Consider the following 99971-nt stretch of genomic DNA (forward strand, 5'->3'; position numbering starts at 1 on the left):
GGTAAGATGGTCAGTCCGACAACGATGGCAGCCGTGCGCAAAAGCGGCGCCGTGCCTAACAGCGAATTTCTTCTGTCCGCGGAGGGAGTGCGAAAGGAATTTCCCGGCGTTGTCGCGCTGGATGACGTGACCTTCAAGCTGAAGCGCGGCTCGGTCCACGCGCTGATGGGCGAAAATGGCGCGGGCAAGTCAACACTGATGAAAATTCTTGCCGGTATATACCAGCCGGACAAGGGCCAGGTTCGCCTCAAAGGCGTTGACATCGAGCTGAAATCGCCGCTCGACGCGCTGGAGAACGGCATCGCCATGATCCATCAGGAACTCAACCTGATGTCCTACATGACCATTGCCGAAAACATCTGGATTCGCCGCGAACCGCTCAATCGTTTCGGCTTCGTCGATCACGCAGAAATGCGTCGTCGCACCGAGGCGCTCTTTACCCGGTTGAATATTTCCCTCGATCCGGAAATGCCGGTCGGCGAATTGTCTGTCGCGAACCGTCAGATGGTGGAAATCGCCAAGGCCGTCTCCTACGAATCCGACGTTCTGATCATGGACGAGCCGACTTCGGCTTTGACCGACCGTGAAGTCGAGCATCTTTTCCGGATTATCCGCGACCTGCGCTCGCAAGGCATCGGCATCGTCTACATTACCCACAAGATGAACGAGCTTTTCGAGATCGCCGACGAATTCTCGGTGTTTCGCGACGGCAAATATATCGGCACCCACGCATCGAGCGACGTGACGCGAGACGACATCATTCGCATGATGGTTGGGCGCGAAATCACGCAGATGTTCCCCAAGGAGGAAGTTCCGATCGGTGATGTGGTTCTTTCTGTCAAGAACCTGACCCTTGACGGGGTGTTCCGGGATGTGTCCTTCGACATTCGCGCCGGCGAAATCCTCGGCCTTGCCGGGCTGGTCGGCTCTGGCCGATCCAATGTTGCCGAAACCTTGTTCGGGGTCACGCCTGCAACCTCTGGAACCATCGAAATCGACGGCAAGCCTGTGGTGATGGACAATCCAGCGACAGCTATCCGCAACCGCATGGCTTTTTTGACGGAAGACCGCAAGGACACGGGCTGCCTGCTGATCCTTGATATTCTCGAGAACATGCAAATCGCGGTTCTGCATGACAAGTATGTCAAGGCGGGCTTTGTCGAGGAAGGACGTCTGGCCGCTGATTGCGAGGAAATGTCTCGCAAGCTTCGCGTCAAGACACCCAACCTCTCCGAGCGCATCGAAAACCTGTCCGGCGGCAATCAGCAGAAGGTGCTGATCGGACGCTGGATGCTGACCAATCCGCGCATACTGATCCTCGATGAACCTACCCGCGGCATCGATGTCGGCGCAAAAGCGGAAATTCACCGCCTCGTCTGCGAAATGGCTCGAAATGGCGTGGCCGTGCTGATGATTTCCTCGGAAATGCCCGAGGTTCTCGGCATGAGCGACCGCGTCATGGTCATGCATGAGGGCCGCGTCACCGGCTTCCTCGACAGGGCAGAGGCAACACAGATCAAGGTCATGGACCTCGCTTCGCGTTGAGCGGCGAAAAAATGACAGGGAGGACAAAATGAGCAACGAAACCGCCACTTCCGCAGCGGCTACAGCCGCCGACAAGCCCCAGAAGCGCCGTATGCCGCAAGAGGCCAGCATCCTGCTGGTTCTCGTTGGCATCGCTCTTCTCTACGAACTGCTGGGCTGGGTCCTTATCGGACAGAGCTTCCTGATGAACCAGCAGCGCCTGACCATCATGATCCTGCAAGTTTCCGTCATCGGCATCATCTCGGTCGGCGTGACGCAGGTCATCATCACCGGCGGCATCGATCTGTCGTCTGGCTCGGTCGTGGGCCTCACCGCCATGATTGCCGCCAGCTTTGCGCAAAGCTCCACCTGGGGCCGGGCGCTGTATCCGTCGCTGACCGATCTTCCTTTCATCGTGCCGATCATCATCGGTCTGGCTGTGGGCCTCGCTGTCGGCTACGTTAACGGTCAGTTGATTGCCCGCACGAAGATCCCTCCCTTTATCGCCACGCTCGGCACCTATGTTTCTGCTCGCGGTCTTGCGAAATGGTATACCAAGGGTCAGCCGATCTCCGGCCTCTCGGATAGCTTCAACTTCATCGGCACGGGCGCCTGGCCGGTCGTCGTCTTCCTCGTGGTTGCGATTATCTTCCACGTTGCGCTGCGTTACACCCGTTATGGCAAGTTCACCTACGCCATTGGCGCCAACATGCAGGCGGCGCGGGTTTCGGGCATCAATATCGAGTCGCATCTCGTGAAGGTTTATGCCATTGCCGGTCTTCTCGCTGGTCTTGCCGGTATCGTAACGGCAGCCCGCGCGCAGACGGCTCAGGCCGGCATGGGTGTCGGTTACGAACTCGATGCCATCGCCGCAGCCGTCATTGGTGGAACCTCGCTCACCGGTGGTGCGGGGCGTATCACCGGCACCGTCATTGGCACCGTCATTCTTGGCGTTATGACCTCAGGCTTTACCTTCCTTCGCGTGGACGCCTACTATCAGGAAATCGTCAAGGGCATGATTATCGTCGCTGCCGTTGTGGTGGACGTCCATCGTCAGAAGAAGCGCAAGACCCGCTGACACTGCCCGTCTTGAAATTTTGATTGGCCCGCCGCCTACCAGCGGCGGGCTTTTTTTTCTGCATAACTCCTTAAATCGGAATCGATTTAAGGTGAAAATTATGCTGCAGATTTAAAGTGTTACAGCGTCCTTCGTGCGTTTGATAAAACGCACGGCGCTGTAATTGCGTCCCTCGAACCGAACCTTACAAAACTCTTCTTTTTAAACTCTGAACCGCCCGGTCCGAAGGGCTTCGCCCGTGTGCCAGCGCGCTACATGACCCAAAGTTAATTCAGCAGAGGTCTTTGCTTGGATAGGCTTCGTCTGTAATAAATTCGCAGAAGAACCTACGGCCTCCCCTCATATCATTTTAACTTTATTAGTATTGCTCCTTTCATGAAACTCTCCCTTTCTTTGGCGAGGCCCTCGTGTTGACGGGACGTCGTCGCGTCCGGAATAGACCAGCCGAAACGCCAGCAGCTGGGATCATCGCTGCCCCGAGGTTGGTCACACGCCACCGTTGGGGCAAGTCCTGATGACAAAATCCCCCCAAGGCCAGGGTGTCGCATCCACGCCCGCATCGAGCGGCCGTTTACGAAAATCAGCCAAAGAACGGCGTGATAGCATCATGGATGCGGCCAAAAAGCGCTTCCTGTCAGAGGGCTTTCAGTCCACCTCGCTGACCGATATAGCGCGGGATGTGCATCTTTCCCTTGCCGGGCTTCTCCATTATTTTCCCACCAAGGTCGATCTTTTGCTTGCTGTCCTCGACGAGCGCGACAAAGAATACGAGCCCTTTTTGAAGGAAGGGACGTTGAATTGGGTTGAATTCATCGCGCTGCTCAAGACCGTCAATCGACGCAACATGGAGACGCCCGAAATCATCAGGGCTTTCTCGCTATTGAATGCCGAGAGCCTGCTTGATCACCATCCCGCGCGCCGCTGGTTCTACAATCGTACCCTGCAATTGCGCGATCATATGGCCTATGCGCTGAACCGGGGCGTGGAAGCCGGGGAGTTGCGTCCCGACATCGATCCACAGGCATTGGCCACAGAGATCATTTCCATTATGGACGGTTTGCAAATGGTGTGGCTGCGCCTTCCCCAAAGTACTGATATGGGGGTCATTTTCGAGGCCTATCTCGACCGGTTGATGAAGTCATCGCAGGCTTAAAGCAGTTTTGGAAAACGTGACGACACTTTTGCTGGAAATGCTCTATATGGCAATTGCCCCAAATACTGACCTGAGAGATTGACAAATATGAGTGCACGTGAAGACGGACCGCAAGGCGAACTGACGCTGCGAACCCTTGCGATGCCGGCAGATACCAATCCGGCCGGCGACATTTTTGGTGGATGGGTTCTCGCGCAAATGGATGCGGCCGCCGGTATTCGCTCGGCGGAATGCGCCCGCGGACGCACTGTGACTGCCGCCCTGCGTGAGGTCAGCTTCAAAAGCCCCGTCAAAGTCGGCGATACGGTTTGCATTTACACGAGTGTTACGAATATAGGCCGCTCGTCGATGAACCTCTATGTGGAGTGCTGGGTGCGTCGCCAATATTCCGAAGAGCGCCAAAAAGTAACGGACGCCCATTTCATCATGGTCGCGCTTGACGGACAGGGGAAGCCACGCGCCGTCAAATCCGCCTGACGCGAGGCCAAACGCTGGAGCGCTCAAACCACCGGCAAGCACAAAACGCCGTGCGAGCTTAATCGGCACGCCAGAGGCATTCGGCCTGAAGTTCGTCCAGGATCAGGCCACCATGCCCCATTCGGCAGCATCGTCATCACCGAACATGCGTTCCAGATTCAGGAAGCAAATCATGCTTTGCCCCTGAGCGATAATACCATCTGAGAAGGCTGCACTGGGACCGGTCGCCTGCGGAAGCGGCTGCAATCGATCAGCAGGCACGGTCAGAATATCGGAAACGCCATCCACCAGAAGACCGATGGTCATGCCGTTGACATCCGTGACGACGATTGCGCTGCGCTCGCTTGCCTCGGTATTGGCCATGCCGAGCTTCACCGCGAGATCGACGATGGGAATCACGGTTCCACGCAGGTTCATGACGCCGATGACTTCATAGGGCGCGTGGGGAATTGGCGTAACGGGTGCCCAGCCGCGAATTTCACGGATTGAGGTCGTCTTCACACAGAATTCCTGATTGTGAAGCCGGAAGGCAATGATTTCCAATGCATCTGCCTGACCAACAAAAGACGTCATCTGCTACCTCCGGCATACGGACCGAAAAAGGGTTGGCTCTAAGTTCAAAGGCAATAATAGCTGCGCAACCCTGCGGCACGCTGGATTCCCTTCGCACTACTCAGTTTAAGCAGCAGACACTTAAAAATCAGTAATGGAAATTGCTCAATGCGGACCATAGTCGCAATCTCTATTATCTTGCAGCAAGTCCAGCGATACGGGCAGACTTCAGGGATCATGCCCGGCTCGATGGCGGCCGCCAAAGCGCAAGTGCTGCGGCTTCTCGAGATAAATGAGTGCCGCTATTCCGCATAACCCGGCAAAGGCTGCGAGCAATGCTGTCCCTGAATAGGTGCTTAGAGATGTACCGGCCGCAAACAATAAGGAACCGAAACCGGCGCTGGCGAAAATATTGATTGCAATAAGCGAACTCCCCAGCCCGGGCCGATCGGCCAGCAAATTCTGAAGATAGCTGATGGGAATGGAAATAATCGCCCCGGCCCCCAAGCCAGCAACCGGTGTCAGGGCATAGACATGCCATGGCGCACGCGCATAGCCAAGCAGGCAGAGATAGACACAATAGACAAGGCCGCCAAGCACCAGCACATGCACGCTGGAACTGTGCCGCTCCAAGGTACCCCATAGCAGGATGAATGGAATTTCCAAGAAGGCGATCAACCCTACGATAATACCGACATCGCTTGGCCCGGCACCGGCAGGCCCTGTAATTACCAGTGGCAGAACGATACCGCTGATATGCATCATTGCGGAAATCAATGCGATAGCAACCACCCGCTTCAGTAACCACGGTCTGGAAACCTGCCTGAGTGAAGCAATGAAGGAAAGGCGCGACGGCCTGTTGCGCACGGTATCGGCCTTCGGCAAGGCGAATAAGAACAGCACGCAGCAGATAGCTGCACCAAGGCAGGCAATGAGGAAAGCAGGCAGCATAGAGGTCCGCCCTGCAAGAGCAAATCCCACCAGACCCGGCACCAACACCCATGATGCCGAAATCACGGCGCGCACAGTGGAATTGACGCCGATCAGCTCGCGAACCGTGAGCTCATCACAGGCTGCCCGGATATTTGCGAAGATGAGAGAATTGAGCGCACCGTAAACCGGAACCATGAAAATTACGGCACTGACGAAAATTTCTGCCTGCGGAAACAAAAATACCATCCCGTAACCCGCAACACCAAACAAGCTAATAACAATCATCGCGCCGCGAAATTGACCGCACCGGTCTGCAAGAATACCCATAACAATACTGGTGGCCACATTTACACAGGAGGCCATAAAAATCAAAAATGAGTAGCGCGTATTGCTTAAGCCAAGCTCGTGAATACCGATGATCGACAAATAAGGAACTGTTGTTGCACTACACAGGCCGAAGAAGAAAATGGCAATTGCGCTTACTCTCAGCGCTGGCAATCGAAGAATGAGAGAGAGGCTGGGCGACATGACGGGAATCGGGGCTTCGAAGCGATGGAGGATCAGGGCATACGTTACGAATACGACATTTCCGCGCCTGCCCGTTTCGGTCAGCCCGTAAAAGTTCAATACTTCGAACTCCTTCTTCTACGCCTTTCAGGAGAGAAAGCTACGCTATCCTTTTCTTTCGACATGGAGCGCTTGCCTCTCCTCGGTTTACTCTGGATTATGCCCTCAAGACTCCATGTCCTTGACTGTATAACAGCTCGCGTCTGCATTATCCGCCTTGCCGATTGCGCACGCGCGCTACTCCCGTCACAATGGCGGCACCCACCCGGCAAACCGATAGTGGATCATAATGAATATAGATGATTTCCCCCCTGAAGCCGGAAGCGGCCTGCTGCGGCGTTTTGCCATAAGAGCGGCGCTGATTTTCGACGGTGATAACTTCCTACAAGGCCACGCCCTAGTCCTTCGCGAGGGCTTGGTGGAGGGGCTTGCCCCCTGGAGCAACATACCCGAGGACCTACCGGTTTTCGATGCTCCAGATGCACTTCTGACGCCAGGTTTCGTCGATCTACAGGTCAATGGCGGCGGCGGCGCGCTGTTCAACAACCAGCCGACACTGAAAGGCATCCGTCGCATTTGCGAAACGCACGCGCGCTACGGCACCACCGCGCTTTTGCCGACGGTGATTACCGATCGGCCGGACATCATGAAAGCCTGCATGGCAGCAGGCTCGGCGGCCCTGGCGGCAGGCATTCCCGGCTTTCTGGGCCTGCATCTGGAAGGTCCACATCTTTCCCTTGTCCGCAAGGGTACACATCATCCCGCCCTCATTCGGGAGATGTGCCCGGAAGATCTCGATTTCTATATTGGCAGCTCCGGTAATTTCGGAAAGGCGCTCATTACCATCGCGCCTGAAAATGTGTCGGAAAGCCAGGTTACGGCGCTCGTCAATGCGAGATTTGTCGTCAGCCTTGGTCACACTGACACATCGTTCGAAATCGCCCGCCGATATGTCGGCGCCGGCGCCAGTATGGTCACGCATCTCTTCAACGCCATGAGCCAGATGGGCAATCGCGAGCCAGGCCTTGTGGGTGCCGCACTGGCCCTAGGGGAAGTTTCCTGCGGATTGATTGCCGATGGTTTTCATGTGGACCCCACCAGCATGTCCATCGCCCTGCGCGCGAAACAAGGCCCCGGACGGGTTTTTCTGGTAACGGATGCAATGAGTACGATTGGCACGCAGAATAGGCGCTTCGAGCTGAATGGCCGGACGGTTTATCGCCGCGAAGGACGACTAACGCTTGCGGACGGAACGCTTGCAGGCGCGGATATCGACATGCTCTCCTGCTTGCGCTTTGTTCATCGAAAGCTTGACGTGCCGCTTGGCGAAGCGCTCAACATGGCAAGCCTTTATCCGGCTGAGGCCCTAGGCGTCACTGACAGGGGCAAGCTCGCGCCCGGCAGGCAGGGCGACTTTCTGGTTTTGTCGCCCGACCTTGAGCTGCACTCCACATGGATTGGTGGACGCTGCATCTACAAGCAAAAGATGCAGAGAGGATATGCGTCGTGATCGTCTGTTTCGATATTGGCGGCACGGCCATCAAGGGTGGCCATGCCTACGCTTCCCAGGATATCCGCGCCCTGCCCCGTCTACCGACACCCGCCAATGATTTCGAGGCCTTCACGGCCTGCCTGCGGCAGGTGATTGGTGCGGCGGAGGCAAAGCCCCGGCAGATCGCATTATCGATCTGCGGCATCATTGATGCGCAGACAGGCAAGGCTGTTATTGCCAATATTCCCTGCCTCCACGGCAGAGCCCTTCAGGAAGATTTGGAAGCGGCCCTCGGCCTTCCGGTATTGATTGCCAATGATGCTGACTGTTTCGTTCTTGCCGAGGCAGAGCTTGGTGCAGGTCGTGGCCATTCCGTCGTGTTCGGCATCATTCTCGGAACGGGCGTAGGCGGCGGGCTGGTTGTCAACGGTGCGCTGATCAATGAGCATGGCGGATTTGCGGGGGAATGGGGCCATGCACCCGTTGCAGCGACATCTGCGGGCACTCCACCGGCAAGCCTGCCGCGTTTTCAATGCGGTTGCGGCCAGCACGGCTGCATTGATGCCACATGCAGCGCCCGCGGCATGGAACGCCTGCACCAGCATCTGCATGGCGAAATGCTTTCCAGCGAAAATATCGTTCAGGGCTGGATAGCCGGTGACGAGGCCTGCAAGCGTAGCATAGACGTATACGTTGATGTGCTTTCCGCCCCGCTGGCGCTTTGCGTCAACCTCACTGGAGCCACCATCATTCCGGTTGGCGGAGGGCTTTCTAATGCAGTGCCACTGCTGGAAGAAATCGACAAAGCGGTACAGGCTCGTATCCTGAGGCCTTTCGGGCGTCCGCTCATCGTGCAGGCACAATGCCGCATGGAACCCGGTCTGATAGGCGCCGCCCTTGCAGGCCTGCGGGCAAGTCGGGCCTAAACCCAAGGGTCATTGAAAATGACACTTCGTATTCCCTTTTCGAATATCTCAAGTCTCAGACGCAGTTGAGATATTGGAAATACCTTCAAGGCGAGGATGCGTTAGCATCTTCGAGCCTTGGTATTAGAGCATAATCCGACCGGAGTGAAACGAGGATCGACAAGATTATGCTTCAAAAATAAAACGTTAGAGCACCGAGCTGATTCAATCAAATCGAAAAGCGCTCTACTGCCTAATCCCTTAAATCGGAGTCGATTTAAGGGATTACAGCGTCATTTTTGCGTTTAATAAAACGCACGGCGCTGTAATGCCTCAATGAGAGCGGCGTGAACTCTCGCTCAAAAGCCTTCATCTTCCCGGCGAGGCCACTCCGCAAGTTTGCTCGTTTGCCGCTGTCCACCGCCGTCTTCTTCACCCATTCATGCAAGATAGCTGGAGAGCCATCCATCTTGGCCAAACCCCATGAAACGGCCCCATTGCGCCGGTTGTTCTGCCTTGTAGTCCGGCAAACCCGGTGCACCCCATCGAATTTGCCTTCCCACATTCCATAGCTGTCCTGTGGCCGACCAGGCGAATGAGACATTTGCTAAAAGAGTTGGCAAGGACCATCTCGTCCGCGTTGACAGCACGGCTGACCAAGGCGTCCGATGGTGGTGTCATCGTTCAGTCCTCATCGTCAAAGGGCGTCTTTTTAATGGCAGCTGCTTCCGTCAGCACCTTGCGCAGCCAAGGCGGAGGAGCCGACTTGAGCATGTTCTGTATTCGCGACAGTACACCTTCTATAGATTGAACGTTCGGCACTTTGATTGGATGGATTTTTGCCGAGACAACCTTGGCCGCGGAGGGGCCGCCGATCGCCAGACAAAACAGCAGATGGCACCCCTTCAACGCCTCCACCTTCAGGGTGATGCGGTCATCGCTCTCGGTTCGGTGCTTCCCGCTCTCGTCGGAAATATTCTCAAAGGCAACCGCTTCCACGAAATTCCAGCCATCGGATGTCACGTCATAGACCGCAAAGTGCTTGGCAGATCCAAAATGGGCGTTGAGACTCTTCATATCTTGCGTGGCGATCGCTACGCGCAATGAACCGGTTTTCTCCTTCGGCCTCTGTGTATGAATCCCGTCAGTGACGAGAGAAAGTCGGCGGGCAGCTGTCATCTGGCATTTCCCTGTTACGGAACGGATCGAGTGACTCTGGCGTTGGCGCGTGCTGGCTGGCCTGGAAGATGTTCGCGACATCGAAAATCAGGTCGCGCGTGCCCCGATAAAGAATCGTAAGCTTGTGCTGACTTCCGAGACGATCGAAAATGGGAAAGCCGACGCGCATGAGCGGAATCCCAAGGCGTCTGGCCGCCTCGCGTCCGTGCGAGTGGGTGACGAGAAGATCGGCACCCCCGGCAAGATCTTCCAGATCCCCAAGATCGCCGACCTGAACCTGTTCGGCCGGCACTTTCTTCAGAATGTGCGAGGTTGCGGTCGTGGTGACGGCCGCAGTGATTTCGGCACCCATGCTGGTAAAGTAGGTGGCGAGCTGATACAGAAGGTCCGGCTCGGCGGCGATGGCGATCTTCTTGCCGCCGAAATGAAAATGCCCGTCGAGTAAGGCGTCGTGTAACTGAGCGCGACGACGGCGGATTTTCGCAGGCGCTGGCGTTCCGGAAATGGAGGAAAGCAGCGTGATGAAACGATCTGTTTCCGTCAATCCTGTAAGCGACTGAAACAACACATACGAGACTCCGGTCAGCGTCTCCAGCACCTCCGCAGAACGACGCATATGTTCACCGATTGCGATGCACTGTACCGCGGTGCCCAGCTCTTCGATGTCCTTGAGGGTGGTACCGCCATAGGTGGTCGGCACCCAACGATCGTCAGGCACCGTACCGTCAAGCGAGTTGGAGAGATCAGGCAGAATAACCGGCTTGAGATCAAAACTTTCCACCACCTCCCGTAAATGCTCAATGTCAGCAACCGTGAGGTTCCAACCTGGCAGAATGGCGATTCTATTCGGCTGCCGCGCCTGCTCACCGCGCCGTGTAATTCTTTTGATCATGGCTGTGACAGCCTTGGCCCAGCCCTCCTCAATGGAGCCGTTGAAATCTGGAGTGTTGGCCAGCACAATCTCAGTGCCCGCGAGTTCTTTGGCGTGCATCATCTTGATATTCGAAAGATCCCTTGGGAAACCCTCGCCCCGGGTTTCAACCAGCGCCGTGGTACAGATCCCAATCAGCTCGGGGTTCATGCGGTTTTTAAGATTAAGAATTGCCTCTTCCAGATGATCCATCCCGCCGAGGATCGTAGCCACTTCATCCATCGCTGTTGTCTGAAGGGGAACGGCTTCCTTGAAGTGCCGCACGAGAAGCACCAAAGCGAAGCTCGTACAGCCCTGGCTGCCATGAAACAGAGGTATCGCATTCTTGACTCCCAAAAAGGCGAGAGCTGCACCTAGCGGCTGCGAGGATTTTAGCGGATTGACCGCCGCCGATTTCGTTTGAGGCAGGATGCGGGTCATTGGCTTACCTCGAAAGCGGCCTGAACCGCCGGCTGTTGTTGGCTGTCCCATGGTGCCGGTTCCCGCACCTGGCGCCAGATCGGGTTGTGAATGGCAAGGTCAATCTGGCGTACGAGCTCCACCATGCCGTCATAGCCAGCATAAGGGTGCTGACGTTCCTGATTGATATCGAGCCAAGGCGTCCTGGCCTTCAATGCGATGAATTGCGTGCGCCCCCCCGACAGCATGATGTCGGCCTTGTGTTCTGAAAGCATGTCGTAAAGGTCGCGCGCTGCCATCGTCTCGAACATATGGTTCTCGTCCTTGAGGATCTGCTTGAGGCGCTCCTTATCCTCGACCGTCGATTTCTTGACCGAGGTGCCGACGACGTCGACGCCGATCTCCAACAGGGCATGGACGACCGACCAGGACTTCACGCCGCCGGTGTTGAGCAACACGCGCTTGCCTTCAAGCCTCGACCGGTATGCTTCAAGCCTCTTCCACGCAATCGCCTCCTCCCCCGCGATCATGGTCTCCGTGCGCTCGATGAGCCTCGGATCGGCGCCCTTCTGCACAAGCAGCTTGGCAATATGTCTGAGTGCTTCCGAAGTGTCGGTGATACCGTAAAATGAGCCTTCGAAAAACGGGATGTTCCAGCGCTCCTCCATTTTGCGAGCAAGATTGATGAGTGCCGTCGAACACACCATCATAGCCGCCTGTGCACGGTGCGCGGAAGCGATGTCGAGATAACGTGCATCGCCCGGAATACAGGCGCGCACTCGAATGCCGAGCCGGTCGAGCAGCGGCTTCACCCGCCAGAACTCACCTGAAAGATTGAATTCGCCAAGTATATTGATGTCGTAGGGGCCGGCATCGCCTGGCTCAACCGTACCGATGACATGATCGAGCAAGACCTCACCGGCGAGCTTGTTGCCGAGATTTTTGGAGCCGACGAAGCCCGGCGTGTTGACCGGCACCACCGGCAAGCCAAATTTCTCCGCCGCACGCTTGCAGACCGCCTCGATATCGTCGCCGATGAGCGCCGTCACGCAGGTCGAATAGACGAAGATCGCTGGCGGAGCATACTTTTCCTTGATCTCACGGATTGCCTTGAAAAGCTTCCGCTCGCCCTGCCCCATTACAATGTCGAGTTCAGTGAGGTCTGTCGTGAAGCTGGTGCGCCATCGCATTGGCCCCGACGAAGCCGCGCCACGGTTGTCCCAGGAATTGCCTTCGCAGGCGAGCGGTGCATGTATTAAGTGCGCGACGTCGGTGATTGGCTGCAACACGATCTTGGCGCCGTCGAATGCGCAGCCACCGGCCGCCGCCCCTGGGGTCAGCGGCTTCGAGCAGCCTTTCTGGCGTGCCTTTGCATCTTTGGCACGGTTCTTCTCGCAAGCGGGCTCGTTGAAAACATCGCTGATTTTAACATTGAGCGGTAACATTGCGCCGGTTTTTCCAACTCTATCGGGGAAGGCGGCAGCCCTCAGCGAAGGCCAGCCGCTGGTCTTATAGCAAGGCTCGAAGATGCTAACGCATCCAAGCCTTGAAGGGATTTCGAATATCTCAACTGCATCAGAGGCATGAGATATTCGAAAAGGGAATAACAACGGTCATTTTCAATGACCCGTGGTATTAGAGCATAATCCGACCGGAGTGAAAGGAGGATCGATAAGATTATGCTTCAAAAATAAGCCGTTAGAGCGCCGATCTGATTCAATCAGATCGAAAAGCGCTCTAACGGGTGAGGTCAAAGGAATAATCCGTCACACCCGGCTCGCTCGTCTCGCCGTCGAGCTTGTCGAAGATTTTATCGAGGATGGCCGTCAAGACGCGCAGCCCCCCTTGGTAGCCCATGAGAGGGAAGCGATGGTGATGGTGGCGGTCGAAGATCGGGAACATCAGCCGGATCAGCGGCGTGCCAGTATCGCGCTCCAGGTACTTGCCGTAGGAATTGCCGATCAGCAGATCTACTGGCTCGGTGAAGAGCAGCGAGCGCATCGCCCAAAGGTCCTTGCCTGCCCAGACTTGGGCATCCTTGCCGAAAGGCGAGGACTGAAGCAGCTCCTTTATTTCAGCTTCCCAAGCCGGTGTGCCATTGGTGGCAAGGCAGTGGGTAGGCTCACCCCCGGTCTCCATCACGAAACGGGCGACAGCGTAGACGAAATCAGGATCACCGTAGATCGCATACTTCTTGCCGTGCAGCCAGGCTTGGCTGTCAGCCATGGCGTCGACCAGCCGGCCGCGCTCCATGCTGATTGCCGTGGGGATATCTCTGCCGGAAATCCCGGAGACCTTCATCAGGAATTCGTCAGTCGCCTTCACCCCGAGAGGATAATGGAACGAGGCCGTCGCCTGCCCGACGTCTTTGCAATATTCCAACGTCTTGCGGGTGTTATAGTGCTGCAGCGACAGTGTCGCTTCAGCATTGAGTGCCTTCTTCACGTCCGTGATCATCGTGCCGCCGTCATACATGCGATACTTGCCGTCCGAAGGCGTATCGAATTGGTCAGAGGCATCCTGGAGGAAGGTGTAAGACACGCCCATCAGGTCGAGCAGGCGCTTGAGTTCACGGTTGTTGCCGACGCAGAAGCCATCGAAACCCGGAATGATGTTGATCGTCCCAATCGCTATCTTCCGCTTCTGGCCTTTCCAGAAGTGCTCTAGAATGCCTTTGACCATAACGTCATAACCATCGACATGGCTACCGACGAAGGCGGGCGTGTGTGCGAAAGGCACATCAAATTCAGGCGGGACGGAGCCTTCGTTCTTGGCATTCTCGATGAAGCCGTGCAGATCGTCGCCAATGACCTCGGCCATACAGGTGGTCGATACCGCAATCATCTTCGGATCATAGAGCGAATAGGCGTTGGCAAGCCCGTCGATCATGTTCTTCAGGCCGCCGAACACCGCCGCGTCCTCTGTCATAGAAGAGGAAACCGCCGATGAAGGCTCCTTGAAATGCCGCGACAGGTGCGAACGATAGTAGGCAACACAGCCCTGGCTGCCATGAACGAAGGACATGGTACGCTCGAAGCCTGCGGCAGCAAACACCGCGCCGAGCGGTTGGCAGGCTTTGGCGGGGTTAACGACAAGCGCTTCTCGGGCGAGGTTCTTTTCACGATACTCCCAGGTCTTGGTGTACTCCCCTACATCGGCAACGACCTTGTCCGGATGCGGGCATTCAAAATTCGATCTCTTCCCGGCAAGCATCTGCCTGTATTCCGGCTCGCGGAAAAGCGGAGCGTGGTCGAGAACTTTGTCGGCAGACTGCGGCATGGTGGTGACCTCTTTTCAACTGGCGCGCCTACGGCGGCACAGGGGATGTCGAAATGTTTCAGATTCCCCCTGCCTAGGGGGCGAGGATGTTCAGGGCCTCCTTTTTCCAGAGACCTCACTTCATTCGGCTGCGATAGCCATTGGCGGCCCTGCTTTCTTCCAGGGGGCGTCATAGAGGTCCCAGACCGGGCTGTTGACGGCAAGATCCATGTCACGGGCGAAAATGGCGAAGCCGTCATAGCCGTGATAGGGCCCGGAATAATCCCAGGAATGCATTTGACGGAACGGGATGCCCATCTTCTGTACCGGATACTTTTCCTTGATGCCGGAGCCAACGAGATCAGGACGGATCCCCTCAATGAATTTTTCCAGTTCGTAACCGGACACGTCGTCATAGATCAACGTGCCTTCCTTTACATAATGGCCGGTGCGCTGATAATCATCGTTGTGGGCGAACTCGTAGCCTGTGCCAACGATCTCCATCCCGAGGTCCTCGTATGCCGTGACAACGTGGCGAGGACGCAGCCCCCCCACATAGAGCATCACGGTTTTGCCTTGGAGGCGTGGCCTGTATTTATCGATAACGGCATCGACCAAGCGGCGATACCTGGCAATCACCGCCTCGGTCTTGTCTTCGATCGCCGGGCCGAAATGCTTGGCGATGTTCCGCAATGACGCTTCGATCTGTGAGGGGCCGAAGAAATTGTATTCCATCCACGGTATGCCGTATTTTTCCTCCATATGCCGGCAGATATAGTTCATCGACCGATAGCAGTGGATGAGATTGAGTTTAGCCTTGGGTGCCCGCTCCATCTCCGCGAGGGTTGCATCCCCCGACCAGTTGCCGACGACGCGCAGTCCCACCTCTTCCAGGAGAATGCGGGTTGCCCAGGCATCGCCGCCGATATTATAGTCTCCAACAATGTTGACGTCATAAGGGCCAGCCTCGAACTCGGTTTCCGCATTGTCGAGAACCCAATCGCGAATCGAATCGTTGGCGATGTGGTGTCCGAGCGATTGCGAGACACCGCGGAAGCCCTCGCAGCGCACCGGCACGATCGTCTTTTCATGCTCTTTGGCTTTTTTGCGCGACACCGCCTCAATGTCGTCCCCGATTAGCCCGATCGGGCATTCCGATTGGATGGTGATGCCATTGTTCAACGGGAACAGTTCTTCGATCTCGTCGATGATCTTTTCCAGCTTCTTGTCACCTCCGAAGACAATGTCCTTCTCCTGGAAATCGGATGTGAACTGCAGCGTCACAAACGTGTCGATGCCTGTCGTGCCGACATAGTAATTGCGGCGCTGGGACCAGGAATATTGACCGCAACCAACCGGTCCGTGTGAGATATGGACCATATCCTTGACCGGACCCCACACCACACCCTTGGACCCGGCATAGGCACAGCCGCGAATCGTCATCACGCCGGGAATGGATTTGATGTTCGACTTGACGTCGCATTCCGAAAGCACCTCTCCCTCTTTGCCAGCGTTGTCTCCACTCCTCGCTACAGTGAGGTGTTTCTTGCGTCGCTTCGCCGCCTTGTCCGGGTATTGCGAAAGAACTTGTTCGATAAGCTTCTCATGAAGAGCGCTGTCATTCTCATGGTCGAGGCTCATGGACCCTGTTCCCTTTCATGTTTGGTGACGCCTCTCCGACGAGGCGTTGTTTTTCAGGAAGAGCGCGCCGGGGGGGACGCCGGCGCGCTCCTGCCCGGCGGCGGGGGAGGTTATTGACCTGCCGCCAGCGTAGCTTCCTTGGCATGAAGCTCGGCAAGCATCTGCTCATCAGTCTTCATGATGCCGAAGTCGAGCAGCATGTCCTCGAGTTCCTCCATCGTAATTGGGGTCGGGACGGTACCTTGACCGGAATTTGCATGAATCTTCTCGGCCAGCATGCGATATTCCCCAGCCTGCTTCGACTCCGGCGCATACTGGATTACCGTCATCTTCCTGAGTTCGGCGTGTTGGACAATGTTGTCGCGAGGCACGAAGTGAATGAGCTTGGAATTGAGCCTGGCAGCCAGCGCCTCCGCAAGATCGAGTTCGCGGTCGGTCTGTCGCTCGTTGCAGATAAGCCCGCCCAGCCGCACGCCGCCTGAATGCGCATATTTCAAGATACCCTTGGCGATGTTGTTGGCCGCGTATAGCGCCATCATCTCGCCCGACATGACGATATAGATTTCTTGAGCCTTGTTCTCGCGGATCGGCATCGCGAAGCCGCCGCAGACCACATCACCAAGAACATCGTAGGAGACGTAATCGACATCATCATAAGCGCCGTTCTCCTCAAGGAAGTTGATGGAGGTGATGACGCCGCGCCCCGCACAACCAACGCCCGGCTCCGGGCCACCGGACTCTACGCATTTGATGCCTTTGTAGCCGATCTTGAGCACGTCCTCGAGTTCGAGGTCTTCCACAGAACCTTCCTTTGCTGCAAGATGCAGGACCGTGTCCTGCGCTTTCGAGTTCAGGATCAGGCGGGTTGAGTCAGCTTTTGGGTCGCAGCCCACGATGAGGATCTTCTGGTCCAGATCGACAAGAGCCGCGAGTGTATTTTGGGAGGTGGTGGACTTACCGATCCCTCCCTTGCCGTAGAATGCGATTTGACGCAAATCTGACATGTTGCCTTCCTTCCTACGTTCCATCCATCGCGCAATGGCGGTCGGCAGCTTGCGCCGCCTCGTAATGAAGGCATCAAAACTCGTGCCAATTTCGCCGATCAAGCTAAAGGCAAGATTTTTGTGTTAAATTTCAGAAACTTAAGCCTGATCAACAAGGACAGGTTCACGTACCAAGCCTGTGTTGCAGGTTCGACAAAGCCGACACAGATCGGAAGTTTTCCTTGTGCTGAAGGCAGCATAGAATACGCAGAGCACCGACAGCAGTTTTCCGTCCGCGGCTGGCTCAAGGATCCGCCTCGCTTTGGGTCCTGAATGGTCAGCAGCGTAACGCAATGACGGTAGAAGCAAGGACCTTCAGACGCTGCGTTCAAGCAGTTCCCGGATCGCGGTCTTTGTCGTCCTTTCGCCCATAGAGGAACTGCTCGATCCTGAGGGCGAGCTCGATCGGCTCATGTCCGACCGTCTCGATATGAAGTTCCGGTTTTTCAGGAGCCTCGTAGGGTGAAGAAATGCCAGTGAAATTCGTGATCTTGCCGGCCCGGGCCTTTTCGTAAAGCCCCTTGGGGTCGCGACGCGCGCACTCGTCAAGCGGCGTATCGATGAAGATCTCGATGAATTCGTCCTCCTCCATCAATTCGCGCGCCATGCGCCGCTCATCGCGGAACGGCGAGATGAAGGAGACGAGTACGATCAGGCCGGCATCAGCCATCAGCTTGGCGACCTCGGCGACCCGGCGGATGTTCTCGACACGATCTTCCTCGGTGAAGCCGAGGTCGCAATTGAGGCCATGGCGGACATTGTCACCGTCCAGCAGGTAGGTGTGCTTGCCCCGTGTATGCAAAATCCGGTCGAGCGCATTCGCTATCGTCGACTTGCCTGAGCCGGAAAGCCCGGTGAACCAGAGCACGACAGGGCGCTGGCGCTTCATCGCACTGCGAGCGCCCTTGTTTACCTCAAGCGCGTGCCAATGGACGTTGTCGGCGCGGCGCAACGGAAAGTCGATCATGCCGACGCCGACGGTGGCATTCGTCACCCGATCGACGATGATGAAATTACCCGTTGCCCGATTGTACTTGTAGGCGTCGAAGACGATCGGCGCTTGCGTCGAGATATGGCAGACGCCAACCTCATTCATCTGTAGCGACTTCGCCACCTCGCGGAGAAAGCTGTTGGTGTTGACCTGGTGCTGGAGCACCGTCACCGTGGCACTGACGCTATCCGCCTCGGTCCTGAGGATATAGCTGCGATCGGGCAACATCGGGTGGGCGTCGAACCAGATCACATGCGCCTGGAACTTGTCAGCCACAAAGGGTCGCAGGACAGGGGTAACAAGCATGTTGCCGCGGGCGGCATCTACCTCATCCGCAAGCACGATCGTGACCGCCTCGCCCTCCACTGCTGTCTCAAGATTGCCATCACAGGTGACAATCGCCTTGACTGACGAGCGCTGCCCGGATTTCGCGACTGCAACCGGATCACCGACCGAAATCCTGCCAGAAGCGATCTGGCCAGCATAGCCGCGGAAATGCGCGTACGGGTGCGTCACCATTTGAACAGGGAAACGAAACGGCTTCTCCGGGGCAACCGAATCGAGTTCGACCGTTTCCAGATACTCGAGCAGCGTCGGTCCCTGGTACCAGGGCGTGTTCGCAGACGCGGAAATGACATTGTCGCCGTATAGGGCCGAGATCGGGATGGGCTGGACGCTGGCGAAACCCAGTTCCTTCGCAAAAACCATGTAATCGGTAATGATCTCCTCGAAGACCTGCTCACGGAAATTCACAAGGTCGATCTTGTTTACCGCGAGCACGACATGTCGGATACCGAGCAGCGAGGCTATGTAGGAGTGACGCCGGGTTTGCTGAAGGATGCCCTGGCTACCGTTGAGTAGAATCACGGCGAGATCGGCCGTCGAGGCGCAGGTTACTATGTCGCGCGAATATTCCTCCTGGCCCGGTGCATCGGCAACGATGAACTTGCGCTTCGAGGTGGCGAAATAGCAGTAGTTGATAGTGATGCATTGTTCGCACACCGCCTCGAGCCCGTCCAGAAGCAGGGCGCGATCGATCTCATCGCCGTTGGTGCCGCCGGGGGTGCCGACGCGCTCGAGAGTTGCAAGTTGGGTCTCGAAGAACAGTTTGGCATCGTAGAGCAGGCGCCCGACCAGAGTGGACTTGCCATCGTCTACCGAGCCGCAGATCATGAATCTCAGGATCGACTTGCTGCCACGCTCGGCCAGATGCGCCTTGATGTTATACGGCGACATGGATTGAGCATAAGACATCAGAAGTCCCCTCGCGTTTCTTCTTGTCCATCGCTGCCCCTCGTCCTTGTCGATTGATCAATCCCGTCCCGTTTGACGTGCACGAGAAGGAAGGCAAAAGGCAGTTTTGCCGGCTAGAGCGCTTTTCGATCTGATTGAATCAGATCGGCGCTCTAACCTTTTCTTTTCGAAGCATAATCTTGTCGATCCTCGTTTCACTCCGGTCGGATTATGCTCTAGAGCCTCAGACTGAAACTGGAAACGTTACGATGCCCTACTTTCTTGTTTTCGCAACGGAATTTCCCGAAAACCGGTCCCCACTTTACGGGCCGATACTCTATAATGCTACGTCAAGCTCGAAGAACCTTTCATAGGGTCCGCCTGCGAAGTGACGCCGCAACTCTTCGAAGTTTTCGACCGTTTCGGACAACGGTCTATTTTCCATGCGCTGAAGGTTAGAATGGCCAGAGAGTTGGAGTGCTGGAACGCCCAGAAATCGCCCAACCGCCTCCAGGCATTCCGCCGGCTCACGAAGGAGCTTCTCGTATTCGACCTTAAGCAAGCTGGTCGAAGCGTAGGACTGCCCGACTCGATCATGAAAATCATCGGCGGCCTTGAAGTAATCCTTGCAATCGGAAATCGATAATTGCACGGACGGCGGCGGAGGTGTGTCTTCGTCCGAACCAAATTTCAACCACTGGCGGCTTTGCCTTGCCTGCACCAGCGATCGCAGCGACTCCAACGTGTTTCTGCGGGACAAAAGGATAACCTTGAGCCCTGGCCAACGGGCAAGCTCATCAAAAAACTCCGGACGCTCCTGAAACTGAGGTTCATTGATTTTACACCCAACATGGGTAATCCGCCTGCCACTGCGCATGGGAAAGCGCAAGTATGCAAGTTCGAGCAGATCGCGATCGGTACGCAACAAGCGATCTTTATCAGGCCAATTGGGATCATACACATTGAGTAACTCACCGTTACTCAGGACGTTCGGGTGCGCATTCAGCAATTCTTCAAGATAGTGCGTTCCTGTCCTTGGCATTCCAAGAATCGCAAATGGCTGAGGAGCCGTTACGGTGTGTGTCATTGCATATGTTCCATGTTCTGCTCTCCAGCTCATGGTGCCCGGACGGAGCACACTTATCTTATACCAAGGCTCGAAGATGCTCACGTATCCCCAGCTTGAAGATTTTTCGAATATCTCCGTTGCGTCAGTAGTGTCAGGACATCAGACGGCGACGTAACAGTGCCAGAGACACGAAGAAGGGCAAAACTGCATAAAGGAAAAGCGCGCCGATGTGCAGGCCCATGTTGTCCGCCGGACGTCCAAGCATTGCCGGGCGGATGAGATCGATTGCGTGTGCAAGTGGCAAGAACTGCGATACTGACTCAAAGGCCTGCGGCAGCTGCGTGATCGGGAACACAGCGCCACACAGGAACAGCATTGGCGTGAGAACGAGCGTCTGGTAGAAAATGAAATAGTCGTAACTGGGCGCAAGCGCCATGACCACCATCGCCAGGCTCGCAAATGCAAATCCCGTGAGCAAGATGACCGGCAGTGCATAAAGGATGGACAGCCACGCCGCATAACCCAGCATGTTGGCTACAATCATAATTCCCGTCCCAGCGAGAAATGCCTTGCTGGCCGCCCATGACAATTCACCGAGAACAATATCGCCGAGCGTCAGTTGTGTGCAGAGGATCGATTCCCAGGTGCGCTGAGCGTTCATCCGTGCGAAAGCTGCGTAAATCGTCTCAAATGTCGCGGATGTCATCGCGCTTGTCGCCACCATACCGCCTGCCAAGAACGCAACATAAGACGTACCATCAACTTGACCGACAACAATCCCCAGTCCAAGACCCAGGCCGAACAGGTAGATAATAGGATCGGCCAGATTTCCGAGAATTGACGCAAGCGCCACCTTTTTCCAGGCCAGATAATTTCGTCGCCATACTGCAATCCAGTTCCAAGCATTCGCGGGTAGAACCGCGGCACAACCTTCACCCATGGTTCACTTCTCCATCTCACGCCCGGTTAGCCGCAAAAACACATCCTCGAGATTGGGGGGGCGCTGCAGGACGCGCAAACCTGCACGCTCTTGTAGCTGTACACGCACCTGCTGCGGATCGGAGGCGTAACAGAACAGTGTCTCGCCGCTCACTTCGATACGATTGGCATATGGTCTTATCAAAGATTGTAGTTCATGCGGGTTGCCGCCGTAGATCTCGATGACCTCGCACCCGATCAGTTCATCGATCAGCGCTTGAGGACGCCCTTCCGCGATATTGCGGCCCCGTTCAAGCACACATAGCCGATCACACAACCGCTCAGCCTCCTCCATAAAGTGGGTGGTCAAGATAATTGTCTTGCCACGCGCCAGCAGGGAACGCAGGCGCTCCCAGATTAAATGGCGCGAATGCGGATCGAGGCCGGTCGTTGGCTCGTCCATGACAAGCAACTGAGGATCATTGATCAAGGCACGTGCCAATGTCAGGCGCCGCTTCATACCGCCTGAAAGTTGAGAGACGCGCGCATCAACCTTGCTCTCAAGCCGGGCAAATTCAAGAAGCGACGGCATGACCGCTTTGATCTCGCGTGTGCTCATGCCAAAGTAGCGCCCGTAGACCAGCAGGTTTTCGCGCACAGTGAACTCAAGGTCGAGATTGTCAATTTGGGGGACCACGCCGATGCCCCTTCGGGCCAAGCGAGCCCTTGCCGGCACCGGCAGACCGAGCACAGTAATCTTCCCCGCATCAGGCAACATCATGCCGAGGACCAGACGCGCAATCGTGCTTTTGCCTGCGCCGTTCGGTCCAAGCAAGCCGAAGCATTCTCCCCGGGCAACGCTGAACGACAGCCCGTCTACCACCACCTTGTCACCATATGCCTTGCTGACGCCGGACAGATCAATAGCTACCATGGCCCTGCCCTCATATTGCCGTGACGGCGTCATAAGCAGGCACTTCTTCGGTCCCGCATGTTTTCGTGAAGAGCTGGCCTTCGCACCATATATGTTCTACACCTCCCCACGCGCAGGCTGCCGCTGCATCGGGGAAAAAGCCCCGTCCATGGTAATTGGCGCTCGTGTTGCAAAGCAGCGGAATGCCCGTGAGTTTTTCATATTCAACGAGGAGTTCGGCGACTTCATGTTGAGAATGTCTGGATATTGTCTGAAGTCGCGCAGATCCATCAAGATGGACAACAGCCGGAATTTTGTCCTGCCATTCCAAGCGTGTCTGATGATCGAACAACATGTAGGGGTCCGGAGTGCCCGGGCTGAATATATCCGGCGCGCGGTCCTCAAGGCATATTGGCGCTACTGGCCGGAAGTGTTCGCGAAATTTGACGTCGTTCAGGAAATCCTTCATTTCCGGCGAGGTAGCGGCTGCGAGAATGCTTCTGCCTCCCAAAGCTCGAGGTCCAAGTTCGGCACGCCCGGAAAGAAAAACCACGGGCTTGTTGCTAGCAAGAATGGCGGCAAGTTCCTGGATGCTGCACAGGACAGCCTTCCACCCCGCCGGCACATGCCCGGTTTGCAAGGCAGGACCACTATAAACCGACCATTCCAACGGCACGAAGCCTTGTTGCTCCACCATCGCACAGCAAGCCGCACCGATTGCAGAGCCGCTGTCATTCGGAAAAGGCGGCACCCACACAGCTTCGAATAGCCCGGCCTCACGGAGCGCACTGTTCCATTTGATATTGAGGCCGCAACCACCCGCAATACACAAGCGTTGCGGTCCCGGAAACGAATGGCGTGCCAATGCATTTGTCATTTCTCGAACAAGGAGACGCTCGAGGAAGAGATGAAACGATGCAAGCACATCTTCCGGTGCCTTGCTCCCCAATCGAACCACACTAGCTTCGAAGAAATCGTGCACAGCCGCAAGCGAAGACTCGGCATCGGTGATGTTGGCGCGATAGCGACTGGCAAGCTCCGTATCGGCCGCAAAGTGCACCTCATAAACCTCTTTAAAGACGGCAACGATATCTTCATCAACCGACCCAAGCGCGATATAGGCCATGAGCTTACCGGCAATTCCCAGGTCCCAACCTCCCGGGTTCGCCTTCTTGTAGGGTCCGAAATAATGGCCCGCCGCAGCGTATGTCTGGCCTATGACCGGGAACAGGCTTTCAAGGAACCGTGCGCCGCGGCCGTCCACATGATAAAGGCGCGGAAAGATACAGCCGTCCCATACAAGGCAGAATGCGGGCTGTCCGGTCTTGGCAAAGGGACTGGTGCAATATGCGGAGATCACGTGGCCGGTAACATGGGGATAACTCTTGTAAGAGAAAGCACGGTCGTCGAGAAGCAAACCGGAGCCGGCAAAACATTCGAGAAGGTCTTCGGCATTGCGTTCGACATAAGGCGCCCCCTTGAGAGTCAAGGAAGTCACTCCACTGAGGACCTGGAACTGTGATTCGTTCTCACCATCCCAGCCGTCGATAACGAATTGATCAATGTCGCGCGGATGAAGACCGTGTTGCGCCAAAGCGGAGACGACTGCGTCGAGTTTATCTATTGTTTGATAACGCGGATTGTTGTCGCGCTTCTCCTGCTCAACGCAAAAGACGAGTCGTCCATGCTCGACCAGCGCGATCGCCCCGTCATGGGTCAGCTTGATACCACAGATGCGCATAGTGTCTCCTTGTCTAAAGCGTGTCGCGATCTTTCAGATTCGCTCATGGCGCTTTAAGTCATTGTTTTGGCGCATGTCGTTATCGCAAAACCGCTGCACAATTTTGCGCGACATGCTTTAGAGCACTTCTGGTGAACACGGGGTCCCCCGAATTGCTCTAACGTCTTGTTTCGGCGCATTTCCGGACGCAAAACCGACTACACTTTTGCTGGAAATGCTCTAGGTCGACAATTTTAATTCGTCACGAAACAGAACCCGGCTTCCGGAAACGGGCCAGCAAGCAGTCTTCGTTGGCTGACTCACCACGGCACTCAAGCCGCTCTACCTCGATCAACGTTTCGTTCAGAATAGCGATGACCGTCTCAGCACCAGCGACGTGACCCCAGCGCCGGCAATTGGCGTCGCGCGCCGATCCGAAAACCAGATGTCCACCTGGCGCAAGCGTTCGCACCATATTGCGGACAGCCAGCCGCATCTCGGCTATTTCTCCAACATAGTAGAGCACTTCCGCTACAACGATCAGGTCGAACAGCTCATCACTTGAAAACTGTTGAACATCGGAGACTATCCATTTGATGTGCGGCGGATCTTTCATCCGTTGGCGCGTTCTCTCAATGGCGTGAGGCACAATATCCATCACGGTGAGACGTTTACAGTGGGGTGCCAGTTGCACCGTGAAGGCGCCAGCAGCGCACCCCACTTCGAGCGCATTTGAGATAGATCCGTGGGCAAGCGACAACTGGAGCATTTGCGTGTGACGCTCACGCTCGAACGGATTGGCATCAAGCCCCCATGGATCGTGCGCCGCCAGTTCCCGATTCAGCAATTGATAATTGTCGATCTGCGTCAACTCTTTCACTCCCGGCTAAAGTGGCGGTCAATCGTCGCTGCAAGTATATTCAGATGTCACCAGCCTCGAAGCATCGCGGGCAAGATTGAGGCTTCGAAGCGTCGAGGCCTGTCCCGATACTCCTGAAGTGTTTGCTTCAGTTTTCCGACGCCGGACGTGGCCCTGCTCTCCCGCGCTCTTCGAGGGGGTGGCAGCAGAGTTGCGCGACAGCCAGTCGCTATTGCTCAATGTGCATAAAGCGTAGGCCTTCAAGGGCAGCAACAGAAAGATGTTGATGAAGGTGTGCAGAGAAAAGCCCAGGAATCGAAGTTGGCGGGCTCGAAGCGCTGTAACACTACAGCGAATCATAGTCATGGCCGCAATCATCAGGATGGTCCACCACGGCACGGTACCTGTCATTGCGCTCTGTGCCAGTCCCGTCAGTACCGATAGCGCCAGAAGCAGTGGCCCCAGATTTTGTCCAACCACGTCCAGCGTCAAAAAACCATTCAGGCCCGGCAGTAGACGCAGCCCAAGCAACGTATCCCGGAACGTGCTGCGTGCCCAGCGTAGTTGTTGACGCAGGTACGGCCCTAGCCTGTTTGGAACCACTGTCGCTGCGATGGCGCCTGGCACGTACTCGGTTCTAAAGCCTGCCTTCAGCATGAGAATGGTGAGATGACGATCCTCACCGAAATCACTTGGCTTGCCTCGAAAAAATTGTGACTCGTACTGGTCCAGCAGCAAAACGAGTGCTGAACGACGATACATGGCACAGGGACCGCAACAGCACATAACGGCGCCAAAGCGAGCCTGTGCCGCACGCTCCTCGTTGCAAGCCAACCAGTATTCCATATCGATCAAGCGGGTGAGCCAACTATCGTTTCGGTTGCTGGCCGTCAACTGCCCCATGGCCGCGCCTACGGCCGGATCTTGCATCTTCGGTACAAGCTTTGCGATGACATCGGGCGCTAACATCGTGTCGGAATCGACGTTTAACACCAGATCGCCAGCAGAGCGCCGTATCGCGGCGATCTGCGCCTTGCGCTTTCCGACATTGTGGGGAAGCAGAATGATATTGAACCTGGGATCGAGCGCGAAGGTCTCGTGTACAGGTCGCAAAGCATCGCGATTGCCAGAACCGTCATCGACCACATAGACGCGGATTTCCCCGGCATATTCCTGATCTGCAATCGAGGCCAAGCACTCAGAAAGCGTGCCCGGGTCTTCGTTGAAGCAAGGGACAATAACATCCACGCTCGGCAACTGGTCGAAGTCGGACGGGCCGTGCGATGCAGATGAATCATATGCCGGTCGAGAGTAAACGACTTGCATGCTTTTATAAGCAGTCGCGAGCAGCGCATAAAGCGAGATGGCGACGGTGCCGGTTGTATCAAGCAGGTTCATGGGACCTCTTCTTCAGTGACTTTGAGGAAGCGAGCGGACTACATAGCCGCGGTCATGCAAGGCTGGAATTATGCTGGAAAGCGCCATGACGGTCTGGCTGCGCAGATTGCGAAAAGTGCAGGGGTGCAACTCGCTGAGAGGACATCCGTCGTGCAAGAGTACAATGGCTCCGGGTCGGACAGAGTCGAGCACTGCACCGACAATGGCGTCGACCCCGGGGCAGGACCAGTCACGGGGGTCTACCGACCAGTGGACACCGGTTAGCCCGGCATTCGCCGAAGCCTTGAGCACTTCATCGGTCCAGATGCCGTACGGAGCTCGGACATGTCGGACCGAGGCCTGTGGTGCCGCCGTTTTAATGGCTCTGCTCGCCTCCAACAGTTCACGCTCTACTTCGCCGGGTCCACATTTCGACAGGTCAGGATGAGTCATCGTGTGGTTGGCGACTTCGTGCCCATCTGCAATTATGCGCTGTATTAGGCTCGGCTGACCGACTACGCACTGACCAATGACGAAGAAAGTTGCCGACACCCGATGTTCAGCCAGTACATCCAGTATTGCCGGAGTAAAAATTGGATGAGGACCATCATCGAACGTCAAGTAAACGCTGCGCTGATCTGTGCCCTCACTGCGCACCTCAGACAAGCAATGGAGACCCGTCATAGCTCAGGCCCGTTGCGGTCGATCATCGTACCGGCAGGCCAGTCCGAGATCGATCGACCCACTGGCAGAACGATCACAAGCGCATCTTCAACGCGCGTGGGCGGCTTGTCGATACGGGCGTGTGGCAGAGTAGATCTTACACTAAGTCCCGACATAACATTCACCAGACTGTATCGCCCAAACATCTCAACGTGTTTGCGCATCTGGTCGCGAACTGTTCCGAATGCGAACGGGACTTGAAGCTCCTGTAGTGTAGGAAACATAACACGGATCGAATGGGAGATTCCCAACCCCTCAAGATCCCGACGTACACCATACAAACCAAGCTCAGCCACCAGGAGGTCGACACCGTCAACCTTGATAAAACGGCGCAGCAAGCCCATGTGCGCCGCGACCCCACTCGCATCGTAGGCAATCGCACGAAGCTCGGGCCTTGCCCCAGCCCAGCTTTGACTGCCCTCGAATGGCTTGGCATTGAACGCCCCAGTCGGCCCATATGTCTTTCGAAAGAACTCCGTGAGCTCGATATGGTCGGAGAGTTCCAGTTCGTTTTCCCAACAGAGACGCCATTCAACCCCAGAGCGCATACAAAGATTCCTTATTGGTTGCTATTTTCCAGAAGCGCACGGTCACGTGATCCAAAACTGCAGGCGAATTTTGCAGATCAGAAGATGTCGTCAGCGATCACAATGACATGCATTCGAACGGCAGAACGCTGCAAACCACCACGTTCCAGAGATGCTGAACTGTCTCACAACTTCCAGCCCTTCCTGCGCCACTCGCAAATGTGCCATCGACGATCTTGATGCCCGTCAAGTTATAGGCTTCTAATGCAGCAGACCGATGAATTCGTAAAATCGATTGTTTGGATGGCATCCATCCACGACATGCATAAGACCTTGATCCAGCCCCCAAGATCAGGACTGACTAAATCCAACCATAGCGATTACTGCGATGGTAATGGCAGCCATAAAGATGTCGGCGCGAGGTCATACGGAGTTGCGATGCGCCGTCAGTTCTTGAGCCGCCCGAATATGTTCTCGATCTTATAATACGGCTGATTGAAAATGAATCTTGGTATTCGCTTTTCGAATATCTCAAGCCTCAGACGCAGTTGAGATATTCGAAATCCCTTCAAGGTGAGGATGCGTTAGCATCTTCGCCCTTGGTATTATGGCGTTGTTTCTATTTTGTTTTGCAGAATAACGCAGGCTCTTTCCTGCCCTTGCGGGATGAAATGCAGGACGTCATGCTCTTCGTTTTGAGAGCGGCGTACTGCATAATTCCTTAAATCGGAATCGATTTAAGGTGAAAATTATGCAGCAGATTTAAAGTATTACAGCGCCGTGCGTTTGATAAAACGCACGGCGCTGTAATACCGTCGCTTGCCGCCAAGTGACTGAAAATCCCGTCAAAAAGACCAGGCTCTATCCATCGGCAGATACAGCTGTGAAGCCTCTTGCGGCGGCCGTTACGCTTGCAGGTCAGATGAACGCATGGACTACGGTCGATTCCGTTTGTCCCATGTTCGACGTTGTCGGGAATGGGACAAAATAGATGCCTGAGCCATCATGTTGTTTATACATGTTTTCTCTTTTTGGCACGGTAGATGCTCGCTTAGCCTCGAACACATCCAGAATGAGGAGAGACCGACGCATGATCACGCTCACCGAGAATGCCGTCGCCATCATGAAAGCTGCGCTTTCCCGAGCGGCCAAACCGACGGAAGGTTTTCGCATCACGATTCAGGCAGGAGGCTGCGCTGGTTTTAAGTATTTGATGGGCCTTGAAGAATTGCCAAGGGAAGACGACACAATCATCGAGGCCCATGGGGTTAAAATTTTCGTAGACGTAGCGTCGCAAACGCAAATTGACGGTATGATAATCGACTTCGTGACAGGAATCGATTCCGCCGGATTTGTCTTCGATAATCCAAATGCGCGCGAAAAGTGCGCCTGCGGCAAGTCCGTTGGCTGATCACCTGATGTGAAAAAACAGCCACATGGAACCCTTGGGGAAACAGTCGGGCAAGGCTTATAAAACGCAATGAATGCCGCGTTCTTGATACCGCTGAGATCGGCGTCATCTTTTCTCGCAAATCGCTTGAACTGACGACCACAATCGTTGCCGACCCGGAAAAGATCATTACGGCGAACCCGATCCTTGCGCTTCAGGTCCACCTCTCCAAGAAAAAGTGAGGCTGCAACACCCCTTGAACCCAACTCCTATCTGCGGCCACGATGGTCCCTTTGTCTATGCGGGAGAATACAATGAGCAAGTGTTCTGATGAAAGCCATAATATCGACTTTAATGATGCCCTCGCACAGCTGAAGCGTCTATCTGCTGCAGAGGAGTTCTTCGCGGTCCTTGGCGTCTCCTATGACCCCAAGGTGCTCGACGTCTCACGTTTGCATATCATGAAGCGCATGGGCCAGTATCTCGCCGATGAGGATTTATCCGGCCTGCCCGGCCAGGCGATTGCCGCTCGAACCCGTGCCATGCTGGAACGCGCCTACGAGGATTTCGCGACTTCGCCTCCACTCACGCACCGGGTCTTCAAGGTACTAAAGGATCACGATCCGGGCAACCCCACCATCCCACCCACCGCCTTCGTCTCGTTAGAAACCATCCTGAAACCGTTCAGGAAGGAATAATTCGTCGCTATTAAGACACAAAAATGTCGCTAAAGAGACAAGTAATTACTGAAGCAAAACGCATTTCGTGGAAAACACCTTTTTATCAACGGTATATAGCGACGAAAACATTTGGCACGAATGCTGCATGGAAGGAAAAGTGCAAGTCAGCCATTTCAATGGTAGGGAGTAAGCAACCACTATGCACATCGTAATCTGTATTAAGCAGGTGCCGGACTCCGCACAAATACGAGTCCACCCGGTGACGAATACAATCATGCGTCAGGGGGTTCCAACCATCATAAATCCCTATGACCTGTTTGCCCTGGAAGAGGCTCTTCGGTTACGCGACCGTCATGGCGGCGAGGTCACAGTGCTTACCATGGGACCGCCTATGGCAGAGGACGCATTGCGAAAGGCGCTCACTTACGGTGCCGACCGCGCCGTTCTTTTGACCGACCGGCATTTTGCCGGTTCCGACACTTTGGCGACCTCATTCGCTCTTTCTCAAGCTATCGCGAAGATCGGAGAGACCTTCGGCATGCCTGACATCGTCTTCACCGGCAAGCAGACGATCGACGGCGACACCGCCCAGGTTGGACCAGGTATTGCCAAACGCCTGAACCTCCTGCAGCTGACATACGTGGCGAAGATTGTCTCGATTGATTGCAATGCCCGAGAGATCACGGTGGAGCGTCGCTCGGAAGGAGGCACACAGACGCTGATGAGCAAGCTTCCTTGCCTCATCACAATGCTGGAAGGCACCAATGAGATACGCCGTGGCTCCCTCCACGACGCGCTACGCGCTGCGCGAAGCCAGATCGTTAAGTGGAGTGCAGCAGACGCAGACATAGAAGATCTCGCCAAATGCGGCCTGCGCGGCTCTCCAACCGTCGTTAAACGCGTCTTCGCCCCGACGGCGCGAACCGAAAAGGCAGAGCAAATCGACACCACCGAAAAGTCGCCGCGCGATATTGCTGACGACTTGATCACCGGAATCTTCTCGCGACAGCCGGTGCTGGAAAACGAACTCGCCTTCAACGGCGACGATTGAAGGCAAGGAGCGAAGAGATGTTGAACACGAAACGCGACACCCCTCCTCCAGCCGCTGGCCGGGCCGGCATGAAGAAGGAGTTGCCAGAGCATTTCAAGGACTATCGGCATGTTTGGGTCTTCATCGAGCTGGAGCGCGGTCAGGTCCATCCCGTTTCTTTTGAGTTGCTCGGCGAAGGCCGCAAGCTCGCCGACAAGCTGGGCGTTGAGCTTGCCGGCGTAGTCCTTGGACCGCCAGGAGAGGCTACCTGGTATGCCGTCGCCGAGGCCTTCGCATATGGCGCCGACCTTGCCTACATTGTCGAGGCGCCGTTGCTCACCGATTATCGCAACGAGCCTTTCACTAAAGCACTGACGGATCTCGTTACTGTCTACAAACCCGAAATTTTGCTTTTGGGTGCGACGACCCTTGGCCGCGACCTTGCCGGTTCCGTGGCGACGACTCTTTTGACAGGGCTAACCGCTGACTGCACCGAACTCGACGTAGACGTGGATGGTTCGCTCGCGGCCACACGACCGACTTTTGGCGGCTCCTTGCTATGCACGATCTACACGCTCAACTGCCGCCCGCAGATGGCCACCGTACGCCCACGGGTCATGGCCATGCCGGAGCGCATGAACAAGCCAATCGGGCGTGTCATTCAGCATGAAGTCCCTATGGTAGAAGAAGAGATCGTCACAAAAGCCCTCAGCTTCCTGCCTGATGGCCAGTCGCCGACCGCCAATCTCGCCTATGCCGACGTCGTGGTTGCCGGAGGCCTCGGTCTCGGCGCTGCGGAGAATCTGAAACTTGTGAAAAATCTCGCACGAGCGATTGGGGCCGAATATGGCTGCTCGCGCCCGCTGGTCCAGAAAGGCTGGATGCCGGCAGATCGGCAGATCGGCCAGACGGGCAAGACGATTCGGCCGAAGCTCTATATAGCAGCGGGCATCTCAGGTGCCATCCAGCACCGGGTCGGCGTCGGGGGAGCTGATCTCATTGTCGCAATCAACACCGACCCAAACGCGCCGATTTTCGATTTTGCTCACCTCGGCGTCGTAACGGATGCGATTCGCTTCCTGCCGTCATTGACGGATGCCTTCACCCATCGGCTGTCGCCGCACAATCGCGACAAGCTTGCGAATTGAGGAGTATGGCCATGACCGAAGAAAATTTTGACGCTATAGTTATAGGGGCCGGCATGGCCGGTAACGCAGCCGCGTACACCATGGCGAGTCGCGGCCTAAAGGTGCTTCAGCTGGAGCGCGGCGAATATCCGGGTTCCAAGAATGTCCAAGGCGCCATCTTGTACTCGAATATGCTGGAGAAAATCATCCCGGACTTTCGAGATGATGCACCGCTGGAACGTCATCTGGTCGAGCAGCGCTTCTGGATGATGGACAACACATCTCATATGGGGATGCAGTACCGGTCGGATGATTTCAATGAGTCAAGGCACAACCGCTATACGATCATTCGCGCCCAGTTCGACAAGTGGTTTTCGCGCAAGGTGCGCGATGCCGGAGCAGTGGTTCTTTGCGAGACGACGGCGACGGAACTCGCTCGTGACACCGACGGGCGGGTGATCGGCGTTCGCACCGACCGAACCGGCGATTTAATCCTTGCGGACGTTGTCGTGCTCGCCGAAGGGGTAAGCGGGCTTCTCGGCACCCGGGCTGGCTTGCGTGAGACACCCAAACCAGAACACCTGGCACTCGCAGTCAAGGAAATGCATTTCCTGCCTGAGGAGGTGATCGACCAGCGGTTCGGCCTTAGCGCAAACGAAGGCTGTGTGATCGAGGCAGCCGGCACAATCTCCCGCGACATGGCCGGGCTGGCCTTTCTTTATACCAACAAGGAATCAATCTCGATCGGCATCGGCTGCCTCGTCTCGGATTTTGCCTCGACGAGGCAGCCTCCTTACGAGCTGCTCGAAGGCTTCAAGAACCATCCCTCTATCCGGCCGCTGATTGCAGGTTCCGAAGTCAAGGAATATGCCGCTCATCTCATTCCGGAAGGTGGTTACAATGCCATCCCGCAGCTCTTCGGTAACGGCTGGGTGGTCGTAGGCGACGCAGCGCAGCTCAACAATGCGGTGCACCGCGAGGGATCCAACCTCGCCATGACGTCAGGGCGCCTTGCCGGTGAAGCAATTCATCAGGTCAAGAAACGGCAGGGCCAAATGACGAAGGAAAACCTCGCCCTCTATAAATCAATGTTAGACAAGTCTTTCGTCATAAAGGACTTGAGGAAGTACAAAGACATGCCCGCCCTGCTTCACACCAATTCGCGCAATTTTTTCATGACTTATCCCCAGTTGCTGTCGCAGGCGGCACAGAATTTCATTCGTGTCGACAGCACTCCGAAGATCGACAAGGAACGGGCGGCCACGGCCACTTTCATCAAGGCTCGGTCGCGGTGGGGGCTCGTGAGTGACGCAGTTCGCTTTGCATTCGCCTGGCGATGAAGGAGAGATGGGATGACGATTGCTGTTACCAATTTGCGCGTAGAGGACAAGCTCTATCAGAACCGCTATGTTGTCGATTCAGGGCGCCCGCACATTAAAGTTCGACCGCACCTGTGGCCTGGTGCCAATCTCTTTGCCCTGACGAGCATCTGCCCGGCCAAATGCTACGAGTTGAATGACAATGGCCAAGTGGAGATCATCGCGGACGGGTGCATGGAATGCGGCACATGCAGAGTCCTTTGCGAGGCAAGTGGTGAGATTGAGTGGAATTACCCCCGAGGGGGCTATGGCGTGCTCTTCAAGTTCGGATAAGCGCGCAAGCCGGAGCGAGTATCATAAACAGCATGAGTTTGTTCAGATTGTCAAAAGCTTGCACGCAAAGACCGTGGAATAATATGCTTCCAGAGTTCAAAGGGAAAGGGCTGCTTGGGAGGAGCAACTGACCACCACTGAGGAATTTCAATGGCTCACATGCTGCATGGTCCGTTCGACAAAGGAGGGCGGCCTGAATCAGTCATCAAAACGAATACGGATATCTTCGTAAGTGGAATTTACCAGATATCGAAAGTCCTGGCCGCACCCATCCGGCTGGAGATCACGCTCGTCAATGTCGTGAACATCCTCTCCTCGATGCTGGAAATGCGGCACGGAGCAATCGTCGTCCTGGAAAATGAAACTGACGCAGAATTTATCGCGACTGCGGGAATTCCACCCTCGCCTGAATCCGGCGGCCGAGCCATATCGCGAGCCACAATCGACGAGATTATTGCTACCGGGGCGCCAGTTGTCCGGGACACATGCGAGGTGGAAATCTTTCAGGCCGATCTTCAAGCGCCGTCAAAACGCAGTAACATGCCCACTCGTTTTATCTGTGTTCCGATAAAAGCCGAGCGCAAAATTCTTGGAGCACTATCGATCGTTCGTCTTGGGGGTACTGCCGTCAACCTCCCCTATGACGATGACGTACGCTTTCTCACAATGATCGCCAACCTTGTCGGCCAGACAATCTGGCTCCATCGTACACGTGTCATGGATGCCGCACGGCTTACGGACGAGCAATGCACAGATGAGATATCATCCCACGGTGGGAGAAATGACATCGGCGGCCGTCTGCCAGACAAAATCGATTGGATCGTCGGGGAAAGTCCCGCTGTCAAGGCTGTACTCACAATCGTTTCGGCCGTGGCTCCGACCAATACCACCGTTCTGCTGAGAGGCGAAAGCGGCACTGGCAAGGAATTCTTTGCACAGGCCATCCATGAGCTTTCACCTCGAAAGAAGAAACCTTTCGTAAGGCTGAACTGTGCCGCACTGCCTGAAGGTGTTCTGGAGTCGGAGCTGTTTGGGCATGAGAAGGGCGCCTTCACCGGGGCTATTTCGCAGCGTGCAGGTCGGTTTGAACTGGCAAATGGCGGAACTCTGTTGCTTGATGAGATCGGCGAAATCTCGCCTGCATTTCAGGCCAAGCTGTTGCGCGTATTGCAGGAGGGTGAACTGGAGAGGGTTGGCGGCACCAGAACGTTAAAGGTCGATGTTCGGCTTATATGCGCCACCAACAAGGATCTGGAAACGGCCGTCGCCAATGGAGAGTTCAGGGCCGATCTTTATTACCGCATTAACGTAGTGCCAATTGTGTTGCCGCCGCTTAGAGATCGACCTGGCGACATTTCTCGCCTTGCGAAGGTTTTTATCAAGCGCTTCAACAAGGAGAATGGCCGCGACCTCTTCTTCGCGCCGTCGGCGCTTGACTTGATCTCGCATTGCCGCTTCCCGGGCAACGTCCGTGAGCTTGAAAATTGCGTACGCAGGACCGCAACACTCGCGCAATCAAGGATCATCAGTGCGTCGGACTTTGCCTGCCAGCACAACCAGTGCCTCTCTTCGCTCCTGTGGAAAGCAGGCGGATTGAACGGCACCAGCGCCATCAATCAGCTCGCTGGAGAAATAACAATTTCGGATGGCTCCCCACTCTCGTCCACGTGCGCCGACGCCCCGGTGAGTGCTACCTCCCCCAAAGCTTGTAATCCGGACGATCCTGCTTGCCCTGCAATAGGTGCGCGTCTGACCGGGCGCGAACGGCTGATTGATGCGATGGAGAAATCCGGTTGGGTCCAGGCCAAAGCGGCTCGCCTCCTCGGCCTCACGCCACGTCAGGTTGGTTACGCTCTTCGCCGATATAAAATCGAGGTGAAGAAGTTATAACTCAACTGCGACGTGAACCAGCAGGGCCTTCCTGTCCCTCCGCCCCTAGAGCCTTTCACTGTTTCACGGAAACGGTGAAAGGCTCTAACTGTCTGTTTCGACGCATTCCGGACGCAAAACCGAATAGACTTTTGCTGGAAATGCTCTAAAGGAAATCGCATATGACCAGCAAGCATGTCGCGCAAAAGTGTGCAGCGGTTTTGCGATAACGACATGCGACAAAACAATGACTTAAAGCGTCAGGAGCGAATCTGAAAGATCGCGACACGCTTTAAACCAGTTCTGCTTCATGAACGCTGGGGTTTCCAGCAAAACTGTGTGATTTTGCGTCCGGAAATGCATCAAAACAAGGAGTCAGAGCAAGGCAGATGAGCCCGTGGTCTGAGGACAATGCTCCTAATCCGGGACGCTGTGGCCCTGCTCGGACATCAGCTTCGCGTCGATTTGGATGATTGTCTGCCAAATTGCACTTAATGCGGGCTTCCGTTCTCCATCGATTTCCACTCTCGCGTCATATGTAATCATCAGCATATTGGCGGCACAGAAACGGGCGTGGACCATAGTGAAGCGGCCGCGTACACGTGCGCCGCTCTTGACCGGCGCCATAAAACGAATTTTGTCGAAACCGTAATTGATGGCCATCGACATCTCGCGGATCTTCGGCAGGCAATTGTAGTTCATCGCCGTGAGCAGTGAGAGAGATAGGAAACCATGTGCGATGGTGCCCCCGAATGGCGCCTCCATTGCTGCGCGAACCGGATCGGTGTGGATGAACTGGAAGTCTCCCGTCGCGCTAGCGAATAGATCGATGGTCTCTTGTGTCACAGTGATCCAGTCGGAGACGCCTATCTCCTTGCCGATCAGGTCTTTGACGTCGGAAAGCAATATTTCTTGCAGCATGTAGTCATCCTGATGAGGCCCCGTGGCCGAACGCTAATTGCTATACTAAGGCTCGAAGATGCTCACGCATCCTCACCTTGAAGATTTTTCGCTATCTCAATTGCGTCAGGAGCTTGAGATATTCGAAAAGGGAATACCAAGAGTTATTTTCAATGACCCTTGACATTAAAGCGTGTCGCGATCTTTCAGATCCGCTCCTGACGCTTTAAGTCATTGTTTTGTCGCATGTCGTTATCGCAAAACCGCTACCCACTTTTGCGCGACATGCTTTAACTCGTCTTGTTATAATGGCATTTGAGCATTTTTGATGAATTGATTGTTTGGATGGCATCAATCCAGATCATCGATATACTCGACCTTTGCAGATCTTTCTCTCAGGTCGTTCTTTTGCCGCAATCTCGCGCACTAGCCAAGAAAGGTCGCAACGCAAGCGAGATGTTTTCGAATGTGCGAGAGCCTGCTTTTGCCTGTTGCGTGCTTCGTAATGCTTGAGCAGAAACTGGCAGATATTCCACATGAATTGGCATATAATCGAAATACTTCAGATTTATATTCTGCTAATATAGGTCTAGGGCCTTTATAAAATCAGGTTCCATGTGCATGAAGTGACCACAACACTGGGTCAGAGGTCAGCGCTCATGGAGTGAATTTGACATTTCCTGTCCATTTGCGGAGATCTCACGGATGAAATGTTAAATTTGGAAACTCCACGAGAACCATAGATTTTCTAGTGGTTTTCATAGTTGTGTCATTGGCTGTGGAAAGCTCTGCACAGGATAGAAAGTGTCACAAACAAACCACTAAAGCATGTCGCGCAGAAGTGTGGGGCGGTTTTGCGATAACGACATGCGACAAAACAATGACTTAAAGCATCAGGAGCGAATCCGAAAGATCGCGACACGCTTTAAAGGCCTCCGTTCCTTCTTCAATATGGCCGCTGGAGGCTGTGTAATGCCAAGGCTCGAAGATGCTCATGCATCCTCACCTTGACGATTTTTCGAATACCTCAATTGCCTCAGGGGCTTGAGATATTTGAAAACGGAATACCAAAAGTCATTCTCAATGGCCATTGGTATAACATCGATAAGCAGCTATTCATCCAGCTCATGAGCCTGTAAAATAGGCGGCGGCTACGGGCGACTCCAACCGCATCCTTAAAGAGCGGGCGATGAACTTGGGCTTAAGGTCGGCACCTTCGAACTCCTCAAAGGGCATCATGGTCAGCCTCAGCCGCGCTTGACCCCAAGATCAGCAAGGATTGCTTGCAGGTTGGGAGAGCCTTCTGTCAAATGGGTCGTCAGCGCAGGCAACCGCCCGGATCGGCGGCCGGCATTATCGCCAGCACGCTGCATTCGAATACCCGCGCGTAGCTTGCCATCAGGTCTTGAGACATTGAATGAGCAGAAATAAAGCGGCAATACTGAACCTGGAGAATACATGATGGAAATGAGCGCCGATAATGCCGTTTTTCGAGATCGTGGTTCAACATTCGATAGCATGATCGAAACCCTCGGAGGGGTTTTTGGCACGTTCACAGCCGAGCGCCTCGGCAATGCTGAAGAAGACTTTCATTGGGGGATAGATCTGTCGGCCTGTGAAAGCGCTGGATTGATTACGGGTTACCATCAGACAGGATTTCAGTTCCGCGCTAAATGGTGTTCCAATCCACCAGGGCACCTTTCAATCGTTGTTCCGCGCAGAGGTGGCATGGGTATCACCTACGGTTCCCGCATGGCTCAGGCCCAAGAAGGAAAAATGCTTCTTTATAGAGTTCCCGAGCCAGACAGCATTTCAATGCACGGGCAATCAAATCTGATAGACGAATTAGTCTTGGATTGGTCTTTGATTCAACGGACCATAGGCGAAACATTCGATATACCGTTTAGCGGCTCTCTCGAGCTTTTGCCTGAAATGGATATGTCAACACCAGCTGGCAGAACAATCCGCAATGTCACGGAAGTCATGATCGAAGGAATACGCGATAATGGCCCCCTCATTCAGTCTCCCGTAGGCATGGCACATATTACGCAGGCACTCGCTGACCTGGTAATCAGGATGGTGCCTCATCGGTTATCGCATCTACTGAATAAGAAGCCTCCCATGATTGCTCCCGGACATGTCCGCCGCGGGATCGAGTTCATGTGTGCCAATATTCACCAGCCGATAACAATGTCAATGGTGGCGGACGCAGCAGGTGTTTCTATCAGAGCGCTCGAAATGGGATTTCGTACCTTCAAGGACACGACCCCCGCAGCCTATCTGCAGATGCTCCGCTTGCGGGCTGCACGGCAGGATCTGCTTGATCCAGACAATCGTATGCTGCTGAAAGAAATCTGTCTCAAATGGGGATTTTTTCAGTTCGGAAGGTTCGCCGCTACTTACAGGGCGCACTATGGCGAGAACCCTTCTGAAACAAGGAAACGCGTCTGCGCTCCAATTATCGCACATCATCCTGACAACGCGAATTGACGAAGGACGCTCACGCGGCAAAGACGATCCAGCTTGCGCAGTTTGGAAGATGCGATGCCGTAAGTTACAGTGCCGTGCGTTTTGTCAAACGCACGGCACTGTAACGCTTTAAATCTACTGCATGATTTTTACCTTAAATCGATTCCGATTTAAGATATTATACATTAGAGCACTTCCGGACGCAAAGCGAATACATTTTGCTGATACTCTAAAGCGTGTCGCGATCTTTCAGATTCGCTCATGACGCTTTAAGTCATTGTTTTATCGCATGTCGTTATCGCAAAACCGCTGCACACTTTTGCGCGACATACTTTAACCTCCACATACCAAATGATCGCGGATGGTGCTTTGACTTCTCCTCGTCCGTGTCTGTCTCGTTCAGCCGTTGGATGCGGCCGGCGGGCGTCTACTTCGCAGATGAAATTCGCAACCGAGTCAAAGGAACTAGCTGTTCGTTATCGCCGTCTGTGATGCACTGGGGTTCACCGGCAGAAACTCTTGACCGAACAAATCGAGCTACCGGCGCGCGATGACGAAAAGGCAGGTCGTTCTCGTGAAGAAAGCCGCGCCATGCGAGGTTGGGCCGATCGCATTTTTCAAGTAAAGCGTGTTATTAATCCGACGCTGCATGTTCAAAATCCAGTTGGATATGCAATTTGCGAAGAAAAGTATCCAGGCTGGGGCTCCTGCTGTGAAAATTTCAATTTATATTATCACTGAAGAATGCTGTTAAGTCTGGATAGTAAAGCATCCACGCTATGGATAGAGAAATATGCGTTTCAAAGGCCTCGATCTAAACCTTCTCGTCGCGCTCGACGCCCTGATGACTGAGCGTAATCTCACGGCAGCGGCACGCAGCATCAATCTCAGTCAGTCGGCCATGAGTGCGGCGGTCGGGCGCTTGCGCACCTACTTTCGAGATGATCTCTTTACGATGGCTGGTCGTGAATTTATCCCTACGCCGCGTGCGGAAAGGCTTGCCCCAGCTGTCCGCGAGACTCTGATGCACGTTCAGCTCTCGATCATTTCCTCGAAGCCGTTTGATCCGGTCCAATCAGATCGTCGCTTCAGGATCATCCTTTCTGACTACGTGACGCTCGTGTTTTTTGAAAGGATCGTGGAGCGTGCAGCGCGTGAAGCTCCCGGCGTCAGCTTCGAATTCAGGCCACCCAGCGACGACAACGAGGACCTACTCCGGCGCGGTGAAGTCGATCTTCTCATTCTCCCGGAGATCTTCATGTCGGACGCACATCCTCGAACGAAATTGTTTGAGGATGTGCATGTGTGTGTCGGCTGTCGCTCAAACAAGCGGCTGTTACGGCCACTGACATTCGAGAGATACATGTCGATGGGGCATGTTGTGGTTCAGTTTGGCGATACACTGAGGCTGGGTCTTGAGGAACCGTATCTAGTGGGACTTGCTCGAAAGAGGCGGATTGATGTCGTCGTACACGGGTACAGTATGATTCCGCCCATGCTGTTGGACACGGAGCGGATAGGGACCATGCCCCTACGCCTGGCGCAGCATTTGACAAAGACAATACCGCTGCACATCACCGAGCTACCGCTGCCACAAAGCCTGCCGTTCACCGAGGCCATTCAATGGCCTGCAGTTAACAATAATGATGCGGGCAGCCTTTGGCTGCGGGAAATGCTAGTTCAGGAAGCGTCCCGTATAGGTTCGCAGCTTGTCACGTACGACACCCTTATCGACCGGACCAGTCCGAAAATGTCGCTCGTCGAATGATTGGAAACACTCGTTTCCCTGCACATTGACGCGGACAAGTTCGATACCGCCAGTTCAAATTGGAAGTTGATCAGGCGAAGACTTCGAGAAAGTGGAACGACTGAAGATCAGAGATATTCGCCTCTTCGGTGCACTGAAGCAATTTAGAGCGCACACGGTGAAGATATTGGGAGCAGATTCAAGAGACAGAAGTACCGCATCTCATTTTTCCAGGATCGCTCCGAATGTAATAGTCTCTGCGAAGATTTTCATGCCCTCCGGGCGCGAACCCAACTGGTATGGTCCTTGCCTCTCACTCCGAGGCAAGCGCAGGCGGTACCGCCTGGTTGGAGTCTCGGCCAATAATCGACATCCAGACAACTGGATGCGCACTTTAAGGGGATGATGAAAGATGACGTGCATTGTCGGTTTAGTCAACAACGGGTCAGTTCACATTGGCGGCGATAGTGCCGGTGCATCTGGCCAATCACTTACCGTCCGAGCAGATCGCAAGGTCTTCCGCAATCAAAACTTTATCTTCGGTTTTACCACCTCTTTTAGAATGGGGCAGTTGTTGGCGCATTCCTTTAAGCCGCCAGAAAGGCATATCGAAACTGATGTCTACGTATTTATGGTCACCGAGTTCGTGAACGCGCTCCGTCGATGCCTGCAAGATGGAGGCTTCGCACAGCGCCAAAACGAAGTCGAACGCGGTGGTACCTTCCTCGTCGGCTATGCCGGGCGACTGTTCAAGATCGACATGGACTATCAGGTCGGCGAACCTGCCTGTGGCTTCGACGCCTGTGGATGCGGCCAACAAGTAGCACTCGGCGCGCTGTTCGCATCGCCCCATTCTCCGCCTCACGAAAGGTTGACGATCGCTCTCAATGCAGCTGAGCGCTTTTCTACCGGCGTTCGCGCCCCGTTTCACTTCGAAACACTGGAAGCATCCGAATGAGGTGCGCCGAAACAAGACGTTAGAGCAATGCAGGTGAACCCGTGTTCACCGGAATTGCTCTAGAGTATTCGTTATGATCAAGCCTCTGCCGCAGTTGAGATATTCGAAATCCCTTCAAGGCGAGGATGCGTTAGCATCTTCGCACCTTAGGATAAATCGCCATCACTGAGAATGAAAGGACAAGCAGCATGTCAGATCAACGTCAGGTGCGCATTTTTTCGCGAAAGGGAATGATCCGGGGCACGCAAATATGCTATCAGCCCAGTGAGCGAAGACACTCACAATCGTCCAGCACCAGTGGATGGCCGCGAAGGGACTTCGAGTGGGATTTCGATGAACATGTGCTTGCCTGCGTTCTTTGGCGTGCGCTCGAAGAAGTGGAGGCCGGCGAGGCAACGGCGACCGAGGCAACAGGCCTTTCGCGCGCCGAGTTGCTGGATATTCTCTCTTGTATTTTACCCACAAGCTTCATTCATGGCTTCTGCATGGAAGAATGGAACGACGCCGAGCAAGGCATGGAAGAACAACTTCTGCGGCGTCTGCTACTGAAAGATGCTCGCCCCGCCGACCCCAAGAGCGCCCGCTTCGCCAAGATCATTGCCCGCCGCGCCTTGCGCGATGGCCATCTCTGGCAGGAACTCGGCCTCGTCGATCGGTCTGAACTCAGTCGCCTGCTTGCCACGCATTTCCCGAGGCTGGCGGCAGGAAATACAAATAACATGAAATGGAAGAAATATCTATACCACAAGCTTTGCGAGGCTGAAGGCTTTTCACTCTGTGTCGCGCCGAGTTGCCAGGAATGCAACGAATTCAAGAGTTGCTTCGGCTCAGAGGAATAATAGAGCATTTCCAGGCGCAAAACCGAATACAACTTTGCTAGAAATTCTCTATCTCTAGAGCGCGCCGGTGAACAAATATTCACCGGACGCGCCCCAAGCTTTTACATTATCGCATTTTCAGACGGAAAACCGTCACTACACTTTTTTCGGGACAACGCTCTTATACCAATGGTCATTGAAAATGATCCTTGGCATTCATTTAGGAATACATCAAGAAAATAACACAGTTGATGTGTTATAAGTTTCTTCAAGTCAAAGGTTATTTACTGCATATTTACTTAAATCAGAATCGACTTAAGATAAAAATTATCCAGCACACTTAAAGTGCTACAGCGCCGTGCGTTTGATAAAACGCACGGCGCTGTAGCATCTTCGAGCCTTGGTATAATTAAGCCTTCGACCGCAATTGAAGCCGCACCCAATTTTCGCGGCGTCGCTGTACGGAGTTAGGAATGTTCATCGCCTCCCGATACTTTGTCACGGTGCGGCGCGCAATGCTGATGTCGGTTTCCTTCAGTCGAGTGACGATTTCATCGTCTGAAAGCACTGAACCTTCTGTTTCTGCGCTGATAATAGCCTTGAGGCGATGGCGGACAGCTTCAGCGGAATGCGTTTCGCCGCCTTGAGTGGAGGCAATTCCGACTGTGAAAAAATACTTCAGTTCAAAAACTCCGCGAGGAGTGAGCATGTACTTGTTCGATGTTACTCGACTGACGGTCGACTCGTGCATGTCAATCGCTTCCGCGACGGTCTTAAGGTTGAGCGGGCGAAGATGGGCGATGCCATGCTCAAGAAACACATCCTGCTGGCGGACGATTTCAGTCGCTACCTTGAGTATCGTTTTAGCTCGCTGATCGAGGCTGCGAACCAGCCAGCTTGCGTTCTGGAGGCACGCGTTAAGGAATGCCTGATCTTCTGAATTGTCTGCCGTCAGGCGAGAGACTTCGGCAAAATAGGTCTGGTTGATCAAGACTTTGGGAAGCGTATCCGGATTGAGCTCGATTTGCCATCCCCCTCCAGGCGAAGGCAGAACCCACACATCGGGTATGATATAGTTCGGGCCTCCGGATTGGTATCGGTTTCCGGGCTTGGGATCAAGTGTGCGGACTTCATGCAACATGTCGAGCAGGTCTTCTTCGTCCACTCCGCAATGGCGCATCAAAGCCTGAAAGTCGCGCTGCGCCAGCATATCAAGATTGGCGACCAAGGCTGCCATTGCCGGGTCAAACCGGTCCCGCTGACGCAACTGTATCTCCAGGCATTCGCTGAGGGTTCGAGCGAAAATGCCTGGTGGATCAAAAAGCTGCAAGGTTTTAAGAACTCGCCCTACATCAGCCTCTTGGGCATTCAGTCTACCGGCCATTTCCAAGATGTCTACATGAATATAGCCGGTATCTTCCAGATGATCTGCAAACTCGCCAGCGATTAGCCGCTCCTGTGGAGTGAAGGCAGTAAGGGCGATCTGACGAGCGACATGATCGTGCAATGTTTCCGTTGAGGCAGCAAACTCTTCGAAGCCGGGTCTTTCGCTTGCGGCGGCGCTGTCTGTGTCGCGGATCGACTTCCATTGCCCGAGAAGCTCCGAGGCCTCGCCCCTCGGCCCATTTGCGCCGGGTTCTCGCGCGCAGATATTTGGATTTCCCCCCGGAACCGACGATAGATCGCTATTGGTTACATTATCGTCCGACGCCAGTTCCAGGAATGGATTCTTCTCTATTTCCTGGTCGATGAACTGATGTAGTTCGGCGTGCGCCAGTTGCAGCAGGCGGATCGACGCGATGAGTGCGGGCGTCATCACGAACGATTGCTGCTGACGCTGAAGAATGCCTACAAAGGACTCCATGAAGAAACTCCTGTCGCGCGACATATTGAGACATGCAGAGTGGCAATTTTGAAACGATAGTCCCTCCAGATCATGCGACGGCCTGGCCCTTCAGTCTTTCAAGGACGTTTTGCGGTGACGTGATGCCATAAGGGTCGATTTCGCAGTTGTCGGAAAAGCCTTCTTCCTCGAACCACTGTTCCACCACGCCATCATTGATTATCGCAGCGTAGCGCCACGAGCGCATGCCAAACCCAAAATTATCCTTGGCGACCAGCATGCCCATTTTGCGTGTGAATTCGCCCGAGCCGTCGGGAATGAGTTTAACCTTTGTTAGCCCGTGGGCCCTGCTCCAGGCGTTCATGACAAATGCATCATTGACCGAAAGACAATAGATTTCGTCGATGTGCTCTTTAAGGAACTCGGTATAAAGGTCCTCGAAATCGGGCAGTTGATAGGTGGAGCAGGTTGGGGTGAAAGCACCCGGCAGCGAAAATAAAATAACCCGCTTTCCGCTGAAATAGTCGCTCGATGTCTTATTTTCCCACCGATGTGGATTGGGGCCCGCGATAGAGCTATCGCGAACACGCGTGCGAAAGGTAACAAATGGAACCTTTTTTCCAATGGTCATCGATATTGCTCCCTTATGTAAAGCGTTGCTTCTCGACCTCGTCCGACAGGCCGGTGCAGCAAGCCCCGTGCCATGTCGGTGAAATCCACCAGTGGAGTCTTGATTGGAGCACGAAACCGTGCGCTCGTATGCCTGAGCAGATCCAGATCCCCCGAAGGCTCGAACCCAGATCACGATAGGGGACGATAACGTCGGTGCCCCCTATCATCTACGGCATCAGTCCTCGATAAAAATTCTTTTGGCCTCGACGGTAATCGGCAAACGCGTATCGCGCGGCAGGTCAGGCAAGGCGATACGCCAGCCGTTCTTGAGCGTTACAGCGCCACCCCAAAGATCTTTATTCTCGATCTTGATGATTGGCTCTTCGAGATCCTTCTTGGGAACATAGGCCGACAACCCGGCGCCGGTTCTGCGGATCATTACTTTCATTGCGCTATCCCTTCGTTGAGGACAGTGGCCTTCCTGGACACTCCTCAGTTCACGCGCGCGCATGCCGACCACGGCACCACGATCGATCCATTCGACGGCATAGATGTAAAATTGCTGGAGAAACGTACCTACGTCGCGCACGTAACCCTCCTCGCCTTTCCTCACCAAATTCGCGCCAATAGGTGTACCGGGATAGGTGCCGTCGTTTTTTATGTGGCGCATAGCTCGGACCCGCTCACCCGGCATGAACCGTGGGGGCTTGCGGATCTCCACTTCCTGGTCGCGTAAAAAGCTCATCCCATTCCTTCCCTTGGTATTCCCTTTTCGAATACCTCAAGCCCTTGACACAGTTGAGATATTCTAAATCCCTTCAAGGCGAGGATTCGTTAGCATCGTCGAGCCTTGGTATTAGAGCGCTTTTCGATCTGATTGAATCAGATCGGCACTCTAACCTTTTCTTTTCGAAGCATAATCTTGTCGATCCTCGTTTCACTCCGGTGGATTATGCTCTAGAGTATTTCCAGAAAAAGTGGGTTCGGTTTTGCGTGTGGACATGCGTCAAAACAATGAGGACACGTAGACATTCGCCCTTGAACGTCGATAGAGAAGCCCAAGGCCGGTCCGGAAGGCACCCCACAGTGACGGCAAACCGAGCGCAGTCACACGGGAACGCAGGTCTTTGGTACCGGACATACGGATGCACATTGTTGCAATTCGTATTCTCCCTTGCATTCGGTACACTTTTCCGGATCGATTACATAGACCTCTCCCTTGAACTTGATCGCCCTGGAGGGACATTCGAATTCACAGGCACCGCACTGGGTGCATTGCGATGCGATGATCCTAAAGGCCATTTTCAACTCCTGGCTTGTTGGATGACGGGGCTTGTACCAAGGGTCATGGAAAATGACCTTGCTATACTCTTTTCGAATACCCCAACCCCTGGCGCAGTTGTGATATTCGAAGCTCCTTCAAGGCGTGGATGCGCTAAGGGGTGTGGCCATTCGCCCTGGAGCGCCGGACTAAAAACTGGAATCGTCACGACGCTCTCCTTTCTTGTTTGCGCATTGGAATTTCCTGAAAACCGGTTCCCACTTTTCGGCCCGATGCTCTAACTCCTTGGATGATTCATTTCTTGACGCAAAACCGACTACACTTTTGCTGAAAATGGTCTAGAGCACTTCCGGTGAACACGAGTTCACCTGCAATGCTCTAACTCCTTGTTTCGACGCATTTCCGGACGCAAAACCGATTACACTTTTGCTGGAAATGCTCTAGAGCACTCCCGGTGAACACGAGTTCACCGGCAATGCTCTAACTCCTTGTTTCGACGCATTTCCGGACGCAAAACCGATTACACTTTTGCTGGAAATGCTCTATCATCTTCCAGCCTTGGTGCAGACCGTGGCCGCCAACGGTGCGGCCCTAAATTTTGCGGCGTAAAGCGCACTTATGGCCGTCTCGATGTAGTTAGAGCCATAATCGTCCACTACTCGGACTCCAGCTTCCGCGAGCTGGTCTTTGGGACAATCTCCGATTTTAGCGCACAAAACGAGATCTACTCCCTCAAGCGCAATAATAGCGCTCTTAAGCGCGGACTCCTTGCCCCAGCCGCCGCGGCAATACTGCTCCACCTTGCGATGTCCAATAAAGTTGATTCCGCTCGCGGAGGCTTCATAAATCTGGAATTCTTTCGCATGGCCGAAGTGTTCGTTGATCCGGCCGCCGCCCTTCGTTGCAACGGCGACGAGAAGAGATCCGCCAGAACCTGCCGCCTTGACAACTCCGATCGCCTGGCTTTTTGCCTCCAAGCGATCGCCTTGCTCGCGCGCGACCACCTCCCGATAGCTTTCGCGCTTGCTGGCGTCGTAACTCACCTCATCGGGAATCTGATCGAGGGTAAATTCCTGGCCACGATCCTCTCCGAGCAGCCCCACCGCATCGGCACGGCACTGCCGGCAGTGCCGCATCAACCTGATGCTCCGGTCGAGCCTATCTTGAAGAGCCTTTAGTTCGACCGCTCGCGGGCCGCGCTGCCCTGTCGAGCCGTAATAGGTACCATGAGCCGGATCGGAAATCAGTGGCATCACGTTGTGCAGAAAGGCACCGCGCTCCTTTACCCATCTATTGACCTCAACTAGATGTTCGTCATTGACGCCTGGGATCATTACCGAGTTGATCTTCGTGAGGATGCCCCGTGCCGTCAGCATCTCCAGACCTAGCATCTGCCGGTCATGCAGGATTTTGGCAGCCTCCAGCCCGACGAAGCGGCGGCGATCATAAAAAATCCAAGGGTATATCTTAGCGCCAACTTCCGGATCGACCATATTGATAGTGATCGTTACGTGATCAACATTCAAATCGGCAAGCTCGCCGACATGGTCCGGCAGCGCTAGACCGTTGGTTGAAAGGCACAGCTTGATATCGGGTATTTCCCGGGCTACTAGTTCAAATGTTGCTTTTGTTTTCTTCCAGTCATAACAGGCATCACCCGGTCCGGCGATGCCGAGCACGGAAAGCTGCGGGACTTGATTGGCGACCGCAATGACCTTTCGCAGCGCCTGGTCCGGCGTCAACTTTTCCGATACCACGCCGGGTCGACTTTCATTGGCGCAATCATATTTACGATTGCAGTAATTGCACTGAATATTGCAGGCTGGTGCGACCGCGACGTGCATGCGCGCGAAATAGTGGTGCGCTTCTTCTGAGTAACAGGGATGGTTTTTAATCTTCTCCCAGACAGCGCCGTCAATGTCATTCAGCTTTGCGGTCGAACCGCAGGATGAGGAGACGCAAGCACCGGACTTCTCGCTCGCGAACCGTTGGGTCGTGGTTGTCGTGCTGGTCAGGTTCTCAAGCGAACTCATCGGTGCGGACATTGAAGGCTCCGTTGCTGCATAACGTCGCGGTGCAAGAAGCAAGCGCCATACCAATGGAAAGAGCTAAAACATGTCGCGCAAAAATGCGCAGCGGTTTTGCGATAACGACATGCAACAAAACAATGACTTAAAGCGTCAAGAACGAATCTGAAAGATCGCGACACGCTTTAGTTTTTCAGGTGTTTTTGTCCAGTTCCCTTCACTTTTTCTGAGACTTTTGTCCGACTTTCGACAATAGGCAGACGACCTTCAAACAAGTAACCCTCGGGCACATGGCTGCATCCATCAATGCAGAGGGAATAATCATCACGGTGTATAGCAAAGCATTCAGAGGCAGCCCCCAAAGACGATCTGACAAAAGAGATAATTGGTACCCGCCTCTTCCAATCCCTGGGATCCGTTATTTGCAACATGGATGGATTTGATCCAAACAATTGATTTTACCGATCTGTAAAAATGCCGCACAGCATGTTCCCGCGATGTCCGCTATTCTGGAGAAGGATCACCGTTTGGATCCCGCTGAAAAGGAATTTGCATGATTGGCTATATGCAATTCGCGCGGATATCGATCCGTGTGACGACTCGAATTTATCGGGCCGCGTTGACGAGAGCCGCCGCGACCTCAGATTGTCGCATTTGAAAGATTCCTTGGAGCAAACAAATGCACGTTCTCGATCTCAATCAGATCGCCCAGATCTTCGTAAAATCGTTTGAGCTGGTTTTGATCTTCGCTACTATTTGCGCAGCGCTGGAATTTATCTTTCCAGCCTACCGTTATAGTTTCGCCTCATATGTTCGCGGGGTGCGAAATTGGGTTATTCGTCTCGGATGCGGCGCCTTTATCTGGCACTTCTACGCTGTGAGCTTGGATTGGCTGGGCATAAAGCCACTCATTACGTTAAATTTCGGCACGTTGCTTCACTCTGACAATGTCATCATTGGAAATGGTTTGGCTGTGCTTTCAGGGCTATTGGTCGCAATCGTCGGCGACTTCTTTTACTACTGGATGCACCGGGCGCAACATGCTATTCCATTCCTCTGGCGCCTGCACGCCACGCACCATTCGATCCGCGAATTGACGGCATGGAATTGCCATCACCACGTTTCCGAACCGCTCGTTTATGCAACATTCGTAGCACTACCACTTACGCTGATCCGCTTTGAATCTGGCTTGGTGGTGCCTATCGTTGCCATGACACTCATTACCTTTCAGGCCCATTTTTCACACTCTAGCACCCGCATCACTCTTGGGCCGCTTCGATACATCATTGGGGACAATAAGTTTCACCGGATTCACCATTCGATGGAACCGCATCACCGTCGCCGAAACTACGGGTTCTTCACTACCATCTGGGATACGATTTTTTTGACCGCATACTGGCCCAAGAAGGATGAGTGGCCGGAAGTTGGCCTCAGAGACCAACCCGAGCCGCTTACCGCGCGCGATTACGTTATGTTTCCATTCGATCAACGTCGCTGGCGGAGAGCTAAAGTTGAAAGAAGTGTCGAGGCTGGAGAGTGAACGGATTTGACGCTTCGATTTTGATTATCCAACCGAAGGGACGATGACAGCAGAAACAATAGGGCCTGACCGAAAACTTAATCGAAATCAGAAGCTTGTAATTCTGTTTGTTGCATAGGACGAACAGAGGCCACAATGGTTTGGACTGATTTCACCCACCGGCAACATGACCGGCTTGGCACGCGGTATGCAAGCGATCTGGCGGATCAGGGGGCTTCATCTCCCCTTGCCCACTGCGCCAAGGCGGTTCGGCAGGCCGCGCAGCACCGATCTTTGCGAGATCGTGAATGCGTTGCCTCTCCTTCGCATGGCTTAGCAAATATCGACGATTGGCCAAGGATTGGGAGAAATCAATCGCATCAGCCAAAGCCTGGATCATGATAGCCCACATCCGGATCCTGAAAAGACGCTTGGCAAAATACGGATGTCGTTGAAACCTTTTCGAGTCAGGCTCTAACCCTCCAGCCGCCGCCCGTCTGCTGAGAAGAGATGCGCCCGCGCCGGATCAATACACAGCGGCAGCCGCTCTCCCGCCCGTATAGGCTGCTGGTCCTGAAGGGAAACCGCCAGCGGCTGACCGGAAAGCGTTGTCATATAAAGGATGGTCTGTCCGCCAAGCTGCTCGACAAGGTCAACCCGCGCCTCACCCAAAGCCAGACCGGATTGCCCGATGGTAATATGCTCCGGCCTTGCACCAAAGGTAACGCTCGTGCCGGGGCGCAGGTTCGAGATAGCCTGCGGCAAGGTCATAACCGTATCGCCAATGGTCAGCATCAACCGCCCGTTTTCCCCCGCATTGATGTGTCCTTCCATGAAATTCATGCGCGGAGACCCGATAAAACCGGCAACGAATTTATTGGCCGGGCGATTATAGAGGTCGAGCGGCGCGCCCACCTGCTCGATACGTCCACCGTTTAGCACAACGATCTTGTCAGCCATGGTCATGGCTTCCACCTGATCATGCGTCACATAGATCATGGTATTGCCAAGCCGTTGATGCAACTTTGATATTTCCACACGCATCTGCACGCGCAATTCGGCATCGAGGTTTGAGAGCGGTTCATCGAAGAGAAAGATATTCGGTTCGCGAACAATGGCGCGGCCAATGGCGACACGCTGGCGCTGACCGCCGGACAATTGTTTCGGCTTGCGTTGCAGCAGGGCCTCTATCTTCAATATTTCTGCGGCCCGCGCCACGCGCGGTTCGATCTCGGCCTTTTTCATCCCGGCCGTTTCAAGACCGAAGGCGAGGTTCTTGTAAACGCTCATATGCGGGTAGAGCGCGTAGGACTGGAAAACCATGGCAATGCCGCGCTTGGAGGCGGGCACGTTGTTCATGCGCTGGTCGTCCAGAAAGAGCGACCCGCCGGAAATGCCTTCGAGACCGGCAATCATTCTGAGCAAGGTCGATTTGCCGCAGCCGGACGGCCCGACAAACACGGCAAACTCACCCGGCTCGATGGTGAGATCGATACCATGAACCACCTGCAATTCGCCGTAGCGCTTGACAACCTTATCCAGCACGATGCGTGTTGCCATGCCAGTTTCCCTCCGGTTCGCAGCAGCAGGGTTGATGTTCATGCAAGCCTCCAGTTGCCATAGCGGGGATGAGATGGATCAAGCGGCAGTTCGACATCCTCCCCGGAATGGGAGGAGTGATAAAAGGCTGTCACAAGTTCAAGCGACCGGCGCGCATCTTCCGTTGTCACCGGCAGCGGCGCGCCACTCTGCACCGCCGCGTGAAACGCCCGGAACTGCCCGATATAACGATTTCCGATCGGCTGCCAGTCTGCCAGCAAGGCTGCGATCTTCTCGCCGGTTTCAGGGCTTGCAGGCAAAATTCTCCACGGATCCTGGCCCGGATTATAGGCTTCGTGATTGCTTTCGAAAGTGACATTCTCAAAGCATAGCCGCACGCGGCTGATTTCTTCCGTGCAACCAAGCGTGGCGCTCAATGTCACCAGCGCGCCATTTTGCATCACGAGACTGGCGCTGACGCAATCTTCCACCTCGATTGCATTGACACGGGTTGCGGTGCGACCAAAAAGCCGTGCCACGGACCCCATCAGAAAGGTCAACATATCGTGCTGGTGAATGGCGTGGGTCATCAGCACGCCGCCAAGTTCGGTGGCCCATTTGCCACGCCAGTCAACAGCGTAATAGTCGGCCTCGCGCCGCCAATGGGTTTCCACGGTCGCGATATAGGGTTTGCCGGCCAGTCCCGCCTCGATGATCCTTTTGACCTTCTGCACACCATCGCCAAAGCGATATTGATAGATCGGCATCAACCGGGCAGAAGAGCGCTGTTCCGCGGCCTGCACGATGTCCAGATCGGCAAGCGAGCCGACCAGCGGCTTTTCGCAGATCACATGCTTGCCCCTTTCCAGCGCCTTCAGGATCATTTCCCTATGCTCCATCGGCGGCGTGACGATGTCGATGACGTCAATATCCTCCATGGCCAGCACCTCTTCGAAAGAGGTCGTGGTGCGCGCAATGCCGAAGCGTTCCGCACATTCGGCCAGCCGTCGCCTGTTCAGATCGCACAGGACTGCGACCTCGAAAATATCGCGGTTCTGAGCATAGCCACGCTCAAAATGCGCCTGGCCGATACCCAGACCGACAAGCGCGACCTTCATGATTTTCTGCATGATGCGCTCAGCCTCCCAGCTTTTGTTCGGCCAGCTTCTGTGCCATCAGCGCAAGCTCCATCGCCTTGAAGCAACGGGACTGGGGCATTGCGGTTTGCGTGCGATCGCGAATATCGGCCAGCAATTGCCGCCCATACGGCAGCTCCACATCCGTACAATCCATATAGCGGGTGCCGTTTCGATCGCTCAGGAAGAGATGGTCCTTGCCTGGGCGGCCTTCCACATCGATGTATTTGCGCAGTTCGATCGTACCTTCCGTACCAAGAATGAACAGGCGTCCATCGCCCCACACCGGCAACCCGTCCGGCGTGAACCAGTCAACCCGTATATAGCCGGTTGCAGAACCCGTTCGCAGATGAATATCGCCATAATCCTGCAAGCCAGGCTTATCGGCATTGGCACGATTGGCCACCGTTGCCGACAGCACCTCGGCATCGAGACTATCGGTGAAAAACAGGAATTGCTCGCATTGATGCGAGGCAATGTCGCACAGAATGCCGCCATATCTTTGCCGTTCGAAAAACCAGCCGGGTCGCTCCAGCTTGCGCAATCTGTGCGGTCCGATTCCGGTCGTGTGGATCACCTTACCGATGGCGCCCGCTTTCACCAGCTCGCCCGCACGGACGGTGGAGCCCGTCTCGAAATGCTCGGAATAGCAGATGGAAAAAATGCGCTGCGTTTCAGCCTGAACCTTCCGCACCTCCTCAAGCTGGCTGAAGCTGGTGACGCCGGGCTTATCGACCATCACATCCTTGCCATGACGCATGGCCTCGATGGCAATGGCAGCGCGGTCGGCGGGAACTGCCGCGCTGACGATGAGCGCGATACTCTCGTCTTCCAGCAGTCGCCGCCGGTCTTCCACTCGGCGCGCGTCAGGATAAAGCTCGGCAAAGCGGCGGCTCAAGGCATTGTCTTCCGCATGAAAACCGGCAAGCACTGCGCCCGCCTTCAGCACCGATTGCACCTGCCCGAAAATATGATCGTGGTCTATTCCAATAACAGCAAAGCGAAGATTACTCATTGGTCGTCCTGTTCAACGTTTCAAACCGGCCGTGGCTATTCCCTCGATCAGCAGCCGCTGGAAAAAGAGGAATATGACGAAAACCGGGACAAGAGAGAGATTGGACATGGCAAACAGCCCGCTCCAGTCGGAGTTGCCGGTGGAGTCCACAAAGGATCTGAGGCCGAGCTGGACCGTGTAAGAGCCTGAATCGCTGAGATAAATCAGCGGCCCGAAGAAATCGTCCCACGTCCAGATGAAGGAAAAGATCGCCGCCGTTGCCAGAACCGGCAGCGATAGGGGCAGCATGATGCGGCTGTAGATGCGCCAGGCGCTGCATCCATCCATCATCGCGGCCTCATCCAGCTCCCGCGGGATACCGCGGAAAAACTGCACCATCAGGAAGATGAAAAACGCATCCACCGCAAGAAACTTCGGCACCACCAGCGGCAGGATCGTGTTGACCCAGCCAAGGTGCAGAAACAGCACATATTGCGGGATCAGAGTCACGTGATAGGGCAGCATCAGCGTGCCGAGCATCAGCGCAAACCAGAGATTGCGGCCCCGAAAATGCAGCCGGGCAAAAGCAAAGGCCGCAAGCGAGCAGGAAACGACATTGCCGACGACCGACAGCACGGCGATAACCAGCGAATTCCAGAAATAGGTGCCGAAAGAGATGGTCATTCCGCTCCAGCCGCGGGCATAGGCGCTGAAATCCCACTTTTGCGGCAGGAGACTGGCTTGTCCGAAGATTTCGCTCTGGTCTTTCAGCGAGCCCGCCAGCATCCACAGCAAGGGATAGAGCATGAGGAAGGAGGCGCCGAGCAGGCCAATGTGAATAAGAAGCGACAGATACCAGCGACGCCCTTCCTCCGGCGCAGTATCCGCAGCCCCAGCCGCTTTGCCCGGCCCCAACTGCCCCGAAAACGTCGGGCCAGCCTTGTGTTGCGAGGCTCTATTCATCGTAATGCACCCAGTAACGTGAGGTAAGGAAGGAGAAGGCTGTGAAAAAGGCAATGATAATCACCAGGATCCAGGCGAGCGCCGCCGCATAGCCCATGCGAAAATAGCCAAAGGCCTCCTGAAACAGATAGAGCGTGTAAAACAGCGTGGAATCGATTGGCCCGCCCGTCCCGGAGGAAATGATGTAGGCCGGGGTGAAGGCCTTGAAGGCATCGATGGTTTGCACCACGGCATTGAAGAATATCACCGGTGTAAGCAGCGGCAGGGTAATCTTGAAAAAACACCGGATTTTCGAGGCGCCATCGAGATTGGCGGCCTCGTAAAGATCCGTCGGGATCTGCCGCAAACCGGCAAGAAAAATGATCATCGGCGACCCGAACTGCCAGATCGCCAGCACAACCAGCGTGTAGAGCGCGTAATCCGGATTGGAGATCCAGCTTGGTCCTTCGATACCGAACAGGTTCCACAACACGATGTTGACCAAGCCGTCGCCGTCGAACAATTGCCGCCAGAGAATGGAGATGGCAACGCTCGCCCCAAGCAGTGAAGGGAGGTAAAAAATAGCCCGGTAAACCGGCAGTCCACGGATGCCGCGATTGAGCAGCAGCGCCACCAGCAGCGCAAATGCAAGTTTCAGCGGCACGGAAAGCACCACATAAACCAGCGTGACCCTCAGCGACGTTGCAAATTTATCGTCTTCCGCCGCGATCCGCACGTAATTGGCGAGCCCCACAAAGCGGGGAGATTGAAGGAGATTGTAATCCGTCAGCGAAAGATAAAGTGAAACGATTGCAGGTCCAAGTGTCAGGCCGATAAAGCCGACAAGCCACGGCGCAAGGAAAAGATAGCCCGGCAAGCTTTGCCGCCAGGCGCTGGGCGGAGGCAATGAGGAAACGCTGCCGGCGTCAACGACGCCGGCCTGTTCATGTCTGCTTGTGGCCACGAAATTAGCCTCGCTTTATATTGGCGGCAGCCTGTTCGGTAAATTTGGCCGCGCCGTCCTCCACCTTGGTCTTGCCAAAGGCAACTTCCTCGGCGATTTTTTTCAGTAACAGCATGTTTTCGCCTGCCCCGTTCGGCGGCGGCGGCGGCAGGCTGCCAACCTTTGGCGTCAAATCGGCGATATAGCTGACGACCTGCTGCTCGTTTTCACTCAGGCTGCCTTCAAGGCTCTTGCGCATGGCTTCGGAAGCCGGCACGCCGCGTTCCACGCCCAGTACCTTTGCAGCATCCGGACTCTGGACAAGGAAGTTGATGAAGGCCGTGGCAGCATCCGGGTTTTTCGTCTGCGACGACAGCGAAACCATCATGGAGGGCTTGAGATATTGCCCCGGCTTTCCGCCCGGCAGGCCGGGATAGTTGATGAGACCAAGCTTTTCCTTGTTGATGGCCTGATGCCCGATAAACTGGTTGGAATGCGCGAAGGTTATCGCCGCCTTGCCCAGCGCAACCATGCTGGTTTCAATGGTCAACTGGTCAAGCGCCTGCGCATCCGGCGGCACACAAGCCTTCGATTTGCGCATTTCGGCCCACATCTTGAACCAGTCGGTCAAGTCCTGCGTGGTAAAGCCAATTTCGCCGCCATTGGTATAAAGCACCTTGCCCTTTTGGCGCAGCCAGCATTCGAGCGTGGTTTCAGAGCCGCTGCCATCCTGGGTTCCATAAAACGCCCGGCGCTTTTTCGCTTCGGAAAGCTTGGTGCAGGCGGCTGCGAACTGATCCCAGTTCATGTCTCGGGAAAGCGGCTCGACCCCTGCCTCTTCCCAGGCCGTACGGTTGAAAATCATCACCGAGGAATTGACGCCAAGATTAACGCCATAAAACTTGCCATCGACCTTGCCGGATTCAATATTGGCCGTACCGAAATCGTTGATCGCCAGCTGCTCTCCCAGTTGCGGGGTCAGATCGAGCAAAGAATTTCTGCGCGCATATTCGAAAATATAGCGGTAATCCATCTGGATCAGATCGGGCGCATTGCCACCCGCCGTCTGCGTTGCAAGCCGGGTCCAGTAATTATCCCATCCAAAGGATTCCCCGTCTATTTTAACGGCACTATTCTTGCCCTGATAGGCATTGATGGCGGCAAATGTCCGATCGGACCGCTCCTTGGACCCCCACCACAAGAAACGAAGGCGCGTTTCTGACTCTGCATGGCCAATTCCTGGCACGGCAAGGGCCAATGCGGCGGCGGCCCCCTTCAGCACGCTACGCCGGTTCGTCGTCAGCATCATCCTGGTCTCCTCCCCAGTTTTCCAGATGATTTTGCGAAGTCGTCTTACGACTGGTAACTAATTTATGAAGAGACTGGCCGCAATCCCCTCGCGTGTCAAGGCGGAATTCCAATATTTTGCAACTTAAATATGCGGTATTTTATACATTATTATTCTATATCTATACTAGGACACCCCAATATATCCGCAGTGATCAAGACACCTCTCCGCCCGGGCTGAACTCCTTTCGTACAATGCCGTAACGCTGTAGCTTGTCGTAGAAGGTCTTGCGGGGAATCTTCAATGCCTCCAGCGTCTGGCGCACGTCTCCGTCAAACCGGCTGAGCGTCTGGCGGATTGTCTCGGCCTCAAACATGTCCACCCGCTCCGGCAAGGACAGATCGTCAAAGCTCGCCGCTTCAGCCACAACCGCCTCATTCTCCGCCACATGCAGGCCCAAGACGGCACGTTCGGCAAAATGCGATAATTCCCGCACATTGCCCGGCCAATCATGGTCAAGCAGATGCCGCTCAAGGGCGGGCGTCATCGCCGGGACTTCTCGGCGAAACCGTTCGGCCGCCCGTTGGGCGAAATGGGCAAACAGCAGCGGAATATCGGCCTTTCTCTCCCGCACCGGCGGGATGGCAAGCGTCACCACGTTCAGGCGATAATAAAGATCCTCACGAAAATCCCCACGCTCCCTGGGATTGCCAAGATCGATCTTGGCGGCGGCGACAATGCGCAAATCCACCGGCCTCACTTCATTGGTGCCAAGTGGGGTAACTTCCCGCATTTCCAGCACCCGCAGCATCTGCACCTGAGTCGAAAGCGGCATACTCTCGATTTCATCGAGGAAAAGCGTGCCGCCACTGGAATGCTCGATGCGCCCGACCCGCTTTTTCTGCGCGCCGGTAAAGGCGCCCGCCTCATGGCCGAACAATTCGCTCTCGATCATGCTGTCCGGCAAGGTCCCGCAATTCAGCGCCACGAAATGCCCCTTCGCCCGGCGGCTCCATTGATGCAACAGGCTTGCCACCACCTCCTTGCCGCTGCCGGTTTCACCGACGATCAGAACATCCACATCCGTATCGGCAATCTGGCGCAGGGTGCGCCGCAGGCGCTCCATGGCCGGCGTCTGGCCGATCAAGGGAAGCCCATCCTGTGCCGAATGGGCGGCTTGCCGCAATGCGCGGTTTTCCATGACGAGCCGTCGCATTCCGGCTGCCCGCTGCACGGTCTGCACCAGCCGTTCCGTGGAAAACGGCTTGGTAATGAAATCATAAGCGCCGCTTTTCATCGCATCGACCGCCATGGCAATATCGCCATGTCCGGTAACGAGAATGACCGGAAGCTCGCCATCCATTGCCCGCACCCGTGCGAAAAGCTCATGCCCATCAAGGTGAGGCATCCGAATATCCGTGACGATGACGCCCTCGAAATCCGCATTTATCCTCTTCAGCGCTTCCAGCGGATTGTCAAAGGCTTCCACTGTAAATCCGGCCAGTTCCAGCGTCTGCCTTGTGGCCATCAGCAAATCGCGATCATTGTCGATCAGCACGATGGAAGCAGGCTTGCTCATTGCGGCACCCTTTGCAGAAAAATAGTGAAACATGTGCCCGCCGGACTGCTGTCAACATCCATCCGTCCGCCGTAATCGGCAATGATGTCCTTGGAAATCACCAGCCCCAAGCCCAGGCCCTTATCCTTGGACGTATTGAAGGGGTGAAAGAGATTGGGCAGAATTTCAGGCGCAATGCCCGGACCGTTGTCACGAACCGTAATGGCCACTTCGTTTCCTTGGGGAAGGGCTGAAACCTTCACATAGCCATCGCCCTGCCCTTCCAGTGCCTCAAGTGCATTCTGGAAAAGATTGATCAACACCTGCTCCAGCCGGATGCGATTTGCCTGAACCACAAGCCCAGCCGGAATCTCATCGACCGACAAGGCATCGAGATGGCCCGAAAAGCGGCTGCGAAGCAGGACGATTGCTCCGTCTATTGCCTCCACCAGCAAAACTGGCTCTGGCGACGTGCGCCCCTTGCGGGCAAAGGCCTTCAACTCATCGGTGATGGTTCCGATCCGCGCCGTCAGCCGGGCGATGGCGCCCAGATTATCCTGAACAGGTTGTTGCTGCTGCCTCTCCAGAAACACCAGGGCGTTCTCGGCATAGGCGCGAATGGTGGCCAAGGGCTGATTGATCTCATGCGCCACGCCTGCGGCCACCTGCCCCAGAATGGCAAGGCGGTTTGCCTGCACCAGTTCCTGCTGCACCACCTGTAGTCGGGCTTCCGTTTCACGGCGTCCGGCCATTTCATCTTGCAGCCTGTCATGGGCCTGCGACAGGTCGCGGGTGCGCTCGTCTACACGCCGCTCGAGTTCCTGCCGGTCAGCTTCAGCCCTGTAAATCCGCGCGAGGGCGGCTTGTCTGCGCCAAAGATAGACCCCGAAGATGGAAAACACCGGCAGGGCGATAAAAAAGGCAAGAAGGCGCCATTCGCGCGCCGCCGAACTGATTGCGGGCTCCGTGGGAACCAGATAACTCAATTTCCACGGCGTGGAAGGCACATCAAGCGCGAGATGCAAATATTCCCCTGCCCTATCGCCCGGCACGACGGAATGAACAAGCCATGCATCCGGCCCAAGCGCCTCGACATGATTGATCGGCAGCGGTTGCAACGGCGCATCGCCAAACTGCAAGCTGTCGCGGATTGCTGCCATATCGGCCTTTGGCAGTGGCGCAAGCGTCATGAACCGCCAGGCCGGAACGCTCGAGATCAGCACAACGCCTGCGCTGTCCGTCACGAATGCAAAGCGTGTGGCTTCCCGCCAATCCGCCTCAAGCTGGTCGAACTCGGCCTTGACCACCACCACGCCCAGAGGGGCGGCTGCCGGGCCAACGCGGCGGGAAATGTAAAGGCCCGGACGTTTGCTGACATTGCCCAGGGCAAAATGTTCTGCCGCACCGAATTGGACTGCCCCTCGGAAATATTCCCGGAAACCATAATCCGCGCCCACAAAGCTCAGTGGCTCACGCCAGTTGCTTGAGGCAATCGCCACGCCACGCGCATTTATGACATAGAGAACGGAAGCGCTCGTGCCTGTAACGAGCCGTTCAAGCTTGTCGTTCAGCCGTTCAATGGCCCCAGCATCGCGTCCAGTCAGGGCATCGACCACCTGCTGGTCTTCCGATAACAACAAGGGCAGCGAGCGCGGCCGCTCCAGCACCGCCCGCAAGAGAGCGACCTTGAGACTTGCGTCGGCGTGAGACTGTCCGCTTAACTGCGAAAGCGCGACATGGCGCGCATAAAGCCCGACGACCCAAAAGCCTAAGCCCAAAACCATAAGCACGGCAAAACCGAAAGCACCCCAGCGCTTCATGCGGCCTGGAACCTTGTCCGCCCGCTTCCCCATGGTCTTCTCCAGGATTTTTAGAAGGGCACCCTGAGCACTCCTCCGCACAAAAAGCAAGGAATATGTGCGGATTTTCGCACGATGAAGTGAAAATCACCAACGTCGGATCAATTTTTTCGTTTTACATCAAAGCACTACTCAAACGTCGAATTTGGCACAGCCTTTGCTATCCCAACAGCGGAAGAACATATCAGCAAACCATAAGTTCCCGGGAGGCCAGCCTCTGCTGGTTGGGAACAAGGAGGGTCCAATGCACATTTCCCAAGCCACCGCCCCAACCGGCGGCAAGCTCCCCTTTTATCGCCACCTTTATTTTCAGGTCATCGTGGCAATCATTGCCGGCGTTCTGCTCGGCCATTTCTACCCTTCCACGGGTGAGGCGCTGAAGCCGCTGGGCGATGCTTTCATCAAGCTCGTGAAAATGATTATTGCCCCGGTTATCTTCCTGACGGTCGCCACCGGCATTGCCGGAATGAGCGATCTCAAGAAGGTTGGCCGTGTCGCTGGCAAGGCGATGATCTACTTTCTGGTCTTTTCAACGCTCGCCCTAGTGGTCGGCATGGTCGTGTCCAATGTCGTGCAGCCCGGCAGCGGGATGCATATCGACCCGGCGACGCTGGACGGCAAGGCCGTGGCCGCCTACGCCCAGAAAGCCCACGACTCCACCATCACCGGCTTTTTGATGAACATCATCCCGGATACCATCGTCGGAGCCTTCGCGCAGGGTGATATTCTTCAGGTCCTGTTCTTCTCCGTACTTTTCGGAATTTCTCTCGCCATTGTCGGCGATGCCGGACGCCCCGTCGTTGACTTCCTACAGTCCCTGACCGCGCCGGTCTTCAAGCTGGTCGGCATTCTCATGAAGGCCGCCCCCATTGGCGCTTTTGGCGCCATGGCCTTCACGATCGGCAAATATGGCATTGGTTCGGTTGCCAATCTGGCAGCGCTCATCGCCACATTCTACGTCACCTCGCTGTTGTTCGTGCTGGTCGTGCTGGGCGCCGTTGCCCGCTACAACGGCTTCTCGATCCTTTCGCTTATCCGATACATCAAGGAGGAATTGCTGCTGGTTCTTGGCACCTCATCCTCCGAGGCCGCATTGCCTGGTCTGATGGCGAAGATGGAACGGGCAGGCTGCAAACGTTCGGTTGTCGGCCTCGTCATTCCCACAGGCTATTCCTTCAATCTGGACGGCACCAATATCTATATGACGCTGGCAGCGCTGTTCATTGCCCAGGCAACGGATATTCATCTGTCGCTGGGCGATCAGATACTTCTGCTGCTCGTTGCCATGCTCAGCTCAAAAGGTGCCGCAGGCATTACCGGTGCTGGCTTCATAACCCTTGCGGCAACGCTTTCGGTGGTTCCGTCCGTCCCGGTGGCCGGCATGGCGCTTATTCTCGGCATCGACCGCTTCATGTCGGAATGCCGCGCGCTTACCAATTTCGTTGGCAATGCGGTTGCAACCGTCGTGGTCGCCCGCTGGGAGAACGAACTGGACGTGGAGCGCTTCAAGGCCGCTCTGGCTGGCAGACCGCTGGATAGCGATGAAGGCGAAACCCTCGCCAGCCAGCCAGCGCAATAAAAACTCCGCCTTTCCCGGACAATAGCCTGATATTGATCCCGATGCTCCATGCGTCGGGACTTTTCCTATTATACTGCGCGTCAAATCCACGTTGAAAATGCATACCCGATAACCACTAAAGCAATGTATCGCTGGAACTGGTGGAGGCCGTTGTCGTACCATCCAGCGAATAGGCATGGATGTAGTCGATCTTCAATTGCGAGCCGTCATCGAAATCGCTGTCCGGGCTTCCCGCCATGCCGCCCACAGCGAGATTGACGATCATGTACATGGCCTGATGCATATCGTCCGGCGTATCGATCTGATAGACGGCGACATCATCGATGTACCAGGTGATCTTGTCTGCCGTCCAGAGCAGACCATAGGTATGATAGCCATCGGTGCTGGCCGCCACCGCCGTGGAGAGCGTCGTCTTCGTACCGGTTTCCATGGTGTGGGCGCTGACAATGACGCTCCCCTGATCCTGTCCGCGCATTTCCATCACATCCAGTTCCGGCGGCCAGCTGCCATCGGCAGGCAGCAGCCAGAAGGCTGGCCACGCCCCCTGATCGTCAGGCACATCGGCCCGCATTTCAAAATAGCCATAGGTTTGGGAAAAGGTGGAATAGGTCGATAACATACCGGACGTATATTCGTATCCGTTGATCTCGCTTTGTATGGCCGACGAGGCGTGAGCCGCGGTGATCGTCAAGACTCCATCCGAAACCGAGAACGGATTGACGGAAGACGTTCCGGCGTAGAAGGGATTGATATACCATTCCTTTTCCTGGTTATCGACCAGCGTGCCGCCATTCTCTGCAAACCAGCTATAGCCGGGATCCCAGGTGCCGGATTGTCCGCCTCCATTCAGGGAAAGACTGTCGAATTCATCCGCAAAGGTTTCCGTCAGATGGGTTCTGTCCAGCGTCAACTGAAATTGATCGGCGCTGAAGTCGGCAATGGTCTTGCCACTGAAAACGATGCTCTCACCGTTCCCCAGCGCCAGCCAGACATCAGAGCCTTGCTGCGTCATATTGCTAACCACCGCATCGAACGAGGTCAGGCCGTAATTCAGCAGGCGGATCGTATCATCGCTTCCAAAATCCGTAATCCGATCCGTCCCGTGCCCGGCGGTAAAGACAAAGGTGTCCGCACCACCGCCACCGATCAGCACATCATCGCCGCCATACCCGTCGATTGTCTGGGCACCACTGCCGCCAGTGATGATATTGTCGAGACTATTGCCGTAGGCGTAGCGATTGCTGCCCGTCACCACCAGATTCTCGAAATTATCCGGCAGCGTATAGCTCATCCATGTACTGATGGTGTCGATACCGGAATTGGCTGACTCATAGGCGTGATTGATGGTGGAATAGAGATAGTAAATATCATCACCCGTGCCACCATACATTGTCACGTTATAGGATGCATCGCCATACATCGCGTCGTTGCCGCTGGAACCGGCCATATCACCCGTGACACCGGTTGCCGAATACCAATGCGTGGGGCTGCCACTGTAATAAAGCGCCTCTCCCAAGGCGTTCAGCAGATATTTACTGGCCATTTGCAACTCCATGCAACGAGCAGGCGATGGCACTGCAAGGCGCCCCCCTGACCCAACTCAGTGAGAAATAAAATTAACGTTATATGACAGCAACATAAACCAGACGAGACACCGCTCTATCCATTCGCAAACCCTAACTGAAGGCTCACGCAAGCGCCAATCAAAGATTGCGTTCTCGCTAATGCGTGATTTCGATTTCGACCATTTTCGCTCCAAAACGGCACAGACCATCGACCATTTTGGACAAACGAAATCGCAATGTTTTACGCTGGCTGTTTGCGTTCGATCAAAGTGACAACACGAAAATCCCTTTACGGTCGCGCAGGTTCGATGCTCGAGCAAAGCGAAAACGGTGCGCGTCCAAGGTCTTTGCACCATCGCCAACACGCTCGGGCTTTAGAGCATTTCCAGGAAAAGTGTTGTCACGGTTTTCCGTCCGGAAATGCGGGAAAACAAAAGCTTAGAGCGCGTCCTGTGAACCTTACCTCACAGGACGCGCTCTAGATCGACAGACAATTTCAACGGGCAACCGGCTTGCCCGCGCTCATGGAGAAAAAAATGCGCCACCCCGTTCTGAAATTCACCGCAGCAGCCCTGGCATTGGGCGCGTTCAGCCTGCCTGCCATGGCTGCCGATTACGAAATCCACATGCTGAACAAGGGCGCCAACGGCACCGCCATGGTGTTCGAACCGGGCGCCTTGAAAATTGCTCCCGGCGATACGGTGACATTCATTCCCACAGACAAGAGCCACAGTGCCGAAGCCATCACCGGACTGGTCCCCGAGGGCGCCGAGGCTTTCAAGGGCAAGATCAACGAAACCGTCAAAGTCACCTTTACCGTTCCGGGCGCCTATGCGGTAAAATGCGCACCGCATATGGGCATGGGCATGGTGGCGGTCGTGGTCGTTGGCGATGTGCCGCCCGCCAATGCCGATGCTCTGCGTAATAATACGCTGCCGAAAAAAGCCAAGGATATGATTATCTCTGAACTGGATTCGCTGAAGTAACAGCAAGATAAAGATAACAGCCCTGACGAAAAACCCACCCGTGACATACGGGTGGGCTGTATTTCGCCTTTGCAACTCAAAGCATGTCGGGCCTGCATGGCGTATCAGTGTTTACCTGGACACCGTCGCCCGGCCTGACGGCTATTCCCGTTCGCCCGTGAAATTCAAGAGCAACTGGAAAATGTTGACGAAGTTCAGATAAAGCGAGAGCGCACCGAAGACGGCCAGCTTCTGAAGCGATTCCTGGTCGTGGTTTTCGGCATATTGCTCCTTGATATTCTGCGTATCCCAGGCCGTGAGTCCGACAAAAACCACGATGCCGATGACGGAAATCGCAAATTGCAGCGCGCTGGAGCCCAGGAAAATATTGACCACCGAGGCAATAACGACACCGATCAGTCCCATCATCAGGAACGAGCCGAACTTGGAAAGATCACGACGGGTCGTATAACCATAAAGGCTCATGGCCCCGAACATTGTTGCCGCTATGAAGAAGGTGCGGGCAATGCTCGTGCCCGTGAACACCAGAAACACGGACGCCATGGAAAGACCCATCACGCCACAGAAGGCCCAGAAAGCCATTTGTGCGGCGCTGGCCGACATGCTGTGGATCTTGAACGAGAAGAAGAACACAAAAGCCAGTGGCGCCAGCATCACCACCCATTTCAGCGGAGTCTGAAAAATAGGGACGTAGAGCGCCGGTGTCGAGCCGACGATGAATGCGACCAGACCGGTGATCACCAGGCCTAGCCCCATATAGTTATAAACGCGCAGCATGTGCTGGCGCAGGCCCATATCCAGCTCGCCCGCACTCTCAGTGCCGGTACCGATGGAATAATTCCGGTTGAAGGGGTCCATGTCAGGTCTCCTTGGTTTCAATAAAGGGTTTTGGCAAGTTGGCGGGCAATGCCTGCCAGATCGTCCGCCCGCCGGTCATTCGACACGAGGGCGTAACCAACCTCACCGATTTGCCAGTAGGCGGCGTTGGTCTTTTCCGAATGGCGCAACATGACGGGCTGCACACTGAAATTGCCGGGCCGCACCGCAAACAGCGACATTTGCGCCTCTCCAGCCGGCTGCACGATCACCTCGACGCTCGGCCCGTAATGCGAGGGGAAAATCTGGCTGTCGCGCACGCTCCACCGCCCCGGCATGTCCGGCAGGACAATGCCCGTTGCCGAACGAATGTCGGCCGCAGAGAAGACGGGCCTGTCTCCGAGTTTCCCAACGCTTTCCCGCAGCAGCGACGTCTCATGCGCCTTCACAGCCTCATCGACAAAGGCAGGCGGCGGCACTGAGGCCACGACTTCGCCCGCAGAAAACACATTAAAGGCTGAATGCGCGACCCATCCCCCGGCCACGAACAGCAGAACCGCCGCAGCCCGCCGAAGAAACAGAGCGCTTCCCTGCATCCGAAGCACGCGCTCGAGACGTCTTGCCGCCTCGCGGGTCTGCGGCCGCGGCGCCGAACCTTCTGCCGCCAGCGCAAGCCGCAATTCATCGCGAAGACGCAGATCGCCCATCACCCGCGCCGCCTGCTCGGGGTGTTCAGAGAGATATGCTTCGACTTCGATGCGCCTGCCCACGCCCAACTGGTCATCGACATAGGCATGAAGGTCGAATTCCTGAATGGGATCAGTCCTGCCGTTCATCCAAACCTCCAACCAGCCGCAGACCGACAAACGTCGTTCGGTCGTTTTCCAGGGTTCTCAAGCGTGCACGGGCCCGCGAAAGCCGTGACATCAGCGTCCCGACGGGAATGCCAAGAACGGCAGCAGCCTCCTCATAGGAAAACTCCTCGATCGCCACGAGGTGCAGCGCAAGCCGCTGCTCCTCGGGCAAGGAGGCAAAGGCACGCCGCACGTCTGCCAGCCGCACCACATGCTCCTGCCCCGGCTCGCTCGCCGGCTCAGGCAAATCCGCCACGCCGTTTTCATGCCGCGCCAGACGCTTCTTGCGGCGGAGACGGTCGATATGCGTGTTATGCAGAATGGCAAAAAGCCAGCCCCGCAAATTGCCATCCCGGCGAAAGCTCGCCTGCCGCTCATAGGCATTTACCAGCGCATCGTTCACAAGGTCTTCGGCATCATCCCGGTCGCGCACAAGCGAAAGGGCGTAGCGCCTGAGCGCCCCTAACTGACCTATGACGTCAAAGCTCTGTGGTTTCGTGTTCATCACCGTCATATACGATCAGAGACGGCCACTTATTCCCGGCCTCACGATTTTTTTTAGGGGGAATGGGTGCGACAATTTGATTTTCATCAGGCTTTCAGTCAAAGAAGCATTTCGATTTCGCAGTTGCGAAAGAAAACCGTCGTCAATTTTCCTTTTCCGCCAGACACTTCACGGAAAATCGAAAGCTTTCGAGGGGAATCGTAAACGAAATATCAAGGACAGTTTTCCTAGGCTGGAAAAAGGGCTGCGACAAAATGCGCGTTTCCTCCCGCAGAAAAAGGTCTAATTCGCAGTAGCGTGCTTGATGTGAGTCAATGAGATGAAAAAAATCCCTTTCCTGCCCGGCCTTCTTCTGGCCCCGCTGCTGCTGCTTTCGGGCTGTAACCTGGTGGTCATGGCACCTTCGGGTGATATTGCGGCGCAACAGCGCGACCTGATCGTGTTTTCGACGGCGTTGATGTTGATTATCATCATTCCGGTGATTTTCCTGACGTTGTTCTTTGCATGGCGCTACCGCGCCTCGAACAAGTCCGCCACCTATCTGCCGGACTGGCACCATTCGACCAAGATCGAAATCCTCGTCTGGTCGGCGCCCATCGCCATCATCATCGTGCTGGCGACGGTCACGTGGATCAGCACCCACAAGCTTGACCCATATCGTCCGCTTGAACGCCTTGACGCTGAACGGGAACTGCCCGCCGACGTCAAGCCGCTGACGGTCGAGGTCGTGGCGATGGACTGGAAGTGGATGTTCATCCTGCCGGATCAGGGCATTGCCACCGTCAACGAACTCGCCGCCCCGGTCGATGTGCCGATCAACTTCAAGATCACGGCGCAATCGGTGATGAACTCCTTCTACATTCCCGCGCTGGCTGGCCAGATCTATGCCATGCCGGGCATGGAGACCAAGCTGCACGGCGTCATCAACAAGGAAGGCGTTTTCGACGGCTTCTCGGCAAATTATTCCGGTGCTGGTTTCTCGCACATGCGCTTCAAATTCCACGCTGTTTCCCAGCAGGGTTTCAACGACTGGGTGGCGCGCGTGAAGTCGCAAGGCACCGCCCTTAACACCGACGCCTACATGAAGCTTGAAAAGCCGAGCGAGAAGGAGCCGGTTCGCTACTTCGCCTCCGTTGACGCCAATCTCTTCAGCAAGGTGGTCAACCTTTGCGTCGATCCGGCGAAAATGTGCTCCGCTGACATGATGCATATCGACATGATGGGCGGCGCGGGCAAGGAAAGCCACGAAAACCGGGAAAAGCTGCAATATGACAATCGCGGCGTAGACCTCAGCGTCAGCCCCGGTCATGGCGAAACCTCTTCCGCCACCCCGGCTGCTCCCGCCAGGGAACAGCAGGCCATGAACCATTCCATGCCGGGGATGACCATGCCCGACACGAACAACACAAAGGCGACGCAGGCTCAGAACTGAGACTGTCGCAAGCATTGAGTGGCGGTAAGAGGCCTCTTTCCGCCGGGATGCGATGAAACAAAAGCCTGTGACGGACCGCACGTGATTTGCGCGTGGCGCCGTCCAGGCCAGGAGAAAACGGGTTAAATCATGTTTAGCAACCCTGACATAACGAAGTTCATCTTCGGTCGCCTGACCCTTGAGTCCTTCCCCTTCCTTCACGAGCCGATTATTCTCGTGACACTGCTGGGCGTCATGGTCGGCGGTGCCGCACTTGTCGGCGCCCTGACCTATTTCCGCCTCTGGGGCTATCTCTGGAATGAGTGGTTGACCAGCGTTGACCACAAGAAGATTGGCATCATGTACGTGATCCTGGCGCTGGTCATGCTGCTGCGCGGTTTTGCCGATGCCTTGATGATGCGTGGCCAGCAGGCTATCGCCTTCAACGGCAATGAAGGCTATCTGCCGCCGCACCATTACGATCAGGTGTTCACGGCCCATGGCGTCATCATGATCTTCTTCATGGCCATGCCTTTCGTCACCGGCCTTATGAACCTCGTCGTGCCTTTGCAGATCGGTGCACGTGACGTGTCGTTCCCGTTCCTCAACAACTTTTCGTTCTGGATGACCACGGCTGGCGCCGTCATCATCATGATCTCGTTGTTCGTCGGTGAATTCGCACGTACCGGCTGGCTGGCCTATCCGCCGCTGTCCGGTGCTGACTACAGCCCCGGCGTCGGCGTGGATTATTACATCTGGGGCCTCCAGGTCGCCGGTGTGGGAACGACCCTTTCAGGCATCAACCTGATCGCCACCATCGTGAAGATGCGCGCGCCCGGTATGACGCTGATGAAAATGCCTGTCTTCACCTGGACGTCGCTCTGCACCAACGTGCTGATCGTCGCGACCTTCCCGATCCTGACCGCAACGCTGGCGCTGCTGTCGCTCGATCGCTATGTCGGTACGAACTTCTTCACCAACGATCTCGGCGGCAACCCGATGATGTATGTGAACCTCATCTGGATCTGGGGTCATCCGGAAGTTTACATTCTTATCCTGCCAGCCTTTGGCATTTTCTCCGAAGTTGTCTCCACTTTCACCGGAAAGCGGCTGTTTGGTTATAATTCCATGGTTTACGCCACGGTCTGTATCACCGTTCTGTCCTACCTGGTGTGGCTGCACCACTTCTTCACCATGGGATCGGGCGCAAGCGTCAACTCCTTCTTCGGCATCACCACGATGATTATCTCTGTTCCGACCGGGGCAAAGATCTTCAACTGGCTCTTCACCATGTATCGTGGCCGTATCCGTTTCGAAGTCCCGATGCTGTGGACAATCGGCTTCATGGTCACATTCGTGATCGGCGGCATGACAGGCGTTCTCCTTGCCGTTCCGCCCGCGGATTTCGTGCTGCACAACTCGCTCTTCCTTATTGCCCACTTCCACAACGTCATCATTGGCGGCGTGGTGTTCGGCCTGATGGCAGGCGTGGCCTACTGGTTCCCCAAGGCCTTCGGTTTCAAGCTCGATCCGTTCTGGGGCAAGATGTCCTTCTGGTTCTGGCTGGTTGGCTTCTACTTCGCCTTCATGCCGCTTTACGTTCTGGGCCTGATGGGTGTTACCCGCCGCATGAGCCAGTTCGACGACCCGTCGCTGCAAATCTGGTTCGTGATCGCAGCCTTCGGCGCCGTGCTCATTGCCTGCGGCATCGGATCCTTCCTGATCCAGCTCGTCGTCAGCTTCATGAAGCGTGAGCAGTTGCGCGATGTTACCGGCGACCCATGGGGCGGACGCACGCTCGAATGGTCCACATCCTCGCCGCCGCCGGCCTACAACTTCGCCTTCACGCCTGTCGTCCATGACCATGACGCATGGGATGACATGAAGAAGCGCGGTTACAGCCGCCCGCTGCTTGGCTTCAAGCCAATCCACATGCCCAAAAATACCGGTACCGGCGTTATTCTCTCCGCCATCAGCGTTGCGCTCGCCTTCGGTCTCGTCTGGTACATGTGGTGGCTGGCCGCTCTGTCCTTCGTGGCCATCATCGTGGTCTCGATCGCACACACCTTCAACTATAACCGTGACTTCTACATTCCCGCCGAAGAGGTGGTGAATACGGAAGCAACGCGGACAGCACTTCTGGCAAAGAACGGGTGAACTGATGGATCCTAGAAGTCAAACAACCACGAAGCCGGAATTCTACCTTACCGAGGAGCATCATCCGGAAAGCAGCACGAACCTTGGGTTCTGGCTGTATCTGATGAGCGACTGCCTCATCTTCGCGATGCTTTTCGCCACCTACGCAGTGGTTGGCCGCAATTATGCGGCCGGCCCATCCCCGGCGGATCTTTTCGATTTGAACCTCGTGGCGATCAACACCGCCATGCTGCTGTTCTCTTCGATTACCTACGGCTTCGCCATGCTCGCCATGGAAAAGAACAACAAGTCAGGAACGCTCGGCTGGCTGGCGGTTACTGGCATATTCGGCGCGATCTTCATTGCGCTCGAACTCTATGAGTTCATCCACCTTATCCACGAAGGCGCCGGTCCGCAGCGCAGCGCCTTCCTCTCGGCGTTCTTCACGCTCGTCGGCACCCACGGCCTGCACGTAACCTTCGGCATCATCTGGCTGGTTACGCTCATGACCCAGGTTGCCAAGCACGGCCTGATCGAAGCCAATCGCCGTCGCCTGATGTGCCTTTCGATGTTCTGGCATTTCCTGGACGTCATCTGGATCGGCGTCTTCTCTTATGTCTATCTGCTGGGAGTCCTCGGATGAGCCAGAATACGCATGCACACGGTCATGACCACCACCATGGCGGCCACGAAGCCAGCCATGGGACGATGAAAAGCTATATCATTGGCTTCGTTCTCTCGGTGATCCTGACGGCCATTCCCTTCTGGCTGGTCATGTCCGGCGCTCTTGACAACAAGGCCCTGACAGCCGGTCTCGTGATGGGCATTGGCGCGGTCCAGATCGTCGTCCACATGATCTTCTTCCTGCATATGAACACCAGGTCGGAAGGCGGCTGGACGATGATGGCAATGATCTTCACGATCATCATCGTCGTCATCGCGCTTACCGGCTCGCTCTGGGTCATGCATCATTTGAACACGAATATGATGCCTGCAAGTCCGGAAATGATGCGGAATATGCCTTGATTGGACGGGCGGCATGAAAATGCCGCCCTTTTTCGGGATGATAGCCATGCCTCAGCCCTCCAAACCGCAGCACCCGCGCCGTACCGGGCGTGTTATTCTGTCAGGCTTTCTTGTTCTTGCCACAGCCGCTTTCATTGCGCTTGGCATATGGCAGGTAGAGCGGCTCGGCTGGAAGAATGACCTCATCGCCCGTGTCACTGATCGTGTCCATTCACCGGCAGTCGCGGCGCCGGGCCCCAAGGAATGGTCGGCGATCAACCGTCAGAATGACGAATATCGCCATGTGAAGGTTTATGGTCATTTCGACCACAGCCGGGAAACACTCGTTTATGCTTCAACCGCTTTAGGGGCAGGCTATTGGGTTCTAACACCCTTTAACAGCGAAGACGGCATTCGCCTCATAAATCGTGGCTTCGTACCACTGGACCGAAAGGAACCGGCATCCAGAGCGGCAGGGCAACTCGAAGGAGATTTGACCCTTAGCGGACTTCTTCGCCTGGACGAGCCTGATGGAAGACTCCTGCGTTCCAACAACTCCTTGCAGGACAGATGGTATTCACGCGATATCAACGCTATTGCTGCAAAGCGCGGTATCGACCCCTCTGGTCTTGCTCCGTACTTTATAGATATTGATAAAACGGAAGTACCCGGTGGTTATCCCATCGGAGGAATGACGCAGGTGACGTTTCCGAACAACCATCTGCAATATGCACTGACGTGGTTTGCAATGGCGGTAATGAGCAGTGGCTTTCTTGTCTTTCTTCTGCGCGAAAAACGCCGCCATCGCTAGCGTCCGATGTACTGCCCGCTCTACTGGAATGATTCCAACGTTTGGTTCCCACGCCTGACTGCGACAATGATGTCGTCCGGGTCTGCTTTCCAAATAAATGGCTTTGGTTCTCGGTTGTGCTCCTTTACGAAGCGGATGAAGGCCGCCTGCAGATCTACGATGGAGTGGAAGACGCCGTGCTTCAGTCGCCGACGCATCAGTTTGGCGAAGAAGCCTTCGACGGCGTTCAGCCATGAGCAGGATGTCGGAACGAAGTGGAAGAGGTCCATCTTGGATGCCTTGCCAGCCATTCTCGGACCTTCGGCTGTTTGTGGGTCGCGTAATTGTCGAGAATGACGGGGACCGCCTTGTCGTTGGACAGTTTGAAGCTGCGCCAGCGGTGCGGCGCCAGGCCATGTTCATGCCAGATCTTCACGACCGAAGAGGCGGCAATCCCAACAGCCTTCGCCATCGCGCGAACGGTCCAAGGCGTTGCCCCCTGTCGCGGTGTCTCAAGTGTCAGCGTCACGACCTGCTCAACAAGTCGCCATCAAGCGGCGCAATGCCGGGCGGCCTGCTCTTGTCGCGCAGGAGGCCATCGACACCCTCGGACATGAAACGCTCCTGCCAGCGCCAAACGCAGGGTTTGGATTTTCCCGTCACGTCCATGATGGCGAATGGTCCCAGTCCGTCGCCTTTCATCAAGATGATCTTCGCTCGCCACACACGTTTCTGCGCAGAAGTCAGAGCGCCAATGATGGCTTCAAGCCGAACTCGGTAGGAGGCGGTGACTTCAAATCTGATCCCTGTGCGCATCCCCAAATGTCGCACAATCTGGACCACTTGCGAATTTTGGAACGGAATCTTTTGTCTCGATCAAATCCCTGATGCATTTTCAGGAAAAGTGTATTGGGTTTTGCGTCCGGAAACGCGTCCAAAGGATGCGTTGTACCAATGGTTATTGAAATTACCCTTGGGATAACGCTTTCGCGTATCTTATCCCAAGGCAGGAATGGACCATGCGCCAAAGAGCGGCGTCGTAAAAGGAATTTGCACTTTCCAGGCAATAAATAGAATACTAATTTTATAGAAAATATTGACGAACGTCTATCTTTACGTCACACTTATTAATACCTGTAAAGGTATGTAATAATGGGAAGGAGAAGCCAATGCTGATCGCCGCGAACCTGTTTTCCTTCGACCTTTTTGGCCTCACGCGGCGGGAACAGGCAAAAAGCAAGCAATCCGCCGGCCAATCGAAGTCGTTTCGGCATGGGAGGACTGCGTTGTCGCAAGGAACCACGCAGGTGGCGCATGAGGATTGCATATCCACAAAAAAGCCAAAACTTTCCGGGGAGTGTGGCCTTTTTCACTTTGGGCTATTTCCTGTTCTCTAATCTCTTTCCCCGGATTTCACGAGGGAGAGGTAGATTTTTCTCCTGTTAAAGCATGTCGCGCAAAAGTATGCAGCGGTTTTGCGATAACGACATGCGACAAAACAATGACGTAAAGCGTCAGTAGCGAATCTGAAAGATCGCGACACGCTTTAGTAATAATCTATTTATCACTGTATTGAGGAGGCAGGCATGACAACATCGCTTCGCTCTATTGGCCGCGTATCGCAGGGGGCTCGTCCGCTCTCCACCCTTTCTCTGCTTCTTGTGCAGAAGCTGCCACTTATCATCTGCATTGCAGCATTCCTGTTTGTGACTGCGGTGATTTTCACGCTGTAAAGGTGACAAAGGCAGCAAGCGCTGCCTTCCTCGTTGTCAGAGACTTTGATAGGATCGGCGAAAATAGATCAGTGGCTTGTCCGTTGTGCTGCGTATGGCAAGAACCTCAGCCATGAAAATGTCATGAGTTCCACCATCCACCACATGGCCTATGCGGCATTCGAATGCGGTGAGTGCGTCTGCCAAAACTGGCGCCCCGGTGTCGCCAATTTCCCAGGTTCCACTTTCGAACCGCTCGGTCATTGGCGTACGGCCGCCGAAAACGCGGCTTATATTTTCATGATGGGCGGCCAGGACGTTGACGCAGACGATGCCGTTTACGCTGACAGCCGCATGGGCTGAGGAGGCTTTGTTTAGGCAGACAAGCAGCGTGGGTGGCGTATCCGAAAGGCTACATACTGCAGTTGCGGCAAAGCCTGCTCTACCCCCCTCTCCATCGGTGGTGACGATAGTAACGGCAGCCGCAAGATGCGCCATTGCTTCCCGATAGGCGACGCGAGCTTCCTCCTTCAAGGCTTCAATCATTTCTGGCGCGGCTGCGTCCATGGAATGTCCTCTTTCAAGAGCGTGCCGTGCAGGCCCAGGTTGGAGATTTTTGTAGCAACATGTAGGAAGCGACCCCTCGACGTCAAATTTGAAGCCTCCCTTACACCTTACTACACCTAAGGCTTTCAACCGGATTGGTCGGATTGGGCGCTTACGCGCATGTAAAGATCAGGTTTCGTGCAGGAAAAACTCCAGCGCAGTACGGTTGAAGGCCTCCGGGTGAACAATGTTGACGGCATGACCTCCATTCTCCATCAGGTGCAGTCTTGCTTTCGGCAAGCCGTCTGCAAGTCGCAGTGAGCGTTGATAGGGCACAAGAAGATCGTCCGGCGTGGCAAGCACAAGACAGGGTACACGAATCTGGTCAAGCCGGTCATCCACATCAAAGACGCGCAATGCGGCAATGCGGCGGGTGATATTCGTCTTGCCCTGAAAATAAGCGAGACCGTTTCGCTCTTCTACTTCAAGGCGTTGGGCATTCTCGCTCATCCACCAGGAGGGATAGAGAAAAAGCGGCTGCGCCTTCAAAAAGGCTGGGATGCCGGATTTTTCCAGCAATTCCAACCGAATATCAAAGCAGCGCCCGGAATGGGGATCGGCCTTGCTCCATGCATTCACCAGCGCGAGGCTGGAAATGCGGCTTTCAGGGCGAAGAGCAAGCTCAAGACCGATCAGTCCGCCCAAGGCATGACCCATGATATGAAAGCGATCAAACTGGAGGGCGTCGGCAATTTCCAGAAGATCATCCGCCATGGCTGCGATTCCGCCTTGCGCGGCAACGTCACCACCAGTCTTTCCGCAGCCGCGATGGTCATAGACGACGACGCGGAAATGGCGGGAAAGATCGGCGATCTGCGCAGACCAGTAACTTCCCAGGCCACCCAGACCGGATGACAGAATGAGGCCCGGGCCATCTTCGCCAAACACCTCGAAATGCATGGTCATTATTCCACCTTTTCTGCGTCAGTATGTGGCATCACGCGATATGCGCCACGGTGGCTATTTCCACCAGCGCTTCCGGCTTGACCAGACCGCATAGCACGCAGTAGCGCGCCGGTTTGTCTCCGGGAAAATATTCGGCATAAACGCTATTGATCGCCTGATAATTTGCCCAATCCGTCAGGAAGATGTGGTTCATGGTCACGTCTTCCATGGTACCGCCAGCCGTTTCGATCACCTTCTTGATGGTTTCCAGAACATGCCGTGTCTGGGCGGCAGCATCGCCCACATGCACCACGTCGTTATTCTTGTCGAAGGGAAGCGTGCCGGACACATAGACGATGCCATTTGCCAGGGTTCCGGGGGAGAATGGCGCAATCGGCTTATGGGTACCTTCGGGTACGATAATTTTTTTGGGCATGAGATGTCCTTTTGCGTTGTCGGGGATGGATCAGCCTTGCGGGGCCTGCCTTATGGCGCCGCAGAAATCATTGACGGTGGAAACCCAGCCGAAGAATGTCTCGACATTGTAGATTGTCGCCTGCCGGATATAATCCGGCCCCAGATGATGCGTGGCGTCTTCCAGCATGACGCTGAAATATTCGAGGTGAAACGCATCGCGCAGCGAGCTTTCCACGCACACATTGGTGGCAATGCCTACGAAAACGAGGTTTCTGATACCCCTGGCCCGTAGCACGCTATCCATATTTGTGTTGAAAAAGCCGGAATAGCGGGTCTTCGGCACAAGAATATCGCCGGGTTGCGGCTGCAATTCGTCCACGATGGCATAATCCCAGGTGCCTTTGGCCAGCAATTGGCCTTGCAATTGCGGCCGCGCCCGCATCGTCTTCAGGGCATTGGATTTGTGCCAGTTGGGCGAACCCGGCCCGCCTGCCTCCACATAATCCTTGTCCCAGCCATTCTGAAAATAGACGACAAGCACACCTGCGGCGCGTGCTGCCTCCAGCGTTTTGGCAATGTTGGTGATGGTCGATCTGGCGCCGGACACATCGAAACCGGCGAGATCCACATAGCCGCCCTCCGTGGAATAGGCATTTTGCATATCCACCACGACCACCGCGGTTTCGCCTGGCTTCAGACTGATGGCTTCAGGCCTTGCGGGCAGGGTGATGCTTTCGCCATGGCTTGGGCGTGGCTGATAGCCTGCCGGGGCATGATGGGTCATTCTGCGGCCTCCAGTGCTGGCTTGATATGAGCACGGCTCTTCATGAGCGGCTGGATATACGTGCCGAATTTTTCGATGCCTTCAATGAAATCGTCGAAGGTCAACATGACGCCGCCGGTGCCGGGCACTTCGCTCATTTCATCCAGCATGGCCGCGACTTCCGCATAAGAGCCGATGATCGTGCCCATATTGATGTTTACGGCGGAAACGGGATTGGCCATGGCGCGAACATTGGTATCGGAACCGGATTTCGTATCGGCAGCACTTTGCAGGCCCAGCCATTTGATGGCTTCCTGATCGGCGCCCGCCTTGTAATGCTCCCATTTTGCCCAGGCGTCGGCTGAGTTATCCTCGGCGATCACCATGGTCAACACAAAGGAACGCACATCACGGCCGGTTTTGGCGGTAGCTGCCAGCAGGCGTTGATTGGTTGGCGCAAAGGCCTTGGGCGTGTTGACCCCAACGCCGAAACAAAAACTGTAATCGGCATATGTGGCGGAAAATTCCATGCCCTTATCTGAAGAGCCGGCACAGATGAGCGTCACATCGCCCTGCGGCACCGGCTTCATGCGGCAATCCTCCATTTTGAAGTAATCGCCCTTGAGGTCACTTGTGCCGCTGGTCAACAGCTCTTTCAGGATGGTGGCATATTCGCTGAGATATGCATAACGGTCGCCAAAATAATCATCGCCCGGCCAAAGGCCCATCTGGCTATATTCCGGACGTTGCCAGCCGGTGACGAGATTGACCCCGAAGCGCCCGCCGGAAATGGAATCGATGGTCGTGGCCATGCGCGCAACAATGGCTGGCGGCATGACGAGGGTGGCGGCCGTGCCGAACAATTTGATCTTCGATGTGACAGCGGCAAGCCCTGCCATGAGCGTAAAGGATTCAAGATTGTAATCCCAAAACTCTGTCTTGCCACCAAAGCCGCGCAGCTTGATCATCGAAAGGGCGAAGTCGAAGCCGTATTTCTCGGCCCTGAGCGTGATCTCCTTGTTCAATTCAAAGCTTGGTTTGTATTGCGGCGCATTTTCGGAGATGAGCCAGCCATTATTGCCGATGGGAATGAAGACGCCGATTTCCATTTGTGCTCCTGTCTGGGGTTAGGGTCGCATCGCCAGCTTAAAGGACGAAAAAGCAAAACCCATGCCAATTTTAAAAGCTCAATGGAAACAGTAGGCTATTTGATAATTGGGAATTTTTATTTATCAAATGGTCAAAAAAATAATCAATGTCAGTTCGCTTTGCCGCTTTTTGTGGCGATAGCACTTTCCCATTCCCGGAGCAGTGTCCCGAGAAAAGCGGAAACCGCTTTTGCCTCCGGAAATGAATAAAAACAAAAGGTTAATCGCCATCAACTCGCAGGCATCACCATCGTTACGCAAAGCCCGCTCGGCTTCCGGTTACTGGCATAAACAGTACCGCCGTGTTTTTGCAAAGCTTCTCGCGTTATTGCCAATCCAAGCCCAAAGCCACCGCCGGAATTTTCCCCCGCATGACAGAAGGGCTGAAAGATCTTAACAAGATCCGCTTCTGCAACGCCCGGTCCTTCGTCATGAATCTCGATCGTCAATGCTCCATCACTCACGCTTGTACGCACTTCAACGACACTGTTCGAAGGTGCATATCGCACCGCATTGCGCACAACATTCTCTATCGCCCGATAAACCAACTCCCCGTCGACATCGCCAATCCAATCAAAAGCGCGCAGAAATCGCACTTCGACCGCTTTGGTTTGCCCCTCGAACGCCGCATCCTCGACAATACTTTCAATCAGGTCGATGACATCAAGTCGCTGACGGGTTTCGCGGGCATCGTCAGAGGCAGAGATCCGGGCAAGCGTGAGGATTTCATCCACCAGTCCGTCGAGCCGCTCAATTTCCCGATCGATCCGATCCAGCGCGCTTTCCAGCCGCGCCGGATTCTGCCGTAAGATGCCGGTAACAGCCTGCAAACGAGAAAGAGGCGAACGCAATTCATGGGAAATATCGTGAAACAGCCGTTCGCGGCCATCATGCAACTCCTGAAGCCGCGCTGCGCTCAAATCGAAATCCTGCATGAGGCGCGAAACTTCATCGCTTCTACCCATTTTTCCTTTGAATATGCGGATCTCAAAACACCCCTCCGCCAGCGCCCGCAAGCCGCGCCGCAGTCGCTCGAAGGGCGCAACAAGATAGGCCGTCAATAGCAAAGCCGAAAGGAAACCGGCAATTGCAGAGGTCACCCATGGCAATGCACGCGGCCAATCACCATCCCTAATGGTCGTGGGTAATATTTCCAGACGATAACATTTCCCCGCCGCATCAACGAAAATTTCCTGTTCACCGCAGGGATCGGCCGCCACCAACCTCACATCCACCACCCAGTTCGCTGTACCGCCAGAAGCTTGACTTAAAACGGCCCGCGCTGCATCGATACCGTCCCTTCGTAATATGGAAGGCAAAACCCGATGGACGATTGTTTTCAGCTGCTCGGCAATCCGCTCTTCCGGTGGTCCTCGTCCCGATAGTTGCGCAAGCGAAATCCCCCCCACGGTGGCCGCTGTCATCGTCAAACCTATAATGACAAAGAAATTCAGGAAGAGTCTGACCATCCATAGCTCCCACGAGTCACTGCCTAAAGCATTTCCAGAAAAAGTGTGCAGCGGTTTTGTGATAACGACATGCGACAAACCAATGACTTAAAGCGTCAGGAGCGAATCTGAAAGATCGCGACACGCTTTAGAGCACTTCCGGACGTAAAACCGAATACACTTTTGCTGGAAATGCTCGAGTGAATACTGCTTGAACCCACGTATCCAGTGGATTTCCCGGACAAAGACCGCCATTTTTCCAGCGCCAGCCTCACCGCCGATGGAAAAGCCACCAATTCAGCACGAACGAACCTTCATTCCACGAGCAAAATGTAGCCCTGCCCGCGCACCGATTGGATCCAGCTACTGCCGTCAGCCCTTTGACCGAGCTTCTGCCGCACGCTGCTCAGGTGAACATCGATACGCCGATCGAAAGAGGTGGCAGGCTTCGCAAAGACCGAAATCGATATTTCATTTTTAGACACGATGCTTCCAGCATGCCTAACGAGGATTTCCAGAAGGCTGAATTCCGTGCCCGTCAATTGCAGGGAATTTCCCGCCAGAATTGCGCTGCGCGCCGCTGGCTGCAATACGAGGTTTCCACTTTGCAGCACGTCCGACCGATCAACCCTGGTACTGCGGCGCAGGATGGCCTTGATTCTCGCCGCCAACTCGCCTGGCGAGCAGGGCTTTGGAACATAATCGTCCGCTCCCAGGTCAAGTCCGGCAATACGATCCTGCTCGTCGCCCCTTGCCGTCAACATGATGACGGGGATGTCGCTCTCTTTCCGAAGCAAGGTCAGCACGTCAAGCCCATTCATGCGCGGCATCATGATGTCAAGCACGACGAGATCGATATTACCTCCAGCAATCAGCTCGAGAATTTTCGCGCCATCGTCACTGCGGGAAACCTGAAAACCCTCTCCGTCCAGATATTCCGTCAGTAGCCCGGAGAGTTCTTCATCATCATCAATAAGTAATATATTCGCCATACATGACCCATTCACCACCGCCGAAACAAGCCCCGATTGTTTTTGCGATAAAATCATTTCACTGACAAATGGGAAATGCGGGCAGGCACCGCTTTTATGCAATAACCAATTGAAAATTACCGATAGCCTGTTTGAAACCGTCAAAAAAAGCGCCGATCCCGAATTGGGATCGACGCTTCTCTGCTCCTGCCGTATCGGCTCCCACAGGTTTGATTACTGCGCCGTGCGTTTTAACAAACGCACAAAGGACGCTATAACACTTTAAATCTGCTGCATAATTTTCACCTTAAATCGATTCCGATTTAAGGATTTATGCAGTAGCCCGGAAGGTCGGAGCACCGCCAGTGCCCTGATACACGCTTATCAAGCTTTTCCGGTCGCAAACCTAATCCAGCTTGGCTGGAAATACTCACGGCAAGCGGCCATGCTCCGAGCTGTCAGAACTTCGTCGCAAAGTTGACCCAGAACATATTTCCCTGCGCCCGGTTTTCCGAGACGATGTCGGGCTGCCAGGAGGCGCTGAGTTCCTGACCGGGGTTAATGGTGTATGTCAGCGACGGACCAATTGAGAAGCCCTTGCCACGATGTCCGTCCGCCGCCGCCGTGGGGCCGGTGTCGTCAGTCAATTGCTGGAGGTAATAGCCAACGGCACCAACGCGCCAATGGGCATCGAAATTCCAGCCGACAGCATAATCGAAGACAAACTCCGTGCCAGACTTGTAGTCGGTGTCATTGTTGCGTGTGTTGAAAATCAACCGCGCTGTCGCACCGAGTTCAAACCCCTGCGGATCCTTGTAATGATAGCCCGCGACGGGCTGGAACGACCAATGATTGAGGCCGACATTGGCAATATCGTTGGAATCATAGCTGCCGGTCGGCATCGCGACATCAAGGCCAAGCGTGAAGGAATTTTTCGGATCCACGTGCCAGGAGAGACCAACGGTCGTCACCAGATCTGCAAGCGCAAAGCTCTTGTCGCTACCGCCCGGCGTTGTCAGATCAAGATGCACAAAGGGAAGAATAACCTGACCAAAGAGCTGGCCGCCACCCACTTCCAGGTCGCTGACATAGAGGAAACGCATCGTTTCGGTAAAGGCATCGACCTTGAAATTGATCGGAATTTTATCGCCGTTCGAATCGTTCGTCCGGTCTGCGGAATAATAACTCGTCTGCGACAGGAAGTAGAAGCCCGGATAGGGCGGGATTCCCCCCGCATAAAACTGCGCAGAACCCGGCGAATACTGAGTGTTGCCATTTTCAGCCGCCTGCACGGCAACAGCACCGCCTGCGAAAGTCATTCCGGCAAAAACGAGACACTTCACTGCATTACGAATGTTCATTCCATCCTCCTCGAATGACGGGCGAGGCCCGCCGAATTCCGACTAGCGGATCGGATCGAGGCAAAAATCACGTCATTGGAAATGGAAAAAAGCCACAAAAGCCCTGCACTGCAACACAGAGTTGCAGCCTGCCGAAGCCCATTTGTTTTGACACCCCCGCCAGGAGACGCCCCTCACCATCACCTATTTGTGAAAACGTTTGCCCCTCGATCCCTGGTGCCGACTAAACGCTCCTACCGACCGGCACCAATCCCTTGGTCATGAGGTACAAGCGGTTTTGATGATTGTAAAATGGCCATTTACAATGCTTAGTATTCACAGCGTGAATATCAGTCCGTCAGCAAGAAATACCCGGCGACGATAGAGGCGTTTCAGAGAAAATTTGCGGGGGCAAAGAGCGCTCCGACTGGCCGGTTTTGTCAGCGCTTCTAGAGCCACACTTTCACGGCCTCGTGCAATTGTTGCCGGATCCAGATCAACGCAGGGTCTCGTGAACGATGGCTATGCCATTGAACAGACTGGCGGAGCGGCTGCAAGGCAAAGGGTGGCTCCATAATCCGGATTCCGCCGATACCGACCATGCATTCCACCAGCCTGCGTTGCACGACAGCAATACGTTTTGTTCCGCGCACCAGGAGAGGTAACGAAGCAAAGGAAAAGGTCGTGACATCGACCTTTACCGCAAGGCCCGCCTCCCGGCAGGCTCTGCTGGCAAAGCTCTCGCCACCGTTTGGCGCCAGCATGGCCACATGGCCGGCGGACAAAAAGGCATCTTCAGCCATTCGTGTTCCTGGAAACGGACTGTCTTCGGAAACCACACAGCATAGTGTGTCATCGACCAGCCGTTCGGAGGGATGATTGGCGGAACAGAAAATCGTTGGCGCGATAAGAAGATCGGCCTCGCCGCGCTCCAGAAGCAAATGAGGCGCATTCTGCTGCGGCTTGAAATGCAGTTGTATTCCCGGCGCCTGCGCAGCCATCATCTCTACGAATCGCGGGACGATGGTCAGCAGCGTAAAATCCGACACCACGAAGCTCACGGCCCGCGTTGCCTCTGCCGGCTCGAAGGTCGGCGAGGACTCCACCGCCGCTTCGATGCGCACGATTATGTCGCGTAAAGGCTGCTCAAGGGAAATTGCAAGCGGGGAAAGCTCCATCGAACGGCCCACCTGAATCAAGAGCGGATCATCGAAATACTCCCTGAGCCGCCCCAGCGCATTACTCATAGCCGACTGGGTGATAAACATTTCCTCAGCGGCACGGCTGACATTGCGCACGCGCAAAAGCGTATCGAGCGCCGCCAGCAAATTGAGATCCAGATTGCGAAAACGCATAACTCCCTCCTCATTTATTTATTAAATCAATACAACTTATTCATCAAAGCAATTTTGTAAACGGATGAATGTTCATTAATCCTTGTTGCAGGAGGAGTGATTGCCAATCGATCGCGATTGAAAGGCGTCTTGCTTCTCGCTGGATAAGATCGCCTCAGGGTGATCTCGAGGAGGACTAATGTTCAAGTACTTTCCCACGAATTATGTGTGGAACCTTTCGGTCAATCTCTCGATCGAGATGGGCGCTCGCATGGGGGAGATCGAGGAGATGTGCGCGCCCTTGCAGGAGGCGGCAAAAGCTCCCGACGCCGCAGGCACCCAGGCCTTTCGTGAAACCTGGATCAAGATGGCGGACAAGCTGGTCGATCTGGCGCGTGAGGATGAGGAAAAGGGCCGGCTCATTTCCGCAGGCGACAAGCTGGTCCGGGCGTCGAACTATATGCTGACGGCCGAACGGCTTCTGGCGCATGGATCGGAAGGGCGCATGGCGCTCTATGAGAATTTTCTCAAAACCTTCCTGAAGGGCCTCGAACTTTCTGGCTCCAACTGTCGCCGCGTGGAAATCCCCTATGAGAACACACATCTGTCGGCGCTTTATGTACCGGCAGAGGGTGTCGATGGTCCTGCCCCGCTTCTGGTTCAGGTGAACGGTCTCGATAGCACCAAGGAAATGAAGCTTCTGGTCGGCCTGCCCGCCTGGCTTGCAAAGCGCGGCGTTGCATCGTTGATCGTCGATCAGCCCGGCACGGGCGAGGCGCTTCGCCTGAAGGGCCTGACCGCCCGTTTCGACAGCGAGCATTGGGCCAGCCGCGTGGTCGATTGGCTGGAAACCCAGCCTTACATCGATCCCAAGCGGATCGGCATGGAAGGCGTGTCACTCGGCGGTTATTATTGCCCCCGTGCCGTTGCCTTCGAGCCGCGCTTTGCCTGTGGCGTTGTCTGGGGTGCAAACCATGACTGGCGCGACGTGCAAAAGAAGCGCCTTGCCCGCGAGGGCAACTTCCCGGTTCCCCACTACTGGAGCCATGTGATGTGGGTCTGGGGCGCGAAGGACATGGATGACTTCATGCGGATTGCCGAAAACGTGCATCTGCACGGCATTCTCGACCGGATCAAGGTTCCGTTCCTCGTGACGCATGGGGAAAAGGACAGCCAGATTCCGCTGCAATGGGCTCATGCCACCTACGACCAGCTCATCAACAGCCCGCGCCGGGAATTGAAGATTTTCGATGAACGGACAGGCGGCGTGCAGCATTCGAGCTTCGACAACTCTGCCAATGCCGGCGCTTATATTGCCGACTGGGTTGCGGAAGCTCTCGGCGGCCATACAAGCTAAAGCGCAAGCTGACACCGAAACCGACGCGGACATCCGACGAGGATGCCCCGTCAAATTTTCAGCCATCAGTGATTGAAACGGCCCGCCTCGAGCCACCGCCAATACGGCGTGTTGTCCCGTCGTGACTGCGCCGTCGCACGTGAAGAAAGGATGTCTCATGAACATCATAGGCCCGGATTACCTGGTTTTCGGCGTCGATGACGTCGATGCCTGTCGCGAATATCTGACTGCCTTTGGCCTCAAACCTGTCGATGTGACGGACAAGGGCGGGCTTTTCGAAGCGCTGGACGGCACCGGCATCATCATCCGCCACCGCTCGGATCCTACGCTCCCGCCGCCGCTCCCCACATCCAACATGCTGCGCCAGCAAATCTACGGCGTACGTGCCGCCGAAGATCTCGACGCCATCGAAGCAGAGCTTTCAAAGGATCGCCGCGTCACGCGCCTTTCCGATGGCTCGATCGAGACCCGCGACGACCATGGGTTCGAACTGCGTTTTCAGGTCACGATACGCCGTGAGTTGAACATGCCCGCGGAGAGAATCAACGCTCCCGGCGCACCGGCCCAGCGCAAGCCTAACGAAATCGGCGTGTGGGAAGAAATGCCCGCCCTGCCGCGTACCCTTAGCCATGTCGTGCTTTTCGTGCCGGACATCGAGGTGGCGACCAATTTCTTCTGCAACCGTCTCGGTTTCGTCATTACCGACGTATTGACGGGTGCCGGGCCATTCCTGCGGCCAAAGGCCAATGACGACCATCATACGCATTTCTTCATTCGCACACCGGAATACATGAAGGGCTGCGAGCATCTGGCCTTCCACATGGGTGGCCCGACGGAATTGATGGTGGCGGGAACGCGCTTCGTTAAAAAGGGCTATCAAAGCTTCTGGGGTCCAGGACGCCACAAATTCGGCTCCAACTGGTTCTGGTACTTCAACAGTCCGCTCGGCTGTCATTTCGAATATGATGCAGATATGGACAAGCACGACGATAATTGGGTCGCCCGCGAAGCGCCCATGGGCCCCGAAGCCTCGCAGATCGTATTGTTCGAAATGCGGGAAAAATGGGCGCCGACCGGTGGACCGCCTCCCGGCGCAAAGGGATGAGCCGTGCCAGATACAGCTCCGGAGGGACAGTATCTCTGCCACGTCGATGAGATTGCCGAACGGCAGGCGCGAGGCTTCGGTCCGTTCGGCACATCCAAGCGAAAGATCGTGGTCGTTCGCAAGGATGGCCGCTATTTCGGCTGGCTGGATTCCTGCCCGCATTACTCCACCGGCACGCCCATGGCCTGGAAGACCGATGCTTATCTGAACGGCGAGCGGACCCATCTCACCTGCCACTCTCACGGTGCTCTCTTTGAAATAGAGACCGGCGAGTGCGTGCTTGGCCCGTGTCTTGGCCAGACACTCACACGTGTAAATATTCGTATCAGCGACGAGGGAGGAATTTTCGTCGCTACATCCCTCACGGAGGAAAAGAAATGACCGCTCCTGTGCGCAAAATACTGGTGATTGGCGGCGGCTTTGCCGGGATGACCGCGGCGCTGCAATTGTCCCGCAATGGCTTTGAGGTAGACCTCGCCGAAATCGACGCGGGCTGGCGCTCTTACGGCGCGGGTATCAGCCTGCATGGCTCCACACTTCGCGTTCTCAACCAACTTGGCCTTTACCAGCGCTTCATGGAACTCGGCTTTGCCAGCGACGGCGTCGATATTCGCGGCGCAGAAGACGCCGTTCTCGTCACCCTGCCAACGCCGCGCGTTGCCGGGCCGGATATTCCCGGTGGCGGCGGCATCATGCGCCCTGCACTGGCGCGTATTCTTTCGGAAGCCGTTCGGGCCTCCACGACGAATATTCGCCTTGGCGTTACCTTTACCGAGATGACGCCGGACGACAATGGTGTGAGCGTTACCTTCTCCGACGGCTCCGAAGGGCGCTATGATCTGGTGGTGGGGGCGGATGGCCTTTATTCCAGTGTCCGGGCCCGAATGTTCCCCGATGCGCCAAAACCGCGCTTCATCGGCCAATCGGTCTGGCGCGCCGTCGTTCCCCGGCCCAAGGACATCAATACCGTCACCATGTGGATGGCCCCGAACCTGAAGGCGGGACTGAACGGCGTAAACGCAACCGAAGCCTATCTCTTCCTTACCGAAGACAAGCCAACCAATGATTTCGTGCCGCCCGAAACTTTTGTGGAGCAATTGCGCGGCCTGCTGGAGCGCTTTCCCTCGCCGATCCTGAAGGAAATTGCGGCGGGCCTGTCTTCAGAAAGCCACATCATTTATCGGCCCCTTGACCAGATGCTGCTACCGAGGCCCTGGTTCAACAGCCGTGTCGTTCTGATTGGTGATGCCGTTCACGCCACCACGCCGCATCTGGCCGCAGGGGCCTGCATCGGCATCGAAGATGCCATGGTTCTGGCGGAGGAGCTGAATGCCCATGCAGAACTGAACGATGCCCTCAGTGCCTTCGAAGATCGCCGCTGGGAGCGCTGCCGCATGGTCGTGGAGAATTCGGGTCGCCTTGCCGACATCGAAATCAACAACGGCAATCGCGAGGAGCACGCCTCCATCATGCGTGTGTCCATGAAAACCCTGGCGGAAGCGATCTGAAGCCGGCGTCCTAATCGCTCTTCACGGCATGACGATGAAGCGCCGGGAAGAGGCCATGATTTTACGAATGATTTTAGACCATTTTCAGGAAAGGCGCCGACAGGTTTTCCGCCTGCAACTGTGAAAAAACACATAGTTAGAGCGTTTCACTGTTTGCCTGAAACAGTGAAACGCTCTGACAAGATTTTATTTCCACGACTGCCAAAGGGGATGCAATGCGAGGAGGGAGCGCGGCGCATGGACCCTGGAGCAACTCCGGTGAATCTGGCTTCACGCGTGTTGCTTCAGCTCTTTGGATCGATGCATTTCCGGAGGCAAACAGAATTGCCTTTGCTGGAAATGCTCTAACCTGAACACGCTGGAGGAGCAAAAATGTCAGGACAGAAATTCGGGGTCGCCGGTACGGTTGCCCTCGTAATCGGCCACTTTTCAGGGATGCTGGACCTGGTGGCGCTGCCGGTATGGGTTGGAGCGCTTGTCGAGCGGTTTCAGTTCAGCCCGCAACAGGCGGGCATGGTGGTAACGCTGTTCCTGATCGGCGCGGTCATTGCCAGCGCTCTGGCTGCGCCGCGCTTCAACAGCCTCAATCGGCGCGCATTTGCAGCGGGCGGCTTTGCGGTTGCGGCCATTGCCTTCGCACTTGCTGCCACGCGATCCGATGTCACCGTTCTTGCCATTCTCCACGCCGTGGCGGGCCTGTCCATCGGCACTGCCCTTTCCATGGTGCACGGCGCGATGGGGCACTCGAACAACCCGCATCGCCTTTTTGCCATTGCCAGCATCGCGCTTGGTTTCCTTGCCATCGTTCTTCTCGCCGCCATTCCGCAATTGCTTATCATCTATGGCGGACCGGCAGTCTTCATCGTTTTCGCGGGCATCATGGCGGTCGCCGCCCTCACGAGCCTGCTGCTTTTTCCGGCCCTTACCCGCATCGTCGAACACGAACGCAAACCCTTCAGCCGTGCCATCTGGTTCACGATTTTCGGCATCAGCATCATGACATTCAATCAGTCCATGGTGTTCTCCTTCGTGGAAGTCATCGGGAAAGCTCGCGGTTTCGCACCTGAACATGTTCTTGCTGTCCTGATCGCGCTCGGTTTCGTCAATTTCCTGCTACCCTCACCCCTGGCGGCATTTCTGCAAAATCGTATTTCCGCCCCCCTCGTGACCCAGATCGGTCCTGCGGTGCAGGCCGTCATCGCCGTGGTCGTTATTTCGGCCACCGCATTCGAGGCCTGGGCTCCGGCGGCGGCAGTCTTCGTTTCAATCCAGATTTTCACCCATACCTTTACCTTCGGCAGGCTTGCCGCCCTTGATCCAACGGGCCGTGCCGTTGCCGCAACCCCCGCAATGCTGATGGTCGGCGCCGCTCTTGGTCCCATTGCCGGGGGCGCTCTGTGGCAAAATCTCGGCCCAACCGCTTTGAGCCTTACGGCCGTCGTCGTCGCCGCCATTTCCATTCTTTTCTTCACCAAGGCAAAGCACGCATGACATCCTTTCCGCCCATCACCCGCATCGTTACCGGGCATACAGCAGATGGAAAATCGATCATCAGCGAACAGGGTCCGCTGCCAACCGTCGTTGAAATAGAGGCAATACCCGGCACGATTTTCCATGAGGTCTGGTCTACGTCCGAAAGCCCGGTGCTGATCACCCGCGAGGGCGATCCATCGCGCTCGCCGCTCGTGCTGCCACCTCCTCCTGGCGGAACGCGCCTGCGCTTCGTGGATATTCCGCCCGATACGGAGGATTTCCTGAAGGAGGGTGCATCTCGCATGGAAGACGCCTTTGCCCAGATTGGCGACAAGGGCGCCTCAACCGTCAAGCAGGATTCACCCCATCCGCTTATGCATCGCACCGAATCCATCGATTATGGCGTGGTGATTGAAGGTGAGATGACGCTGGTTCTCGACGACGGCGAAGTGTTGCTGAAGCCGGGATCCGTTGTCATCCAGCGCGGCACCAATCACGCCTGGGCGAACCGCTCCGGAAAAATGTGCCGGATGCTGTTCGTGCTGGTTTCCGGCCGCTACGAGCCATCGATCGCCGAAAGCCTCGCTCACCGCTGACCGCGAAAGGCGACGATCCCGCTCATCTGCCGAAACAAAACGCACGGCGCTGTGATGCAGAGCCAATCATGAAAGAAACAGGATTATCATCATGAAATTCGCCAGCTATCATGACGGAACCCGCGACGGCCAACTATGGGTCGTATCCCGCGACCTGCGCAGCGCCGTTCCCGCCACGGGTATTGCGCCTTCGCTCATCGCGGCACTGGAGGATTGGGATGCCGTTGCGCCGCGTCTTGGCGAGCTTTACGAGCGGTTGAACACAGGCAACGAGCCCTTCGCCACGCCCTTTTCGCCGCAACGCTGCCTTGCGCCGCTGCCGCGGGCACCGCAATGGCTGGATGCGTCGGCCTTTCTCAATCATGGCCGCCTGATGGACAAGGCATTCAACAACCCTCCGAACCCGGATTTCGAGACGATCCCGTTGATCTATCAAGGCGCCAGCGATGATTTACGCGGGCCGCTGGCCGATATGGAGTTTCCCGATGAATCACTCCAGATCGACATGGAAGGGGAATTTGGCGTCGTTCTTTCCGATGTCGCCATGGGCACCAACGCTGAGGATGCCTTGAAACATGTGCGCCTTCTCGTGCAAATAAATGACTGGTCGCTGCGCGGCCCCGGTCCACGGGAAATGCGGGCAGGATTCGGCTTCCTCAATGCAAAGCCATCGACCGCCTTTGCGCCAGTTGCCATAACGCCGGATGAACTTGGAGATCTCTGGAAGGATGGGCGCCTGCATATTCATCTGCATGTCTGGCTGAACGGCAAGGAAATTGGCCGTGCCTTCGGTGGTGAAATGCACTTCAATTTCGGCGATCTCATCCAGCATTGCAGCCGTACGCGCAGGCTTTCCACCGGCACCATCATTGGCTCCGGCACCGTATCGAATGCAGATCGCGGCGCCGGGTCGTCCTGCATTTCCGAAATCCGCGTTATCGAAATCCTCGATGAAGGGGCTCCGCGCACGCCATTCATGTCCTTTGGCGACACGGTCCGCATGGAGGCCAGGCTGCCCGATGCCTCTCTTCCCTTCGGCATCATCGAGCAGAAGGTCGTCAAAGCCTGATGCGCGTGCTTGTCACGGGGGCCGAGGGTTTTCTGGGCCGGGGTCTCGTATCCCGGCTCCCGGAAGCCTTGCCCGGCATCGAGCGGCTTGTTTTAACAGACATCAACATGTCCCGCCCGTCTCCAGTTTCCCTTCAGGGCGCCGAACGAAGATCCGGCGACCTGGGCGATGAAGGATTTCTCGACGAGTTACTAGAGACAGAATTCGACCTCGTTTTTCATCTTGCAAGCCTGCCCGGCGGACTTGCCGAGCGGGAACAGGATCTTGGTTTTCACGCCAACCTTGCCGCACCACTTGCCCTGGCGCGAGGCGTCGCGAGGATCAAGCCCGGCGCACGGTTCATCTTTGCATCCTCAATCGCCGTTTATGGCGCTCTTTCCTCAAGCCCGGTCACATCCGGCACCGCCACCAGGCCAATGTTGAGCTATGGCGCGCATAAGCTGATGACGGAAATCTTTCTTGCCGACATGCATCGGCAGGGCACCCTCCAGGCCGCAAGCTTGCGGTTTCCGGGCATTGTTGCCCGCCCGCCAACAGAAAGCGGTCATGGCTCGGCCTTTATGAGCCTGATTTTTCACCGTATCGCCGCCGGTGAACCCTATACATGTCCCGTTCCGGCAGACAGCCAATGCTGGTGGATGTCCCGGCAGGCTGCCGTTCAATCGCTGCTTCACGCTGCAACCATGCAGGAAGCCCCAGCCGCCCCGGTGCAATTGCCAGTGCTTCACGCTGATGTCGGAAGCGTTACGCGCGCCATTGAACAGGTAAGCGCTCGCCAGGCCCGGATCGACTGGGGCGCAGACACCACCTTGCAAGCACTCTTTGGCGCCATGCCCCCTCTTGATGCCCAAATTGCCGTTAAACTTGGCTTTCGGGCGGACCCGGATCTCGATGCTCTCGCGCAAGCCGCCCTCAAAGGAGATTAAACCATGAAAATCGTTGATCTATCTGTTGCCATCGAAAATGACGTTCCCGCTGATCCACCGGGCCTGGGCCCCAAAATCGTCTATACCGACCACATGGAGGGTTTGAAGGAAGTTTCCCGCTTCTTCCCCGACCTTGACGTCAACGAACTTCCCGGTGCCGAAGGCTGGGCCGTCGAACAATTGACACTCACCGCCCATGCAGGCACCCACCTCGATGCGCCCTGGCATTTTGCTTCCACCATGAATAATGGTGAAAGGGCATGGACCATTGAAGAAGTGCCGCTTGACTGGTGCATTCGTCCCGGCGTGAAGCTCGATCTTCGTTCGCTGCCCGATGGATATGTTGCGACAGCAGCCGATATTCAGGATGCATTGGCCAAGGCCGGCCATGTGTTGCAACCCTATGATATTGTGCTGATCAATACGGCCGCAGGCGCTGCCTTCGGCAAGCCGGAATTTCTTGGCAAGGGCTGCGGCATTGGCCGTGAGGCCACCCATTGGTTGATGGCGCAGGGTGTGCATATCGCCGGAACCGACGCATGGTCGTGGGATGCCCCTTTCTCCTTCACTGCGCGCCGGTTTGCCGAAACGAAACGCGCCGACATCATCTGGGAAGGCCACAAGGCCGGGCGGGAAGGCATTTTCATGCATATGGAAAAGCTGACCCGGCTGGATGAACTTCCGGCTTCCGGCTTTACGGTGTCCTGCCTGCCCGTGAAGATCAAGGGCGGCTCTGCCGGTTGGTGCCGGGCCGTTGCCATTTTCGAGTAAGGGAAACAAGCCTGCCGACAGGTTTAAAAACAAGATTCAAGAAGCTCGTGCCGTTAAAACGGCGCGAGCTTTGCGTTCCAACTGCATAATTCCTTAAATCGGAATCGATTTAAGGTGAAAATTATGCATCAGATTTAAAGTGTTACAGCGCCGTGCGTTTGATAAAACGCACGGCGCTGTAAATCATCAAGATGAGTGACCTCGCATCCAAGGCCTCATGCCTTCCGGACCACCGGAGCTGCATGGCGACGGCGCCAATCACCGAGGAACAGCAGGATCGGTGCGGCGATAAAGACGGACGAGGTAGCAGCCACCACAATGCCGAACACCATGGGAACAGCAAAGCTTTCCACCGCACTTCCGCCCCAGATCGCCATGGGCAGGAGGGCAAGAAAGGCAGTGGCTGAAGTATAAAGGCTGCGCGCCAGCGTTTCGTTGATCGAAAGATCGATAATGTCACGCAGCGACATGGATTTGTAGAGCCGCATGTTTTCACGCATCCGGTCATAGACGACGACCTTGTCATTCACCGAATAGCCCACGAGCGTCAGCAACGCCGCAATGGCCGTCAGGTTGAAATCAAGCCCTGTGAGCGCAAAGAAGCCGACCGTTTTCGTAACATCGAGCACAAGCGTGGCAATCGCGCCCACGGCAAACGGCCATTCGAACCGGACCCATATATAGGCCATCATCGCAAGACTGGCCAGCAACACCGAAAGGAAGCCGGCAGTGGCAAGTTCGCCGCTGACCTTTGGCCCGACCACCTCGGTGCGTTGCACGGTGGACGAGGCATCGATCTCCACCAGCTTGTTGCGCAGGGTCTGTACTGCCGTGGACTGCGCCTCTTCGCCGCCCGGCTGACGTTCGACCCGCACAAGCAGGCGATGATCATCACCAAATTGCTGCAAGGCAACTTCACCCAACCCCAGAGAGTCCAATCCAGAACGGAAGGCCCCAAGGTCGGCAGGTTGCGCGGTGGTAATTTCAAGCTGGATGCCGCCGCGGAAGTCCACGCCGTAATTCAGCCCCGGTTTGAAGAACAGAACAAGCGAGGCGATGGACAAGACGGCTGAAATACCAATGCCGATGAAACGGCCCTTCATGAAGGCGATATGGGTGCCCGACGGCACCAGTTTCAACGGCAAAAGCGGCTTGATTTCCAGCACTTTCAGTTTGCGGCGGCGGACGATGGCGACCATGATGACGCGAACGATGGAAACCGCTGTGAACATTGAAATGGCAATGCCCAGCCCCATGGTCACGGCAAAGCCGCGCACCGGCCCGGTGCCGAACCAGAAAAGCAGCGCCGTTGCAATCAACGCCGTGACGTTACTGTCAACAATCGTGGAATAGGCGCGATTGAAGCCTGCATCCAGCGCCGCCATCGCACCTCTGCCCTTGGCGGTCTCCTCGCGAATACGCTCGTTGATCAGCACGTTGGCATCCACCGCAAGGCCAATGCCCAACACGATACCGGCAATACCCGGCAGGGTCAGCGTTGCCCCAAGAAGCGTCAGGCCCGCAAAGGTCAGCACCACATTCAATGCCAGCGCCAGATTGGCCAGAAGCCCCCAGGCACCATAGAGAAACAGCATGAACGCAACGACAAGACCAAAGCCGATAACGCCTGTGGTGATACCAACGGAAATCGCATCGGCACCGAGATCGGCACCAACGGTTCTTTCCTCAACCACCGTCAGCTTGGCCGGAAGCGCCCCGGCACGCAGAAGGGCGGCAAGATCGTTGGCGCTCTGCACGGAGAAACTGCCGGAAATCTGGCCCGATCCACCCGTGATCGGTTCATTGATAACCGGTGCGCTCAAAACCTTGTTGTCCAATACAATGGCAAAAGGCTTGCCGACATTGGCTTGCGTGATGGCCGCGAACCTTTGGGCGCCAAGCGTGTCAAAACGGAAATTGACGACGGGTTCGTTATTGTTCGGGTTGAAACTGACCCGCGCATCGGTCAGATGATCCCCGGAAAGCTCGGCCCGCTCGATTATCTGATACTGACGCCCCTGATCATCGGCCAGCGTCACCAGCCCGGCAGGCATTCGCCCGTCCGGCGCCGGTTCTGCGAGCATATGGAAACTCATCTTGGCCGTGGAACCGAGCAGGTCACGCAGACGCTTCGGATCCTGCACGCCCGGCAGCTGCACGAGAATGCGGTCGGACCCGACACGCTGGATGGTGGGCTCTGCCACCCCGACCTGATCGACGCGCTGGCGAATGATCTCAAGGCTCTGATCGACGGCGGCAGTCACACGATCCGCAAGCCCCGCATCCGTCAATGTCACGGCAATTTCGCTTCCGGTTCCGCCAAAGGCCAGATCCGCGCTGCCAGTGACACCAACCGGCGCGGCAAGCTTCTGCAAGGCCGTTTCCGCTTCGCTGCGACGGGCAGCATCGGCGAGTGTGACGGTAATCCCGTGCTCGTTGCGACGGATGCTGGTGGTGGCGATGCCGCCTTGCGCGAGGGTCTGGCGGGCATCCTGCGTCAATGTCTGTAATCTTTCCTTGACCAGATCGGCGGCATCCACTTCCAGCACGAGATGCGAGCCACCGCGCAGGTCAAGGCCAAGTGAAACCCGCTGATGCGGCAGCCAGGAGGGAAGCTTGTCGAGAAAAGTCTGAGGCAGAATATTTGGCAGGGCCGTCATCATGCCGAACAGGATGATGAGCGAATAGAGCGCCAGAAGCCAACGTGAGGTTTTCATTCAAGTGATCCGAAAGCACGCCTGCGGGCCGTGGCGCCAAAAGGCACGAAACGCCGCGCGGCAGAAAAGAAAAGGTCCAGAAAGCAGACCCGATACGGAAGCTACAGTATTCAGGCCGCAAGACGGCCTGACCAGTCACCTTCGCAAGGCGGCGCACGCGGTAGCCTGGAGGGATGGGATTTGTCGGAAAATACCGCGAAATCATGAAAACACCCGCCCACAGATGCGGCGTGCGACACCATAACCCGGCCGGGAGCTGGCAGCGGGGCAATATCAGGATGGCCGGGATCGTTCCCGTCATTTCGCGGTGAAACAATCCGCCGGAATTCAACAGGGTCTTGACGCGCCTGAATTTGCAGGCTGCCCCTTGCGAACCGCGCACTGAGCGCAAGATCGCCCAACGAAAAAGATGCACGCGCAGAGATGGCGCCAGCATGAAAGCTGGCCACCGCAAAACAAAACAGCAAGACGCCCGCCCAGTACAGGCGAAAAGAAATGGCCTTAACCTCGACGTTATCCGGCATCATGCATCGTGGAACAAAGCCCTTCATAAAGCTTGGTTAACACAGGCCGTACACACTGTCGATTGACAGAACGTCTTCGTCCCGCTTTTCCGCCCGTAACCATGCAAAAACGACAACTCCAACACCAGGCCCGGCCAATGGCATGGATTTGACATTCACCACCAGATGACGCTGCAAATGACAATGCAAGATCAAAAACAGCCCCTCAGGAAAGAAAAGGCATGAAAGCTTACCTGACACGCCTCACCCACAGCGAGCGGAGCGAAAGCAGCGACCGCGATCTTGCGCTCTACCTGACATTCATTGCAGGCGCTGCAAATGCGGGTGGTTTCATGGCCGTTGGCCAGTACACATCCCACATGTCCGGCATCGTCTCCAGCATGGCAGATACCCTTGTCCTTGGCCATGGGACATTGTTTTTGACCGGGCTCTTTGCCGTCTTCTGCTTCATACTGGGTGCGGCGGCATCCGCGATCCTGATAAATTGGGGAAGACGGAAGGAATTGCGTTCTGTCTACGCCCTGCCCTTGGCCGCTGAAGCCTGCCTGCTCGTCGTCTTCGGCTTCAGTGGTCTGATGTTAAGCGGCAATCTACCGATAATCGGCCTGCTATGCTTTATCATGGGCCTGCAAAATGCCGTCATCACCAAAATCTCCGGCGCAAGAATCCGCACCACCCACATTACGGGCCTTGTGACGGATGCGGGAATCGAATTCGGAAAGCTTCTCTACTGGAACCGGACCTCCCCTCCCGGTCGAAGCCCCGTCGATGCCGACAGGGAGAAACTGAAATTGCTGTGCACCATGATCGCACTGTTCTTCACCGGCGGCGTCAGCGGTGCAGTGGTTTTCACGCAGTTTGGCACGGCCGCAGCACTTTTTCTTGCCGTTCCGCTTGCGGCACTCACCCTGTTTCCGCTTCTCGAAGACTTTTCCGCCAGAAAATAACTGCCGCGCCCGTAGGGCGATTTCCCCAGTCCCGCTCAAAGTCCTGTTGACCTCTCCCATCCCTGCACTATAAAGCCGAATAACCCAAAGGGTATCGCAGGGAAGAGTGTCCGAGTGGTTTAAGGAACCGGTCTTGAAAACCGGCGTGCGGGAGACCGTACCGTGGGTTCGAATCCCACCTCTTCCGCCATCCTTATAATTTAATAAATGAAATCAATGATTTGCGGGGCGTTTTGTCAAACTTTGCAGTACGGTTTGACAATTATGTTCTAGTTTTACCCCAGCCTTGGAGGTGAGGAGCCGCTTGTGTGGCGAGCTCTCGACGGCTGGCAGCGACGGTGTAGCGCGTTACTTCTTCCAGGGATTTATGGCCGCTGACGGCCATAATCTGGTGTGGGGTGCATCCAGCCTCGGCCAATCTACGGCACGCGGCTTTGCGTAGGCCATGGGGTGATAGCTTGTCCGGAAGGCCTGCTTCTTTTGTCATTTCTCTAAACCAGTTGGTGAAACCGGCCGGAGTGAATGGCTTCCCTTGCGCGGTCGTCAAAAACGTCATGTTCTTGACGGGCAGTGCGTTGAGCACGTCCTTGAAGGCGGCATGGAATGGAATCTCCACCAATTGGCCTGTCTTTTGCTGAACGATTGAAATCCAACCATCGCGGACATGTTGACGGCCCATGCGGACCACGTCGCTGCGGCGCTGACCTGTATAGAGCAGGAGCGATAGCGCCAAATGCGCGCGGGTTCCAAGCTTGTGGTATGCCATGAATTGCTCAATGTGACGCTCTTCCCAAGTTAGGAAGCCCTCGGTCCTGTGGCGGATTTTCTTCACATCCTTGGTGGGATCATCCCGACGCCATTGCAGATCGACAGCGTGCAGCATCAGCAGATGGATCATACGCAGAAGATTGTTCGCGGCGGCCGGTGTTGCGGCTTTTTCTCCAATGATCTTTTTGACGTGCTGGGCCTGAAGGTGCGATACGCGCTTGGTGCCATGCTCTTCCCGGAAGCGCTCTACGATGCCGCGATAGGTTGTCTTGGTGGATTCCGAAAGCCTCTGAAAATCAGAGGTCTTGTAATAGCTCACGACAAGAGCCGATACCGTGCCGGGCACGCTCTTGGATCTGCCGACCTCAATCTTTTCGCCGGCCGTCGCCTTTTCGTATGACGCCATGAATTCAGGGCTCCACGGCAGCCCCGAAAGAGGCGTAAGCGGATAGCCTTTCCGCCGATAGTACCAGCGAATTTTGCCGTGTCGGTCCTCAAAGCCCTGGCAGTATTTGGGTGGCCTGCGCATTTGCTTCATGCTTCAATCCCAATCGTTACCCTCTAGCAACGAACTATTGCCCTCAGATGGCAGTGCGTCCAGCGCAATATCAATCTGGCGCACATCCCACACGCGTCGCGAATCAATTTTGCGCGGCTGAGGCATGCGCCCGTCATCCACCATCTCGTCAAACTTCGAGACCCCGACGCCTGCATAGGCCGCCGCCTGCAAACGGTTGAGCATTCGCTGAAACGGCAACGGTAACACCGACTTTAGTTGTCGTGGTTCTGTCCGCATAGTGCTCATCGTACATCATCGCTATTTATCACGCTCGCCACTCTACTTGAAGTTTCGTGCACCAAATTTTAGTGTCCGGCTGTACCTAGGCCGCGTCGAACAGCCAAATACGTTCTGTGACCGCCGCTGCGTTACGCTGCTGACTGTCCTTGCTGATGCCGGCGCTTAGAAGGTCACTCTCTGTCTGCGCGCCGCGCTCCTGATAGAGCGCAAACATCTGGGTGCGATCACGCTCGTCTTCGGCTGTAATGCTGGCAGTCTGCTGCATGGTTCATCCTCGGTTTTGTCCAGAAGATTAGGGCAGAGCGCACACCGCGCTGCCGGTTATCCGCTGGGATCTGCATCACCTGTGCGAATGAGGATAATATGCGCAAACGGAACCATGTCAGCAAGATAAAAATGCGCGAACGCATAATTATTTTTCGCCGAGCGGATAATCCGGATATTTTACCTCGGCTTGATCCAGTCGATCGGGGCTGCCCACTCAACGACCTGGTCGATCATATCAGGGTAAAGCGCATTGATGCTAGTCAGCGTCCAGGTGTTCGGGGTCGTGCCCGGACGGACGGTCTTGACGAAGATTCGACCATCGGCCAGCTGCACGACGGCGCGTCTGTTCACCATCTCCGAGGGCGGCAAGGTCTTTGAGTAGAAGAGGATGGTTCCCTCTTCATAGGCGGGATACATCGATTCTCCGGAGACCTCTACGGCAACGGTGTTCTGATGAGCATCTGCCGGCGCATCGACATAGCTTTGGCCGCCTTCGTCGATGGCGTAGATTTCCTGACCGGCGCCGACTTTGCCCATCAGCTTGACGCGCTTGAACGGTTCGCTGTCGGGCGTGCCGAACTCCATGTTGTAGAGCTCGCGGATAGCATCGCGGTGGTGGCCCTCCGGCTCGGAGCCGGACTTCCATCGATTGACGGTAGATTGGGACACGCCAAAATGGGCCGCCAGCTTGACCTGGTTCCACTTTTTCATGCTGAGAAGCTGGGCTATGTAGGTCGCGATATCCATGGGCATGGGAATACTATAGATCGGCGAAACTAAAAAATCCGTTTATGGATAAAATTGCCTTTTCATGATATCTGTTTGCGCATATTATGCGTGAATGTCACCCATCCTCCCCATTTATCTTCTTGACCTCCTCGATCTACGCACCCTGTTGCGTGCAGGCGGTGCGCTATGAGCCGCGAAGCCACGATCCGGCGTGGGGTGCGCAATGCGCATTACGCTGCCATTCCCAATCATGTGTTTGAAGATGCAAGGCTGTCGATGGAGGCCCGCTGGCTGCTGTCTTATCTGCTGTCCAAGCCCGACAACTGGACCGTGGTGATCGGCGATATCGTCAAGAAGGGCAATTGCGGGCGCGACAAGGCGCGCAAGATGATCGCCGAGCTGGTGGAGACCGGCTATGCGGAACGGGAGCAGACCCGCACGGATGGCAAATTCGGGCCAACGGTGCTGGTGATCTTTGACGAGCCGCGACCAGGCTCCGCCAATACCGACACCTGTGATGTCTCTGATACCGCCGAGCTGACAGATGCGTCTGATGCCCCCGACGCATCCTGCAGTTCCGGCAGCTTTGCCGGGGCCGATGCTGTGGCCAAAAGTGTTGCATATCTACCGCAGACTGAATTGCCGTTGTCGGCAAATCCGTCGCCGGTTTTACTGGCGCCGGTAAAATCGGCCCTTAGTAATAACTTACATCTAGCAAAGACTGACTCCTACCAAGGGGAGGGCGAGCGCGAACCGGCTGGTGACGGTCGTGGTGCCGCTGATGTCAATGACAGGGCGGCGAGGCGGCTGGATCGAGCCCGGATCGCCGCGCAGTTCGACACCTGGTTCAAGCTGTGGCCAAGACACGGCAACCCCGATTTTGCCCGCAATGCCTGGTTTGCACTGTCGGCTGGGGAGCGGGAGACCTGCATTGAGCGGACGCCAGCCTATCTGGCCTGGGCAGCACGCGACGACCTGACGGTACCGGCCGTCTACCTCAAGGCACGGGCATGGAGGGAGATGCCGGAGGGTCTGACGGGACATCGGGTTCAAAGCTCTGCCCAGACGCACGCTCAAGCTCAGACCCATCCTCATCCTCAGGCCCATCCCTCTACCCGGACCGGCCCCCAACCCAGTCTCCACACCCATGTCATCGCCAAGGTCTGCGGCAAGCTCTGGATGGGCCGACGTTTCCAGGCGCTGCTCTGCGAGCCCACAGGCCAGCTGGTGATGACGGCTTTCGATGAACGGCGGATTGCCTCAGGAGCAATCAGCCGGGAGGCACTGGCCTGGGAAAAGCGCCGGGACCATGGCTGGCCCCTAGTCAGCAAGATGCACGATCTCGCCGGCCGGAACGAGCCGTTCAAGACCGCGATCGACATCCTGCCGCTGGTCTCCAGCTTCGAGACGGTCGAGTGCGGCAGCACGCTGTTTGCAGCCTGGCGACGGCTGCACGAGCGCCGCGGGTGGATGTTCGTCGATGGCCTGAGCGACTGGATCTCGTTTCCGGCGATCGACCAAGAACAGCCCGATCTCGATGTGGCGGCCGAGGCCGCCCTTGAGCAATTCAAAAACTGCCTAAACGAGGGACGTACCCATGATGCAGCATAACCGTGACCGTAACCAACAGACCGTCATCTCGAATGAATGGCTCTTGACGCTTGCCCGTGTCACAGCCGCCGAGGCGAGGCGGAAGCGCCAGATCGCCATGGCCCGGCGCGAGCGCCCTGACTTCGACCAACTCGCTCGCTGGGTGGTGGCGCGCTGCAAGAGCGGTCTGGAGCAGGCCATCCGCGATGCGCTGACTGAGCGGGGGATCGAGTGCTGGTGCCCCTGCGAGCGGCTGAGACTGCCGCCCCGGCGCCGCAAGCCGGCGATTGTCGTCGAGCGGCCGCTGTTCCGAGGCTATCTGTTCGTGCGGGTGATCCCGGACAACGAGGCCTATGCCGGGCTGCTGCGGGCCTCCAGGCTGCAGAGCCTGATGGGCCAAGATGGCAAGCCCTATCTGATGCCCGAAGTTTTGATGCGGCAACTGCTCTTATCGGCCAAGACTGCGGAGAGACGCCATATGGACGCGGGTGATGTGCCGCCGATGTCTGACATGCTCGGCAAGCAGGTGACGATCCGCTCCGGCCCATTTGCCGACTTCGTGGTGACAGTGTGTCAATCGGCGTTGTAACGGGACCCCTTATCGGCTCCCAAAAGGGACCCCTGCCTCTGGTTGCATCGGGTCAGCGCGCGTAGGCCCGGAGCTCTCCATTTAGCGCAGGGGCCTGCGGGCGCGGGTTGTTTGTCTTTTCGGCTTTAGCTTTGAGAGCGGTTTTTAAAGCGCCAGGATTCGTTCCCGGTTTCCACGATCTCGCAATGGTGGGTGAGCCTGTCGAGCAGAGCGGCGGTCATTTTGGCATCGCCGAATACGGCTGGCCACTCGCCGAAGGCCAGGTTTGTCGTGACGATGATCGATGTCCGCTCATAGAGCCTGCTGATGAGATGGAAGAGG

90 protein-coding genes, 1 tRNA gene and 5 pseudogenes are annotated in these 99971 nt (G+C 55.6%); 42 read left to right on the forward strand and 54 right to left on the reverse strand.

The features are described 5' to 3' along the window. Positions 1 to 6: 6 nt before the first annotated feature. The 4 genes from T424_RS0108925 (at position 7) to T424_RS0108940 (ending at position 4232) form a co-directional block, all read left to right on the forward strand. Positions 7 to 1545 carry a sugar ABC transporter ATP-binding protein gene (locus tag T424_RS0108925; protein WP_084268447.1) on the forward strand — a complete coding sequence of 513 codons (1539 nt, stop codon included), beginning with the start codon at positions 7 to 9 and terminating at the stop codon, positions 1543 to 1545. A gap of 28 nt (positions 1546 to 1573) precedes the next feature. Next, on the forward strand, positions 1574 to 2602 hold the full coding sequence (locus tag T424_RS0108930) for an ABC transporter permease (protein ID WP_027487419.1): 1029 nt from the start codon (positions 1574 to 1576) through the stop codon (positions 2600 to 2602). A 607-nt stretch (positions 2603 to 3209) separates the two neighbouring features. After that, a complete protein-coding gene (locus T424_RS0108935) occupies positions 3210 to 3755 on the forward strand; it encodes a TetR/AcrR family transcriptional regulator (protein ID WP_245269496.1) in 546 nt (181 codons plus the stop codon). A gap of 87 nt (positions 3756 to 3842) precedes the next feature. Beyond that, positions 3843 to 4232 carry an acyl-CoA thioesterase gene (locus T424_RS0108940; RefSeq protein WP_027487421.1) on the forward strand — a complete coding sequence of 130 codons (390 nt, stop codon included), beginning with the start codon at positions 3843 to 3845 and terminating at the stop codon, positions 4230 to 4232. 102 nt (positions 4233 to 4334) lie between these two features. Here the strand turns inward: T424_RS0108940 and T424_RS0108945 are convergent, their stop codons facing one another. Both T424_RS0108945 and T424_RS0108950 read right to left on the reverse strand, forming a co-directional pair. Next, positions 4335 to 4805, reverse strand: a complete 471-nt coding sequence (locus T424_RS0108945) for a chemotaxis protein CheW (RefSeq protein WP_027487422.1) — start codon at positions 4803 to 4805, stop codon at positions 4335 to 4337. Between the two features lie 207 nt (positions 4806 to 5012). Then, positions 5013 to 6344, reverse strand: a complete 1332-nt coding sequence (locus T424_RS0108950; RefSeq protein ID WP_330217727.1) for an MFS transporter — start codon at positions 6342 to 6344, stop codon at positions 5013 to 5015. A gap of 229 nt (positions 6345 to 6573) precedes the next feature. Between T424_RS0108950 and nagA the strand changes: the two genes are divergently transcribed. Both nagA and T424_RS0108960 read left to right on the forward strand, forming a co-directional pair. Then, positions 6574 to 7794, forward strand: coding sequence for an N-acetylglucosamine-6-phosphate deacetylase (gene nagA / locus T424_RS0108955; RefSeq protein WP_084268448.1), 1221 nt, complete (start codon positions 6574 to 6576; stop codon positions 7792 to 7794). After that, entirely contained in the window at positions 7791 to 8702 is a 912-nt protein-coding gene (locus tag T424_RS0108960) for an ROK family protein (RefSeq protein ID WP_027487425.1), read from the forward strand. Before nagA ends, T424_RS0108960 begins: the two co-directional genes overlap by 4 nt. A 331-nt stretch (positions 8703 to 9033) precedes the next feature. Here T424_RS0108960 and T424_RS23030 read toward each other — a convergent pair. From T424_RS23030 to T424_RS0109045, 16 genes and pseudogenes are all read right to left on the reverse strand, one after another. Continuing rightward, positions 9034 to 9205: pseudogene (locus T424_RS23030) on the reverse strand (IS3 family transposase); the annotation flags it as partial. 160 nt (positions 9206 to 9365) lie between these two features. Beyond that, on the reverse strand, positions 9366 to 9860 hold the full coding sequence (nifX, locus tag T424_RS0108970) for a nitrogen fixation protein NifX (protein WP_027487426.1): 495 nt from the start codon (positions 9858 to 9860) through the stop codon (positions 9366 to 9368). Further along, positions 9826 to 11211, reverse strand: a complete 1386-nt coding sequence (gene nifN / locus T424_RS0108975) for a nitrogenase iron-molybdenum cofactor biosynthesis protein NifN (protein WP_027487427.1) — start codon at positions 11209 to 11211, stop codon at positions 9826 to 9828. The genes nifX and nifN overlap by 35 nt, the downstream gene beginning before the upstream one ends. Then, positions 11208 to 12635 carry a nitrogenase iron-molybdenum cofactor biosynthesis protein NifE gene (nifE, locus tag T424_RS20610; protein WP_051558890.1) on the reverse strand — a complete coding sequence of 476 codons (1428 nt, stop codon included), beginning with the start codon at positions 12633 to 12635 and terminating at the stop codon, positions 11208 to 11210. Before nifE ends, nifN begins: the two co-directional genes overlap by 4 nt. A 292-nt stretch (positions 12636 to 12927) precedes the next feature. Further along, the gene (gene nifK / locus T424_RS0108985) at positions 12928 to 14469 is read right to left on the reverse strand and encodes a nitrogenase molybdenum-iron protein subunit beta (RefSeq protein ID WP_027487428.1); all 1542 of its coding nucleotides are present in this window, start codon (positions 14467 to 14469) and stop codon (positions 12928 to 12930) included. A 120-nt stretch (positions 14470 to 14589) separates the two neighbouring features. Further along, positions 14590 to 16089: a nitrogenase molybdenum-iron protein alpha chain gene (nifD, locus tag T424_RS0108990; protein ID WP_027487429.1), complete on the reverse strand. Its 1500-nt coding sequence runs from the start codon at positions 16087 to 16089 to the stop codon at positions 14590 to 14592. 110 nt (positions 16090 to 16199) lie between these two features. Further along, a complete protein-coding gene (gene nifH / locus T424_RS0108995; protein ID WP_027487430.1) occupies positions 16200 to 17093 on the reverse strand; it encodes a nitrogenase iron protein in 894 nt (297 codons plus the stop codon). A 367-nt stretch (positions 17094 to 17460) separates the two neighbouring features. Beyond that, positions 17461 to 19377: a bifunctional sulfate adenylyltransferase/adenylyl-sulfate kinase NodQ gene (gene nodQ, locus T424_RS0109005; protein WP_027487431.1), complete on the reverse strand. Its 1917-nt coding sequence runs from the start codon at positions 19375 to 19377 to the stop codon at positions 17461 to 17463. A 316-nt stretch (positions 19378 to 19693) separates the two neighbouring features. Next, complete coding sequence (locus T424_RS0109010; protein WP_027487432.1) at positions 19694 to 20443, reverse strand: sulfotransferase; 750 nt, start codon at positions 20441 to 20443, stop codon at positions 19694 to 19696. 133 nt (positions 20444 to 20576) lie between these two features. Then, positions 20577 to 21365: an ABC transporter permease gene (locus T424_RS0109015; RefSeq protein ID WP_027487433.1), complete on the reverse strand. Its 789-nt coding sequence runs from the start codon at positions 21363 to 21365 to the stop codon at positions 20577 to 20579. A 3-nt stretch (positions 21366 to 21368) separates the two neighbouring features. Further along, complete coding sequence (gene nodI, locus T424_RS0109020) at positions 21369 to 22277, reverse strand: nodulation factor ABC transporter ATP-binding protein NodI (RefSeq protein WP_027487434.1); 909 nt, start codon at positions 22275 to 22277, stop codon at positions 21369 to 21371. 10 nt (positions 22278 to 22287) lie between these two features. Continuing rightward, complete coding sequence (gene nodU, locus T424_RS0109025; protein WP_027487435.1) at positions 22288 to 23997, reverse strand: nodulation protein NodU; 1710 nt, start codon at positions 23995 to 23997, stop codon at positions 22288 to 22290. Positions 23998 to 24238: 241 nt separating this feature from the next. After that, on the reverse strand, positions 24239 to 24856 hold the full coding sequence (nodS, locus tag T424_RS0109030) for a nodulation methyltransferase NodS (protein WP_027487436.1): 618 nt from the start codon (positions 24854 to 24856) through the stop codon (positions 24239 to 24241). An 18-nt stretch (positions 24857 to 24874) separates the two neighbouring features. Next, a complete protein-coding gene (nodC, locus tag T424_RS0109035; RefSeq protein WP_027487437.1) occupies positions 24875 to 26233 on the reverse strand; it encodes a chitooligosaccharide synthase NodC in 1359 nt (452 codons plus the stop codon). Positions 26234 to 26245: 12 nt separating this feature from the next. Then, positions 26246 to 26896: a chitooligosaccharide deacetylase NodB gene (nodB, locus tag T424_RS0109040; protein WP_027487438.1), complete on the reverse strand. Its 651-nt coding sequence runs from the start codon at positions 26894 to 26896 to the stop codon at positions 26246 to 26248. Continuing rightward, on the reverse strand, positions 26893 to 27483 hold the full coding sequence (locus T424_RS0109045; RefSeq protein WP_027487439.1) for a NodA family N-acyltransferase: 591 nt from the start codon (positions 27481 to 27483) through the stop codon (positions 26893 to 26895). Before T424_RS0109045 ends, nodB begins: the two co-directional genes overlap by 4 nt. A gap of 1069 nt (positions 27484 to 28552) precedes the next feature. On the opposite strand from T424_RS0109045, the gene T424_RS0109055 reads away from it, so the two are divergent. The 7 genes from T424_RS0109055 to nifA all read left to right on the forward strand — a co-directional run bounded on the left by T424_RS0109055 (position 28553) and on the right by nifA (position 35231). Then, the gene (locus tag T424_RS0109055) at positions 28553 to 28873 is read left to right on the forward strand and encodes an iron-sulfur cluster assembly accessory protein (RefSeq protein ID WP_027487441.1); all 321 of its coding nucleotides are present in this window, start codon (positions 28553 to 28555) and stop codon (positions 28871 to 28873) included. Between the two features lie 293 nt (positions 28874 to 29166). After that, the gene (gene nifW / locus T424_RS0109060) at positions 29167 to 29550 is read left to right on the forward strand and encodes a nitrogenase stabilizing/protective protein NifW (protein WP_027487442.1); all 384 of its coding nucleotides are present in this window, start codon (positions 29167 to 29169) and stop codon (positions 29548 to 29550) included. Between the two features lie 181 nt (positions 29551 to 29731). Then, the gene (locus T424_RS0109065; RefSeq protein ID WP_027487443.1) at positions 29732 to 30583 is read left to right on the forward strand and encodes an electron transfer flavoprotein subunit beta/FixA family protein; all 852 of its coding nucleotides are present in this window, start codon (positions 29732 to 29734) and stop codon (positions 30581 to 30583) included. A gap of 17 nt (positions 30584 to 30600) precedes the next feature. Continuing rightward, positions 30601 to 31710: an electron transfer flavoprotein subunit alpha/FixB family protein gene (locus T424_RS0109070; RefSeq protein WP_027487444.1), complete on the forward strand. Its 1110-nt coding sequence runs from the start codon at positions 30601 to 30603 to the stop codon at positions 31708 to 31710. 11 nt (positions 31711 to 31721) lie between these two features. After that, on the forward strand, positions 31722 to 33029 hold the full coding sequence (locus T424_RS0109075) for an FAD-binding protein (protein ID WP_027487445.1): 1308 nt from the start codon (positions 31722 to 31724) through the stop codon (positions 33027 to 33029). A gap of 12 nt (positions 33030 to 33041) precedes the next feature. After that, on the forward strand, positions 33042 to 33341 hold the full coding sequence (locus tag T424_RS0109080) for a ferredoxin family protein (RefSeq protein WP_027487446.1): 300 nt from the start codon (positions 33042 to 33044) through the stop codon (positions 33339 to 33341). A 150-nt stretch (positions 33342 to 33491) separates the two neighbouring features. Beyond that, complete coding sequence (nifA, locus tag T424_RS0109085; RefSeq protein WP_027487447.1) at positions 33492 to 35231, forward strand: nif-specific transcriptional activator NifA; 1740 nt, start codon at positions 33492 to 33494, stop codon at positions 35229 to 35231. Between the two features lie 396 nt (positions 35232 to 35627). Here nifA and T424_RS0109090 read toward each other — a convergent pair whose 3' ends face one another. Continuing rightward, the gene (locus tag T424_RS0109090; protein WP_027487448.1) at positions 35628 to 36131 is read right to left on the reverse strand and encodes a MaoC family dehydratase; all 504 of its coding nucleotides are present in this window, start codon (positions 36129 to 36131) and stop codon (positions 35628 to 35630) included. A gap of 1437 nt (positions 36132 to 37568) precedes the next feature. Here T424_RS0109090 and T424_RS0109110 point away from each other — a divergent pair. From T424_RS0109110 to T424_RS0109125, 5 genes are all read left to right on the forward strand, one after another. Beyond that, positions 37569 to 38600, forward strand: a complete 1032-nt coding sequence (locus tag T424_RS0109110; protein WP_027487449.1) for a helix-turn-helix transcriptional regulator — start codon at positions 37569 to 37571, stop codon at positions 38598 to 38600. Positions 38601 to 39098: 498 nt separating this feature from the next. Then, positions 39099 to 39320 carry a hypothetical protein gene (locus tag T424_RS22510; protein WP_154664860.1) on the forward strand — a complete coding sequence of 74 codons (222 nt, stop codon included), beginning with the start codon at positions 39099 to 39101 and terminating at the stop codon, positions 39318 to 39320. A 52-nt stretch (positions 39321 to 39372) separates the two neighbouring features. Then, positions 39373 to 40347 (forward strand): LysR family transcriptional regulator, encoded by a 975-nt coding sequence (locus T424_RS0109115; RefSeq protein WP_027487450.1) that lies wholly within the window; start codon positions 39373 to 39375, stop codon positions 40345 to 40347. Positions 40348 to 40738: 391 nt separating this feature from the next. Continuing rightward, positions 40739 to 41284 carry a hypothetical protein gene (locus tag T424_RS22025; RefSeq protein ID WP_084268449.1) on the forward strand — a complete coding sequence of 182 codons (546 nt, stop codon included), beginning with the start codon at positions 40739 to 40741 and terminating at the stop codon, positions 41282 to 41284. A gap of 230 nt (positions 41285 to 41514) precedes the next feature. Then, a complete protein-coding gene (locus T424_RS0109125; RefSeq protein ID WP_051558897.1) occupies positions 41515 to 42123 on the forward strand; it encodes a nitrogen fixation protein NifQ in 609 nt (202 codons plus the stop codon). 388 nt (positions 42124 to 42511) lie between these two features. Here the strand turns inward: T424_RS0109125 and rpoN are convergent, their stop codons facing one another. The 6 genes and pseudogenes from rpoN to nifB form a co-directional block, all read right to left on the reverse strand. Beyond that, positions 42512 to 43966, reverse strand: coding sequence for an RNA polymerase factor sigma-54 (rpoN, locus tag T424_RS20615; RefSeq protein WP_051558898.1), 1455 nt, complete (start codon positions 43964 to 43966; stop codon positions 42512 to 42514). A 70-nt stretch (positions 43967 to 44036) separates the two neighbouring features. Continuing rightward, positions 44037 to 44576 carry a peroxiredoxin gene (locus T424_RS0109135; protein WP_027487453.1) on the reverse strand — a complete coding sequence of 180 codons (540 nt, stop codon included), beginning with the start codon at positions 44574 to 44576 and terminating at the stop codon, positions 44037 to 44039. A 216-nt stretch (positions 44577 to 44792) separates the two neighbouring features. Continuing rightward, the gene (nifT, locus tag T424_RS22030; RefSeq protein WP_084268450.1) at positions 44793 to 45005 is read right to left on the reverse strand and encodes a putative nitrogen fixation protein NifT; all 213 of its coding nucleotides are present in this window, start codon (positions 45003 to 45005) and stop codon (positions 44793 to 44795) included. A 102-nt stretch (positions 45006 to 45107) separates the two neighbouring features. Further along, positions 45108 to 45302: pseudogene (locus tag T424_RS23235) on the reverse strand (nitrogen fixation protein NifZ); the annotation flags it as partial. A gap of 362 nt (positions 45303 to 45664) precedes the next feature. Further along, a pseudogene (locus T424_RS22035) lies at positions 45665 to 45946 on the reverse strand (4Fe-4S dicluster domain-containing protein); the annotation flags it as partial. 438 nt (positions 45947 to 46384) lie between these two features. Continuing rightward, positions 46385 to 47884: a nitrogenase cofactor biosynthesis protein NifB gene (nifB, locus tag T424_RS0109145; protein WP_027487454.1), complete on the reverse strand. Its 1500-nt coding sequence runs from the start codon at positions 47882 to 47884 to the stop codon at positions 46385 to 46387. Positions 47885 to 48545: 661 nt separating this feature from the next. Here nifB and T424_RS0109150 point away from each other — a divergent pair. Further along, a complete protein-coding gene (locus tag T424_RS0109150) occupies positions 48546 to 49406 on the forward strand; it encodes a sterol desaturase family protein (RefSeq protein ID WP_027487455.1) in 861 nt (286 codons plus the stop codon). A 299-nt stretch (positions 49407 to 49705) separates the two neighbouring features. Further along, positions 49706 to 49840: pseudogene (locus tag T424_RS22945) on the forward strand (IS5/IS1182 family transposase); the annotation flags it as partial. A gap of 19 nt (positions 49841 to 49859) precedes the next feature. Here T424_RS22945 and T424_RS0109160 read toward each other — a convergent pair. The 8 genes from T424_RS0109160 to T424_RS20625 all read right to left on the reverse strand — a co-directional run bounded on the left by T424_RS0109160 (position 49860) and on the right by T424_RS20625 (position 59638). Further along, entirely contained in the window at positions 49860 to 50945 is a 1086-nt protein-coding gene (locus tag T424_RS0109160) for an ABC transporter ATP-binding protein (protein WP_027487457.1), read from the reverse strand. 38 nt (positions 50946 to 50983) lie between these two features. Next, complete coding sequence (locus T424_RS0109165) at positions 50984 to 52054, reverse strand: Gfo/Idh/MocA family protein (RefSeq protein WP_027487458.1); 1071 nt, start codon at positions 52052 to 52054, stop codon at positions 50984 to 50986. A 7-nt stretch (positions 52055 to 52061) separates the two neighbouring features. After that, positions 52062 to 53075, reverse strand: a complete 1014-nt coding sequence (locus T424_RS0109170) for a Gfo/Idh/MocA family protein (protein WP_027487459.1) — start codon at positions 53073 to 53075, stop codon at positions 52062 to 52064. 12 nt (positions 53076 to 53087) lie between these two features. Then, a complete protein-coding gene (locus T424_RS0109175) occupies positions 53088 to 53861 on the reverse strand; it encodes a carbohydrate ABC transporter permease (RefSeq protein WP_245269502.1) in 774 nt (257 codons plus the stop codon). A gap of 148 nt (positions 53862 to 54009) precedes the next feature. Further along, the gene (locus T424_RS0109180; RefSeq protein ID WP_027487461.1) at positions 54010 to 54903 is read right to left on the reverse strand and encodes a carbohydrate ABC transporter permease; all 894 of its coding nucleotides are present in this window, start codon (positions 54901 to 54903) and stop codon (positions 54010 to 54012) included. Between the two features lie 61 nt (positions 54904 to 54964). After that, on the reverse strand, positions 54965 to 56248 hold the full coding sequence (locus tag T424_RS0109185) for an ABC transporter substrate-binding protein (protein ID WP_027487462.1): 1284 nt from the start codon (positions 56246 to 56248) through the stop codon (positions 54965 to 54967). A 193-nt stretch (positions 56249 to 56441) separates the two neighbouring features. Beyond that, positions 56442 to 57806: a sigma-54-dependent transcriptional regulator gene (locus tag T424_RS0109190; protein ID WP_027487463.1), complete on the reverse strand. Its 1365-nt coding sequence runs from the start codon at positions 57804 to 57806 to the stop codon at positions 56442 to 56444. Next, positions 57803 to 59638: an ATP-binding protein gene (locus T424_RS20625; protein WP_084268454.1), complete on the reverse strand. Its 1836-nt coding sequence runs from the start codon at positions 59636 to 59638 to the stop codon at positions 57803 to 57805. The genes T424_RS0109190 and T424_RS20625 overlap by 4 nt, the downstream gene beginning before the upstream one ends. A 250-nt stretch (positions 59639 to 59888) precedes the next feature. Here T424_RS20625 and T424_RS0109200 point away from each other — a divergent pair, with 250 nt between their 5' ends. Then, positions 59889 to 61223 carry a dicarboxylate/amino acid:cation symporter gene (locus T424_RS0109200; RefSeq protein WP_027487464.1) on the forward strand — a complete coding sequence of 445 codons (1335 nt, stop codon included), beginning with the start codon at positions 59889 to 59891 and terminating at the stop codon, positions 61221 to 61223. A gap of 115 nt (positions 61224 to 61338) precedes the next feature. On the opposite strand, the gene eglC is transcribed toward T424_RS0109200, so the two are convergent. Further along, positions 61339 to 62766 carry an endo-1,3-1,4-beta-glycanase EglC gene (gene eglC / locus T424_RS0109205; RefSeq protein WP_037067175.1) on the reverse strand — a complete coding sequence of 476 codons (1428 nt, stop codon included), beginning with the start codon at positions 62764 to 62766 and terminating at the stop codon, positions 61339 to 61341. Between the two features lie 558 nt (positions 62767 to 63324). On the opposite strand from eglC, the gene T424_RS0109210 reads away from it, so the two are divergent. Further along, positions 63325 to 63774 carry a pseudoazurin gene (locus T424_RS0109210; RefSeq protein WP_027487466.1) on the forward strand — a complete coding sequence of 150 codons (450 nt, stop codon included), beginning with the start codon at positions 63325 to 63327 and terminating at the stop codon, positions 63772 to 63774. 141 nt (positions 63775 to 63915) lie between these two features. Here T424_RS0109210 and T424_RS0109215 read toward each other — a convergent pair whose 3' ends face one another. The 3 genes from T424_RS0109215 to T424_RS0109225 are packed head-to-tail and all read right to left on the reverse strand — an operon-like array spanning position 63916 to position 65949. Beyond that, complete coding sequence (locus tag T424_RS0109215) at positions 63916 to 64632, reverse strand: Bax inhibitor-1/YccA family protein (protein ID WP_027487467.1); 717 nt, start codon at positions 64630 to 64632, stop codon at positions 63916 to 63918. Between the two features lie 17 nt (positions 64633 to 64649). Next, positions 64650 to 65426: an anti-sigma factor family protein gene (locus T424_RS0109220; protein WP_027487468.1), complete on the reverse strand. Its 777-nt coding sequence runs from the start codon at positions 65424 to 65426 to the stop codon at positions 64650 to 64652. Then, on the reverse strand, positions 65410 to 65949 hold the full coding sequence (locus T424_RS0109225) for a sigma-70 family RNA polymerase sigma factor (protein WP_027487469.1): 540 nt from the start codon (positions 65947 to 65949) through the stop codon (positions 65410 to 65412). The genes T424_RS0109220 and T424_RS0109225 overlap by 17 nt, the downstream gene beginning before the upstream one ends. A 319-nt stretch (positions 65950 to 66268) precedes the next feature. On the opposite strand from T424_RS0109225, the gene cyoA reads away from it, so the two are divergent. The 5 genes from cyoA to T424_RS0109250 all read left to right on the forward strand — a co-directional run bounded on the left by cyoA (position 66269) and on the right by T424_RS0109250 (position 71312). Beyond that, on the forward strand, positions 66269 to 67381 hold the full coding sequence (gene cyoA / locus T424_RS0109230) for a ubiquinol oxidase subunit II (protein ID WP_027487470.1): 1113 nt from the start codon (positions 66269 to 66271) through the stop codon (positions 67379 to 67381). A gap of 129 nt (positions 67382 to 67510) precedes the next feature. Continuing rightward, positions 67511 to 69517 carry a cytochrome o ubiquinol oxidase subunit I gene (cyoB, locus tag T424_RS0109235; protein WP_027487471.1) on the forward strand — a complete coding sequence of 669 codons (2007 nt, stop codon included), beginning with the start codon at positions 67511 to 67513 and terminating at the stop codon, positions 69515 to 69517. A gap of 4 nt (positions 69518 to 69521) precedes the next feature. Beyond that, complete coding sequence (gene cyoC / locus T424_RS0109240; RefSeq protein WP_027487472.1) at positions 69522 to 70139, forward strand: cytochrome o ubiquinol oxidase subunit III; 618 nt, start codon at positions 69522 to 69524, stop codon at positions 70137 to 70139. Then, on the forward strand, positions 70136 to 70522 hold the full coding sequence (gene cyoD, locus T424_RS0109245; RefSeq protein ID WP_027487473.1) for a cytochrome o ubiquinol oxidase subunit IV: 387 nt from the start codon (positions 70136 to 70138) through the stop codon (positions 70520 to 70522). Before cyoC ends, cyoD begins: the two co-directional genes overlap by 4 nt. A 13-nt stretch (positions 70523 to 70535) precedes the next feature. Continuing rightward, entirely contained in the window at positions 70536 to 71312 is a 777-nt protein-coding gene (locus T424_RS0109250) for an SURF1 family protein (protein ID WP_245269497.1), read from the forward strand. 20 nt (positions 71313 to 71332) lie between these two features. Here T424_RS0109250 and T424_RS20630 read toward each other — a convergent pair. Beyond that, positions 71333 to 72107, reverse strand: a pseudogene (locus T424_RS20630) (transposase). 353 nt (positions 72108 to 72460) lie between these two features. On the opposite strand from T424_RS20630, the gene T424_RS0109265 reads away from it, so the two are divergent. Further along, on the forward strand, positions 72461 to 72688 hold the full coding sequence (locus T424_RS0109265) for a hypothetical protein (protein ID WP_027487476.1): 228 nt from the start codon (positions 72461 to 72463) through the stop codon (positions 72686 to 72688). Positions 72689 to 72877: 189 nt separating this feature from the next. Then, positions 72878 to 73024, forward strand: coding sequence for a hypothetical protein (locus tag T424_RS22515; RefSeq protein WP_154664861.1), 147 nt, complete (start codon positions 72878 to 72880; stop codon positions 73022 to 73024). Between the two features lie 36 nt (positions 73025 to 73060). Here T424_RS22515 and T424_RS0109275 read toward each other — a convergent pair whose 3' ends face one another. The 9 genes from T424_RS0109275 to T424_RS0109320 form a co-directional block, all read right to left on the reverse strand. Continuing rightward, a complete protein-coding gene (locus T424_RS0109275) occupies positions 73061 to 73570 on the reverse strand; it encodes a flavin reductase (RefSeq protein ID WP_027487477.1) in 510 nt (169 codons plus the stop codon). A 168-nt stretch (positions 73571 to 73738) separates the two neighbouring features. Further along, the gene (gene rutD, locus T424_RS0109280) at positions 73739 to 74509 is read right to left on the reverse strand and encodes a pyrimidine utilization protein D (protein ID WP_027487478.1); all 771 of its coding nucleotides are present in this window, start codon (positions 74507 to 74509) and stop codon (positions 73739 to 73741) included. 37 nt (positions 74510 to 74546) lie between these two features. After that, positions 74547 to 74930, reverse strand: a complete 384-nt coding sequence (rutC, locus tag T424_RS0109285; protein WP_027487479.1) for a pyrimidine utilization protein C — start codon at positions 74928 to 74930, stop codon at positions 74547 to 74549. Between the two features lie 30 nt (positions 74931 to 74960). Then, a complete protein-coding gene (gene rutB / locus T424_RS0109290) occupies positions 74961 to 75695 on the reverse strand; it encodes a pyrimidine utilization protein B (protein ID WP_027487480.1) in 735 nt (244 codons plus the stop codon). Further along, complete coding sequence (gene rutA, locus T424_RS0109295; RefSeq protein WP_027487481.1) at positions 75692 to 76783, reverse strand: pyrimidine utilization protein A; 1092 nt, start codon at positions 76781 to 76783, stop codon at positions 75692 to 75694. The genes rutB and rutA overlap by 4 nt, the downstream gene beginning before the upstream one ends. 269 nt (positions 76784 to 77052) lie before the next feature. Then, positions 77053 to 78291 carry a HAMP domain-containing sensor histidine kinase gene (locus tag T424_RS0109300; RefSeq protein ID WP_027487482.1) on the reverse strand — a complete coding sequence of 413 codons (1239 nt, stop codon included), beginning with the start codon at positions 78289 to 78291 and terminating at the stop codon, positions 77053 to 77055. Positions 78292 to 78584: 293 nt separating this feature from the next. After that, entirely contained in the window at positions 78585 to 79262 is a 678-nt protein-coding gene (locus T424_RS0109310; RefSeq protein WP_027487483.1) for a response regulator transcription factor, read from the reverse strand. A 437-nt stretch (positions 79263 to 79699) separates the two neighbouring features. Then, positions 79700 to 80533 (reverse strand): SphA family protein, encoded by an 834-nt coding sequence (locus tag T424_RS0109315; RefSeq protein ID WP_161712556.1) that lies wholly within the window; start codon positions 80531 to 80533, stop codon positions 79700 to 79702. Between the two features lie 497 nt (positions 80534 to 81030). Further along, on the reverse strand, positions 81031 to 81936 hold the full coding sequence (locus T424_RS0109320; RefSeq protein WP_027487485.1) for a LysR substrate-binding domain-containing protein: 906 nt from the start codon (positions 81934 to 81936) through the stop codon (positions 81031 to 81033). 178 nt (positions 81937 to 82114) lie between these two features. Here T424_RS0109320 and T424_RS0109325 point away from each other — a divergent pair, with 178 nt between their 5' ends. The 9 genes from T424_RS0109325 to T424_RS0109365 all read left to right on the forward strand — a co-directional run bounded on the left by T424_RS0109325 (position 82115) and on the right by T424_RS0109365 (position 90720). After that, positions 82115 to 83272, forward strand: a complete 1158-nt coding sequence (locus T424_RS0109325; RefSeq protein WP_027487486.1) for an alpha/beta hydrolase family protein — start codon at positions 82115 to 82117, stop codon at positions 83270 to 83272. A gap of 157 nt (positions 83273 to 83429) precedes the next feature. Next, positions 83430 to 84377, forward strand: coding sequence for a VOC family protein (locus T424_RS0109330; RefSeq protein ID WP_027487487.1), 948 nt, complete (start codon positions 83430 to 83432; stop codon positions 84375 to 84377). Positions 84378 to 84380: 3 nt separating this feature from the next. Beyond that, the gene (locus tag T424_RS0109335; RefSeq protein WP_027487488.1) at positions 84381 to 84758 is read left to right on the forward strand and encodes a Rieske (2Fe-2S) protein; all 378 of its coding nucleotides are present in this window, start codon (positions 84381 to 84383) and stop codon (positions 84756 to 84758) included. Next, positions 84755 to 85885, forward strand: coding sequence for an FAD-dependent oxidoreductase (locus T424_RS0109340; protein WP_027487489.1), 1131 nt, complete (start codon positions 84755 to 84757; stop codon positions 85883 to 85885). The genes T424_RS0109335 and T424_RS0109340 overlap by 4 nt, the downstream gene beginning before the upstream one ends. Positions 85886 to 86257: 372 nt before the next feature. After that, the gene (locus tag T424_RS0109345) at positions 86258 to 87376 is read left to right on the forward strand and encodes an MFS transporter (protein WP_027487490.1); all 1119 of its coding nucleotides are present in this window, start codon (positions 86258 to 86260) and stop codon (positions 87374 to 87376) included. Continuing rightward, the gene (locus tag T424_RS0109350; protein WP_027487491.1) at positions 87373 to 87954 is read left to right on the forward strand and encodes a cupin domain-containing protein; all 582 of its coding nucleotides are present in this window, start codon (positions 87373 to 87375) and stop codon (positions 87952 to 87954) included. Before T424_RS0109345 ends, T424_RS0109350 begins: the two co-directional genes overlap by 4 nt. A 91-nt stretch (positions 87955 to 88045) precedes the next feature. After that, positions 88046 to 89023: a fumarylacetoacetate hydrolase family protein gene (locus T424_RS0109355; protein WP_027487492.1), complete on the forward strand. Its 978-nt coding sequence runs from the start codon at positions 88046 to 88048 to the stop codon at positions 89021 to 89023. Next, positions 89023 to 89949 carry an NAD-dependent epimerase/dehydratase family protein gene (locus T424_RS0109360; protein WP_027487493.1) on the forward strand — a complete coding sequence of 309 codons (927 nt, stop codon included), beginning with the start codon at positions 89023 to 89025 and terminating at the stop codon, positions 89947 to 89949. The genes T424_RS0109355 and T424_RS0109360 overlap by 1 nt, the downstream gene beginning before the upstream one ends. Before the next feature lie 3 nt (positions 89950 to 89952). Beyond that, a complete protein-coding gene (locus tag T424_RS0109365; RefSeq protein ID WP_027487494.1) occupies positions 89953 to 90720 on the forward strand; it encodes a cyclase family protein in 768 nt (255 codons plus the stop codon). Between the two features lie 215 nt (positions 90721 to 90935). On the opposite strand, the gene secD is transcribed toward T424_RS0109365, so the two are convergent. Then, positions 90936 to 93437: a protein translocase subunit SecD gene (gene secD / locus T424_RS20635; protein ID WP_037067112.1), complete on the reverse strand. Its 2502-nt coding sequence runs from the start codon at positions 93435 to 93437 to the stop codon at positions 90936 to 90938. Positions 93438 to 93547: 110 nt separating this feature from the next. Beyond that, a complete protein-coding gene (locus T424_RS0109375; protein ID WP_154664862.1) occupies positions 93548 to 93961 on the reverse strand; it encodes a hypothetical protein in 414 nt (137 codons plus the stop codon). 221 nt (positions 93962 to 94182) lie between these two features. Here T424_RS0109375 and T424_RS0109380 point away from each other — a divergent pair, with 221 nt between their 5' ends. Further along, entirely contained in the window at positions 94183 to 94908 is a 726-nt protein-coding gene (locus T424_RS0109380; RefSeq protein ID WP_027487496.1) for a YoaK family protein, read from the forward strand. 100 nt (positions 94909 to 95008) lie between these two features. Further along, positions 95009 to 95098, forward strand: a tRNA-Ser gene (locus T424_RS0109385). Between the two features lie 72 nt (positions 95099 to 95170). Here T424_RS0109385 and T424_RS20640 read toward each other — a convergent pair. From T424_RS20640 to T424_RS0109405, 4 genes are all read right to left on the reverse strand, one after another. Next, positions 95171 to 96214, reverse strand: coding sequence for a tyrosine-type recombinase/integrase (locus T424_RS20640; protein ID WP_051558893.1), 1044 nt, complete (start codon positions 96212 to 96214; stop codon positions 95171 to 95173). Positions 96215 to 96217: 3 nt separating this feature from the next. Continuing rightward, entirely contained in the window at positions 96218 to 96481 is a 264-nt protein-coding gene (locus T424_RS0109395; RefSeq protein WP_407921387.1) for a helix-turn-helix transcriptional regulator, read from the reverse strand. A gap of 76 nt (positions 96482 to 96557) precedes the next feature. Then, a complete protein-coding gene (locus T424_RS20645) occupies positions 96558 to 96740 on the reverse strand; it encodes a hypothetical protein (RefSeq protein ID WP_037067115.1) in 183 nt (60 codons plus the stop codon). A gap of 179 nt (positions 96741 to 96919) precedes the next feature. Beyond that, positions 96920 to 97495, reverse strand: coding sequence for an XRE family transcriptional regulator (locus T424_RS0109405; RefSeq protein WP_027487498.1), 576 nt, complete (start codon positions 97493 to 97495; stop codon positions 96920 to 96922). Between the two features lie 162 nt (positions 97496 to 97657). Here T424_RS0109405 and T424_RS0109410 point away from each other — a divergent pair, with 162 nt between their 5' ends. Together T424_RS0109410 and T424_RS21760 are read left to right on the forward strand one after the other, a co-directional pair. Further along, positions 97658 to 99082: a helix-turn-helix domain-containing protein gene (locus tag T424_RS0109410; RefSeq protein ID WP_027487499.1), complete on the forward strand. Its 1425-nt coding sequence runs from the start codon at positions 97658 to 97660 to the stop codon at positions 99080 to 99082. After that, the gene (locus T424_RS21760; RefSeq protein ID WP_027487500.1) at positions 99069 to 99650 is read left to right on the forward strand and encodes a transcription termination/antitermination NusG family protein; all 582 of its coding nucleotides are present in this window, start codon (positions 99069 to 99071) and stop codon (positions 99648 to 99650) included. The genes T424_RS0109410 and T424_RS21760 overlap by 14 nt, the downstream gene beginning before the upstream one ends. Positions 99651 to 99775: 125 nt before the next feature. Here T424_RS21760 and T424_RS0109420 read toward each other — a convergent pair. Then, a partial coding sequence (locus T424_RS0109420) for an ATP-binding protein (protein ID WP_027487501.1) occupies positions 99776 to 99971 on the reverse strand: 196 nt, incomplete at its 5' end.

Origin of the sequence: Allorhizobium undicola ORS 992 = ATCC 700741 (assembly GCF_000621665.1) — a bacterium.
Taxonomy (GTDB): Bacteria; Pseudomonadota; Alphaproteobacteria; order Rhizobiales; family Rhizobiaceae; genus Allorhizobium; species Allorhizobium undicola.

Excerpts from the sequence above, each read along its gene's own strand:
- T424_RS0108925 (WP_084268447.1), top strand. The coding sequence starts at position 7 with ATGGTCAGTCCGACAACGATGGCAGCCGTGCGCAAAAGCGGCGCCGTG.
- T424_RS0108930 (WP_027487419.1), top strand. The coding sequence starts at position 1,574 with ATGAGCAACGAAACCGCCACTTCCGCAGCGGCTACAGCCGCCGACAAG.
- T424_RS0108935 (WP_245269496.1), top strand. The coding sequence starts at position 3,210 with ATGGATGCGGCCAAAAAGCGCTTCCTGTCAGAGGGCTTTCAGTCCACC.
- T424_RS0108940 (WP_027487421.1), top strand. The coding sequence starts at position 3,843 with ATGAGTGCACGTGAAGACGGACCGCAAGGCGAACTGACGCTGCGAACC.
- T424_RS0108945 (WP_027487422.1), bottom strand. The coding sequence starts at position 4,805 with ATGACGTCTTTTGTTGGTCAGGCAGATGCATTGGAAATCATTGCCTTC.
- nagA (WP_084268448.1), top strand. The coding sequence starts at position 6,574 with ATGAATATAGATGATTTCCCCCCTGAAGCCGGAAGCGGCCTGCTGCGG.
- nifX (WP_027487426.1), bottom strand. The coding sequence starts at position 9,860 with ATGACAGCTGCCCGCCGACTTTCTCTCGTCACTGACGGGATTCATACA.
- nifN (WP_027487427.1), bottom strand. The coding sequence starts at position 11,211 with ATGACCCGCATCCTGCCTCAAACGAAATCGGCGGCGGTCAATCCGCTA.
- nifE (WP_051558890.1), bottom strand. The coding sequence starts at position 12,635 with ATGTTACCGCTCAATGTTAAAATCAGCGATGTTTTCAACGAGCCCGCT.
- nifK (WP_027487428.1), bottom strand. The coding sequence starts at position 14,469 with ATGCCGCAGTCTGCCGACAAAGTTCTCGACCACGCTCCGCTTTTCCGC.
- nifD (WP_027487429.1), bottom strand. The coding sequence starts at position 16,089 with ATGAGCCTCGACCATGAGAATGACAGCGCTCTTCATGAGAAGCTTATC.
- nifH (WP_027487430.1), bottom strand. The coding sequence starts at position 17,093 with ATGTCAGATTTGCGTCAAATCGCATTCTACGGCAAGGGAGGGATCGGT.
- nodQ (WP_027487431.1), bottom strand. The coding sequence starts at position 19,377 with ATGTCTTATGCTCAATCCATGTCGCCGTATAACATCAAGGCGCATCTG.
- T424_RS0109010 (WP_027487432.1), bottom strand. The coding sequence starts at position 20,443 with ATGACACACACCGTAACGGCTCCTCAGCCATTTGCGATTCTTGGAATG.
- T424_RS0109015 (WP_027487433.1), bottom strand. The coding sequence starts at position 21,365 with ATGGGTGAAGGTTGTGCCGCGGTTCTACCCGCGAATGCTTGGAACTGG.
- nodI (WP_027487434.1), bottom strand. The coding sequence starts at position 22,277 with ATGGTAGCTATTGATCTGTCCGGCGTCAGCAAGGCATATGGTGACAAG.
- nodU (WP_027487435.1), bottom strand. The coding sequence starts at position 23,997 with ATGCGCATCTGTGGTATCAAGCTGACCCATGACGGGGCGATCGCGCTG.
- nodC (WP_027487437.1), bottom strand. The coding sequence starts at position 26,233 with ATGAACCTGCTTGATACAACCGGCACCGTCGCCATCTCGCTTTATGCG.
- nodB (WP_027487438.1), bottom strand. The coding sequence starts at position 26,896 with ATGACGGGTCTCCATTGCTTGTCTGAGGTGCGCAGTGAGGGCACAGAT.
- T424_RS0109045 (WP_027487439.1), bottom strand. The coding sequence starts at position 27,483 with ATGCGCTCTGGGGTTGAATGGCGTCTCTGTTGGGAAAACGAACTGGAA.
- T424_RS0109055 (WP_027487441.1), top strand. The coding sequence starts at position 28,553 with ATGATCACGCTCACCGAGAATGCCGTCGCCATCATGAAAGCTGCGCTT.
- nifW (WP_027487442.1), top strand. The coding sequence starts at position 29,167 with ATGAGCAAGTGTTCTGATGAAAGCCATAATATCGACTTTAATGATGCC.
- T424_RS0109065 (WP_027487443.1), top strand. The coding sequence starts at position 29,732 with ATGCACATCGTAATCTGTATTAAGCAGGTGCCGGACTCCGCACAAATA.
- T424_RS0109070 (WP_027487444.1), top strand. The coding sequence starts at position 30,601 with ATGTTGAACACGAAACGCGACACCCCTCCTCCAGCCGCTGGCCGGGCC.
- T424_RS0109075 (WP_027487445.1), top strand. The coding sequence starts at position 31,722 with ATGACCGAAGAAAATTTTGACGCTATAGTTATAGGGGCCGGCATGGCC.
- T424_RS0109080 (WP_027487446.1), top strand. The coding sequence starts at position 33,042 with ATGACGATTGCTGTTACCAATTTGCGCGTAGAGGACAAGCTCTATCAG.
- nifA (WP_027487447.1), top strand. The coding sequence starts at position 33,492 with ATGGCTCACATGCTGCATGGTCCGTTCGACAAAGGAGGGCGGCCTGAA.
- T424_RS0109090 (WP_027487448.1), bottom strand. The coding sequence starts at position 36,131 with ATGCTGCAAGAAATATTGCTTTCCGACGTCAAAGACCTGATCGGCAAG.
- T424_RS0109110 (WP_027487449.1), top strand. The coding sequence starts at position 37,569 with ATGATGGAAATGAGCGCCGATAATGCCGTTTTTCGAGATCGTGGTTCA.
- T424_RS0109115 (WP_027487450.1), top strand. The coding sequence starts at position 39,373 with ATGCGTTTCAAAGGCCTCGATCTAAACCTTCTCGTCGCGCTCGACGCC.
- T424_RS22025 (WP_084268449.1), top strand. The coding sequence starts at position 40,739 with ATGACGTGCATTGTCGGTTTAGTCAACAACGGGTCAGTTCACATTGGC.
- T424_RS0109125 (WP_051558897.1), top strand. The coding sequence starts at position 41,515 with ATGATCCGGGGCACGCAAATATGCTATCAGCCCAGTGAGCGAAGACAC.
- rpoN (WP_051558898.1), bottom strand. The coding sequence starts at position 43,966 with ATGGAGTCCTTTGTAGGCATTCTTCAGCGTCAGCAGCAATCGTTCGTG.
- T424_RS0109135 (WP_027487453.1), bottom strand. The coding sequence starts at position 44,576 with ATGACCATTGGAAAAAAGGTTCCATTTGTTACCTTTCGCACGCGTGTT.
- nifT (WP_084268450.1), bottom strand. The coding sequence starts at position 45,005 with ATGAAAGTAATGATCCGCAGAACCGGCGCCGGGTTGTCGGCCTATGTT.
- nifB (WP_027487454.1), bottom strand. The coding sequence starts at position 47,884 with ATGTCCGCACCGATGAGTTCGCTTGAGAACCTGACCAGCACGACAACC.
- T424_RS0109150 (WP_027487455.1), top strand. The coding sequence starts at position 48,546 with ATGCACGTTCTCGATCTCAATCAGATCGCCCAGATCTTCGTAAAATCG.
- T424_RS0109160 (WP_027487457.1), bottom strand. The coding sequence starts at position 50,945 with ATGGCAACACGCATCGTGCTGGATAAGGTTGTCAAGCGCTACGGCGAA.
- T424_RS0109165 (WP_027487458.1), bottom strand. The coding sequence starts at position 52,054 with ATGCAGAAAATCATGAAGGTCGCGCTTGTCGGTCTGGGTATCGGCCAG.
- T424_RS0109170 (WP_027487459.1), bottom strand. The coding sequence starts at position 53,075 with ATGAGTAATCTTCGCTTTGCTGTTATTGGAATAGACCACGATCATATT.
- T424_RS0109175 (WP_245269502.1), bottom strand. The coding sequence starts at position 53,861 with ATGCTCTATCCCTTGCTGTGGATGCTGGCGGGCTCGCTGAAAGACCAG.
- T424_RS0109185 (WP_027487462.1), bottom strand. The coding sequence starts at position 56,248 with ATGATGCTGACGACGAACCGGCGTAGCGTGCTGAAGGGGGCCGCCGCC.
- T424_RS0109190 (WP_027487463.1), bottom strand. The coding sequence starts at position 57,806 with ATGAGCAAGCCTGCTTCCATCGTGCTGATCGACAATGATCGCGATTTG.
- T424_RS20625 (WP_084268454.1), bottom strand. The coding sequence starts at position 59,638 with ATGGGGAAGCGGGCGGACAAGGTTCCAGGCCGCATGAAGCGCTGGGGT.
- T424_RS0109200 (WP_027487464.1), top strand. The coding sequence starts at position 59,889 with ATGCACATTTCCCAAGCCACCGCCCCAACCGGCGGCAAGCTCCCCTTT.
- eglC (WP_037067175.1), bottom strand. The coding sequence starts at position 62,766 with ATGGCCAGTAAATATCTGCTGAACGCCTTGGGAGAGGCGCTTTATTAC.
- T424_RS0109210 (WP_027487466.1), top strand. The coding sequence starts at position 63,325 with ATGCGCCACCCCGTTCTGAAATTCACCGCAGCAGCCCTGGCATTGGGC.
- T424_RS0109215 (WP_027487467.1), bottom strand. The coding sequence starts at position 64,632 with ATGGACCCCTTCAACCGGAATTATTCCATCGGTACCGGCACTGAGAGT.
- T424_RS0109220 (WP_027487468.1), bottom strand. The coding sequence starts at position 65,426 with ATGAACGGCAGGACTGATCCCATTCAGGAATTCGACCTTCATGCCTAT.
- T424_RS0109225 (WP_027487469.1), bottom strand. The coding sequence starts at position 65,949 with ATGAACACGAAACCACAGAGCTTTGACGTCATAGGTCAGTTAGGGGCG.
- cyoA (WP_027487470.1), top strand. The coding sequence starts at position 66,269 with ATGAAAAAAATCCCTTTCCTGCCCGGCCTTCTTCTGGCCCCGCTGCTG.
- cyoB (WP_027487471.1), top strand. The coding sequence starts at position 67,511 with ATGTTTAGCAACCCTGACATAACGAAGTTCATCTTCGGTCGCCTGACC.
- cyoC (WP_027487472.1), top strand. The coding sequence starts at position 69,522 with ATGGATCCTAGAAGTCAAACAACCACGAAGCCGGAATTCTACCTTACC.
- cyoD (WP_027487473.1), top strand. The coding sequence starts at position 70,136 with ATGAGCCAGAATACGCATGCACACGGTCATGACCACCACCATGGCGGC.
- T424_RS0109250 (WP_245269497.1), top strand. The coding sequence starts at position 70,536 with ATGAAAATGCCGCCCTTTTTCGGGATGATAGCCATGCCTCAGCCCTCC.
- T424_RS0109265 (WP_027487476.1), top strand. The coding sequence starts at position 72,461 with ATGCTGATCGCCGCGAACCTGTTTTCCTTCGACCTTTTTGGCCTCACG.
- T424_RS22515 (WP_154664861.1), top strand. The coding sequence starts at position 72,878 with ATGACAACATCGCTTCGCTCTATTGGCCGCGTATCGCAGGGGGCTCGT.
- T424_RS0109275 (WP_027487477.1), bottom strand. The coding sequence starts at position 73,570 with ATGGACGCAGCCGCGCCAGAAATGATTGAAGCCTTGAAGGAGGAAGCT.
- rutD (WP_027487478.1), bottom strand. The coding sequence starts at position 74,509 with ATGCATTTCGAGGTGTTTGGCGAAGATGGCCCGGGCCTCATTCTGTCA.
- rutC (WP_027487479.1), bottom strand. The coding sequence starts at position 74,930 with ATGCCCAAAAAAATTATCGTACCCGAAGGTACCCATAAGCCGATTGCG.
- rutB (WP_027487480.1), bottom strand. The coding sequence starts at position 75,695 with ATGACCCATCATGCCCCGGCAGGCTATCAGCCACGCCCAAGCCATGGC.
- rutA (WP_027487481.1), bottom strand. The coding sequence starts at position 76,783 with ATGGAAATCGGCGTCTTCATTCCCATCGGCAATAATGGCTGGCTCATC.
- T424_RS0109300 (WP_027487482.1), bottom strand. The coding sequence starts at position 78,291 with ATGGTCAGACTCTTCCTGAATTTCTTTGTCATTATAGGTTTGACGATG.
- T424_RS0109310 (WP_027487483.1), bottom strand. The coding sequence starts at position 79,262 with ATGGCGAATATATTACTTATTGATGATGATGAAGAACTCTCCGGGCTA.
- T424_RS0109320 (WP_027487485.1), bottom strand. The coding sequence starts at position 81,936 with ATGCGTTTTCGCAATCTGGATCTCAATTTGCTGGCGGCGCTCGATACG.
- T424_RS0109325 (WP_027487486.1), top strand. The coding sequence starts at position 82,115 with ATGTTCAAGTACTTTCCCACGAATTATGTGTGGAACCTTTCGGTCAAT.
- T424_RS0109330 (WP_027487487.1), top strand. The coding sequence starts at position 83,430 with ATGAACATCATAGGCCCGGATTACCTGGTTTTCGGCGTCGATGACGTC.
- T424_RS0109340 (WP_027487489.1), top strand. The coding sequence starts at position 84,755 with ATGACCGCTCCTGTGCGCAAAATACTGGTGATTGGCGGCGGCTTTGCC.
- T424_RS0109345 (WP_027487490.1), top strand. The coding sequence starts at position 86,258 with ATGTCAGGACAGAAATTCGGGGTCGCCGGTACGGTTGCCCTCGTAATC.
- T424_RS0109350 (WP_027487491.1), top strand. The coding sequence starts at position 87,373 with ATGACATCCTTTCCGCCCATCACCCGCATCGTTACCGGGCATACAGCA.
- T424_RS0109355 (WP_027487492.1), top strand. The coding sequence starts at position 88,046 with ATGAAATTCGCCAGCTATCATGACGGAACCCGCGACGGCCAACTATGG.
- T424_RS0109360 (WP_027487493.1), top strand. The coding sequence starts at position 89,023 with ATGCGCGTGCTTGTCACGGGGGCCGAGGGTTTTCTGGGCCGGGGTCTC.
- T424_RS0109365 (WP_027487494.1), top strand. The coding sequence starts at position 89,953 with ATGAAAATCGTTGATCTATCTGTTGCCATCGAAAATGACGTTCCCGCT.
- secD (WP_037067112.1), bottom strand. The coding sequence starts at position 93,437 with ATGAAAACCTCACGTTGGCTTCTGGCGCTCTATTCGCTCATCATCCTG.
- T424_RS0109375 (WP_154664862.1), bottom strand. The coding sequence starts at position 93,961 with ATGCCGGATAACGTCGAGGTTAAGGCCATTTCTTTTCGCCTGTACTGG.
- T424_RS0109380 (WP_027487496.1), top strand. The coding sequence starts at position 94,183 with ATGAAAGCTTACCTGACACGCCTCACCCACAGCGAGCGGAGCGAAAGC.
- T424_RS20640 (WP_051558893.1), bottom strand. The coding sequence starts at position 96,214 with ATGAAGCAAATGCGCAGGCCACCCAAATACTGCCAGGGCTTTGAGGAC.
- T424_RS0109395 (WP_407921387.1), bottom strand. The coding sequence starts at position 96,481 with ATGAGCACTATGCGGACAGAACCACGACAACTAAAGTCGGTGTTACCG.
- T424_RS20645 (WP_037067115.1), bottom strand. The coding sequence starts at position 96,740 with ATGCAGCAGACTGCCAGCATTACAGCCGAAGACGAGCGTGATCGCACC.
- T424_RS0109405 (WP_027487498.1), bottom strand. The coding sequence starts at position 97,495 with ATGCCCATGGATATCGCGACCTACATAGCCCAGCTTCTCAGCATGAAA.
- T424_RS0109410 (WP_027487499.1), top strand. The coding sequence starts at position 97,658 with ATGAGCCGCGAAGCCACGATCCGGCGTGGGGTGCGCAATGCGCATTAC.
- T424_RS21760 (WP_027487500.1), top strand. The coding sequence starts at position 99,069 with ATGATGCAGCATAACCGTGACCGTAACCAACAGACCGTCATCTCGAAT.